A 91,507-nucleotide genomic window follows, 5' to 3' on the forward strand; every position below is an offset into this window, starting at 1 on the left:
AGGCGCAGCTCGCTTTATTTGGTGCCGCCGCTGGCCGGCGTGCCGGGAGCGGTCGAACCCGAATTCGAGACGGAAGCGCTGGCCTCCGGCGTTGGCATGGGACTGGTGCTGCTGGTGGAAGGCGTCGAAGGCGTGGATGAAGTCGAAGGCGTGGATGTAGTTGAAGGGCTGGAACTGGACGGCGTCGAAGAGGTCGCGCCGGTGTCTTCAACTTTTTTCCCACAGGCGCCCAGCGCCAACAGGGCAGCCAGGGCAAGGGCCGTTGCGGCAGCGGGTTTCAATTTGGATGCGTGCATGTCTGTTTCCTTGTATGAAGAGATGAAGCAATAGGAAGGTCAATCTGTCGATCGCGGAAGTTGGCTGAACGGCAGCCAGACGTCAATTTAGCCGGGCCCTGCGGGCATACCCCATGAGACGGGGTCCCACGGGCCTGTAGGGATTTTCCGATGAGGATGAGTTGAGCGCGCGCAACGGAAGGTGCGCTTCAGCAGGCGCGAGCGTGGCCTGTCAAGCGGATGCGCCTGTGCGGGTTGTCGCGCCGCGCTCCCGAACTGGGACCGGCACCGCGGCTGCTCCTGGAGCCGTTGTCCGGCCTGTCGCCCACCTGACCCTTGGAAGGGCTGGGTTCGGGTTTGTGGGCATGAAGGGTATCGCTGCTTTTCATGGAGGTCTCCTGGGCTTGCAGTCTCTTGCCGGCGTTACCGCTAATCCGGCCCGCCTGCCGCGAGGGTGCGCAAAGGGGGTGCGCAGAGTCTGTTGACTTCACTGTAAAAGCCGCGCGGCACGGCCGCTGTAGGCAATGCCTGCCCATAGCGTAGGAAACGGCCTACAAATCTAGGCGGGAGGCCGCGCCGGGGAGCGCACGTGCTCGGGCCGCACGCCCACACCCACCGCATAAGCCGGCAGCGCCTGCAGCAGCGGCCAGCGGCGCATCAGCTTCAATGGCCAGGGCAGCGCCATGGGCGGGGCCTCGCTGCCGCGCGCCGCCAGCACCGGGCTCAGCACGCGGTTCTGGATGGCCACCTGCGCCGCCTGCGTGAGCCGGGTCGGCAGCAGGCGCCGCTTTTCCACCCGCGCCAGGAAAGGCGTCAAGGCCGCCGTGCCCACACGCACATCGGCCAGCGGCTGCGCCAGCGTGTTGGCCGCCGCCACCGCATCCTGCACCGCCAGGTTGATGCCCACGCCGCCCACCGGCGACATGGCATGCGCGGCGTCGCCTATACACAGCAGGCCGGGCCTGTACCAGCGCTCCAGCCGGTCCACCGTCACGCTCAGCAGCTTGATGTCGTCCCAGCTTGCCAGCGCGTCCATGCGGCCCGCGAACAGCGGCGCCACTTTCACCATGTCGGCCCTGAAGGCCTCCAGCCCGCGCGCGCGCACGGCCTCAATGCCGCCCTTGGGAATCACATAGGCGCACTGCCAGTAGCTGCCGCGGTCAATCATGGCCAGGAAAATGCCGGTGGTGATGCGCCCGCCCGTGGTGGACGGATCCCCCGGCAGCTTGGGCAGCCGCATCCAGAGCACGTCGATGGGCGCGCCCAGGTCGCGCACCACCAGCCCGGCGGCGGCGCGCACCGTCGAGCGCCGGCCGTCGGCGCCAATGACCAGGTCCGCCCTCACCTCCAGGGAGCCGTCCGGCGTCGCGACATGCACGCCCGTCACCGTGCCGCCCTCTTCGCTCAGCCCCGTGACTTCGGCGTTCTGCAGCAAGCGAAAACCCGGGTAGAGCTCGGCCTCGTCCCGCACGAAATCCAGGAACTCCCACTGCGGCATCATCGCGATGAACTGGCAGCGTATGCGCAGGCGCTTGAAGCTGGCGAGCACCACCTGGGTGTCGCCGACGATTGCACGCAGTTCGCTGACCTCCTCGTGCGGACGCGCCAGGAATTTGTCCAGCAGTCCCAATTCGTGGATCACCTGCAGGGTGGACGGATGCACGGTGTCGCCGCGAAAGTCGCGCAGGAAGTCGGCATGCTTTTCAAGCACCAGTACGTCTACGCCGGCGCGTGCCAGCAGCAGGCCCAGCATCATGCCGGCCGGGCCGCCGCCGGCAATGCAGCAGCGGACCTTGAGAACTTCGGCCATGGTGTCTCCCTCGGGAAAAAGTCTCCCGACCTTATCGAAGCTTGCCGCGCAGTGCAAGCGCGGAACTGGCGCTCAAGCCGGCGGCGCGGGGGCCGGGCCCGGTTTCAGGCCTGCACCCGCAGAAGTGCCGGATGTAGCGCCGGCATTGACCTCATCGTGCTCATCGTGGTTGTGGCCGTCGTCGTCAATGGCCTGCCGGGCATGGTGGGCGTGGCGGGGGTCTTTGGGGCTGATTTCGGGAAATGGCTTGACGACCGGCTGGTGCAACAGCTCGGCGCCCTCGGGGCTGGTGTCTATCGGCATGTCGGTTCTCCTTGCAGCAGTCAAACCCTGCAGGAAACCCGGAAGCGGGTGTCCTGCCTGCGTTGCGCATTTCCTGTGCGCTTGATGACACTACACCGGTTTCGATTTCATTGCCGGCAGCGCTTTTTTCGCCTATATCACCGTCATTGGCATGGGCGTGGTCTGCACCTCGCCCGGGTCCGGCGGCGTGTCCAGAGGCGGCAGCGGCTCGGGCGGCGGCGTGTTGGGATTGGTGGCCACGGACTAGCGCTCTTTTTTTCCGGCCTTGCGTGGCAGGTCGCGGATCATGGCCTCGCCTTTTTTGTCGCGCCCGTCGGAGGGAAGGTCATCCTCCAGCGTTGGCTCGGGCTCCTCATTGCCGGGGCGCTTGTGTGCGCCGGCACGGGGCTGCGCCGCTTCGGCTTTCGGAGACCGGGCTTTGGTGATCTGGGCCGGCTCGGCCGGCAGCGTGTGCGCCGGCTCGTCGGGCGAGCCCGTCCCCAGCGGGACGCCGCCGTCAGGTGAATGGCCGGGTTTGCGACTCATCACAAACCCACCAGCATGAGTGGCAAGTCGTGGGTGGCCAGCGCAGCGGCGGCCGCCATGCTGGCGAAGACCGTGATGAAGAACGCGATATAGGCCGCCGCACGCGGGCGACGAACAATGCGCGGTTTGTGCTGCGACGCTTTGCGGGGCGGCCAGCCGGTGCCAAAGGCAGTCGACGGGCGGAAGGCACTGGAAACCGTGGTGGGTTCTGAATGAAAGTTCATGGCGGGCCTGCCTTTGCACAAGGGATAGTGGGCTGGGAAGATTGCCAGCTTTATCTTCCCGCCACGCCCCAAACCGGCCTATAGGCCGCCAAGCCATGGGCTTGTCAGGCGCCGTCTTACAGCAGCGCCGCCGGGCCGGAAACCCTCAATGGTGATGCGCTATCCCGCTGATCAGCGTGACCAGGCCTATGCCTATGGCCAGCCAGGCGATCTGCGCCACGGTTTCACGGGCGGTCACGCGTTTTTGCAGTTGCGGGATCAAGTCGGCCAGCGCGACATAGATAAAGCTGCTCGAGGCCATGATCAGGAAAAACGGCAGGTAGTCATAGAGCTGGTCGACCAGCGCGTAGCCGACCACGCCGCCCAATGCCGTCACCGCGCCCGCCAGCGACACCTTGATGAGGGCGGCGCGCCGGTTGTTCGAGGTCTGGCGCAGCACCACCAGGTCGCCCATATGGTGGGGCACCTCATGCACCAGCACCGCCAGCGCGGCGACCACGCCCAGCCGCAGGTCCGCCATAAAGGCCGAGGCGATCAAAATGCCGTCGCCGAAGGCATGCACGCTGTCGCCGGCCAGCACGGCCCAGCCGCCGGTGCGGGCTTCGCCATGCCCATGCCCATGGGCGTGGCCGTGGTGGCTATGCGCGGCATGCACGTGCCCGGTGTGGTCATGCTGGGCATGCGCCGCCGCTTCGGGGCCATGGTGCTCGCCGCCGTGGTGCTCATGGCCGTGGTGCCAGAGCTCGGCCTTGTCGAGCAGAAAAAAGAACACCAGCCCCACCAGCAAGGTGGCGAACAGTTCCTTGGCGCCGGCCTGGCTTTCAAAGGCCTCGGGCAGCAGGTGCATAAAGGCCGTGGCCAGCAGCGCGCCGGCGGCCAGGCTCAGCATGTGCTGGGTGTAGCGGGCCAGCACGCCAAAGCTCAGCAAGGCCGCCAGCCACACGCTGCCTATGCCGGCGGCCAGGGTTCCCATCAAGATTGCTAGCAAAGTCATAGCTACATATGCTCGTATTGACTGGGCCGAAGCCCAAATTGATCAGCCCATGCCTGCAGGGGCACCCAGGAGGTTACACCACAGACGACAAAACCCCGGGCGCAGCATTCAATGCCAGCGGCCGGGGTTGTTTTTATCTTATCAAGCCTGTCAAGAGGGGCTGGCATAAAAAAGCCGCCAGCCCTCTCGGGCTCGGCGGCTTGCAGCTTGGCGGGGTCGAATTAAGCGACGCCGTGGGACTTGAACCATTCGAGTGCACGCTTGAATCCGTCTTCGGCCGCATCCTTGCGGTAGCTGGGCCGGTAGTCGGCATGGAAGGCATGGGGGGCCTGCGGGTACACCACAAACTCGGAGGCGGCTGCCGCCTTGTTGCCCTTGGCGCCGGCTTCGGCCAGTGCGTCCTTCATCTGGTTGACGGTGGTCAGCGGGATGCCGCCGTCCTGGCCGCCGTACAAACCGAGCACCGGCGCCTTCAGGCCTGCCGCGAGGTCCAGCGGGTGCTTGGGCGTGAGCGCCGAGGGCTGGCCGACCAGGCGGCCGTACCAGGCCACGCCGGCCTTGACGTTCTTGCTCTGCTCGGCATACAGCCAGGTGATGCGGCCGCCCCAGCAAAAACCGGTGATGCCGACTTTTTTGGTGTTTCCGCCATTGGCGCCCGCCCACTTCACCGCGCCGTCCAGGTCGGCCATGACCTGTTCGTCGGGCACCTTGGAGACGACTTCGGCCATGAGCTTGGCCATTTCGTTGTATTTGCTGGGGTCGCCCTGGCGCGCGTAAAGCTCGGGGGCGATGGCCAGGTAGCCGGCCTTGGCGAAGCGCCGCGCGGTGTCGGCGATGTATTCGTGCACGCCGAAGATTTCCTGGATCACCAGCACCACCGGCAAGTTGGTCTTGCCGGCGGGCGCCGCGAAAAACGCGGGCACCTTGAAGCCGTTGACCTCGTAAGTGGCCTCGCCGGTCTTCAGGCCTTCCGAGGAGGTCTTGATGGCGGTCTGCGCCATGATGGGCATGGCGGTGGCGGCATAACCGACACCCAGGGCCGTTTTGAGCGCGGTGCGGCGGCTGGCGCCGGCTTCGGTGCTACGCCCGGGCAGCAGCGCATCGAAGTCTTTTTTCTGGTCGTGTTCAAGCATGGCGGTTTCCTCACAGATAGTTGTTGGGAGAGAAAGGCAAACAGTCGGAGTCTATGCGGCCCCGGAAGTTCTTGCCACCGCGGGGCGATGGCACGGTGTTTTCCCTTGCCCCGCCCCCTCACTTCAATTCACTTCAGCGCCCCGGCCCTCAGACGATCTTGACGCTGAGCTCCGGCAGGCCGTCGATATGGCATTCGATGACGTCGCCCTTGACCACCGGGCCGACGTTTTCAGGCGTGCCTGAATAAATGATGTCACCGGGGAAGAGCTCAAAGGCCTCGGACAGCTTGGAGATCTGCTCGGCCACCGACCAGATCATGTGGTTGAGCGTGGCCTGCTGCTTGACCTGGCCGTTGACCTTGAGCCAGATCGCGCCCTTGGTGTAGTGGCCGGTCTGCGCCACCTTGTGGATGGGGCCTATGGGGGCCGACATGTCAAAGCTCTTGCCGATTTCCCAGGGTTTTTTCTGGTCGCCCATACCGCGCTGCAAATCGCGCCGCGTCATGTCCAGGCCCAGCGCGTAACCGTAGACCCGATCCAGCGCCTGGTCCATGGGGATGTTGCGCCCGCCCTTGGCCAGTGCCGCCACCAGTTCGACCTCATAGTGGTAGTTCTTGGTCAGCGTGGGATAGGGATGGTCGGCCACCTTGCCGGGCGGCACCACCTGGATGGCGTCGGTCGGCTTCTGGAAAAAGAAAGGCGGCTCGCGGTTAGGGTCCGAGCCCATCTCGATCGCATGGGCCGCGTAGTTGCGGCCTATGCAGTAGATGCGGCGCACCGGGAACATTTCGGTGCTGCCCGCAATGGGGATGTAGGTCCCGGCCACCGCGAAGGGCGTGGCCGGCGCATTGGCCGCCGTGCCGGGCGTGGCGCAGCCGACGACCGCGCCTGTCGCCATCAGGGCGCCTGTTTGAAGAATTCCGCGTTTGTTCATGTCTGGTTGTGTCATAGGTGTCTCCTGGATTGATAAAAGCTGGAGCTTGTTGTCGGCATTTTTCTCCAACCGTAAAGCTTAGGGCGGACACGGCTTTCCCAGGCGGACGCAATTACGCATTTACCGGACGATTCAATGCAGCGGTGTTGCGCCGCAGCACGCCTCAGGCTGTACCGGAGATCTTGGCCCGTACGCTATCGCGATAAGCCTTGGGTGTCTGGCCAAAACGCTGGCGAAAGCGCCGCGCGAAATAAGCCTCGTCGGCAAAACCCGAGGCATGAGCGATGCTGGCGATGCGCTGGCTGCTGTGCGCCAGCTGTTCCTGCGCGAACTCCAGCCGCCGTTCGGTCACCAGGTCGGTGAAAGTTTTGCCGGTTTCCTTCTTGAGTAAGTGGGCGAGGTAATTGGGCGACAGAAAGGCCGCCGCCGCCGCATCGGCCAGCGTCACCTCGCCGGCCAGGTGCTCGCGGATATAGCGCACCGCACGCTGCAGGCTGGCGCGCCGGCTGCCTTGCTGCGCCTGGCTGGCCGAAAAGCGCAGCAGGTCGGCTTCATACTTGCGGCAGACCAGGCCTATCAACTGCAGCATCAGGCCGCGGATCATCTCAATGGAGCCGAAGCGCCGGTGCGCGTTTTCAAACGCGAGTTTTTTCAGCAGCGCCTCGATCTCGGGAAACTCATCCTCGGAAAAATAGAAGTCGGCGTATTCCTGGAACAGGAATGGCGCCAGCTCGGGCGCGCGCGTCAAGGGCACGTCCTCCAGGTCCAGCGGGTCCACGTCCAGGCCGGGCCGCAAAAACTGCTGCGACATATTGATGATGACGTAGCGCGAACCCTCGGGATGCGGTATCACATGCACGCGGTAAGGCAGGATAAAACTCAGGTAGCCGCGGCGGAAAGGCCGCACCGTGCCGGCCACGTTCTGCTCGGTGTCGCCCTGCAGGCTGATCTGGATCTGGAAATACTCGTGCCGGTGCGGGCGCAACAGCGGCGGCCGCACCAGCTGGGACCGGATGTCGAAGTCCAGGTGGTCGGCCCGCTCGGACATGCCGTAGGTCTTGATGTCTGCCATGGGCCGTATTCTCGGGCCTGCACCTTTCCCCGCCCTTCCCATCGTTGTTTCTTTTCCTCATCTGTAATTTCTGTCTTGACAGAAATTACAGACAGCATATAGTCGGAGCCATGGAACTCAGCCCCGTCGCCCGCAAATTTGTCGTCCATTGGGGAGAAATGGGCACCGCCTGGGGCGTGAACCGCACCGTCTCGCAAATCCACGCCCTGCTCTTCTTCCATGGCCGCCCGCTGCATGCCGAGGACATCGCCGACACCCTGGCCGTTGCGCGCTCCAATGTCAGCACCAGCCTCAAGGAACTGCTGAACTGGAACCTGATACGCGCCACCCACGTTTTGGGCGACAGGCGCGACTATTACGAAACCTCGCTGGACGTCTGGGAGCTGTTCCGCACCGTGGTGCGCGAGCGCAAAGAGCGCGAATACGATCCGACGGTGCGTATGTTGCGTGAACTCGTCAAAGACCAGGGCTTCGAAGCCGAGCCCGCCGACGCGCAGGACCGCGTGCGTGAAACCCTGAGGCTGATGGAATCGCTGGGCCTGTGGGCCGACGAGATGCTGCGCCTGTCGCCCAACACGCTTGAAAAAGTGCTGCGCATGGGTGCCAGCGTGCAGAAGTTCGTGCGCGGCGACAGCGACGCCAAGCCCATGGACCCTTCGGAGTTGCTGCCGCCCACCTTCTGAAAGGCCGGCCGGCTTTTTTTTGGTTATGAATTTCTGTTTGTACTGAAATTTCTAAAGGAGAGAAATATGACTGCCATTCACTCAGCAACGCAAGCCGTCAGCAGCCCAGGCAACACCCGCTACGACAGCCTTAAAGCCAGCATGGACCCGGCCATCTACCCGCTGACCCTGTACTACGAATCGGCCTGCCCGCTTTGCAATGCCGAAATGAGCAACCTGATGCTGCGCAACACCGAAGGCCATCTGCGCTTTGCCGACGTCTCGGCGCCGGACTTTTCCGGGCCACCCGCGGGCACGACGATGCAGGACTTGCTGGAGCTGATCCACGCCCGCAGGGCCGACGGCCGCGTGCTCAAGGGCGTGGAGGTGTTCCGCCTGGCCTACGAGGCGGTCGGCCTGGGCTGGGTCAGCAACGCGATGCGCTTGCCGCTGCTGCGCCCCTTCGCGGAATGGAGCTACCCCGTACTGGCACGCAACCGCCACCGCATCCCGCGCGGCCTGGTGCGCCTGATGTTTGAAGGCGCCGTGCGGCGCGCGGCCGAACGCTCGGCCGCAGCCCGCTGCGACTCCGCCAGTTGCTCGCGTTAAACAAAGTTCTTCAAACCAAGAAAGGAAACACCCATCATGGAAGCGCATCTCGATGCCACCCTGTTTTTTGTCTCGCTGCTGGTCGCGGTGGTCGGCCCCATTGTGGCGATCAGCTACCTCCAGCCCATCCTCTACAAGGTGCTGCGCATGCTATGCGACGCGGACGGCGGCGCGGAGTTCTGGATACGCTGCGCCTACCTGCTGGCAGTGTCGGGCACGCTGCTGCTGACGCTGAGTTTCGGCGAATTCAGCGACCGCAGCAGCGCCATCGACGCGATGCGGCGCTCGCTGTGGCTGGTGATGGCAGGCGTGTTCGCCACCGTGGCCATCATCTCGCGCAATGTCTGGACGCAGGTGCGCCAATGGATAGCGGCAAAGGAACTGGCCGCCCACGTGCAGAGTGCCCAAGCCGCCGCGCCGGCCACACCGTCCGCCGCTGCCGGCGGCACGCCCTGAAGGCGAGCGCACATCGCAAGACCGGACTGCACGAGGAGGCCAAGCCATGTCTCTGGATATCGATACAAGCCGCACCGCAGCCAGCGCAAGGCCCAGGCCCACGCAAGTCCGCTGGGATGACCTTGTGGCCTTGCGGCCCCGCCAGGTCGTGCTGAACCTGGGCCTTTCCGCGCCCTGGCTGGCAGGCTCGCTGTGGGCCGCGCAGCAAGACCTGTATTGGCTGGCGATGCCGCTGTCGGCGGCCTTCTTTCTGACCGCGTTGCGCCAGGCCCACGATAGCTACCACGCCAGCATAGGCGTGCCGCGCCGCTGGCTGGACGCGGTGCTGCTGATGTTGACCCTGGGCATGCTGTGCTCCACCCACGCCATACGCCACACCCATCTGGCGCACCACCGCAACCCGCTGGGAGAAGGCGACGAGGAAGGCGGCTGGGCACGGCAAGCCGGCTGGCGCGCCCTGCTGCTGGGCCCGCTGTTCAGCATCCGCACCCACGCGCAGGCGTTGCGCGATGGCAGCCCACGCACGCGTCGCTGGGTATGGGCGGAGCTAACATTGATCGCCGCAGTCTGGCTGTCCGCCATCGCGACCGAGCAGGCCTGGCTGCGCTACCACGTGGTGGCGATGATGGGCTCCAACGCCTTGGTCGGATTTTTCGCCGTGTGGAGCGTGCACCATGGCTGCGACGCCGGCGGCGTGTTCGCGCGCACCGAACGGCGCGCCTGGGTCAACCGCTTGACCGTGAACCTGCTGTACCACGTCGAGCATCACCTCTACCCCGCCGTGCCGGCCAATCATTTGCCCATGCTGGCCACTCGGCTGGATGCGGTCGCGCCGGAATGGACGCGAATCAGGGTGTTGGAACGGGCTGGACAAGAGGCCCGTGTGGCCCGGTGCGCTTAATGCGCCTTGTCCCAGTTCGGCCCTACGCCAATTTCAGCGAGCAGCGGCACCTTCAAATCCGCCACACCGGCCATCAGGCGCGGGATCTCGGTGCGCACCCATTCGACTTCGGCCTCGGGCACCTCGAACACCAGTTCGTCATGCACCTGCATGATCATCTTGGTGGCGCGTTTCTCTTCATCGAGCACCTGCTGCACCTTGTTCATGCTGAGCTTGATCAGGTCGGCCGCCGTGCCCTGCATGGGCGCATTGATGGCCTGGCGTTCCGCGGCCTTTTTGCGCGGGCCGTTGCCGCCGTTGATTTCCGACAGGTAGAGGCGCCGGCCGAAGACGGTCTCCACGAAATGGTTTTTCTGGGCGAACACCACGGTCTCATCCATGTAGTTCTTGACGCCGGGGTAGCGCTGGAAGTATTTGTCGATATAGGCCGCCGCGGCCTTGGTCTCTATGCCGAGGTTGCGCGCCAGGCCGAAGCTGCTCATGCCGTAGATCAGGCCGAAGTTGATGACCTTGGCATAACGGCGCTGCTCGCTGCTGACCTGCTCCAGTGCCACGCCGAAGACCTCGGCGGCCGTGGCGCGGTGCACGTCCAGGCCGTTGGTGAAGGCGCTGAGCAGCGCTTCGTCGCGGCTGATGTGCGCCATGATGCGCAGCTCGATCTGCGAATAGTCGGCGCTGGCGATCACGCTGCCGGGCGGCGCGATGAAGGCCTCGCGCACGCGGCGGCCTTCCACGGTACGGATGGGGATGTTCTGCAGGTTGGGGTCGTTGCTCGACAGCCGCCCGGTGACCGCCACGGCCTGCGCATAGTGGGTGTGCACACGGCCGGTGCGCGGCAGCGCCAGTTGCGCGAGCTTGTCGGTGTAAGTGCCCTTGAGCTTGCTCAGCGAGCGGTGCTCCAGCAGCTTGGCGGGCAGCGGGTAGTCTTCGGCGAGTTTTTCGAGCACCTCTTCATCGGTGCTGCGCGCGCCGCTGGGGGTCTTCTTGATGACCGGCATGCCGAGCTTGTCGAAGAAGATTTCGCCGAGCTGCTTGGGGCTGCCCAGGTTGAAGGGCTGGCCGGCAATCTCGTAGGCCTCTGTTTCAAGCTGGATGATGCGCTGGCCCAGTTCATGGCTTTGCGCGGCCAGGGTGGGCGCATCGATCATCACGCCGTTGCGCTCTATGCGGTACAGCGTTTCGCTGCTCTGCATTTCCAGTTCGTAGATAAAGCGCAGCTTCTCGTTGGCCTGCAACTGCGGCCACAGTACGCGGTGCACATCCAGGGTCTGGTCGGAGTCTTCGCACGAATATTCAGCGGCCTTGGCGATGTCGACCTGGTTGAACTTGATCTGGTGCGCGCCCTTGCCGCACAGGTCTTCGTAATTGATGCCGCTGCGGCCCACGTGTCGCTCGGCCAGGCTGGCCAGGCCGTGCGGCTTGTGCACTTCCAGCACATAGCTTTGCAGCATGGTGTCGTGCGCATAGCCCTGTACCTCGATGCCGTGGTTCGCGAACACATGGCGGTCGTATTTGACGTGCTGGCCCAGCTTGGACCTTGCCGGGTTTTCCAGCCAGGGCTTGAGGCGGGCCAGCACCTCGTCACGCGGCAATTGCGCGGGCGCGTCGGGGTAGTCGTGCGTGAGCGGAATGTAGGCCGCCTCGCCGGGCTTGACGCTAAAGCTCAGGCCGACGATTTCCGCCAGCATTTCGTCGAGCGAGGTGGTTTCTGTGTCCAGCGCGACGAGTTCGGCCGCCTCAATTTTGGCCAGCCAGCGGTCAAAGGCCTCCCAGGTGAGCACCGTGTCGTAATTGAGGTTGCTGGTGCGCTGGGCCGGCGGTGTGTCGGTCAGGGGCGCTTCGTCAAACAGGCCCGGCGAATCCGAGCGGCCACCCGAACCGCCCGCCGGCGCGGGTTTGTGCCGGCCCTCGGGCCCGGCAGGCAATTCGGCGGGCATGCTTTCGATCTCGATCTGCTTGACCAGTCCCTTGAAGCCGTATTTTTCGTAAAAGGCTTTCAGGGCTTCGGTCTGCTGCCCGCCCATGGCAATCGCGTCCAGGGCGGGCAGGCCGTCTATGTATTCGTCCAGCTCGCAGTCTTTCTTGATGGTCAGCAGTTCCCGGCCCTTGGGCAACCAGTCCAGCGACTGGCGCAGGTTCTCGCCGACCACGCCCTTGATCTCGCCGGCGCGCGCCACCAGCGCGTCCAGCGAGCCGTATTCGAGCAGCCATTTGACGGCGGTCTTGGGACCGACCTTGGGCACGCCGGGCACATTGTCGACCGCGTCGCCGACCAGGGCCTGGTAATCGATCATCAGCCGCGGCGGCACGCCGAATTCGGCCTCGACGCCGGCCACGTCCCGACGCCGGTCGTTCATGGTGTCGATGACGGTGATGTTTTCGTCGACCAGCTGGCTCAAGTCCTTGTCGCCGCTGGAAATAATCACCTCAATGCCCTGACTGGATGCCAGGCAGGCCAGTGTGCCGATCACGTCGTCGGCCTCCACGCCGGGAACGTCCAGCACCTTCCAGCCCAGCAGGCGCACCACCTCATGGATGGGCTCGACCTGGCTGCGCAGGTCGTCGGGCATGGGCGAGCGCTGGGCTTTGTAGTCGGGGTAGAGCGCGTCGCGGAAGGTCGGCCCCTTGGCGTCGAACACGCAGGCGGCGAAGTCGGCGCGCACATCCTTGCGCAGCTTCTGCATCATGTTGACCATGCCGCGTATGGCGCCTGTGGCCGGGCTGGCCGGGTCGCCCGGGTTGGCGCGCAGGTCGGGCATGGCGTGGAAGGCGCGATACAGGTAGCTGGAGCCGTCCACCAGCAGCAGCGTTTTTTTGTCGGTACTCATGGGGCCTGATTGTCGGGGATATCGGCCCGGCCCCGCCGGGGGCGCCACAAGCGCCGCGAACCGTCCCCGGCAAACGGCTTTTGCCTACACGGGCAGCCTCTTTATTACGACAGGGCAGGGCTTTGTCGCCCAGCCGCCGCAGGCCTACAATGCAGGCATGAACCACGCTTTACGCCTCCTTATCGCTGCAGCCGCAGCGCTGCCGCTGGCCGCGGCCATGGCCCAGGCACCCGCGCAAAACGCCGCGCCGCCCGCCAAGGCGGAGGCCGCCGCGCCGGCCCCTTCGGGACGCCCCGACCAGGCCATCAAGCGCATACGCACCGAAGATGCCGGCACCCGCATCGACGAATTGCGCGTGGGCGGCGAAACCCAGCAGATCACCGTGCAACCCAAGACCGGTGGCGCGGCCTATGAAGTCAAGCCCGCCGAAGGCGCCAGGGGCTCCGCGCCCGGCTCCACCAGCAACGACACCAACGGTTCGCGCGTCTGGAATGTGCTGAAGTTCTGACCGCCCAATTTCCATACACAACTCCAAGAATTCCAGGGCTCAGTTTCAGGCATGGCCGTATACACCGAAGTCTCGTTTGACGAGGCTGCAGCGTTCTTGAACGCCCTGAATCTGGGGCAGCTGCAGAACATCAAAGGTGCCGCGGGTGGCATCGAAAACACCAATTACTTTGTGGACACCGACCAGGGCCAGTATGTGCTGACCCTGTTCGAGCGCCTGAGCTTTGAGCAACTGCCCTTTTACCTGCACCTGATGCAGCACCTGGCGGCGCACGGCATCCCCGTGCCCGACCCGGCGGGGGATACCAAAGGCAACATCCTCCACGAGCTCAAGGGCAAGCCCGCCTCGGTGGTCAGCAAGCTGCGCGGCCACAGCGAACTCGCGCCCACGGCGGCGCACTGCACCGGCGTGGGCGAGGCGCTGGCGCGCATGCACCTGGCAGGCCTGGACTACCCACGCCGCCAGCCCAACCTGCGCGGTCTGGAATGGTGGAACGAAACGGTGCCGGTGGTGCTGCCCCACCTCACGCCCGAACAGAGCAGCCTGATCCTGGGCGAGTTGGCCTACCAGAACCATGTGGCGGCTTCTTCCGCTTGCCGCAGCCTGCCGCAAGGCGTGGTGCATGCCGACCTGTTCCGCGACAACGTGATGTTCGAGGACGGCAAACTCACCGGCTTTTTTGATTTCTACTTCGCCGGCTGCGACACCTTTTTGTTCGACATCGCGGTCTGCCTCAACGACTGGTGCATAGACCTGGCCACGGGCGCCAAGGATGACGAGCGCTCCGCGGCCTTCCTGGCGGCCTACCAGGCGGTGCGCCCGCTGACCGCGCAGGAACGCCAGCTGCTGCCGGCCATGCAACGCGCCGGCGCCCTGCGCTTCTGGCTGTCCCGGCTGTGGGATTTGCATTTGCCGCGCGAAGCCGCCGTGCTCAAGGCGCACGACCCCAGCCACTTCGAGCGTGTGCTGCGCGAGCGGCTTGCGCGGCCTTACCTTCTTTAAGTACCTTCTTTAAGTCCCGTGGGCGCGCCGGGCAGTGCCCGCCGGTTTGAGGCACACTGCCCCTGCAGTCCCTGCCCGGCTCCTCCCTGGCAACCCTTCCCGAAGTCCCGAAGACCATGAAACTCAATATCGTTCCCGCGAGCACCGGCATCACCTGGGTCAAGCTGGGCGTCAAAACCTTTTTGCAGCAGCCGCTGGCCATGTCGGGCCTGTTCTTCCTCTACATGGCGGTGGGGACGTTGCTGTCGCTGTTGCCGGTGCTGGGGCTGATCCTCGCCTTCATGATCGTGCCGGCCGCCACGCTGGGCCTGATGGCCGCGACGCAGGAAGCCCTCAAAGGCAAATTTCCCATGCCCACGGTGCTGGTCAGCGCTTTCCGCGCGGGCCGCCAGCGCATGCGCGCCATGCTGGTGCTGGGCGCTCTCTATGCCGCGGCCTGCCTGCTGATCGTGATGGTGGTGCCCTTTCTGGTCGATGCGCCGCCCTTGCCGGCCGCCGCGCCCGCAACAGCCGAGGCCGGCCGCGAAGCCATGATGGCGCCGCAATTCCAGCTGACCATGCTGGTCACCATGCTGCTCTACCTGCCGGTCTCACTGCTGTTCTGGCATGCGCCGGCGCTGGTCCACTGGCACGGCATTTCACCGGTCAAAAGCCTGTTTTTCAGCTTTGTCGCCTGCATACGCAACGCGGGCGCCTTCCTGATGTACGGCCTGGGCTGGTTCGCCGTGTTCCTGGGCATAGGCATTGTGCTGAGCATCATCACCGGCCTGACGGGCAGCGCCACCCTGATGGCCGCGGCCATGATGCCGCTGGCGCTGCTGATGGCAGCCATGTTTTCCACCTCGATTTACTTCACGTTTCGTGATAGCTTCGTGGCCACGCCACCCGACGATTCGACGGGGAGCGCTGAGGACGCCAATAACACCGAAAACCCCTGACGACCCCACCGGAGATTTTTCATGACCCAGCACCAGTTGCAAGGCCGTAGCGAAAAAGAGATTTTGTGGTTTCAAAGACGTGACACGCTCAAGGCCGCCGCGGCCTGGGTCGCCATGGGCGGCTTGCCCGCCGCCATGGCCCAGCAGCGCAGCAATATCGTCGAACTCCGGGGCGACGCCCTGCTCAACGGCAGCCGGCTGCAGAACGGCCAGACCATCATGACCGGCGACCAGATACAGACCGGGCCGGGCTCCAACCTGATGTTTGTCATCGGCAACTCGGCGTTCCAGGTGCGCGAGAACTCGATGATGACGGTGGAGCGCGGCAGCTCGCTCAACACCGTGAGCCTGCTGCGCATGATCACCGGCGCGGTGGTCAGTGTCTGGGGCAAGGGCAGCAGCCGCTCCATCGTCATGCCCACCCTGACGGCCGGCATACGCGGTACCGGCGTGTATGCCGAGGTGTTCGCCGACCAGGACAATCGCAGCTATTTCTGCAACTGCTACGGCACGGTCGACATGGAGTCGAACGGTGAAAAAGTGCTCTCGCAGTCCAACTACCACCAGTCCTTCTGGGGAGAGGTAGCGCCCAGGGACGGCCGCCGGCTGACGCCCGCCAATGCCATCAACCACAGCGACGAGGAACTGGAATTCCTGGCCGGCCTGGTCGACCAGCGGACCGCCTGGCAGATCGCCGGCAAAAGGGGCGTGAAGGACGGCCGGGGCTACATGGACCCGCAGCCGGGTCAGATGCACCCGGCACAAATGCCGGCGGTCCGCTAGCCTGCAGGCCAAGAGCCGCTCACAAAACCCAGCGAAGCGGTCCTGGCTAGGCGCGCCGCCGCAGACAGTGCTTAGGGCCTGTGAGCCCTGTGTTTGCAAGATGCGTTGCGAGTCAAAAAGGCCTTGAGCAAGGCGCAAAACGCAGACGGGGCGAGCCCCGTCGAGGCTTTGCAACGCCGCGCAAGGCCTTTTTGGTCGCAACCCGGAGGGAATGGGGTGAAAACGGCGCCACTCGGCGTTGCGCTCCTAGCCCAGACGCCCGGTCTGGGCGTCGTCGCGCGCCTTGATTGGCGCCGTTTTCACCCCATTCGCATTTGCAAACACAGGGCTCACAGGCCCTGGCACGGCAAGGCGGCGCAACAACGCCAGGAGGGTTTTGTGAGTGGCTCTAGACGACGGTCAGCTTGGCCACACTCAAGGCCAGCCACTTCACGCCGTGACGCGTGAAGTTGATTTGCGCGCGCGCATCGTCGCCGCTGCCTTCGAGCATCATCACCTTGCCTTCGCCGAACTTGGCGTGGAACACTTCCATGCCGGCCTTAAGCCCGTGCGAGGGCGCGGCCTTCTGCGGCGGCACCGGCGGATTGGCAAAGCGCTCGGAACTGCCGGCCTTGGACGAAAACACATTGCTGGCCCAGTCCTTGCGCCCGCCGCCCGCCTGGCCGCTGCCGCCCCAGGCGCCCGAGCCGCCCATGCCCGAGGCAAAACCCTGGTTTTTGGGCGTGATCCATTTGAGCGCGGCTTCTGGCAGCTCGTCAAAAAAGCGGCTCTTGAGGTTGTAGCGCGTCTGGCCGTGCAGCATGCGGGTCTGCGAATGGCTCAGGTACAGCCGCTTGCGCGCGCGCGTGATCGCAACGTACATCAAGCGGCGCTCTTCCTCCAGCCCGTCGCGGTCGCTCATGGAATTTTCGTGCGGGAAGATGCCGTCTTCCAGGCCGGTGATAAAGACGCAGTCGAACTCCAGTCCCTTGGAGGAATGCACCGTCATGAGCTGCACCGCGTCCTGGCCGGCCTGCGCCTGGTTGTCGCCGGACTCCAGCGCCGCATGCGTCAAAAAGGCCGCCAGTGGCGACAGCGTTTCGCCGGTTTCGGTGTCGGGCGCCAGGGCCTCGGGCAGGGGTTCGTCGAGCTGCGGCGCGGACGCATCCAGCCCCTGGCTGGCCGGCGATTGCGTGAGCCGCGCGCCCAGCTCGTCGACCGGCAGCGCCACCGCATCGCGGCCGAAGCCTTCCTGACTCACGAAGGACTCGGCAGCGTTGACCAGTTCGGCCAGATTCTCCAGCCGGTCCTGGCCTTCTTTTTCGGTTTTGTAGTGTTCCTCAAGCCCGCTGTGCTGCAGCACGAGTTCGATGATCTCGCGCAGGCTCAGGCCGCTGGTCTGCTCGCGCATCACGTCGATCTTGGCCACAAAGGCGCCCAGATTGGCGCCGGCCTTGCCGGCCACGGCGCTCACGCCGTCGTAGAGCGAGCAGCCCGCGGCGCGCGCGGTGTCCTGCAGCTGCTCTATGCTGCGCGCGCCTATGCCGCGCGGCGGGAAGTTGACGACGCGCATAAAGCTGGTGTCGTCGCGCGGGTTCTCCAGCAGGCGCAGGTAGGCGAGCGCGTGCTTGATTTCGGCGCGCTCGAAAAAGCGCAGGCCGCCATAGACGCGGTAGGGCACGCCGGCATTAAAAAGCGCGGTTTCCATCACCCGGCTCTGCGCGTTGCTGCGGTAAAGCAGCGCGATCTCCTTGCGCTCCACGCCGCCCTGCACCAGCTGCTTGACCTCGTCGACGAACCACTGTGCCTCGGCGAAATCGCTGGTCGATTCATAGACGCGCACCGGCTCGCCGGGGCCGGCCTCGGTGCGCAGATTTTTGCCCAGGCGCTTGCTGTTGTGGCTGATCAATTCGTTGGCCGAGTCGAGGATGTTGCCGAAGCTGCGGTAGTTGCGCTCCAGCTTGATCTGGTGCTGCACCTCGAACTCGCGCACGAAGTCGGCCATATTGCCCACACGCGCGCCGCGAAAGGCGTAAATGCTCTGGTCGTCATCGCCGACCGCGATCACCGAGCCGCCGGGCATGGCCTGGCCGCCCTGGGCGGCATCTCCCTGCCCTGCCAGCATCTTGATCCAGGCGTACTGCAGCTTGTTGGTGTCCTGGAACTCGTCGATCAGGATGTGGCGAAAGCGACGCTGGTAGTGCTCGCGTACCGCCGCGTTGTCACGCAGCAGTTCGTAGCTGCGCAGCATGAGTTCGCCGAAATCGACCACGCCTTCGCGCTGGCACTGCTCTTCATAGAGTGCGTAAATCTCGACCTTCCTGCGGCCCTCTTCGTCGCGCACCTGCACGTCCTTGGCGCGCAGGCCGTCTTCCTTGTTGCCGGCGATGAACCACATCAGCTCCTTGGGCGGAAAACGCTCGTCGTCGATGTTGAACTGCTTGCACAGGCGCTTGATGGCCGAGAGCTGGTCCTGCGTATCCAGGATCTGAAAGCTCTGCGGCAGGTTGGCCAGCTTGTAGTGAGCGCGCAAAAAGCGGTTGCACAGGCCGTGGAAGGTGCCTATCCACATGCCGCGCACATTGACCGGCAGCATGGCCGACAGGCGCGCCAGCATTTCCTTGGCGGCCTTGTTGGTGAAGGTCACGGCCAGGATGCCGCCCGGCGAGACCTGGCCGGTCTGCAGCAGCCAGGCGATGCGCGTCGTCAAAACCCGGGTCTTGCCGGAGCCCGCCCCCGCGAGAATCAGGGCATGCGTGGGGGGCAAGGTGACTGCGGCCAGTTGCTCCGGGTTAAGATTTTGTAAGAGTGGGGAGGTTGGCGCGACTTCTGAGAACATCCCTCATTGTAGAAAGCCCCGATGAAACCATTTGTTCCCCGCCTTTCGGCCCTGCCCTTCACAGCGTTAATCGCCATCCTGATGGCACTGGCGGCCGGCCAGGCCAGGGCCCAGTCCTTTTGCGCCAGCGACGGCCAGCCCCGGCCCACGCAGCTCCTGGAACGTTTCATCAACGCCAATTGCGAAAGCTGCTGGGCCGACCCGGCCGCGCCCAAGGCCGCCGCCGGCCAGTTCGCACTGGACTGGGTGCTGCCCGGCGACAAGGGCGACGACGCACCGCTGTCGGCCGTGGCCGCCCGCGAGGCGCTGGACCGCCTGGCGGCGCTGCGCCAGAACCCGCCTGCGCAAACCCTGGCCAGCACCCTGCCGGTGCGCGGGCTGCAGGGCGCCACCCTGCGCGTGGCCCACGGCCTGCCGCTCAGCGGCTACCTGGGCACATCGATTGAGCTCAAACCCATTCCGGCCGCCGCCAAAGGCCGGCAGTGGACGGCCTGGCTGGCCCTGGTCGAAACCCTGCCTGCGGGTACCGAAGGCTCGGCGGTGGAGCGCAACCTGGTCAGGAATGTGATCCAGGTCCCCTGGGACGGCCGCAAGCCGCCCGCCAGGGGCGCACCCAATCGCTTCTTCGACGCGCGCTCCATGAGCATCGCGCAAGGCGCGAACCCCGAACGCATGCGGGTGCTGGGCTGGGTGGAGGACGGCAAGGGCCGGGTACTGGCTGCGGCGCAGTCCCGTTGCGCATCTTGAAAATAATTCGCGCCGCTTAACCCCTTTCTGCTGCGAGCCCCGTTTCAGGGTACATCGCCAACAAAAAGGGGATTTCAATGCCACTCGGCCACACCGGGCGCAGCGCCATACGTGTCCTTCAGGTTTTGGTTGCGGCCTGTCTCAGCCTCCAGGCGCTGGCCTCAAGCCCGACGCCACCACCGCCTCCCAGCATCAAATTCATGCCGCCGCCCGACTGGCGGCCACCGGCCATCGCCGTCAGCCACAACGCGGGCCAGCCCATACAGCTGCGCGCGGCTTCGGTGGAAGTCGACGTCTTCGGCGACCAGGCCCGCACCCGTGTCGAGTTGCGCCTCTTCAACCCCAACCCCCGCGTGCTCGAAGGCGAGCTGCAATTCCCGCTGCAGGAGGGCCAGGTGGTGACCGGCTTCGCGCTGGACGTCAACGGCCGGCTGCGCGACGCGGTGCCCGTGCCCAAAGCCAAGGGCCAGGAAATTTTTGAAGACATACGCCGCCGGCGCGTGGACCCGGGGCTGCTGGAAGCCGCGGCCGGCAACCAGTACAAGCTGCGCGTCTACCCCATCCCGGCCATGGGAGAGCGGCGCGTGGTGCTCAGCATCACTGAAACCCTTGCGCGCCAGCACGATGCCGGCGTGCTCAGGGTGCCGCTGGCCTTCGCCTCCACCGTCGGGCAGTTGCAAGTCAGTGTTCGCGCCCACGGCGCCTCCCGCCAGGATGTGCAGTTGGTGCAGGCGCCCGCTGGCACCGAGCTGAACGCCGGCGCCACCGGCATGGAGTTGGCCCTGCAGAAAAGCCAGTGGCAAGCGCCGCAGGGCCCCGCCGGCTGGCTGCAGCTCGCGCTGCGCCGCACCGGCAAGCCGCAAATCATGGTGGGCGAGACCGGCGGCAAGACTTTTTTTGCCGGACAGATCGATGTGCGCGACGAACCGGTGAGACGGCCCGTGCCTTCGCACATCGCGCTGGTGTGGGATGCGTCGGCTTCCGCTGCCGCGCAGGCCCGGGTGCTGCCGGTGCTGGAAGCTTATTTCCGCAAGCTCGGGCAACCCGTGAGGCTCAGCCTGCTGGTGGTGCGCAACAAGGCCGAAGCCGTGCGCAGCTTCACCGTGGCGCCGGGCCGCTTTGAGGAGCTGGCCGACGTGCTGCGCGCGGAGCCTTTCGATGGCTCCAGCAACTTCGATGACCTGCCGATTCCCGCCGACGTGGACACCACCCTGATGGTGACCGACGGCCTGATGACGGACGGCAAAAAAACCATTCACTACACCCCCACGGCACCGGTCATGGTGATCAACGGCGCGGCTTCCGCCGACATGGCGCGGCTGGCCCGGCTGGCCGACCGCACCGGCGGCGCGCTGGTGGATGCCGCCCTGCAATCGCCAGAAGAAGGTGCGCAGGCCATGCTGATGCACGGCTGGCGTATCGCGAAGCTGTCCAGCCTGTCCGCACGGCAGCTCGTGGCACCAACAACACGCGTGAGTCAAGGCCGCATTTCGGTGGCCGGCGAGCTACTGGACAGCCAGGCCCGCATCGACATCACGCTGGCGCACCCTGACGGCCGAAAACGCACGCTGGCACTGCAGGTCAATGTCAAGCCGGTCAGCGGCCACTGGCCCGGCCAGCAATGGGCCCAGTGGCGCAGCGCCGAGCTGGCCGAAAACCCAGGCCTTCACAGCAGCGAACTCCAGCGCATCGCGGCGGCGCACGGCATCGCCGGGCCCAACAGCTCGCTGATCGTGCTGGAGCTGGCTTCAGACTATGCGCGCTACAGCCTGCCCGCCCCGCCCGAACTCGCCGACGAAGTGGCGCGGCTAGGTCAGCAGCAACTCGCGCAGGCGGCGCAGACACGGCAGGCGCACATCGAAACCATGGTGCGGCAGTTTGACGAGAAGCAGCGCTGGTGGGACAGGGACTTCCCCAAGGACACGCCCAAGCGTGCCGAGCCCAAAGCCGAAGTGCAGATCAGCCAGGGCGCCTTGGGCAGCCTGGCCGGCACGGCGCGTCAACGCGAACAGGCCAAGGCCGCGCCGATGCCGGCGCCCGCAGCGCCCGCTGCGGCGGCACCCGCTGCACCAGCCCCGTCGGCCGCGCCCGCCATGGCCGCCGAAGCGCGCGCCGACACCGCTGATCTGCGCCGCGCCAAACAGGCTGCAACCGTGCCAGCCGCCACCATCGCGCTGCAGGCCTGGACGCCTGATGCACCCTACATGAAGCGTTTGCAGAACGCCGGCAAGGACGATCTCTACCGCGTCTACCTCGACGAGCGCGCCGCCTACCTCAGCAGCAGTTCCTTCTACATGGATGCGGCCGGCGTGTTTTTTGAGCGCGGCCTGCCCGATCTGGGCCTGCGCGTGCTCTCCAACCTCGCGGAGATGAACCTGGAAAACCGCCAGCTGCTGCGCCTTTACGCCTACCGCCTGGTGCAGGCACGCCGCAACGACCTGGCCGTGCCGGTGTTCGAGCGCATCAGCGAGCTGGCGCCCAACGAGCCGCAGTCCTGGCGCGACCTGGGCCTGGCGCTCGCCGAGAACGGCCAGCCGCAACGCGCCGTCAATGCCTTGTGGGAGGTGGTGTCGCAGCCCTGGAACGGCCGCTTCGCCGGCATCAACATGATCGCGCTGGCCGAACTCAATGCGATTGCCGCGCAGGCCTCTACGGGCACCACCAGCGGCCAGCCCGCGCTGGACCTGGGCCGGGTGGACACCCGCCTGCGTCGCAACCTGCCGCTGGCCCTGCGTGTGGTCATGGCCTGGGATACCGACGACACCGACATCGACATGTGGGTGAGCGACCCCAACGGCGAGAGAGCCAGCTACGCCAACCGCCTGAGCTACCAGGGCGGCGCCATGAGCCCTGATGCCACCGGCGGCTACGGCCCCGAGGAGTTCTCGCTCAAGACGGCCAAAGCCGGCAAGTACGGCGTGGAAGCCCAGTTTTTCGGCCATCGCCAGCAGGTGCTGTCGGCGGGCACCACGGTGATGGTGCGCGTGACCACCGGCTTCGGCACGCCGCAGGCGCACGACGAATGGACCACCTTGCGGCTCACGCGCGGCCAGGAAACGGTGCGTGTGGCCGAGATCGAACTGCGCTGAGTCCTCCCAAAAAGCAAGATGCCACTGTGCATATAAAGGCTATAACGCTATGCGGGGTGCTCCCTGCATGAGAGGCGCATAGAATCAATCACCGGGCCCAAGCAATTGCGCCCGGTTTTAGCTTCAGCATGACAAGCCCTGCGGGCAATTGTCAGCTTCCGCTGAAACTCTCTTGCGAGAGTTTTTTGTTGCCGCCCAGGCAGCAAAAGCCGGTCCAGTCCAAGTGCCTTCTGTTCTTCAACAGTTTTCAAGGAGCTTGGGAATCATGGAAATCTTCGACTACGACAACATCCTGCTGCTGCCGCGCAAATGCCGCGTGGAAAGCCGTTCCGAATGCGACGCCAGCACGACCCTGGGCGGGCGCAGCTTCCGCATCCCGGTGGTGCCGGCCAATATGAAAACGGTGGTCAACGAGGAGATCTGCGCCTGGATGGCGAAGAACGGCTACTTCTACGTGATGCACCGCTTCGACCTGGACAACGTCCAGTTCGTGAAAGACATGAAGGCGCGCGGCGCCTATGCGTCCATCTCGCTGGGCGTGAAAAAACCCGACTACGACACGGTGGACCGCCTGGCCGCCGAGGGCCTGGTACCCGAATACATCACCATAGACATCGCGCACGGCCATGCCGACACGGTGCAGAAGATGATCGCCTACCTCAAGCAGAAGCTGCCGGCCTCCTTTGTGATCGCCGGCAACGTCGGCACGCCCGAAGCCGTGATAGACCTCGAAAACTGGGGCGCCGACGCGACCAAGGTCGGCATAGGACCGGGCAAGGTCTGCATCACCAAGATGAAAACCGGCTTCGGCACCGGCGGCTGGCAGCTGTCGGCGCTCAAGTGGTGCGCCCGCGTGGCGACCAAGCCCATCATTGCCGACGGCGGCATACGCGAGCACGGCGACATCGCCAAGTCGGTGCGCTTTGGCGCGACCATGGTGATGATCGGCTCCATGCTCGCGGGCCTGGAAGAAAGCCCGGGCAAGACCGTCGAGGTCGACGGCAAGCTATTCAAGGAGTACTACGGCAGCGCCTCGGACTTCAACAAGGGCGAGTACAAGCACGTCGAGGGCAAGCGCATCCTGGAGCCGGTCAAGGGCACGCTGGCCGACACGCTGCGCGAGATGGAGGAAGACATCCAGAGCTCCATCAGCTATGCCGGCGGCACCAGGCTGCTGGACATCCGCAAGGTCAACTACGTCACGCTGGGCGGCGACAACGCGGGTGAGCACTTGCTGATGTAAGGGCCTGCCTACGCAGGCTTGGCGGAAAGCCCCAGCAAGTCCAGCGCCAGGCCGTGCAGGCGGTGGTCCGTTTCAGCCAATGCATCCAGCGCGCTGAAGTGATTGCGGCGCAGATGCGATTCGCACACCGGCACGATGCGTTCGCCCCAGGCCTGCTGGATCAGCAGGTTCTGGCGCAGGAACTCGGCGCTTTCGTCAGCCCCCGCCACGCTGTAGAGCGTGCCGCGGCGTGGTGCCGGCAGCAGCGCCGGGCTGGCCTTGGCGACCTGCTCGGGCGTGAGCTTGAGCGAGTCTTTCACGAAGGGCGCGTGGCGCATGGGCTCCAGGTCGTAAAGGCCTGAAATCGACAGCGCATTCTTCACCAGGTCCGCCGGCAGGTCGCCGGCATAGGCCTTCCAGTCGCACAGCAGCAGCATGGCCGCCAGGTGTCCGCCGGCCGAGTGCCCGGCCACCGTGATGCGGCTGGGGTCGCCGCCGTAGCGGGCGATATGGCGCCAGGTCCAGGCCAGGGCCTTGACCATCTGCATCGTGATCTCGGGAATCGTCACCGCGGGGCACAGGGCGTAGTTGGGCACCACCACACAGGCGCCGGCCTCGGTGAAGGGCGGCACGATGAAGGAGTGGTCGGACTTGTCCAGGGCCCGCCAGTAGCCGCCGTGGATGAACACCAGCACCGGCGCACCCTTGCCCGGCTTGGCGCCGTGGATGCCAAAGCCGCCGGCCGGAAACACGTCCAGCATTTCACCCGCATGGTTGCTGTAGGGCACATCGACCTGGCAGGGCAGGCGCTTGCGCACGGCCTGCGAGTCGGCGGCCCAGCGCGCGAAGTAGGCCGGATGCTCGGGCACCAGCGCGCGGTTGTTGTACATGCGGTCCAGCCAGGCGGGATCGAAAGGGTTCATTGTTGTTCTCCTGAGAAATGGCAAAGCAGCCAGTGGCCGCCATCTTGGCACAGCCGGGCCCATAGGCCACCGAATACGGGTAAACCCGGAATGACGCCATTCCACGTAAGCGTATTCTGTATACAGAGTACAAATATGCCATCCCAGCTGATCAAAATCGAATCCACCCCCGACCTGGTCGACCAGGTCTACCGCAACCTGCTGGACGCCATCAGCGAAGGCTCACTGGCGCCGGGCGCGCGCATCACGCAGGAAGAAATCGCCGCGCAGCTCGCGGTTTCACGCCAGCCGGTGCTGCAGGCCTTGCGCCTGCTGAAAAAAGACGGCTTTGTGCTGGACGCCCCCGGCCGCGGCGTGCTGGTCGCGCCGCTGGACGTGGCCTCGCTGGTGCAGATTTACCAGGTGCGCAGCGCACTCGATGCGCTGGCCGCCCGGCTGGCCGCGCAAGCGCATGCCCAGCTGGCCCCGCAACTGATCAGCCAGGGCCGCGAAGCCGCGCGCGGCAGCGACGTCAAAGCCATGATGGCGGCCGACGCGCGCTTTCATGCGGCGATTTATGAAGCCTCGGGCAACCCGCTGATCGCCCAGAGCGCGCAACTGCACTGGCACCACATACGCCGCGCCATGGGCGCGGTGCTGCAGCTGTCAACCATGCGCGAATCGATCTGGGACGAACATGAAGCAATCGCCCGAGCCATCGCCGCCGGCGACGCCAACAAGGCCGAGACGCTGATACGCGAGCACGGCGAGGAAGCCGGCCACAACCTGGCCAGGCTGCTGTCCAGCGCCCTGGCCCAGCCGGCCGCATCCACCGCCCCCTGAAGCGCACGAACAACTACCGAAGGAGACACGCGATGAGACTGAGCCCTGAACAACTCGCCCAATTCGACCGCGAGGGCTACCTGTTTTTCCCTGGCCTGTTCACGCCGGAAGAAACCCGCGTGCTCAACGACGCGGTACCCGAGCTTTACGAGCGGCGCGAGGGCTACAACGTCCGCGAAAAAGGCAAGGACGCGGTGCGCACCAACTTCGCGGCCCATATGTACAGCGAGCCCTTTGCGCGCCTGGCGCGGCACCCTCGCATGATCGAGCCGGTGGAAGACCTGCTGGGCGAGCAGCTCTATATGCACCAGTTCAAGATCAACGGCAAGATGGCTTTTGAAGGCGACGTCTGGCAGTGGCACCAGGACTACGGCACCTGGCTCAACGACGATATGATGCCGACCGAGCGCGCGATGAACGTGGCGATCTTCCTGGACGAAGTGACCGAGCACAACGGCCCGCTGATGTTCATCCCCGGCAGCCACAAAAAAGGCGTGGTCGATGCGAAGCACGACCTGACCACCACCAGCTACCCGCTGTGGACAGTGGACAACGAGCTGATACGCCAGCTGGTGCAGCGCGCCGGTGGCAAGCAGGGCGGCATCGTCAGCCCCAAGGGCCCGGCCGGCTCGATGATCTTGTTCCACTCCTGCCTGGTGCATGCGTCAGGCAGCAACCTCTCGCCCTTTAACCGGGTCAGCGTCTACCTGAGCCTGTGCGCGGTGAGCAACCACATCCGCCGCTACAAACGCCCCGAGTACATCGCGCACCGCGACTTCACACCCATCAGTTGCCTGCCCGACGATTGCCTGCTGAAAGACTACCCGGTGGATTTGCCGTGGAAAGACGGCGTGCCGGCTTCGGCGCTGCAGACCTCGATGGAAGAAATCGCGCCCGAACGCAAAGCGGCATGAGGCCATGAACCTTTACAGCAAACTCCAGCAACGCGCGGCTGACGGCAAACCGGTGCGCATAGGCCTGATAGGCGCGGGCAAGTTCGGCTCCATGTACCTCGCGCAAATCCCACGCACGCCGGGCGTGCGCCTGGTGGCGATTGCCGACCTGTCGCCCGATGCGGCGCGCACCAACCTCGCCCGCGTGGGCTGGAAACCCGAGATGGCACAGGCCGCCTCGGCGCAGGCGGCGATCAAGGCCGGCACGACCTGGATCACCGACGACTGGCAGGCGGTGGTCACACATCCGCAGATCGACATCATTGTGGAATGCACCGGCAACCCGATTGCCGCGGTGGAGCATTGCCTGCAGGCTTTCGCGCACGGCAAGCATGTGGTCAACGTCACGGTGGAAGCCGACGCTTTTTGCGGCCCGCTGCTGGCGCGCAAGGCGGCGGATGCCGGTGTGGTGTATTCGCTGGCTTTCGGCGACCAGCCGGCATTGATTTGCGACCTGGTGGACTGGGCGCGCACCTGCGGCTTCCCGGTGGTTGCGGCAGGCCGCGGCCACAAATGGCTGCCGCACTTTTGCGAATCCACGCCCGAGACGGTGTGGGGCAATTACGGCCTCACGCCCGAGCAGGCCGCGCGCGGCGGGCTTAACCCGAAGATGTTCAACAGCTTTCTGGACGGCTCCAAGCCTTCCATCGAATCCACCGCCGTGGCCAATGCCACAGGCCTCACGGTGCCCAGCAACGGCCTGCTCTACCCGCCGGCCAGCGTGGAAGACATTCCCTACGTGACACGCCCCATCAGCGAAGGCGGCGTGCTGGAGCGCAAGGGCATGGTGGAAGTCATCTCTTCGCTGGAGGCCAACGGCCGCAAGATTCCCTACGACATCCGCATGGGCGTCTGGGTCACGGTGGAGGCCGAGACCGACTACATCAAGAACTGCTTTGAGGAATACAACGCGCACACCGACCCCAGCGGGCGCTACTTCACGCTGTACAAACGCTGGCACCTGATAGGCCTGGAGGTCGGCGTCTCGGTCGCCAGCGTAGCGCTGCGCGGCGAGCCGACCGGCGTGGCGACCTGCTGGAACGCCGATGTGGTGGCCACGGCCAAGCGCGACCTGCAGCCCGGCGACATGCTGGACGGCGAAGGCGGCTATACCGTCTGGGGCAAGCTGCTGCCGGCCGATACCTCCATGAAGATGGGCGGCCTGCCCTTGGGCCTGGCGCACCAGGTCAAGATGGTGCGCGCGGTCAAAAAGGGCCAGAGCCTGAGCTGGGGCGATGTGGCCATGGACACCTCCACGCCCGCGTTCAAAGTGCGGCAGGAAATGGAAGCCATGTTCGCGCCTGCCCTGAAAAAAGCCGCGTAAAAATACATCTGGAAACGCTGCCTAGAAAGCTCGCTGACAGCCTTCTCGCGCGGCCGGCCTCATGATGGCTGAAAGCCATTGTGAGGACACGAATGACCACCGCCAGCGACACGCCCCTTCCCCGCATTGCCTTCCTGGGCACGGGCATCATGGGGCTTCCCATGGCCGGGCGGCTTTGCGCAGCCGGCTGCGCGCCGCAGGTATGGAACCGCACGCCGGCCACGGCCGGGCCGCTGGCCGCGCTCGGTGCGTCGGTCCATGCCCGCGCCGCCGCTGCGGTGGCGAACGCCGACATCGTCATCAGCATGCTCGAAAACGGCCCGGTGGTCGAAGAGGTGTTGTTCGCGCAAGGCGTGGCCGCCGCGATGAAGCCGGGGGCCCTGTTTCTCGACATGGCGTCCATCCAGCCGCGCGAAGCGCGCGACCATGCGGCGCGCCTGGGCGCGCTGGGCATTTCGCACCTCGATGCGCCCGTGTCGGGCGGCCCCGGCGGTGCGGAAACCGGCACACTGGCCATCATGGCCGGCGGCAAGGCGGAAGATTTCGCCAGGGCCTTGCCGGTGCTCAGTCACTTCGGCCGCGCAACCCACGTGGGCCCGCACGGCAGCGGCCAGCTCACCAAGCTGGCCAACCAGATGATTGTGGGCATCACGATAGGCGCGGTGGCCGAAGCGCTGCTGTTCACCTCGCGCGGCGGGGCCGACATGGCCAAGGTCAAGGAAGCCATCACCGGCGGCTTTGCCGGCAGCCGCGTGCTGCAAGTGCACGGCCAGCGCATGCTGGAGCGCGACTTCGCGCCGCGCGCGCGCATGGACATCCAGCTCAAGGACATGCGCAACGCGTTGGCGACCGCACAGGAGATCGGTTTTGAGGCGCCCATCACGGCGCTGTTCGAGCGGCTTTATGCCGAGGGCGTGGAAAACGGCCTGACGGACCTGGACCAGTCGGCGCTGTTTGTCGAACTGGCCAGCCGCAACGGCATGAGCTGAATTCCTCAGCGGGTCAACAGAGCGCGCAACAGGTAGCCAGCTATGCGGGGATTTTCCTTGATACGCCGCATGCTGTAGCCATACCAGTCCTTGCCGTAGGGCACGTAAATGCGGACGGCGTATCCCTCTTTGAGCAGCCGATCACGCAGGCTTTCGTGCACGCCCAGCAGCATCTGGAACTCAAACGCCGTCGGGGGCACCTGCCGGTGGCGCGCCAGTGCGGTCACCTCGTCGACGAGTTCTTCGTCATGCGTCGCGACGCCAACAAAGGTGCCACCGTCGAAGCAAGACGCGACATGCCGCAGAAAGTGCGGATTGATCGCGCGCCGGTCGCGCCAGGCATTCTTCACAAGATGTTCGCGATCCTCGACATAAATTCCTTTGCAGATACGCAGGTTTTCATGCGCACCGAGCAAGGAAGCGATGTCCGCGTCGGTGCGCTTGAGGTAGGCCTGCAACACGAGTCCGGCATTGCCGTATCCGCGGCTCTTCAAGCGCAGCAGCAGATCGATTTCACGCTGCGTGCAGCTCGCATCCTCCATATCCATGCGCACAAAGATTGAATAAGCCTTGGCGGCATCAAGCAGGCACTCGAACTTGCGCTCGCAGTGCGCTTCATCGAGCAACAGGCCAAGTGCAGTGGGCTTCACCGAGATATTGGCGCGCAAGCCCTCACGCGCAATCGCTTCGAGCACGTTGAGGTATTCACGGGTCGTAGCGTCGGCTTGAGGCAGTGATTCGGTGGTTTCACCAAGGACGTCGACCGTCGCGGCAAAGCCGGCGGCATTGAGCGCGGCAACGCGCTCAATTGCATCAGCCACAGTGTCACCGGCGATATAACGGCGTGAGATTTTACGAACCAGCGCGCGCGGCGCCAGGGCAACGGCCGAAGCCATCAAGGTATTGAACAGGGACATGACAGTTTCCAAAGAAATGAAATGGACAAGACCGCGGGCACGACGTGTATCGTCGTCAATCGAAAGGGCGGTCGTGATCGAGCACACCGGCCGGGAAGCTATCCAGCGGGATGCGGGCAATACTTCTGCGGTACGTCAGGACAAATGCCCGGGCGCAGGCAGAAGCAAGATTTCAGTTCTTTGAAAGAGGGGGCCAGGCGGCTGCGTACATGTCTATGCTTTTTGGAGGGGCACCGGACTGCCGGCACCGCCATCGCATCATAGCGTCTGGGCGGTCGCACTTGCCGGCCCGGGCGCGGCCCGGGTACGCGACGCGGAAAAGAGAAAGCCGCTGCGGACAATGCCTGCAGCGGCTTTTTTTGTTTGCCGTAGTAACGACGCTAAAGATCAGTCGCGCACGGGCTTGGAGAACTTGCCGCTCTTCTTGGCCGCATCGCGGGGCACAAAGACCTTGCCGGCAGGCTTGGCAAAACCAGGCTTGCGGTTGGCGAAGTCGGGGCGCGGCGCGAAGCCTTCGTTGCGCGCGCCGAAATTGCGGTCATCGCGCTGGGCGAAGCCGGCGTTGTGGCCGCCGCCGAAGCCGCGGTCGTCCTGGCGGCGCGGGCCGCGGTCGTTGAAGCCGGAGCGGTCGGCATAGCCGTTGCCTTGCGGTGCGGGAGGACGGCCCTGGAAGGAGCCGCGGTCGTCGCGCTCTGGGCGATTGTTGCCAAAGCCGGCAAAGCCGCCATTGCTGAAGCCACCCGCCGGCTTGCGGCCGGCAAAGCCGCCGCGATCACCGCCGCCCCCGAAGCCGCGGCCGCCACGGTCACCGCCGAAGTTGCCGCGCGGGCGCTCGGAGGTGGGGGCGAAACGCTGCTGCGGCTCCAGGCCGGCGATCACGCTGGGCTTGAGGTTCTGCTGCATGTAGTGCTCGATGTCCTGGATCTTGCGGCGGTCGCGGAACTCGGCGATCGTGACGGCCTTACCTTCGCGGCCGGCACGACCGGTGCGGCCGATACGGTGCACATAGTCTTCGGCCTTCATGGGCAGGCCATAGTTGATCACGTGAGTGATGGTGGGCACGTCCAGGCCGCGGGCGGCCACGTCGGTCGCCACCAGTACCTGCACGCGGCCGTCGCGGAAAGCCATCAGGCGGCGGTTGCGCAGGCCCTGGCTCAGCGCGCCGTGCAGCGCCACGGCGCTGAAGCCTTCCTGGACCAGGTCGTTGGCCAGGCCGTCGCACTCAACCTGGGTGCTCGCAAACACGATGGCCTGGTTGATGGTGGTGTCGCGCAGCAGGTGGTCCAGCAGCTTGCGCTTGTGGGTCATGTTGTCGGCCCACAGCAGCGATTGCGTGATGGAGGTGTGCTTTTCGTGCGGCGAGTCGATCTCGACGCGTTGCGGCGTGCGCATGACGCGGGTGGCCAGCTGCATGATGCGGGGCGCGAAGGTGGCGCTGAACATCATGGTCTGCTTGCGTTCTATCGTGAGCTGGTTGACTTCCGTCAAGTCGTCGGCAAAACCGAGGTCCAGCATGCGGTCGGCTTCGTCGACGACGAGGAACTGCACCTGGTCCAGTTTGATCTGCATGCTGCGCTGCAGGTCGAGCAGGCGGCCGGGCGTGGCGACCACGAGGTTGGCGTTCTGCAGCTTGGCGATTTGCAGCTGGTAAGGGATGCCGCCAACGACGTTGGCGATGCGCAGGCCGCGGCAATGGCGCACCAGGTCGATCGCGTCGGCGCAGACCTGCTGGGCCAGCTCGCGCGTGGGGCACAGGATCAGCGCGCCGGGCGTGGCGGCCTTGAAGTTGCGGGGGCTGGTCGGGTCCTTGCGCTTGGGCTTTTTCAGCGGCGCTTCGCCGCGGGCGACAGCTTCAGCGCTCAGGCGTTCGAATTCGGCGCGCTCAAAGCGCTCGGCTTCTTCCTGCTGCTTGAGCAGGGTGTGCAGCACGGGCAGCAGGAAAGCGGCGGTCTTGCCGCTGCCGGTCTGGCTGGAGACCAGCAGGTCGGTGAACTTGGCGGCCTTGGGATCGGCATCCAGGGCCTGCATGGCCTTGGGGATGGTTGCCATCTGCACGGCGGTGGGCTTGGTAAAGCCCATGTCGGCGACGGCCTGCAGCAGTTCCTTGGCCAGGCCAAGCGCTACAAAACCGTTGGGCTCGGCCACGACTGCATCGAGCGAAGTGGAGGCCTCAGGCGCATCGGAAAAATCCGGAACAGCGTTGAAAGCGGCGTCGTTGTTGTCGTTGGCAATGGCTTCAGGCAAAAAGTCGCCACGAGCCTCAAAAGAGTCAGTCATGTGTTTTCTCACTAATCACCTGTTCGCAGCGCTTTTGGCGAGGGAACAGGAAACTTCACCTCCCGCGATGCGGAAGGCTTCGTTCATGGTTAATAAAACATCAACCATCAAACGAATATGCAGCCCGGGCGGCAAACTTGACGCTGTGCCCGAAGCGGTGACTCCGTTGTTGGAGTCCAAAAGTGTGAGGTAGATGTACAAATGCAGCGCACCCTGTGCAACCGCAAGCCCACGATTATAGCGTGCTTTACGGGTTTCTACCAGCTACTTGCTGATTAACGGCCGTCAAGGCTCTCAATCGCTCTCATTTCAGGAGCAGCCTATCCATGTGCTGCTTCAGCAATCCCGCAAATCACTTCAGGAAGTGTTCCCGGTAGTGTTCCAGTTCGTCGATGGATTCATGCACATCGGCCAGCGCCGTATGGCTTTGGCGCTTTTTGAAGGCGCTGTAGACTTCGGGCCGCCAGCGCTTGGCGAGCTCCTTGAAGGTGCTGACGTCGACGTTGCGGTAGTGCAGGAAAGCCTCCAGCTTGGGCATGTACTTCACCAGGAAACGCCTGTCCTGGCTGATGGTGTTGCCGCACAGGGGCGAACTGCCCTTGGGCACGTACTGGGCCAGGAAGGCCAGTATCTGCGCCTCGGCGTCGGCCTCATCCACGGTGCTGGCCTTGACTTTGTCGATCAGGCCGCTGCGGCCGTGGGTGCCCTTGTTCCAGGCATCCATCTGGTCCAGCAATTCGTCGCTCTGGTGGATCGCCAGGACCGGGCCTTCGATGCGCGGTGTGAGCTGCGGGCCGGTCACGATCACGGCGATTTCAATGAGGCGCTCTTTTTCCGGGTCCAGCCCGGTCATTTCGCAGTCCAGCCAGACGAGGTTCTGGTCTGATTTTTTGAGTGTGGTTTCAATTTCGGGCATGCCGAGATTCTCGCTGATCGCCTAAACTGCCCGCTATGACCGACTATTCGCTTGTTTTCACCGGGGTATTCTCGGCTTTGCTGGTACTGGGCCTGCTCACGAAGTTTTACCTGGCTTCGCGGCAGATCCGCCACGTGGCGCGCCACCGCGATGCCGTGCCCGCGGCCTTTGCCGGCACCATCTCGCTCGAAGCTCACCAGAAAGCGGCCGACTACACCATCACCAAGGCGCGCTTCGGCCTGCTGGAGACGGCCTTCGCCTCCGCCGTGCTGCTGGGCTGGACCCTGCTGGGCGGAATCGACACCCTGAACCAGGCACTGGCCGGCTCCGGCCTGGCAGCCTGGGGCGCGCTGGCGCCGCAACTGGCCCTGCTGGCCGCTTTCGGCCTCATCAGCGGCCTGCTGGACCTGCCTTTTACCCTCTACAGCACCTTTCGCATCGAGGAGCGTTTCGGCTTCAACAAAATGACTTTCAAGCTCTGGCTGACCGACCTCGTGAAATCCACGCTGGTGGGCCTGGTCATAGGCCTGCCTATCGTGGCGCTGATCCTGTGGCTGATGGGCAGCGCGGGCCGCCTGTGGTGGCTCTGGGCCTGGGGCGCCTGGATGGGCTTTAACCTGCTGGTGCTGGTGCTCTACCCCACCGTGATCGCGCCGCTGTTCAACAAGTTCAAGCCGCTGGAAGACGAAGCACTGAAGGCGCGCGTCACGGCCCTGATGCAGCGCTGTGGTTTCGCGGCCAAGGGCCTGTTCGTGATGGACGGCAGCAAGCGCTCGGCCCATGCCAACGCCTACTTCACGGGTTTCGGCGCGGCCAAGCGCGTGGTGTTTTACGACACCTTGCTCAAGCAGCTGAGCCCCGGTGAGGTCGACGCCGTGCTCGCGCATGAGCTGGGCCATTTCAAGCACAAGCACATCATCAAGCGCATCGTCTCGATGTTCGCCATGAGCCTGGCCGGCTTCGCACTGCTGGGCTGGCTGTCGTCCCAGGTGTGGTTCTACACAGGCCTGGGGGTACGCCCCAACCTGAATGGCGCCAACGACGCGCTGGCCCTGCTGCTGTTCCTGCTGGTGGTGCCGCTTTTCAGTTTTTTCATCTCCCCGGTGTTCGCCCAGTTCTCGCGCAAGCACGAATTCGAGGCCGACGCCTACGCCGTGGCCCAGACCGATGGCAGGGATTTGCAAAGCGCGCTGCTCAAGCTCTACAAGGACAACGCCAGCACACTGACACCCGACCCGGTGTTCGTGAAGTTCTACTACTCGCACCCTCCCGCCTCCGAGCGGCTGGGCCGCATGACCCCTTCCCTTGAAAGTGCCGCGACATGAGCAACCCCATCCACCAGAACCGGCGAGCCCTGAGCGCCACCGAAATCGTCACGCAGCTGAGCAAACTCAACGGCGATCAGGCGCTGGGCTGGCGCCTGATCGACGGCTCACTGGAAAAAACCTACAGCTTCAAGAATTACTACGAGACCATTGCCTTCGTGAACGCGCTGGCCTTCATCGCCAACGCCGAAGACCATCATCCCGACCTCGCGGTGAGCTACGGCAAATGCACGGTGCGCTTCAACACGCATGATGTGGACGGCATCTCCGTCAGCGACTTCTTCTGCGCGTCCAAGGCAGACGCCTTGCTCGCTTGAGCAAACCCCGGCGCCCCGCCGCGGCCCCCATCGCGGGAACGCAGCCGGGGCTGGTGGTGGCCGGTTTCGGCCGCCATGTGCTGGTGGAAACCGAAACCGGCGAGCGACTGATCTGCCACCCGCGCGGCAAAAAAAGCCAGGCCGTGGTCGGCGACCGCATCCGCTGGCTGGCTTCGGAGGACGAGGGCACCATCGAGAAGATCGAGGAGCGCCGCAACCTGTTTTACCGGCAGGACGAGATGCGCACCAAGTCCTTCGCGGCCAACCTGGACCAGGTGCTGATTCTGATCGCCGCCGAGCCTGAATTTTCGGAAAGCCAGCTGACCCGTGCGCTGATCGCCGCCGAAGCCGAAGGCATCACCCCCGTCATCGCGCTGAACAAAAGCGACCTGGGCGAGCCTTTCACGCGTGCCTGGGCGAAGCTGGCGCCCTACCGCACCATGGGCTACCGCATGCTCTCGCTGGCGATCAAGCCCAAGGTCGAAGCCTCAAGGCCGGCGAATACCCAGGCCGCGGAACTGCATGAACTGGTCGAGCTGCTGCGCGGCAAAAAAACCCTGGTGCTGGGCCCCTCGGGCGCCGGAAAAAGCAGCCTGACCAACCTGCTGGTGCCCGATGCGCGCGTGCTGACGGCGGAGATCTCGCAGGCGCTGAATTCGGGCAAGCACACCACCACCAGCACCACGCTTTACTGGGTGGACACCGGGGACGGCAACACGCGTGCCACGGCGCTGATCGACTCGCCGGGTTTCCAGGAATTCGGCCTGCACCACATCGAGCCCATGCGCCTGGCCGGCTACATGCCCGACCTCAAGATCCATGCGCAGGACTGCAAGTTTTATAACTGCACCCATCTGCATGAACCCGGCTGCGGCGTGATCGCCGAGGTCAATGCGACCGATCACCCCAGCAGCATCAGCGCCAACCGCTACCGGCTGTACAGCGAGCTGTTCGCGGAACTGTCGCAGAGCCGTTATTGAGGCGTTTGGGTGGCCGGGTTCAACCCAGCAGGCGGGCCAGGGTCAGCAAGGCCAGCAGCACCATCCAGAGCACCACGGAACGCCACACCAGCCCCACGATGCTGCGCAGGTGCGCGATTTCGGGTTCGCGGCCCGGCGTGGCCTCGGTGGCGATGCTGTCTTCCGAGTCCAGCCCGCCGGCCTGGAAACCCTGGGAGGTGTTCGGCGAGAACGCGGCCTTGAGCGCCTCGCCGCCCAGGCGCACGTTCACGGCGCCGGAGGTGGCGGCCAGGATGATGCCGTCGTTGCGGTTCTCGGCGGCGGCCGGCGCATTGGCCGGAAAGCGCTGCGTGTAGTTGCGCCAGGCATCGATGGCGTCCTCAAAACTGCCGACGACCGCAAAACCCAGCGAAGTGACGCGCGCCGGCACATAGTCGATCACGCCCCAGGCGCGGCTGGCGGCCAGTTGCAGCGCCATGCTGGCGCCCTCGCCCGCCGCGGCAGCGGTTTTGCGCTTGTAGGCCCAGTAGCGCGAGACGAATTCGCTCATGCGGTAGAGCACCGCGCCCGCGGGGCCCAGGCCCAGCGCGGCCAGCACGGAAAACCAGCCCAGCACGCCGAACACGTGGCGGTGCGCCGCCAGCACCGAGTACTCGATGACGTGGCGCACGATTTCGCTGCGCGGCAGCTCGCTGGCGTCCACCTGGCGCCACTGCGCGAGCAGCTCGCGCGCCGTGGCCTCATCGCCGTCGTCGAGCGCGTCGCGTATGTCGGTGAAGTAGTGGCTGAACTGGCGAAAACCCAGCGTGACGTAAAGAATCGCCACGCTCCAGGCAAAGGCCAGCACGACATTGATGCTCCAGAGCAGCCAGTGGATCAGCATGGTGACCAGCGCCGGCACGATGACGGCGACCGTCCAGGCGATCCAGCCGTGCTGGGGTTTGCCGGCGTCCAGGCTGCGGTTGGTCCAGCGCGCCCATCCGCGAAAGCCTGCATGAACCCAGTTGCCGCGGGCCAGCGGCCGGGCCTGTTCGATGATGAGTGCAAACAAAACGGCGAGAAAGCTCATGCGTGAATCATATCCGGCCCCCACGGTCGCGCACTGCGTGTCGCTCCCTGCCCCCCGAGGGGGCCGCTGCGCCTGCGGCCCGGCGAAGCCGGTTCCGCGGCCCCTGCTGGCCTGAAGACAACGCGGCTCCCCTACGGGCGGGTATGACCTCAGGCGCTGAGGAAGCGGTAGAGGTTGCGGAGCATGCCGGCGGTAGCGCCCCAGATGTAGCGCTCCCTGGCTTCGCCGCTGTCTGCTTCGCTGGAGGGATCGGAGTAGGGCATGGACAGCCATTGCCGGATAACGCCGTCGAACTCCATCTCATGACGGCGGTGGTGGGCGGGATTCATCAGGTAGCCCAATGGCACTTCGAACACGTCGGCGACCTCGCCGGGGTTGGGTTGCAGCGCGAAGCCGGGCTTTACCAGCGCCACCACCGGCGTGATGATGAAGGCCGTTCCCGTGACGTAGGTGGGCAAGGTGCCCAGCACCTCCACATGCCCGCGCGGCAAGCCGATTTCCTCGTGGGCTTCGCGCAAGGCGGTATCGACCGCGTCACGGTCGGTGTCGTCGGTACGGCCACCCGGCAGGGCCACCTGGCCGGAATGCGTGGAAAGGTTGGTGGTTCGCTCGGTCAGCAGCAAGGTCACTTCATCGCGCATGACCAGCGGCAGCAGGACGGCCGCCAGCGCCGGCGTGCGGTCGGTGAATTTTTTCTCGACGCTGTGCTCGGGCGTCCAGACCGGTGGATGCCGGAAGCGCTCGCGCAGGGCCTGCGGCGACAGCCGCTCCAGCGGCACGCCCGCCAGGTGGTCGTCGATGCCCAGCACCGGAATGCTGCGCGGGTCAAACTTGGGCAGCGGCTTGTAGGAGTTCATGGAGCGCGTCGGCTTGGGGCGGTGGATTGTTGGCTTGGGGCCCGGAGCATAAAAAAAGCCGCTCGGTGAGCGGCTTTTTTAAAAGGGCTGTTGGGGCTGCCCTGGGTCCGGCCGGGCCGGACCGGCAGATCAGGCGCCCAGCTTTTCCTTGATACGTGCGGATTTGCCGCTGCGGCTGCGCAGGTAGTACAGCTTGGCGCGACGCACATCACCGCGGCGCTTGACTTCAATCTTGGCGATCAGCGGGCTGTACACCTGGAAGGTGCGCTCGACGCCTTCGCCGTTGGAGATCTTGCGGACGATGAAGCTGGAGTTCAGGCCGCGATTGCGCTTGGCAATCACCACGCCTTCAAAAGCCTGCACGCGCTTACGGTTGCCTTCAACCACGTTCACGCTCACGATGACGGTGTCACCAGGGGCGTATGCGGGGATGGTCTTGTTGAGGCGGGAAATTTCTTCCTGCTCGAGGGTCTGGATCAGATTCATGATTTTTCCATCTAACTTTTTCGTTCATGCACGCGCTACGCTAAAGACCGCAAATCCATGGATTCATCCGCGGATGATTCAGATGGTTGCAGTGGCCGCCAGAGGATCGAAAAGCCTTTGATTATAGCAAGCCAGGGCTTTTCTCAAGCGTCCTTGTCGGGGTTTTCAAGCAGATCGGCAAGAAAAGCCTCGTCGCTTTCGCTCAAATGGCCACGCTCACGCGCTTTTTGCACCAATTCGGGGCGTTCGTGCTGCGTCAAAGCCAGGCGCCGCTCGCGCCGCCAGCGCTCGATATGGGCGTGGTTTCCCGACATCAGGGTGGCCGGCACGGGCTGGCCGCGCCAGCTTTCAGGCCGCGTGTAGTGCGGGCAGTCGAGCAGCCCGTCCAGCGCCGGATTGAAGCTGTCGAGCTGATGGCTGCCCTCGTCGTTGAGCACGCCGGGCTGCAGGCGGGCCACCGCGTCCAGCAAGGCCATGGCGGCAATTTCCCCGCCCGACAGCACAAAGTCGCCCAGGCTGATTTGCAGGTCCACATGCGTCTGGATAAAGCGCTGGTCCAGCCCCTCATAGCGACCGCAGACCAGCACGGCGCCGGTGCTGGCCGACCAGCTTTCGACGCCGGCATGGTCAAGCACCTTGCCAACAGGGGAAAACAGCACGGTCGGCACTTTGGGCGCACCGGCGGCGGCACGGTCGGCGTGTATGGCTTCGAGGCACAAGGCGAGAGGCTCGGCCATCATCACCATGCCCGGGCCGCCGCCAAAAGGCCGGTCGTCCACCCGGCGGTAATTGCCGTCGGCAAAATCGCGGAGATTCCAGAGCTTGACCTGCACCAGGCCCGACTCATAGGCACGGCGCGTAACGCCGCTGGCCAGGAAAGGCGCGAAAAGTTCGGGAAACAGGGTGATCAGGTCAAAGCGCATGGAAAGGCTATTTTGCGCGAGCCGGGCGCCGGGGGGAAATGGACCAGGAAAGGCCCCGAGAAGGACGTCGGAAAGGGGCCGGCCTCAGTAGTCGGGCTGCCAGTCCACGGTGATGCATTTGCCGGCGATGTCGACAGTGTCGACGTAGACCGAAACAAAGGGAATCATGCGTTCGGCGCTGCCGCTGCTGCCGCCCTCCTGCTGGACGGGATACTCGACGCACAGCACGGAATGCGGGCCGGTGGCCATCAGGTCGCGCACCAGGCCCAGGTCAACGCCTTCGCGATTGACCACCTTCAGGCCGATCAAATCGACCCAGTAGTACTCGTCTTTGGAGGCGGCGGGAAAGCTGCTGCGCGGCAAAAAGATGCGGGCGCCACGCAAGGCCTCGGCGGCATTGCGGTCGTCCAGGCCGGCGAACTTGGCGACAACGGAATCGGAATGGACCTTGGCCTCGTCCACGCTGAGCGTGACGGTGCCGGAAAACACGGTGAAACCCGGGCGGAATTTGGCGTCGGGTGCCTGCAAAAACCAGGATTTGGCCGCGAAAAGCGCTTCCGGATCGGAGCTGTGCGGCAGGATTTTCACCCAGCCCTTGACGCCCCAGGCATCCAGGATGCGCCCGACTTCAACGGCGTCGTCCGGCAGGCTTGAAGGTGTCAAGCCCGCGGACGGCGAGAGGCCGGGCTGCATCGAAACTTGGGTTAAAAGCTTCGGAGAGATCAGGCGGCCTTGGCGGCGCCTTGCTTGACCAGACGCAGCACGGTCGGGGACGGCTGTGCGCCCACGCCGATCCAGTGGGTCAGGCGGTCTTGCGCAATGCGCAGACCTTCTTCGCCACCGGTGGCGATCGGGTTGTAAAAACCGATGCGCTCGATGAAACGGCCGTCGCGGCGGACGCGCTTGTCAGCCACAACAATATTGAAAAAAGGACGGTGCTTGGAACCGCCGCGTGCAAGTCGAATGACGACCATGATTTATCCTTCGGGTGGTGGGGCTTACCGGTAAAGTAGTTACCCCAATGTTCTGCAGCGCTTGAGACACACGACATGGCCACCCGGCCAGCGAATTGCTGCAAAGCCTGAGATTATAGCCTGCCGGAAGGTTTTACCGGAAATTCGCCCTTTTCCCCGTCCTTCCCCCACTCTTTCCCGCCGAGCTCCCTCCCCATGCCCCTCATACGCCCCAGCCGCGACCAGGACATTCCCGCCATCACCGCCATTTACGGCCACCACGTGCTGCACGGCACAGGGACCTTTGAAACCGAGCCACCCAGCGCGGCCGACATGGCGGCCCGCCGGGCCGACGCGCTGTCCAAGGGCCTGCCCTACCTGGTCGCCGAACAGGACGGGGAAATCGCCGGTTTTGCCTACGGCAACTGGTTCAAGCCGCGCCCCGCCTACCGTTTTTCGGTGGAAGATTCGATCTACCTGGCACCTGGGCTGCACCGCAAAGGCCTGGGCCGCGCCCTGCTGGCCGAACTGCTGGCGCGATTTGAAGCCGTGGGTATACGCAAGGCCATGGCCGTGATAGGCGACTCGGCCAACGCCGGCTCGGTGGGTTTGCACCGCGCGCTCGGCTTCACCGAGGTCGGCACCGTCCGCTCCTGCGGCTGGAAGTTCGGCGCCTGGCGCGACATCGTCATCATGGAAAAAATCCTGGGCGCGGGCGACACGCAGCCACCACTCGAGCCGCCCGCCGCATAATCGCCGCATGCAAACCGCCACAGTGTCCTCCCTCAAAGCCCCAAAAAACAAAACCCTCGCCGCCTGGCTGGCCTTCATAGGCGGCCAGCTCGGCATCCACCGCCTTTACCTGTTCGGCCTGGGCGACGTCTGGGCCTGGCTGCACCCCATCGTTGCGGCGCTGGGCTGGTGGGGTGTGGAGCGCGTGCGGCAATACGGCCAGGACGACCACCTGGCCTGGGTGCTGATTCCCCTGCTGGGCTTCACCCTGGCCGGCACGGCGCTGACCGCGATTTACTACGGCCTGATGCCGACGGAAAAATGGAATGCGCTGCACAACGCCGGCACGCCGTCCACCCAGGCCGGCAACACCAACTGGCTGACCATAGGCGCAGTGGTGTTTGCCCTGCTGTTCGGCACGATTTCACTGATGTCCAGCATCGTCTTCAGCTTCCAGCGCTACTTCGAGTATCAAGTCGAAGAGGCCAAGAAAATCAGCCAGTAGGTAGGGCCCCCACGCTTTTCACTGCGTGTAATGCGCTGCCCCCCCCCGAGGGGGCCGCTGCGCCTGCGGCCTGGCAAAGCCAGTTCCGCGGCCCCTGCTTGGTTAAGAGCCTCTCTCGCCAGGCGTGTTTCGTTTGATCAGAAAACCTGGAGACTGACCCAGTACGCGATCGCCGCCACAAACGCCGAAGCGGGGATGGTGAAAATCCAGGCCCAGACGATGTTGCCGGCCACACCCCAACGCACGGCCGAGGCGCGCTGCGTGGAGCCCACGCCCACGATAGCGCCGGTGATGGTGTGCGTGGTGGAAACCGGAATGCCCAACGCTGTCGCCAGGAACAGCGTCAGCGCGCCGCCGGTTTCGGCGCAAAAGCCGCCCACCGGCTTGAGCTTGGTGATCTTCTGGCCCATGGTTTTGACGATGCGCCAGCCGCCGAACATGGTGCCGAAGCCGATGGCGATGTAGCAGACGATGACCACCCAGATCGGCAGGTGTTCCGTGGTCGCCATCATCCAGACCGGCAGGCCCTGCACGTTGCTGGTGGTCGCGGCGATCAGCAGCAGCCAGATGATGCCGGCCGTTTTCTGCGCGTCGTTGCCGCCATGGCCCAGGCTGTAAGCGCCCGCGGACACCAGCTGCAGCCGGCGAAACCACCGGTCGGCCTTCGACGGCGTCGTCCTGCGGCACACCCAGGCCACCGCCACCATCATCAGCGAACCCAGCAAAAATCCCAGCAGGGGCGAGACGAAAATAAAGGCCACCACCTTGAACACGCCCGAGGCAATCAGCGCGCTGGCGCCCGCCTTGGCGATCACGGCCCCGACGATGCCGCCTATCAGTGCATGCGAGGAGCTGCTGGGGATGCCGTAAAACCAGGTGACGATGTTCCAGGTGATGGCGCCCATCAATGCGCCGAACACCACATGGGTGTCGACGACGCCCGGCATCACGATGCCCTTGCCTATGGTCGCCGCCACGCTCAGGTGGAAGATGAAATAGGCGAGGAAGTTGAAGAAGGCGGCGAACAGCACCGCCTGCCCCGGCTTGAGCACGCCGGTCGACACCACGGTGGCAATCGAGTTGGCCGCGTCATGAAAGCCGTTCATGAAGTCGAAGGCGATGGCCAGGAAGACCAGCAGGAACACCACCCACAGGGCGGCCTGTACGGTTTGCATGATTCAGGCGCCCGCGATCAGGAGTTCTCGAGGACGATGCCCTCGATCAGGTTGGCCACATCCTCGCACTTGTCGGTGATGGTTTCGAGCAGTTCGTACACCGCCTTGAGCTTGATGACTTCGCGCACGTCCGGCTCCTCGCGGAACAGCCGGCTCATGGCCGAGCGCATCACGCGGTCGGCGTCGGACTCGAGCTTGTCGATTTCCTCGCAGGTCTTGAGCGCGGCTTCGGCCGTCGCGGCATCGCTGACTTTTTCGATCAGGGCCACGGCGTCCTGCAGGCGCTCGCAGCATTTGACGCTGAGGTCTGTCAGCCGCACGATGTCTTCCGTCATGTGGCGCACGTCGTACAGCGCCATGGTTTCGGCCGAATCCTGGATCAGGTCGGCCACGTCGTCCATGGTGTTGATGAGCTTGTGGATCTGCTCGCGGTCTATCGGCGTGATGAAGGTCTTGTGCAGCGCGCGGTTGACTTCATGCGTGATGCGGTCGGCGGCGCGCTCGGCGTGGTCGACTTCACGGTTGAAGGCCTCGCGCTTTTCCACGTCGCTGTAGTTGGCGACCAGCTTGGAAAAAGCATGCGCCGCCTCCACGATGCGTTCGGCATGCTGGTTGAACATCTCGAAAAAATTGCCTTCGCGCGGCAGCAATTTGCCAAACAGCATGTCTATTCCTCAGGAAGTAAGTCAAAAATATGACGTTTTTGTAACAACCAGAAGTTTAACCGCCTGACCGCTTCACGCCCGGGACTCTTCCCAAGCAGGGGCCGCGGGACTGGCTTTGCCAGACCGCAGGCGCAGCGGCCCCCTCGGGGGACAGGGAGCTACACGCAGTGAGCGACCGTGGGGGCCTTATGCGCTGCGGAAGATGAAGTAGACGGCGCCCACCATGCACAGCGCCGCCCACAGGTAGTCGAGCTTGAGCGGCTCGTTCAGGTAGAACACCGCGAAGGGCACAAACACGCTGAGGGTGATGACTTCCTGCATGATTTTGAGCTGGCCCACGCTGAACTGGGTGAAGCCTATGCGGTTGCCGGGCACTTGCAGCAGGTATTCAAACAGGGCAATGCCCCAGCTGATCAACGCGGCGACGTACCAGGGCGAGGTCGCGAGGTTCTTCAGGTGGCCGTACCAGGCGAAGGTCATGAAGATGTTGGACAGCAGCAGCAGGCCTATGGTCTGCGCCGACACGGGCAATGACTGGAGGAATTGCATCAAAGGACTCCGGGACAGGCGTCAGCCAAAATGGCCGACCAAAATCAGCACCACGGTCAGCGTGACCAGGGCCAGCGCGGTGGACACCACCACGCTGGCGGTGATCAGCTCTTCGGCGACCTTGTAGCGCTGGGAAAACAAAAACACATTCGCGCCTATCGGCAAGGCCGAGGCCACCACCATCACCGACATGGGCACGCCGCCCACGCCCAGCAAGCGGCACAGGCCGAATACCAGCAACGGGTGCAGCAGGTTCTTCACCCCGGCCAATGCCAGCGCCTGGCGCCAGTGTTCGCCCACGCGCGTGTTGGCCAGGGTCACGCCGACCAGCACCAGCGCCAGCGGGCCGAAAGCACCGGCCATGAGCTCCAGCGGTTTGTCGACGACGGCGGGAATGGTGAAACCGGTCTGCGCGAACAGCAGGCCGGCGATGATGGGCAGCGGCACCGGGTGCAGCAGCGCGTTTTTCACGGCCATCATCACGGTGGCCACCGGGTGCCGCGGCGTGGTGGTCACCTCGTCGCTGGTGCCCAGCTTTTGTTCATGGGCCACCGCGAGCTCCAGCACCACCGTGGCGCTGGTCAGCAGCACCAGCGAATGCACCGATACCAGCGTAAACAGCGTCACCAGCCCCTGGGGCCCGTACATCAGGCCTATCAGTGCGATGCCAATCATCACGGTATTGGAGAAAGTGTTGGCCAGCGCCAGCACGGCCGCGCGGCGGTTAAAGCCCTGCACCAGCAGGGTGCCGCCAAAGAGCACGATGACCGCCAGGAAATAGGCCAGTACCGGCGTGAAATCAAGCTGCTCGACACGCACCCGGCTCATAGTGCGAAACAGCAGCGCCGGCGTGAGCAGCAGAAAGATCAGGTTGGACAGGTCCTTGATGGCATTCGCCCTGATCCACTGCGCCCGGCCGGCGAGAAAACCCGCGGCAATCAACAGCACAACCGGGAACAGGGACTCAAAGACAAGCTGGTTCATTGGCGCAATCTTAGCTTGCACGCCGTCGCACCATGCCCGGATCCTGCTCCCGGTACCCTCTTAAAACGCCAGCTGCATTCCCACTTTCAGGCTGCGCCCCGGCAGCGGCGCCTTCGGGAACGCGGTGGTCGTCAACACCGAAGCCGCGCTGTAGGCGAGCTGGTTGGTCAGGTTGTCGACCTTGGCATACCAGAGGATGTTGCTGGCACCGGCCTTCATGCGGTAGGTGGCGGCCATGTTCCACAGCGTGTAGGCCGGGGTCGCGCGCTGGCCGTCGGCCACGCGGTTCTGCGCCATGGAATGGTCAAAGCCTATGCTGCTGCCCCAGGGCCCGCTGGCCCAAATGAGGCTGGCGCCCACACGCGCCGGCGCGATGCGCGGCAGCGGCTGGCCGTTGCTGAGGTTGGTGGCGCGCACCACATCACCGCGCAAGGCCAGGTCCACGCTGGACGCGCCTTCGAGCAGGCGGATGTTGCCGCTGGCTTCCAGGCCCACAAAACGCGCGCGCACGCCGGTGTAGGCGAACTCCGGCAGCAGCTTGTTGTCCGGGTCGTTGTCGTCCACGCCGTCGCCGTCCAGGTCGGCCGGGTTCAGTGCGCCGTTTTCCTGCCCGTATTGGTTGCCCGTGGCCAGCAAGCCTATGTAGTTCTTGAAGCGGTGCACATAGGCGTTGGCGTTGAAGCTGTTGGCGCCCGACTTCCAGTTGGCACCCACGTCCAGGCTGGTCGATTTTTCCTTGCCCAGGGTGGGGTCGCCGGTTTCCCAGGCCTTGGTCGCCACGTGCGGGCCCTGGGCGAAGAGTTCGTAGTCCTTGGGCGCGCGTTCGGTGTACGCGAGGTTGCTGGTCAGCTGCCAGCCCGGCGCCGCATTCCACAAGGCGCCCAGCGCATAGCTGTGCGGCGTGAAGTCGCGCGTCAAAGGCGCAAAACGCGCCACCAGCGGATTGCCCAGGGACTCCACTTTCACCGACTCCAGCCGCCCGCCAAAACTCAGCTTGCCCCAGCTCGTGGCGTACTCCTCATAGGCGAACACGGCGTTCTGCGCGGTCTTGCTGTAGGGCGCGAAGGCCTCGGCGCCGTCGGCGGAAAAACGGTTGTTCTCGGACTGGAAGCCGACCAGGCCTTCGAGGTTGCCGATGCGCGCATGGCGCGCCTCCAGCCGCAAATCACTGCCCTTGTTTTTGAACACCGTGCCCGGGTTGGGGCCTTCAAACTCGGTGTGCTGGTAGTCGGTATGGCTCAGCTGGCCCTTCACGCTCCGGATAAAACCGCCCAGGTCGCGCAGCTCACCTTCCAGCGCCACGCGGTTCGATTTCATGTCAATCGTCACGTCGTCTTCGGCCACCGTGCCGTAGTTGTTGCGGTAGGTGCTGACCGACGCACCCAGGTAGCCGTGGTCAAAAAACACCGAACCGCCGGCCGAGCCGCCGTGCACCTTGCTGCCCGAGTTGCAGATGCGGTTGGTGATGGTGTTGATGCCGCCCTTGCCGCAGGCCAGGTCGGTGGGAACCTTCACGTCGCCGGTCTCGCGGTTGAACACGTCGACATGCAGGGCATAACGGTTGTTGCCGCCTTCGAGCAACACGCCGCTGCTTTTTTCGCGGTTGCCGCTGGCCAGGCCCAGGTCGACCTTGCCGCCGACGCCACCTTTTTCATCGAACAGCGGCTCACGCGGGATGCGGTTGTCGATCACATTGACCACGCCGCCCACCGCGCTGCCGCCGTAGAGCAAAGCGCCTGGGCCGCGCAGCACCTCGACGCGTTCGATGCTGATCGGGTCGCTGGTGACGGCATGGTCGTAGCTCAGGCTGGAGGCGTCCAGCGTCGCGCCGCCGTTGCCCAGGATGCGGATGCGGTCGCCGTCCAGGCCGCGGATGATGGGCCGGCTGGCGTTGGGCCCGAAGTAGGTGCTGCTCACGCCGGGCACGCCGTCCAGCGTTTCGCCCAGCGTCGTCTTGCTGCGCAGCAGCAGCCCGGCGCCCGAGTACTGCGCGGCCGGCGCGATCAGGTCTGTGGCGCCCAGCGGGTTGCCGGTGACGGTGACTTCCTTGAGGCTGGGGGCGGTAGCTGCTGCGGGGACGACGGCTTGGGCACTCGCCAGGCCGCAAGAAAGCGTTGCCGCGGCGCAGAGCGCGCGGCTGATAAAAGGTGGTTTCATGGTGACTCGCTGAATCGGGAAAACAAAAAGGCAAAGCTGCGCCCAGCCGGGCTGGCCGGCGCGAAGCTACTGGAGGGGAATTTCAGCGAGTGGAAGGCGGGCCGCGCGCGTCAAACAGCGCCGCCCAGCGGGCGAGCGCTTCGCCGCGGGAGATATCAAAAACTGCGTTGGAGAGCACCAGTGGCAGGCTCAGCATGGGCAGCGCAGGCGCCGCCTGGCCGTGGCTGGCCTGGTCGAACAGGCGGCAGTCCGAATCGCCGTCATGCGAGGAAAACAGCGAGGCCAGCCATCCGCCACCCGCCTCCTCTTCTTCTTCGACATGCGCAGGAGCGGAGTGTTCCTGGTGATGGCCGTCTTGATGCACATGCGAATGGGAATGAATGTGCGCCTGCGGGCCGTGCACCACGCCGTGCATCAGCCCCAGCAGCTGCGCCAGCAAAAGCGCGGCTACCAACAACAGCCAAGGCAAGGCCGGTGAAGTGCTGAACCGGGAGCCCTTGCGTTTACTTGACGCTGGTGGCATCCGTGATGCGGTAGTAGAGGCCGTAGGCGTCGTCATTGAGGACCAGGAAACGCCCTTCCACCACCACCGGCTCCATGCTGTACTTCACCGGCGTCTTGGTCTTGACCTCGACCATGCTCTCGGGCCCGCCCGGCAGGCAGAAGGCGCAGGTCAGCGGCACCGAGGACAGCAGGAAATGTTTTTGTTTTTCGCCCGGGTCCAGCGGCATCATGAAACCCTGGATGCGCTGGGTTTTCTGGTTCAGCGCCATCTGGTCCAGGGTGAAGACCGGCAGGATGCGGTTTTTCTCGTTTTTGGTTTTCACCGCCGTCAGCACCGACCAGGGCACCACGTCGCCGCGGGCCGAGAGCGGCGGAAACGGGCTGTTGGCACCATGCACACCCGCACCCTGGCCTACCGGCAGGTCAAAACCCGGGCCCGCGACAGCAGCGGCCGGCTTGGCGCCGCCCGCCACCGGTGAAGACAGGGTCTGCGCCTGCAGGCTTGCGACGGCGAAGGACAGGCCGCAGGCCAGCGCGAAGGCGCGGCTCAGGCAATTGCGAAGGATGGGGTTCATGCGGGACTCCTGCAGGTGTGGCACCGGTTCAGGCCTGGGCGGTTCGCCAGGCTCAGTGAACGTGTTTCATGCCGCAGTATTTGCCGACGGCCAGCCCTTTGCAAGCGGCTTGCAGCTCTTTTTCGCAAACTTCGTCTTTTTTGCCCGATTCCAGGCACTTGGCCGCGCCTTCGTGGGCGGCGGCCATGGCACGGTGGCGCTGGATGTCTTCCTTGGTTTCCTTGCTGTCCTTGTCGTCGTGCTGCGCGTAGGCTATCGAAAAACTGGCGCTGAGTACCACCGCGGCAATGGCGGCCAGCACGGGCGACACGGAGAGGAAAGTCTTGAGGGAACGGACGCTGGTCATAAACAGATTACCTTGATTGGAGAAGTTCAAACACACTGACCCGGTAGGCCTCCCAGGCGGGTAGCAGCGCGGACGCCAGCGCCACCCCCAGGGCCAGTACCGGCACGCTTACCAGTTCGATCGGCCAGGACACGGCGCCGATCAACACGGATTTTTCCAGCTGCAACGCCCAGCCCAGCAAGGCTGTCAGCCCCTGGCCCGCCAGCACGCCCAGCAGCGTGGCCAGCAAGGCCAGCCACAAGGCTTCGCACAGCAGCAGGCCGGCCACCTTGCCCGGCGGCGCGCCCAGCATGCGCAGCAGCGCCAGGTCGGCCCGGCGCTCGCGCACCGCGCCCCACAGCGCGATGAACACGCTCAGGCCGGCCGTGAGCAGCAGCACGCCGGCCAGCGCGCGCAGCACGTCGGTGCCCACGCCCACCATGCTCAGCAGGCGCGTGATCTCCAGCGCCGGCGCGGCGGCCTGCATCTCGGTGCTGCTGTTGATGTAGCGCGGAAAGGTCACCGCCGCCAGCGGCGTCTTGTACTGGATCAGCGCCAGCGTGATTTCGCGGTCCTCCTCCAGCACCTTGCGGTCGTCGTCGTCCAGCGCGGTGTCGGTCTCATGCACCTGCCAGACCGACTCGGTGGCCGTCAGCACCAGGCGGTCCAGCACCGTCCGGCTGGGCGCCAGCACGCCGGACACCACATAGGGGCTGAGCTTGTGTTCCTCGCCTCCGCCGCCCAGGCCGTGCGTGCCGGTGAAGCTGTCGCCCACTTTCAGGCCGGTCTGCCGCGCCACCTGCGCGCCTATCACCGCCTGCATGGGCTTGGCCCACAGCGTGCCCTGGGCCAGTTTCGCCTCGTAGTGGCTGATGTAGTCGGGCGTGGTGCCCACGATGCGAAAGCCGCGAAAGCTGTCGCCCAGGCTGATGGGGATGATCTTGGCGACCTGGGGATGTTTTTCGAGCTCCTTCACTGCGGCCAGCGGCACATTTCCGGTCGGCACGTCGAGGTGGAACACCCCCGAAAGAATCAGCTGCATGGGGCTGCCCTTGGCGCCCACGACCACGTCGATGCCGGCCAGGTCGCGGTCAAAAGCCTGGTTGATCTGGTGGCCCACCAGCAGCAGGAAGGTGATGGACGCCAGCCCCAGCGTGAGCAGCAGCAGGTTGAGCGCCGCGGCCAGCGGACGCGACCACAGGTATCGCCAGGCGAAAACAATCGTCTTCATGGCTGGCGGCGCCCCAGTTGCAAGGCCTTGAGGCCTTTTTCATCCTTGAAGAATTCGGCCACGCGGGCGTCGTGCGTGGCAATCACCAGCGTCGCGCCCTGCCGCTGCGCCGTCGCCCGCAGCAAGTCCAGCGACGCGGCGGCGGCCTCGTCGTCCAGGCTGGCCGTCGGTTCGTCGGCCAGGATCACCTGGGGCTTGAGCAGCACCGCGCGCGCCAGCGCCACACGCTGCGCCTGGCCGCCCGAGAGCTGCGCCGGCTTGCGCTGCGCCAGCGCCTGCACATCCAGCGCGGCCAGCGCTTCGGCAATGCGGGCCTCATCGCCCGGCCGGCCCGCGGCCCACTGCGCCATGGCCAGGTTGCCATGCACCGTGAGCGCGGCGCTCAAATGCAGTTTTTGCGGCAGAAAACCTATGGTGGCGGCGCGCCAGGCATCGCCCGCGACCTTGCCCAGCGCCTTCATGGCTTGGCCCGCCACCGTGATCTCGCCCTGGTCGGGCGCCAGCAAACCGGCGGCCAGCGCCAGCCAGGTCGACTTGCCCGAACCCGACGCGCCGCGCAGCAGCAGCACGCCGCCCTGGGCCACGTCCACGTCCTCGAAACGAAGCTCGGGGCCCTTGGGGTAGCGGTACGAGAGTTGGCGCGTGCCGATCATGAGGCGGCCGCACCCGATGCGGAGGTGGCGCAGTCGGCGCACACGCCGCGTACCGCGAAGTCCATGCTCATGCCCTGGTAGCCCAGGGCTTTCAAAGCTTCCAGCGCGGTCTGTGCGGCACGCTCCAGGTCCTTGGCGCTGGCCTTGAGCGCGCCCGAAGAGGTACCGGCCAGCGCGCCCGCCAGCGGGCTGTCGCGGTGGCAGCTCTGGCATTCAAAGTGCGGGATCGCATGCACGCTGCTGGGCATGGCCTGGTAGCGCCGCACACGCTTGGCATCGACCCGGCACAGCAACAACCCCACCTGCGTGAGCCGGTCTATCAGGCGGTACAGCGTGACGCGATCCAGGGCCTCCTCGGCATCGCCGGCCAGCGCCGCTTGCAGCTGCGCGTGGGTGTAGCTGGTGTCGGGGTGCGCCAGCAACCAGCCCAGCACCAGTCGCGCTGCCACAGTGCGGCGCAGGCCGTGGGCGGAAAGCAGGGTGTCTATGGGGTCGGCCGGACGGTCAGTCATGGGGAAAGGAGGCTGGGGCGCAGTTTTTGAAGTGTTGCGGCTTTTTAGCTAACGCAATCGAGTTGCATTATTACCGCAATTGCCCCCCGTTTCCGCTCCGGCTTTGTAAAGCTGCCGAATTTCGGACTTCAGTCCTGGTAGGGCTCGTGGCTTCTGGGCGCCAGGGGCAGTTGCTCGTCCAGCGACTGGCGGTAGCGCAGGCAGCCCTGCAAAAACTGCGGCCAGTCGGGCACCACGGGCAGCGGATCCGACTTCTCCGGCAGCAGCGACCACAGCGCGGGATGGTGCCAGCACAGCTCGTGCCGTGTGCTGTCGCGATGCTCGCGAATGCCTTGGCGCAAGCGCTTCACTTCAGCGATCAGCTGTTCACGCGACAAGCTTTCAAGGTCCGCGTCCATGATGCCTCCGTAACATGACATGTTGAGGGTGAACGAACACCCTCATCATAGGCACCGCCGAAAGTGCCTGCATGCATGAAGCGTGTCAGCGGTAGATCAAACCCGACAGCTGCCATGCCAGGCGCCTGCGCACCTGTGGCAGACACGACAGCACCGACATCGCCAGGTTGCGCAGGGCACGCAGCCCGGGCCGGACCGTGGCCAGCCGCGTCAGGCGGTCAGCCAGGGCGACGATCTGGCGAGCCACGGGCCGACGCTCCGCGGCGTAGGCATCGAGTGAGGTCTCACTGCCGGCCAATGCCTGCTCGAGTGCGCCCGCGAGGCTTATTGCGTCGAGAATCCCCGCATTCATGCCCTGGCCTCCGGCCGGGCTGTGCACATGGGCAGCATCGCCTGCCAGCAGGATACGTCCGGCGCGATAGCTTTCGGCCACGCGATGATGCACGCGGAAACGGGAACCCCATACCACCTCCTGCACCAGGGCGCGTTCACGCTGCGGCCCGCGTGCATCCAGAAGCCCCTGCACATAAGCCGCGTCGGGTTGCTCCGGGGCGTCGCTGACGGTCGCGACCACGCGATGCACACCGTCAGGCAACGGGGCCAGCACCACCATGCCGGCAGGCGAGAAGTACAAGATCACCTCATCTATCGGAACGCCTCCGCCCAGGCGCACATCGGCCAGCACAAACGATTCACCGTAGCTGCCGCCGTTGAATGCGATGCCGGCGCTCTCGCGCACAGCGCTGTGCATGCCGTCGGCACCCACGACAAAGCGCGCACGCATGCGGCTGCCGTCGTCCAGCGTGGCCGTCGCACCTGACGCGTCCTGCACAAGCGCGGCCAATGTGCGCGGCCGCAGTACCCGCCCGCCCAGCTCCACCAGGCGCTGCAGCAACACGCTCTCCGTGACAGCCTGCGAGACCATCAATGTGTACGGGTACTGCGTGGGCAACTGGCTGAAACCAATCGGCACAAGTACCCGGTCACGGTCGCGGATGGTGAATTGCCGAGCCTGTATACCGCGCGCGACCAGGCGCTGCGTGACGCCCAATGGCTCCAGCACTTCCAGCGTGCGGGCGTGCACGACCGCCGCGCGGGAGGTGTTGGCGCCTTCAGCCTGGCGGTCGATGACGCAAGTGCGCACGCCGCGTGCCAGCAGCGATGCCGCCAGCGTAAGGCCCGTGGGGCCGGCGCCAACGATCAGGACGTCGGTGTCGAAGCCCTTGGACGAGGCGGGGGAATTGAGATTGATCGAGGGAAAAGTCATGGTTTACTCTAAAAGTCAACAAGTGTTGGTCAACAACCGTTGGCAATCATAATTGGCACTCCCAAAAAAGTCAACAAGTGTTGGCCTATACTTGTTGATATGACTGAAACAGCCCCCATTCCCTCCCCTCCCCGCCGCTCCGACGCCACCAAGTCCGCCATCCTGGCAGCCGCGCGCGAACAATTCGCCGCCAGTGGTTACCAGGCGGCGACCATTCGCACCATTGCTACGGCGGCAGGGATCGACCCCGCCATGGTCATGCGCTATTTCGGCAACAAAGAGAAGTTGTTTGCGGCAGCAGCCGAGTTCGATTTGCGCCTGCCCGACCTGAGCGATATGCCGCGCAAAGACGTGGGCGCCGCGCTGGTGGAGCATTTCCTGAATCGCTGGGAAGACGACGAAACACTGATGGCCCTGCTGCGTACGGCCGTCACCAACGAGGCGGCTGCCGCGCGCCTGCAGGAAATCTTTGCCACGCAGATGGCCCCCTTGATTGCCAAGTTGTGCGGCGAGCCACGCGCGGCAGCCGCGGCACGCGCAGGGCTTATCGCCTCGCAGATCCTGGGGTTGGCCTTGTGCCGCTATGTGCTCAAGTTGCCACCGGTGGTGGGGCTCAAGCGCGCAGACATCGTGCGCCGTGTGGGCACTACCGTCCAGGCCTACCTGTACGACAACTGAGACAACAACGGATCCAGTTGACTGTGCGCATCGCCCCCCTGCGCATCGGGGTTGTCCAGTCGTTGACGTTTCTCTTTGCTCGACTGACGCCTGTTTTGAAGAACGCTTTTCGCCGGATTTTTGTGCCGCATCGCGCGATGCCTGACCACGATGGAGGCGAATGTATTCCGCGAACGGCGGCACGGGCCGGCGCTGCGCTATAACCTCATATGAGCGCGGCATGCCCGGCGCTCCATCCATTCATCCCTCGGTAACACCCATGTCCCCCAAACACCCCACCCACCTGCGCGCCCACACTTACCACGGCCTGGCCCCCGGCCCGCGGCTGCTGGTCACCGGCGCGGTGCACGGCAACGAGACCTGCGGCACGCGTGCCATCACGCAGCTGCTCGAGGAAATCGACGGCGGCGCGCTGGCGATCGAGCGCGGCACCGTGACCTTTGTGCCGGTGACCAACCCGCTGGCCTACAGCCTCAAGCAGCGCATGGGCGAGCGAAACCTCAACCGCAACATGGCACCCAGCGCGATCCCGCAGGATTTCGAGGACCGCATCGCCAATGTGCTGTGCCCGCTGCTGGACGCGCACGACGTGCTGCTGGATTTGCACTCCTTCCACACCGGCGGCGCGCCCTTTGTGATGATCGGGCCGCAGAACAACCACGGCGCGCTCGAGCCCTTTTCCCATGCGGCCGAGGAAATGCAGCTGGCGCTGCATACCGGGCCGCACCGCATCGTCGAAGGCTGGCTGGAAACCTATGCGCGCGGCGTCAAGCGGCGCACGGCCACAGCCGAGGCCGGCGGCGGCCGCGCCCAGAGCCTGGTGACCGACCCGAACTACGGCGTGGGCACGACCGAGTACATGCGCTCGCGCGGCGGCTACGGCGTAACGCTGGAATGCGGCCAGCATGAAGACCCGCAGGCAGTGCTGGTGGCGCGCTACGCGATTTTGCAGACCCTGGGTTTGCTGGGCCTGATCGCGCAGCCCGCCGCGCCGGTCCCCATGGAGCGCGAAATCCTGCGCCTGGTCGACGTCATGGATCGCGAGCACGCGGGCGACAGCTTCACCCGCGAATGGCGCAGCTTTGACGCGGTGAAGGCCGGCGAGGCCATAGGCATGCGGCATGGCGGCGAAGCCGTCACCGCGCCGGCCGACGGCTTTGTGGTGTTTCCCAACCCGCGCGGCGAAGTCGGCCAGGAGTGGTTTTACTTCGCGCAGCGGCGCCAGTAAGAGTCCTGAAAAAACATATCCGCAGATTACGCAGATTTACACAGATTTAAAACGGGAAAGTTTGTAGCCAAGGCTGAAACTGATCTTCATTCAGTCGTCCTACTCCGGGCAAGCAACTTACATCATGATTTGTCTTTATCTGCGCAAATCTGCGTAATCTGCGGATAGCCTCTGCGGATTCAGTCCTTCACCCGCGAGGCAAAAGTCTTGCGGAATTTCTCGACCTTGGGGCCGACCACAAAAGCGCAATAACCCTGGTTGGGGTTGTTTTCGAAATAGTCCTGGTGGTAGGCCTCGGCCGGCCAGTAGTTCTCCACCGGCAGCACTTCGGTAACGATGGGCTTGCCGAAAAGCTTGTCCTGGCTGGCCTGGCGTATGAAGTCGTCTATGACTTCCTTCTGCTCCGGCGTCGAGTAATAAATGCCGCTTCGGTATTGCGTGCCGGCGTCATTGCCCTGGCGGTTCAGGCTGGTCGGGTCGTGGATCACGAAGAAGATCTCGAGGATTTCCTTGAGCGTGATCTCGGCCGGGTCGTAAGTCAGCTTGACCACCTCGTTGCTGCCGGTGCGGCCGGTGCAGACTTCCTCATAGCTGGGCCGCGCGGCCTGGCCGTTGCTGTAGCCTGACTCGACGTCGGTGACGCCGCGCACCTTGACGTAGACCGCCTCCGTGCACCAGAAGCAGCCGCCGCCCAGGGTGATGGTTTGAAGGGATGAGGACATGGCAATCTCCGCTGAAAACCGTTGGTCGTGGAATGGGCGGAAATCTTACGCCGCGGGCCGCGCAACTGCCGCGGCCGGCCCGCTTGCCCTTGCCCGGCAAGGGCTCAACCGCGCCGGCGCGGGCCCTTGCTGCGGTGCATGGGGCCGACGGCGCGGCGCATCAGCCGCAGCAGCACCAGCGCCGTAACGGCACCGGCGACGGCCAGGCCCAGCGAGCCCATGCTGAACACCGTGTCGTTGGTCTTGCCGTGGCTCAGGATGGCGGCCACGAAGTCGCCGCCTATGTAGGCACCAAACACGCCGACACCGAGGTTCTCGAGGATAAGGATTTTTTCGCGGGTGCCCGCGAGCAAGCAGGCAGCGCCGCCGAAGAGAGCGCCCACCACACACCAGATATACGGGTTGATGCCGTTCTCCAAAAGACTATGAACTGCCCCATGGTGACAGCTTTAGGCCCCCAGCGGTGGACATACTTTCCGCAAGGTCTTTCAGCGGGGGACGGCCGGCGCCATCGCGCGCACCGCCTTGACAAAAGCCGCCAGCGCCTGGTGGTCGCGCGCGGTTTTCCAGAGGCAGTGCGTGTCGTAAGGCGTGGTGGCCGCATCCAGCGGCACAAAGGCCGCGCCGGCCATGGCCGACTGCCGCAACGCGGCCGGCACCAGGGCCACGCCCATGCCCTGCGACACCAGCGAGACCACGCTGAGCCAATGCCGCAGTTCGTAGCGCATCTCGGGGTAAAAGCCGGCTTCGGTGCAGATCGCCAGGATGCGCTCGTGGTAATCGGGCGAGACCGCGCGCGACACCACGGCAAAGGGCTGGCCCTGCAAGGCCGAAAGCGACAGCGAGCGCTTGCGCGCCAGCGCATGGCCGGCCGGCAGGCAGCAGACCAAAGCCTGGCTGGACACCAGGATTTGCGACAGTTCGGGCGGCACGCGCGTGGTGTGCACAAAACCCAGGTCCAGCCGGTCATGCGCCAGCTCCACCAGCTGCTCGCTGGAGCTGAGTTCCTTGAGCGTGAGCCGCAGCAAGGGGTGCTCGGCCTGGAAGCGCTCCAGGATGGCGGGCAAGCCGCTGTAAAGCATGGTGCCGGAAAAGCCTATGGCCAGGCTGCCGGCCATGCCCTGCCCCACGTCGCGCGCATGGCCGGCAGCCTGCGCGGCCTGGTCCAGCAGCGCGCGCGCCGCCGGCACAAAAGCCTGGCCGGCGGCCGTCAGGTTGACCTGCTTGCTGCTGCGGGTGAACAGCTTCGCGCCTATGGAGGCTTCCAGCTGCTGGATATTCAGCGACAGCGGCGGCTGCGAAATCGACAGGCGCCGCGCGGCCCGGCCGAAATGCAGCTCCTCGGCCAGGACCAGGAAATAGCGGAGGTGGCGAAATTCCATGAAGACACCATGAATATGTTTTTTATATCGTTGAATCGATATTTGATATTAGACAACTATTCATGCTTGTCAAACAATCACGCATGGCCGCCGGTGCCTCGCCTCAAGCATTGAGCCGCCCCCTACACTGCAACCCAAGCCTTTCCCTTTTCCGGAGACACCAACCCATGAAAACCACCTTCAACTGGCAGGACCCGTTTTTCTTCATGGAGCAGCTCAGCGAGGACGAACGCGCCATCGCCGACGCGGCCCACGCCTTCTGCCAGGAAAAGCTGCAGCCCCGCGTGCTGATGGCAGCGCGCCACGAGAAGTTCGACCGCGAGATCATGAATGAGGCGGGCGCCATGGGTTTCCTGGGCTCCACAATCGAAGGCTACGGCTGCGCCGGCCTCAACTACGTGAGCTACGGCCTGGTGGCGCGCGAGGTCGAGCGCGTCGACAGCGGCTACCGCAGCGCCATCAGCGTGCAAAGCTCGCTGGTCATGCACCCGATCAACGCCTACGGCAGCGAGGCGCAGAAGCAGAAATACCTGCCCAAGCTGGCCACCGGCGAATGGGTGGGCTGCTTCGGCCTGACCGAGCCCAACCACGGCTCCGACCCGGCCAGCATGCTGACGCGCGCCAAGCCCGTTGACGGCGGCTTCATCCTCAAGGGCGCCAAGATGTGGATCACCAACAGCCCCATCGCCGACGTCTTTATCGTCTGGGCCAAGCTGCAGGATCCGGACGGCAAGGTCGGCGGCCAGGAAAGCATTCGCGGCTTTGTGCTGGAAAAAGGCATGAAGGGCCTGAGCGCCCCCAAGATCGAAGGCAAGATGAGCTTGCGCGCGTCGATCACCGGCGAGATCGTCATGGACGACGTCTTTGTGCCCGAAGCCAACCTGCTGCCCAATGTCAGCGGCCTCAAGGGCCCCTTCGGCTGTCTCAACAAGGCGCGCTACGGCATCGCCTGGGGCGCCCTGGGCGCGGCCGAGGACTGCTGGTTCCGCGCGCGCCAGTACACCCTGGACCGCCAGCAGTTCGGCCGCCCGCTGGCGCAGAACCAGCTGATCCAGAAAAAGCTGGCCGACATGCAGACCGAAATCACGCTGGGCCTGCAGGCCTGCCTGCGCGTGGGCCGGCTCATGGACGAGGACAAGGCCGTGCCCGAAATGATTTCGCTGATCAAGCGCAACAGCTGCGGCAAGTCGCTGGACATCGCCCGCATGGCGCGCGACATGCACGGCGGCAACGGCATCCATGACGAATACCATGTGATCCGACACATGATCAACCTGGAGACCGTCAACACCTATGAAGGCACGCACGACGTGCACGCGCTCATCCTGGGCCGCGCGCAGACCGGCCTGCAGGCCTTCTATTAACTGGCGCTGTTTTCCCGGCCGGCCATGGACTTAGGTGCGCTCAAGCCCGTGCTGGCCGGCCTGGCGCTGCCGCCGGTTTCACCGCTCCTGCTGGCCTTGCTGGGCCTGGTGCTGGCCTGGTGCAACAAAAAAAGAAGCGGGCTCACGCTGGCGACTATTTCCGTGCTACTGCTGGCGCTGCTGAGCTGCCACGGCACGGCGGTGTGGCTGGCGCGCACGGCCCTGCCGCAATTCGCACCGCTGGATCTGGCCGACCTCAAGGCCCGGAAAGTGCAGGCCATCGTCATCCTGGGCGGCGACGTGCTGCCGGTGGCGCCCGAGTACGGCCACAGCCAGCCGAGCGCGGCCACCGCCGCGCGGCTGCGCTACGGCACCTGGCTGGCCCGGCAGTCCGGCCTGCCGCTGGCCTTCTCCGGCGGGTTAGGCTGGGGTGCCCACAGCACACAAACCGAATCGGAGGCCGACGTCGCCGCCCGTGCGCTGCAACAGGACTACGGCCTGGCCCTGCGCTGGCGTGAATCCCAGTCGCGCGACACGGCGGGCAATGCGCGCCTGACAGCGCCGCTGTTGCAGCAAGCCGGTGTGCAGCGCATCGCTTTGGTAACCCATGCCTGGCACATGCCGCGCGCCATGCTGGCCTTTGAACAGGCCGGCCTGGCCGTCACGCCCGCCCCCATGGGCTACGTGCTGCCAGCCCAGGGCGAGCTGCTGGAATGGCTGCCCTCGGCCCAGGGCCTGCAGGCCTCGCGCCAGGTGCTGCGCGAATGGCTGGCGCTGGCCGTCGGGCGTTTCCTGCCCGCTTGAGCCGGGACCGGCCACCTCGTGTGGCGCCAAAGCCGCGCCCACCAAGGCTTTACCGTGGGTTTACCTTATGAGTGCAGGCACCCCGGCGACACTCAACACTTTGGGTTGACGGTCGGAAAGTAAGCAGATATATTACTAACCAGTCAGTCAGTAACTATGTCTCTTTCCAAACTTTTCCACGACAACACCGCAGTCGCCGCCAAGCGCGAGCGCCGCAAGGAAGCACGCCCGGGCGAACTGCTGGACGCCGCCCTGGACCTTTTTGTGGAAAAAGGCTTTGCCGCCACCCGCGCCGAGGAAGTCGCCGCCCGCGCCGGTGTTTCGAAGGGCACGCTGTTCCTTTATTTCCAGAGCAAGGAAGAACTGTTCAAGGCCGTGGTGCGCGAAAACATCTCGGGCCGCTTCACCGAGTGGCGCGCCGAGCTTGAAACCTTTGAAGGCACCACCTCCGAATTGCTGGCCTACTGCATGAACAGCTGGTGGGAACGGGTGGGCCTGACGCGCGCCTCGGGCCTGACCAAGCTGATGATGAGCGAGGCCAAGAATTTCCCCGACATCGCGGCCTTCTACCAGCAGGAAGTCATCATGCCCGGCCACGGCCTGATCCGCAGCATCCTGCAGCGCGGCATGGACCGCGGCGAGTTCCGCCCCATGAACCTGGACTACGCCGTCTACGTCGTGATCGCGCCCATGATTTTCCTGATCCTGTCCAGGCACTCCGGCGGCGTCTGTTTAAGCAGCGAGATTGACCTGGATCCGCAAAAATACATCGCCTTCCAGGTGGAAACCATCCTGAACGGCATCTCCGCGCCGGCAGTCGCCGCCGTGGCCAACAGGAAGGCCGCATGAAGCGCTGGGCCAAGTGGGCGGTCGCCGGCCTCATCGTGCTGCTCGTCGCGGGCGGTGTGCTGCGCGCGCTGGGCGCGCGCAAGGCCCAACAGCAGGCGCTGGCCGCCAGCAGCGCGGCCAACAAGGACATGGGCCTGGTGGAGCTGGCTGCCACCGACGTGGTCAAGGCCCAGGTGCGCGAAGTCGTGCAGGGCCTGCCCGTCTCGGGCTCGCTCAAGGCGGTCAATTCCGCCGTGATCAAGGCCCGCGTCGCCGGCGAGCTGCAGGGGCTGGCGGTGCGCGAGGGCGATGTGGTCAAGGCAGGCCAGGTGATCGCGCGCATAGACGCCGCCGAATACCAGTCGCGCGTGCGCCAGGCCCGCGAACAGGCCGAATCCGCCAAGGCCCAGGTCGACGTGGTGCAGCGCCAGTACGACAACAACAAGGCGCTGGTCGACCAGGGCTTTATTTCCAAGACCGCGCTGGACACCTCGCTGGCCAACCTCAACGCCGCGCAATCCACCTACAAGGCCGCGCTGGCCGCGACCGACGTGGCCGCCAAGTCGCTGGACGACACGGTGCTCAAGGCGCCCATCTCCGGCCAGGTGTCGCAGCGCCTGGCGCAGCCCGGCGAGCGTGTGGGCATTGACACCAAAATCGTCGAAATCGTGGACCTGAGCCGGCTCGAACTCGAGGCCACGCTGAGCGCCACCGACTCCATGGAAGTGCGCGTGGGCCAAAGCGCCCAGCTGCAGATTGAAGGCAGCCGCCAGCCCGTGACAGCGGTGGTCGCGCGCATCAACCCCAGCGCGCAGGCCGGCAGCCGCAGCGTGCTGGCCTACCTGAACATCGACAACCCGGGCGCTACCGGGACTACAGGCGAAGCCGGCACCCCGCCGTTGCGCCAGGGCCTGTTCGCCCAGGGCACGCTGGGCACGGCGCGCGCCTCGCTGCTGGCGCTGCCCGTCAGCGCCGTGCGCACCGACAAGCCCGCGCCCTATGTGCAGGCCGTGGAGAACGGCGCGGTGGTGCACAAGACTGTCGAGCTGGGGGCGCGCGGCGCCGCCGGCGGCGACAGCGTGGTGGCGGTCAAAGGCCTGGAAGAAGGCGCGCTTGTCGTTCGCGGCGAAATCGGCGCGCTGCGCGAAGGCACCAAGGTGCGCTTCACGCAACTGCCCTCCGCGCAGCCCGCCGCCAGCGCGCCCGCCAAACCGGCGCCCTGAGGCTTCACGCGCATGTGGTTCACGCAGGTCAGCCTCAAGAATCCCGTGTTCGCCACCATGGTCATGCTGGCCATCGTGGTGCTGGGGCTGTTCTCCTACCAGCGCATGCAGGTCGACCAGTTTCCCAACATCGACTTCCCAGTGGTGGTGATCACCGCCGAATACCCGGGCGCCTCGCCCGAAATCGTTGAAAGCGAAGTCACCAAAAAAATCGAGGAAGGCGTCAACTCGATTGCCGGCATCAATGCGCTGACCTCGCGCAGCTACGAAGGCCAGTCCGTGGTGATCATGGAGTTCCAGCTCTATATCGACGGGCGCCGCGCCGCCGAGGACGTGCGCGAAAAAATCGCGGCCATCCGCCCGAGCTTTCGCGACGAGGTCAAGGAGCCGCGCGTGCTGCGCTTTGACCCGGCCAGCCGTGCCATCTGGTCGGTCGCCGTGTTGCCTCAGTCCGGCAAGGGCAAGGCCATGGATGCGGTGGAGCTGACCAACTGGGCCGACCAGGTGCTGAAAAAACGCCTGGAGAATGTGCGCGGGGCCGGCTCGGTCACCTTGGTGGGCGGCACCAAGCGCGAGATCAACGTCTACCTCAATCCGCAGGCCATGGAGTCGCTGGGCATCACGGCCGACCAGGTGGTCAACGCGGTGCGCAACGAGAACCAGGACCTGCCGGTGGGTGCCATACGCTCGCTGCAGCAGGAGCGCGTCGTCAAGATAGACGCGCGCATGAAGCGGCCCGAGGACTTCGGCAAGATCATCGTCGCGCGCAAGGGCACGGCCAGCGGCACGGCCGCGGCGGTCACCGTCGACCAGGTGGCCCGTATCGCCGACGGCGCGCAGGAACTCGACAGCCTGGCGCTCTACAACGGCCAGCGAACCCTGTTGCTGACGGTGCAAAAAGCCCAGGACGAAAACACCATCGCCGTGGTCGACGGCCTGAACAAGGCCGTGGCCGAGCTGCAGCCGCTGCTGCCCCCGGGCGCGCGGCTGGAACTCATCACCGACGGCTCGCGCCCCATACGCGTGGCCGTCGAGAACGTGCGCCGCACGCTGATCGAAGGCGCGCTGCTCACGGTGCTCATCGTCTTCCTGTTCCTCAATTCCTGGCGCTCCACCGTGATCACCGGGCTGACGCTGCCGATCTCCATCATCGGCACCTTTTTGTTCATGAATCTGTTCGGCTTCACGATCAACATGATCACGCTGATGGCGCTGTCGCTGTGCGTGGGCCTCTTGATCGACGACGCCATCGTGGTGCGCGAGAACATCGTGCGCCACGTGCAGATGGGCAAGGACCCGTACCGGGCCTCGATGGACGGCACGCAGGAAATCGGCCTGGCCGTGCTGGCCACCACCTTCTCCATCGTCGCCGTGTTCCTGCCCATCGGTTTTATGGGCGGCATCATCGGCAAGTTCTTCCACGAGTTCGGCGTGACCATCGTGGCGGCGGTGCTGATCTCCATGTTCGTGAGCTTCACGCTGGATCCCATGCTCTCCAGCGTCTGGCACGACCCGGCGATTGAAGCGCACGGCCGGCAGGGCGCGCCCGTCACCTTCTACGACAAGACCATAGGCCGCGTCACCGGCTGGTTCGACCGCGCCACCGAATCCCTGAGCGACAGCTACCAGGGCATACTGCGCTGGTCGCTGGGCCACAAGCTGGCCACGCTGGCGCTGGCGGTGCTGATTTTTGTCACCAGCATCTTCATGGTGCCGCTGCTGGGCACCGAGTTCGTGCCCAAGGCCGACTTCTCCGAGACCTCGCTGAACTTCTACACGCCGGTGGGCTCCTCGCTGGAAAACACCGAAGCCAAGGCACGCCAGGTCGAGGCCATCGTGCGCGAGTTCCCCGAAGTGAAATACACGCTGGCCACGCTCAACACCGGCAACGCCCAGGGCAAGATGTACGCCAGCGTCTATGTCCGCCTGGTGGACCGCAAGGCGCGCACGCGCAGCGTCGACGAGATGTCGGGCGTCCTGCGCGAACGGCTCAAGCAGGTGCCCGGCATCACGGTCACGCACGTCGGCCTGCTTGACGCGGTGGGCGGCAACAAGCAGGTGGAGTTTTCCCTGCAAGGTACCGACCTCAAGGAACTCGAGCGGCTCACGCGCGCCATCAGCGACAAGATACGCAACATCCCCGGCCTGGTCGACCTGGACTCCAGCGTCAAGGCCGACAAGCCGGTGATCGAGGTCGACGTGCGGCGCGACGCGGCTTCCGACCTGGGCCTGTCGGTGTCGCAGATCGCCGCCTCGCTGCGCACCCTGGTGGCCGGCCAGACGGTGGGCAACTGGCGCGCGCCCGACGACCAGACCTACGACGTCAATGTGCGCCTGGCGCCCGGCGCCCGCACCGCGCCGCAGGACCTGGAGCGCCTGCCCTTCATGAGCAGCACCATGGGCAGCAATGCCGACGGCTCCTCGCGCGTAGTGCGGCTCAACCAGGTGGCGACCGTGAAGGAATCCACCGGGCCCAACCAGATCAACCGCCGCGACATGGCGCGCGAAGTCGCCATCAACGCCAACGTCTACAAGCGCTCGGCCGGCGAGGTCTCCAACGACATCAAGGCCGTGCTCGACGACTTCAGCTTCCCGCCCGGCTACCGCTACCAGTTCAGCGGCTCCACCAAAAACATGGCCGAGTCCTTCGGCTATGCGGTCTCCGCGCTGGTCATGGCCATCCTCTTCATCTACATGATCCTGGCCAGCCAGTTCAAGAGTTTTTTGCAGCCCATGGCGCTGATGACCTCGCTGCCGCTGACCCTGATCGGCGTGGTGCTGGCGCTGCTGCTGTTCCGCTCCACGCTGTCGATGTTCTCCATCATCGGCGTGGTGATGCTGATGGGCCTGGTCACCAAGAACGCCATCCTGCTGGTCGACTTCGCCATCCGCATGCGCGCCGACCGGCTGGACGTGGACGGCCACCGCGTGCCCGGCATGGAGCGCGGCGAGGCCCTGCTGCATGCCGCCAAGGTCCGGCTGCGCCCCATCCTGATGACCACGCTGGCCATGATCTTCGGCATGGTGCCACTGGCCTTCGCCCTGACCGAAGGCTCCGAGCAGCGCGCCCCCATGGGCCAGGCCGTCATAGGCGGCGTGATCACCTCCTCGCTGCTGACCCTGGTGGTGGTGCCTGTGACCTATTGCTACCTGGACGACCTGGGCCAGTGGTTCAAGCGCAAGTTCGGCCCCAAAACCCGGGCCGCCGCCCCTGCCGAAACACCGCCCGCCCACCCCGCGCCTGTCATGGCCGGCCGCTAAAATCAAAGGTTTATCTCGTGAATCCCCTCTTCACTCCCCTTTCCTCCCCTATTTCGCCCAACCACAGGTCCGCCATGAACTACGAACAAGCCCGATTCAACATGATTGAACAGCAAATCCGCCCCTGGGAAGTGCTGGACAACCAGGTCCTTTCCCTGCTCGCCGTGGTCAAGCGCGAAGACTTCGTGCCGACCGCCCACAAGGCCCTGGCCTTTGTCGACATGGAAATCCCGCTGCCGCCCCACGCCAACCCCAGCCAGTGCATGCTCGCGCCCAAGGTCGAGGCCCGCATCCTGCAGGAGCTGGCCGTGCAAAAGCACGAAAAAGTCCTCGAAATCGGCGCCGGCTCCGGCTACATGGCCGCCCTGCTGGCGCACCGCGCGCAGCAGGTGATCACACTTGAAATCGACCCCACGCTGGCGCAGATGGCGCGCGACAACCTGCAGCGCGCCGGCGTCTACAACGCCGAAGTGCGCACCGGCGACGGCGCCGCCAAACTGGCGCAGGCCGTTGCCGGCAACGACCCGCTGCGCGGCCCCTTCGACGTCATCGTGCTCAGCGGCTCGGTCGCCGAAGTGCCGGCCTCGCTGCTGTCCCTGCTCAAGGTCGGCGGGCGCCTGAGCGCCATCGTGGGCTTTGAGCCCGTGATGCGCGCCACCCTGGTCACGCGCGTGGCCGAAGATGCCTGGCGCACCACCCAGGCCTGGGACACCGTGGCGCCGCGCCTGCTGAACTTCCCCGAACCCTCGGCCTTCAGCTTCTGAAAGCCGGCGGCAACACCGATTACGACCGATCACGACACACCTGAAAGCGCCACCCATGGTTCCCCAGCTCAATCCCGCCGACTTCAGCGCCTGGCGCGACAACGCCGGCGCGGGCGCGCCCGCCCTGCCCGTGGTGCTCGACGTGCGCGAGCCCTGGGAACTGCAGACGGCCTCGGTCAAGGAAGACGGCTTCCGGCTGGTGCATATCCCGATGCGCGAGATTCCGGCGCGCCTGCCGGAGCTGCTGGAGGCCGGCGCCGGCCATCCCATTGCCTGCCTGTGCCACCACGGCATGCGCAGCCTGCAGGTGGCCAATTATTTGATGCAAAGCGGCTTCACCGAAGTCGTCAACCTGCAGGGCGGCATCAATGCCTGGTCGCAGCAGGTGGACCGCTCCGTGCCGCTGTACTGATCCCGTTTTTATTCGCCGATCCATTCATTTCTTCAGGACTCTTATGACCACGCCCAAGAAACCGCCGGCCCGCCCGGCGATGTTGCCCCCGTCGATTGCGGCCGCCGTGGCACTGCTGGCCATGGCCCCCCTGGCGCAAGCCCAGAGTCTCGTCGAGCTGTATGAATCGGCCCGCGCCTTCGATGCCGCCTACCAGTCGGCCAAGCTGCAATACGACGCCAACCTTGCCAAGGCCGACCAGGCCCAGGCTGGCATCCTGCCGACGGCGGGCATCTCGGCCGGCGTGTCGCGCACCGCGTTTGAAAACACCGCCCCGGTGATAGACCGCAGCTTCAACACGCAAAACGCCACGCTCAACCTGTCGCAACCCCTGTACCGCCCGGCCAACTGGGCCACCTACAAGCAGGCTTCCCGGCAGGTGGACCTGGCCAAGGCCCAGCTGGAAACCGCCGACCAGGACCTGATCGTGCGCACCAGCCAGGCCTACTTCGACGTGCTGGCCGCGCAGGACACCCTGACCTTTGTGCGGGCCCAGAAAGCCGCGGTGGCCGAGCAGCTGGCCTCGGCCAAGCGCAACTTCGAGGTCGGCACCTCCACCATCACCGACACCCGCGAGGCGCAGGCCCGCTACGACCTGGTGATCGCCCAGGAACTGGCCGCCGAAAACGACCTGCGCGTCAAAAAAATCGCGCTGGACACCCTGGTCGGCAAGACCGAAACCCAGCCCAAGCCGCTGACCAGCCCGGTCGGCTTGCCGACCATCACGCCGGCCGACGTCGACACCTGGGTGTCGCAGTCCGAGCTGGTTCACCCCAGCATCCGCCAGGCGCAAAGCAATGTGGAGATCGCCGAGCTGGAGGTGGACAAGGCCGAAGCCGGCCACAAGCCCACGCTGGACGCCACGGCCAGCTACAACGTCACGCGCAACCCTTCGGGCACGGCAACCACCATCCCGCCCTTTTCCTTCCGCACCAACACCACGACGGTCGGCGTGCTGCTCAACGTGCCACTGTTCGCGGGCTTTTCCACACAGAACCGCGTGCGCGAAACCCTGTCGCTGCGCGACAAGGCCAAAAGCGACCTCGAAGGCGCGCGGCGCACCGTGGCCCAGGCCACACGCACCGCCTACTTCGGCGTGCAATCGGGCCAGGGCCAGGTCAAGGCGCTGGAGGCGGCCGAGCTCTCAAGTCAGAGCGCGCTGGACGCCAACAAGCTGGGCTATCAGGTCGGCGTGCGCATCAACATCGACGTGCTCAACTCGCAAAGCCAGCTGTTCCAGACCAAGCGCGACCTGGCCAAGGCGCGCTACGACGTGCTGCTGGGCGACCTCAAACTGCGCCAGGCCAACGGCACGCTGACACCCGAAGACCTGCAGAAGATCAACGCATTGCTGGCAAAATAGCCGCGGACACACCGCAAACCCGCATACAAGGCCCAGGCCAGGCCCTCGGCCGCACACGACAACAACATGCTGATGCCTGTCGACAACAACGCGATTCCCCTGCCCATCGAAGCCGAACGCGTGCACGATGCGCCGGTGCACGTTCCCAAAGGCCCAAGCTTCGAGCTGATCGAGGAAACCACCTGGGAAGAGCTCCAGCGCACGGGCCGCCGGCAGCCGTTTGACAAACCCGTGCTGGTCAAGGGCGGCATCCACCACTGGCCGGCCTGGAAAAAATGGTCGTTTGAATTCCTCGCCGACGTCTGCGCCGGCAAGGGTGCCGAGGTGCCCGTCAAGTTCACCGACGGCCTGGTCGAGCAAGGCGTGACCAAGGGCCGCCCCTTCCTGCCGGTTGCGCCCTACCTGCGTGAACTCGGCAAGGCGGCGCAGCGCGCGCCCGACCCCATGGCAGGCCTCTTGCCCAAGCCGGTGCGCGACGGCTACAAACCCGGCGAGCGTTTTCACCTGAACTGGGCCCACATGCAGTCGTTCAAGCCGACGACCTTGTACCTGGCGCAGTGGGACATCCTCGAGAAATACCCCGAGTTGCGCCGCGACCTGCTCATCAAGAGCCTGTGGCCCGGCCGCATGACCTGGGAATACGTCTTCATGGGCCCAGCCAACACCGTGACCGGCCTGCACAACGATTTCCCGCACAACTGGTTTGTGCAGCTGCAGGGCGTCAAGGAATTCATTCTCTTCTCGCCCGACCAGCGCCAGCACATGTGCCCGGCCGCCAAGTACGACTGGGGCGCCACGCTCAGCGACATCAACGTCTCGCGCCTGCCCGAACAGGTCCGCGAACTCGCCTCCTTCGAAAAAGCCCACGGCTACCATGCCCGCGTGGAAGCCGGCGACGCGCTGTTCATTCCCAAGCGCACCTGGCATTCCGTGGTCTCGGTGGAACCTTCCATCAGCCTGGGCATGTTCGGACTCACGCCTTACGAAGTCGCCACCGGCGGCGCCTGGGCTACGCTGCGCGACTGGGCGCACCACCTGCGCATGTATGCCTGGGGTAACTGCACCTGCCACCAGGTGCTGGACAAGCGCCAGGCACTGTGAAAGACTGGATGCACCGCACCCGTTAAGGCCCTATCGGAGACCTCCATGCGCTACCAAAGCCCCAAGCTCCTGGTCCTGAGCAAGCTGCTGCTTGCCGCCGTTGCCATCATCGCTCTTCTGGCGTTGCCGGCCAGAGAACTCGCACCGGGCGTCCCCCTGGCCGATCTGCTGCTGTATTGCACGCTGGGTGCCGCAAGCGCTCTTGTCTTGCTTGCGGTCGCCGCAGTTCTCTTGCTGCAGTTTTCGCAGTTCATCTTGCGCAGTGGCGGCACTGACCCGCAGTGGTTCTGGTTTTCGGGTGAGCCCCGTGGACTGGCCGCGCTTCGCAGTGGCCGGGCTGTCAACCGTGAGCCGCAGGACCGGCCCTAACAGGTCCGCAAACAAGCTTGTAGTGCAGGCCTACCCTGCAGGCGCCGATAAAAAACTCTCCAGCGCACCGATTGTCCTGGCCGTGGCGCCGCGATTACGGTCAGCAAAGGCCAGCCCTGCCGCCACAGCCGCGGCATGCGCGTCGGGCCTGTCCATCCACTTGCGCGCGGTGCGCACGCCCTGCTCCATGTCGACCACGCGGCGGGCCGCGCCGGCTTCCACGGCCAGCTCGGCAGCCTCGGTGAAGTTAAAGGTATGCGGGCCCATCACCACCGGGCAACCGCAGGCCGCGGCCTCGATCAGGTTCTGGCCGCCCAGGGGCGCGAAGCTGCCGCCCAGCAAGGCGACGTCGCTCATCGCGTAATACAGGGCCATCTCGCCCAGCGAATCACCGAGCCACACGTCGGCCTCCAGCGCCTCGCCGGTCAGGCCCGCATCGGACCAGCCGGAGCGGCGCGACACGCGCAGGCCGTGCTGGCGCACCAGCGCCTCCACCTCGTTAAAGCGCTGCGGGTGGCGCGGCACCAGCAAAATCCTGAAGCGGCTTCCGGTTTCCCGCGGCGGGGCGTCCGCCGTGGCATCGCTCGCCGGCGGCGCATGTTCCGACTGAGCCATGGCGGCTATCTGCTGGAGGAACTGCTCTTCCTCGCCCTCGCGCGAACTCGCGAACATCATCACCGGCAGCGCCAGCGCGCGGCGCCAGGATTTGCCTTTTTCCTGCTGGGCTTCGTCCAGCGAGGCATCAAACTTGAGGTTGCCGAACACGCCGCCGACCGCCGCGCCGGCCTGGCGAAAGCGGCGCGCATCATCGTCGGTCTGCGCATACACCGCTGACAGCGCGGCATAAGCCGGAACCGACAGCGGCGACATCCTGAGCGCCTGCTTCAGCGATTTTTCGGACAACCTGCCATTGACCAGCACCAGCGGCATGGCGCGCGCTTTCGCGGCGGCCACCAGGTTGGGCCAGATTTCGGTTTCCATCAACAGGCCCAGGCGCGGTTTGAAGTGTTCAAAAAACCGTGCCACCGCCCCGGGGCTGTCCCAAGGCTGCCAGACCTGCACGTCACCGGGCTGCAGCAAGGCCACGCCTTCGGCGCGCCCGGTAGCCGTGCCGTGCGTGAGCAGTATGCGCAGGCCGGGATGGCGTTCACGCAAGGCCTTGAGCAGCACGGCCGCCGCGCGGGTCTCGCCCAGCGAGACCGCATGCACCCAGACCAGTTCGGAACGGGTTTCGGCCGGCTGCGTGTAGCGGCCGAAGCGCTCTTCCACCGCCTCGAGATAACCGGGCTCCTGCTTTGCGCGGCGCGCCAGCTTGCGGCGCAGCAGCGGCTGCCCACACCACACCAGCAGCGAATAAAGTTTCAGGGCCAGCGCGCTCATGCGTCGACCCCGGCCGTGCCGCAGGCCAGCCAGGCCTGCCAGACGGCTTCAACATCCGGCGCAGGCTCCGCGAACACGCTGACTTGGCGGCCGCCATGGCCCAACGCGTCAGGCCCGGTGCGCCAGGCGGTGTCGAAGTTGTAGATCTGCACATGCGGCAGGTCCAGCGCGACGGCGATGTGACTCACACCGCTGTCCACGCCTATCACGCCGGCGCATTGCGCAAGTTCTGCGGCCAACTCATCCAGCGCCAGCGTGGGCGGCACCAGGGCCGAACCCGCCGCCGCACCGTTCAGCGCTGCGGCCATCGCCTCGCTGGTGGCTAGCTCCGCGGCATTGCCGTGCGGCAGCAGCAGTTGGTAGCCGGCCGTGTTCAGGCGCTGGCCCAGCGCGACCCAGTGGCTCAGCGGCCATTCCTTGTCGGCGCGCGAAGTGCCGTGGATAAAAGCGATGCGGCCCTTGGGGTAGTGCTCATGCGTCTTTGCGGGCGCCGCAGCCACTTTCAAGCCAAAGTCAGCGCCGGCCGCAAAGCGGTAGCCCAGCGCGCGCGCGGCCAGTTCGCGCGAACGCCGCACCGCATGGATGTGCGGCTCGACCGCAATCGCCACGTCGGCCACCCAGCGCGTGGGCGCTTCGTAGCCCGAGCCGTCGGTCTGGTTGGCCAGGGCATAGCGTTTGCCGCCGGGCGACAGCCGGGCCAGCCGCGCCACCAGGGCCGACTTGGTCAGGCCCTGCAGATCGATCACGGCGTCATAGGCCTCCTGCTGCAAGTCATGCTTGAAGGCACGCCAGGCCTGGCGCGTAGCCGCCGTCCAGAAGGATTTGCGCCAGCGCCGTATCTCGCAGGGAATCACACGGTGCAGGCCTTCGCTGCGCGCCAGCAAGGGGGCGAAGGACTTCTCCACCACCCAGTCAATTTGCGCATCCGGCAAGGCGGCGCGTATGTCCTGCACCACGGGCAGGGTGTGCACCACATCGCCCAGGGACGAGAGCTTGACCAGGAGAATTTTCATGAAGACAGTGAAAACGCAAAACGCTGATTTTCACCGCAGAATGCCCCCGGGCCGGGGAAACCTCAAAAAAGGCGGTTTTGGCCCCTAATGCGCCGCAGCGGCTAGGCTGGCATCAGGTTTTACGCTGCGCAGCAGAGCCAGCATGTCAGCCTCAATACGCTCCAGCGCCTGCTGGGTGTGGCCTTCAAAACGCAGCACCAGCACCGGCGTGGTGTTGGAGGCGCGTATCAGGCCAAAACCGTCGGGCCAGTCCACGCGCACGCCATCAATTGTGGAAATCTTGGCCGGTGCCGCGAATTTCGCGGACTTGATCAGCGCTTCCACCACTGCATGCGGCTCGCCTTCCTTGCAGGCCACATTGAGTTCTGGCGTGCTGAAGCTGGTGGGCAGGGCATTGAGCACGATGCCGGCATCGGGCACGCGGCTGAGAATCTCAAGCAGGCGGGCGCCGGCATAGGTGCCGTCGTCAAAACCGTACCAGCGCTCCTTGAAGAAGATATGGCCGCTCATCTCGCCGCCCAGCGGCGAATTGACTTCCTTCATCCTGGCCTTGATCAGCGAATGGCCGGTCTTGTACATCATGGGCACGCCGCCGGCGGCCTCGATCTCAGGCGCCAGGCGCTGCGAGCATTTCACGTCGAACAAGATGGTGGCGCCCGGCTCGCGCGAGAGCACGTCGCGCGCGAACAGCATCATCTGCCGGTCGGGGTAGATGTTCTGGCCGTCCTTGGTCACGATGCCCAGCCGGTCGCCGTCGCCGTCAAAGGCCAGGCCCAGTTCGGCGTCGCCGCTTTGCAGGGCCTTGATCAGGTCCTGCAGGTTCTCAGGCTTGCTCGGGTCCGGGTGGTGGTTGGGAAAGTTGCCGTCCACTTCGCTGAAGAGCTCGGTGACTTCACAGCCCAGCGCGCGGAAGATCGCAGGGGCCGAGGCGCCGGCAATGCCGTTGCCCGAATCGACAACGATTTTCATGGGGCGCTCCAGCTTGATGCCGGAGACGATGCGCTCGCGGTAGGCCGTTCCCACATCGACCTGGCGTATGCCGCCGCCCTGCGCGGGCAGCACCCAGTCCTCGCCTTCGATGACGCGGCGCAGCGCCTGGATGTCCTCACCGTAGATCGCGCGGCCGGCCAGCACCATCTTGAAGCCGTTGTAGTCCTTGGGGTTATGGCTGCCGGTGACCTGTATGCCCGAGCCGGCCAGCGTGCTGGCGGCGAAGTACAGCATGGGCGTGGTCACCATGCCCACATCGATCACGTCAATGCCCGTGGCGGCCAGGCCGCGCATCAGCGCCGCGCTCAGCGAGGGCCCGCTGAGCCGGCCGTCGCGGCCCACGGCCACGGCTTTTTCGCCCTCGGCCAGTGCCGCCATGCCAAAAGCCTTGCCCAGGGCCTCGGCCATCGTTTCATGGATGGTGGACGGCACAACGCCGCGTATGTCATAGGCCTTGAAGATGGACGGGTTGATTTGCATCGGAGGCGGTTCCTGGAGAGTACGGGAATGGTTCGAAAGCGCATTCATTGTAGGTGGCGGCCCCGCCGCTTCCTGTAGGCGGCAGCCGTTTCCGGCCAGTCCGTTCAGACTATTGCGGGGTGCCCCAAAACGCCGAAAACCCGTCTAAAAGCAGGCCCATTGCGGGCCCAGGGACATGTCCGAAAACGGCCAGTCAAAACCAGCCCGCGGCGTATCATTTCTTCCATGGACCGCGACAACACCCCTCTAGCCGACAACGACTGCTATCTCGCCCTGAAGGCGCGCGATGCGCGTTTTGACGGCAGCTTTTTCACCGGCGTGACTTCCACCGGCATTTATTGCCGGCCGGTCTGCAGCGTGAAAACCCCCAAGCGCGAGAACTGCCGTTTCTTCCACCATGCGGCGCAGGCCGAGAACGCCGGCTTTCGCCCCTGCCTGCGCTGCCGGCCCGAACTGGCGCCGCACTCGGTGGTGTGGTCCATCCAGGATGCCTCCTACATCCTCGCGCACCAGGCGGCCCGCCTGCTGGACGAGCCCGAAGTCTGGGCCGGTGAAGCGCCCTCGGTCGACAAACTCGCGGCGCGCCTGGGCGTGAGCGACCGCCATGTAAGGCGCATCTTCGAGGCGCAGTTCGGCGTCTCGCCCATGCAGTATTTGCAAACGCACAGGCTGCACACCGCCAAGCAGTTGCTGGCCGACACCGACCTGCCCATCACGCAGATCGCGCTGATCAGCGGCTTTGCCAGCGTGCGACGCTTCAACGCGGCTTTTGTCGAGCACTACAAACTCAACCCCACGCAGCTGCGGCGCCAGGGGGCCGAGCGCAGCGGCAAGGTCGGCGAAGGCGCGACCATACGGCTTGGCTACCGCCCGCCCTATGACGTGCAGGCCATGCTGGCTTTTTTCAGCAAGCGCTGCATCAGCGCCATCGAATTCATCGATGCCGACGCAGCGCAGCCCTGCCTGGGCCGGACCTTGAGCATCGAGTCCGGCGGCAAACAACACACCGGCTGGCTGCTCGCGAGCTTTGAGGAAGAACGTTCGCGCCTGGTACTGCGCGTGAGCGACTCGTTGCGCGAAGTGCTGCCCCTGGTGATACGCCGCGTGCGCACCACCTTCGACCTGGACGCCGACCCGACGGCCATCAACAGCGTGCTGCATGGCGCGTTTCCCGACGGCGACGGCCTGCGCGTGCCGGGTGCGCTGGACGGCTATGAGCTCGCGGTGCGCGCCGTGCTGGGCCAGCAGATCACCGTGGCCGCCGCGCGCACCCTGGCCCAGCGCATGGTGGACCGTTTCGGCGAGCCGGTGGAAACGCCCTGGCCCAAGTTGACGCGGCTCTTCCCCACCCCCGCCGTGCTGGCCGCCGCCAGCGGCGACGCGCTGGGGCAGCTGGGCATCGTCAAGCAGCGCCAGGCAGCCATTGTTGGCATCGCCCAGGCGGTGGCCGACAAGCGCCTGCAGCTGCACAGCGGCGCCGACGTGAGCGCCACACTGGCCACGCTGAAAGATTTGCCCGGCATAGGCGACTGGACCGCGCAGTACATCGCCATGCGCGCGCTGCGCTGGCCCGATGCCTTCCCGGCGGGCGACGTGGCACTGCACAAGGCCCTGGGCGTGCAGGACCTGAAGAACCCGGCACGCGAAGCGGAACTCGCTTCAACGGCCTGGAAACCCTGGCGTAGCTATGCGGTGATACGCGCCTGGAGCGGCACGCTGGAACGCCCCGGCTGACGGCGATTCATGCGTGAGCGGAATGAATGCGGCGCCTCGATTTCATTGGACGGTTCAGCGCCCCGGCGCGAACATCGCCGGTGGATGATCGAGCCGACCTTTGCCCGCGAAACAACAAGCCAGCCAAAGCCGCCTTTTAGGGCTCAAAAAGACCTGATAAGGCAGACACTCGAAACCATTCAAAAGGTGAACAAGATGAAATTCGACAACTCCATCGTCCAGACGACCTTTCACAGCCCCCTGGGGGAAATGATCATCGCCGCCACCGACAAAGGCCTGGCCGGCGTCTGGTTTGCCGGCCAGCGGCATTTGCCGCCGCAGCTCGTGAAGCCCTATGTGTGGCGCGAAGACCCCGAGCACCCGGTGCTCAGGCAAGCCATCACGCAGCTGACGGAATACTATGCCGGCACCCGCACGACCTTCGACCTGCCGCTGGACCTGGGCCATGGCACGGCCTTCCAGCAATCAGTGTGGCAGGCCTTGCTGGCCATTCCGCAAGGCGGCACCCTGAGCTACGGTCAGGTCAGCCAGCGCATAGGCAAACCCGAGGCGGTGCGCGCCGTGGGCGCGGCAGTCGGCCGCAACCCGCTCAGCGTGATCGTGCCCTGCCACCGCGTGCTGGGCTCCGACGGTTCGCTCACCGGTTATGCCGGCGGGCTGCACCGCAAGACCGCCTTGCTTAAACTCGAAGGCGCACTTCAGGAGAACATGCTGTGAGTTCCAGTCCTTCAGGCATCGCCGCGCCCCTGGGCGCGGCCGCCGCCCGACCCAAGAGCTGGGTCGCCGACTTCGTGATGCTGGCCGCCATCTGGGGCTCATCCTTTCTGTTCATGCGCATCAGCACGGTGGAGTTCGGCCCGCTGCCCACCGCCGCCGTGCGCGTGGCCATCGCCGCGCTCTTCCTGCTGCCCATCGTGTGGCTGCGCGGCCTGTTGCCAGCTCTGAGGAAAAACTGGAAAAAGATTTTTTTCATCGGCGTGCTCAATTCGGGCATTCCCTTTGCCTGTTTTTCCTTCGCGCTGCTGTCCATCACCACGGGCCTCTCGGCCATCCTCAATGCCACCGTGCCCATGTTCGGCGCGCTGATCGCCTGGCTCTGGCTCAAGGACAAACCCAATGGCTCGCGCATCCTGGGCCTCATCGTCGGTTTTGCCGGCGTCGCCATGCTGGCCTGGGACAAAGCCACCTTCAAGCCCGATGCCTCCGGCGTGGCGCCCGGCTGGGCCGTGCTCGCCTGCCTGTTTGCCTGCCTGTGCTACGGCATCTCGGCCAGCTACACCAAGCGCTACCTCTCGGGCATGCCGCCCCTGGTCACGGCCGCCGGCAGCCAGATAGGCGCGACCCTGGGCCTGGCTCTGCCCGCCGCCTGGCTGTGGCCCGCGCAAATGCCGGGCGCACACGCCTGGCTGGCACTGCTGGCCGTGGGCGTGGTTTGCACCGGCCTGGCCTATATCCTGTTCTTTCGCCTGATTGAAAACGCCGGCCCGCCGCGCGCGCTCTCGGTCACCTTCCTGGTGCCGGTGTTCGCCGTGATCTATGGCGTGATCTTCCTCGGCGAGCATGTGACAGCCTGGATGGTGGTCTGCGCCGTGGTGATTGTGATTGGCACCGCGCTCTCGACCGGCTTGCTCAAGCTGGGCCGCAAGGCCCCGACACAGGGATGACTTCGGCCCGCAAGGCCAAGCTCAAGATCAAGCTGGCCGTGCCCAAACCGCGCAACCCGCTGGTAGCGCCCGCGGCGCAGCGCAAAGCGGGCTCGCACCGGAAATCCGAAGCGAGCCTGCGCAAGAAGGAAAAGATGGCGCTCAAAAAGCAGCTGTTTCAGCTGTAATACGCAGTCATACGCGTGTCGCCCAAGCTGGGTGAGAATCAGGGCTCCATCAACCTGGTTCACACAACAAGGGCGACTCACATGCTGCAGTTCCATGCTTCCGGCCAGGCCGGGCGCGCTACCACTTCCATGGCTTCAACAACGGGCTTGCGCGCCCTGCTCACTGGCATCTACCTGATCGCCTCCGCAGGTAGCGCGCAGGCCCAGGACTCGCTCGATGCGATGGTCAGCGCGGAAGCAAAGGAAGCCGGCTTTCCCGCACTGGCCGCCGCGGTGGTCAGCAAGGGCACACTGATGGCCGTGGGCACAGGCGGCACGCGCCGTGTCGGCACCAGCATTCCCGTCACACACCAGGACCGCTTTCACATAGGTTCGGACACCAAGGCCATGACATCCTTGCTGGCCGCCATGATGGTGGAGGCCGGCAAGCTGCGCTGGGACAGCACGTTTGAGCAGGTGTTTCCCGAACTGGCCGCCGGCATGGATGCCGGTGTCAAACGCGTCACGCTGACCCAACTGCTGTCGCACACCAGCGGCCTACCCTCCGACAACGCGGACTTTGACGCGCTGCTCGCCAAGGTGGTCTTCCAGCCCGGTAACCTCAACGACCAACGCTACTGGATGGTCAAGCAGACCGTCACCAAGCCCCTGGCCCGCGAGCCCGGCGCGTCATTCGCCTACTCCAATCTCGGCTACACCATGGCCGGCGCCATGATTGAGCGCGTGGGCGAGAAGTCGTGGGAAGAACTGATCTTTGACCGCGTCTTCACGCCGCTGCAACTCACCAGCGCCGGCATAGGCCCGCAAGCCACCCTGGGCCGCATAGACGCACCGCTGGGCCACGCCGTGGTCGACGGCAAGCTCAAGGCCATGATTGGTGGGCCCGAAGCCGACAACCCCCTGGTCATCAGCCCGGCCGGCACCGCCCACATGTCGGTGCTGGACTTTGTGCAGTGGGGCAGCTGGATGGCAGGGCAAGGCAAGCGCGCGCCCTTCCTGGTCAAACCAGAAACGATGAAGAAGCTCGTCACCCCCGTGGTCTCCATGTCGGCCGCTTCAACCTCATCCACCACGGTGGCGGGCGCAGCGCAGTACGCGCTGGGCTGGGGCTCCACCAAAATGGCCTGGACGCCCTACCCCGTCGCTTTCCATGGCGGCTCCAACAATATGAACAAGGCCTATATCTGGGTCGACACCGAACGCGACGCGGCTATCGTCGTCATGGCCAACGTGGCGACGCCCAATACCGACGACGTGATGCAGAAGCTGGCCGGCAAGCTGTATGAGCGCTATGTGAGCCCGGCGAAATAAAAATCTTGCGGAATCCTTTTCGTTAGGTCTCAAGTGTCGAAGCAACGTCAACGTCATCTTGGCCGACAGCCCATGGAGGAGTCAATCCGCCTGGCGCTGGTGGAGTTAGTCGCTGCCGCGGGTGAAGTCGATGTCCAGCGCATGCGTTACGACTGGAGGGAAGACGACGTTCTTATCCAGCTCCATCTGCACAAGCCGATTTCAAGTTCTGCGCTGCTGCATTTCCGGCGTGAAATTGCAGCTATCTTTCGAAAAATCATGACTGCTAGCGACCCACTTCAGGAATGGCTTGTGGTCATTGATCACGCCAGTGAGGAAATCGGACGGGTCTCGCCCTCTACCAATTTGGACGATATCGCGCATGACTGAGAAGCGAAGAACTAGCCGCACAATTAACACGTACGCACGAGTGTGTCCGCTCCCTTCGGTCGCACCTGGCCCTTACCTACCATCTACCTTAGCCTGCCCATGAACACATTTCAGCCCGAGGACTACTACGAAGACTGCTCGTTCCATCCTTGTCTCTGCGTCAAGGTGGATGGAAAGGATGGAATCAGTGGCATTTCCCTCATCGATGGGTCATCGCCGCGATCATGTAGCATCGTCCGTTGTGGTGTGCGGAAGCTGACGCTCGACGAAGTGATGCTCTGGAAACAGAAGGGACCGCAGAATGCTGACCATCCCTGGGTACCACTGCCGGACAAGCAGTGGTGGTGGCCGCGCCCCATCGAGGGACTCAATCCCGCCGCCGCACTGGAGTTCCTCTTCGAGTCATCCTTGAACTACCTGCGCAGTTTTGCAAAATCCCAGCTGGGAAATGAGATAGTTGGCTGGTATGCAGCTTCGGGTCACTTTAATGATCGCGGCCTCGGCTCGCCTGCTGAAGCTTCCTACCAAGTGCGAGGCTCGGCCGCGCGCGGCAGCGTTCGGGTCGAAGCCGTGAAGGAAGGTCGGCTCTGGCCCATTCAGAGAATTCATCTCACGCTCGAAGGGCAGAATGAGTCGTTCGTCTTCGAAGGAGAGTCAGTGAGGGGATGCGGCCGCACAGGTTAAGGCGACAATCGACATGGGCCCATCCAACCCGAGGCGCAACTAAGTGGAAATGACAATGACACGTCGCTATTTATTCATTACCGCCGTGGCGCTCCTGGTCATCACAGGTATTGCCGGAGCGTATGTAGCCGGCATTCACATCGGCAGGGGCCAGGCCAAGGACGCGTATGGCCAGATGCTTGCATCAGTTCAAGCGGACCTGGGCCTCACAAAATTGCAGCGCTTGCGTGAGCTTGAAGGTGAACTTTCCCGTGGGTGCACGAAAGAGACACTCGCAAAGCTGCGGATAGACATTGATTCCCAACTTTATGTTCTTGCTTCGCTCTATCAGGATCAGAGGGGTACTTGGGTCATGAACGATCTCGCCAAAAGAGATCCGGCGATCCTGGATCAATTGAAGACCTTTAAGCCGCAACAAGACTTCTGGACGGAGCCGAAATGCATCTTATGAAACGTACGCCGCCTAATTAGCCGTCCAAGTCGAAGGTCTGCGGCCCCGCCTGACCATTTCAAGGATATATTTCCGGGACTCAATACCTACACATCACGGAGGAAGGCATGAGCGACACAATTTGGGTGCGCAGAAAGTCCAGAGTCGGCACCGATGATTCAGGCGACGACTACGACCACTCGCTGTTTTGCAAGGCTTCTGAAGCATTAGATGAACTCGCCAGAAGCCTGGGTGTGCGCGCGCTTTCGGACTTCATCGACACCACCGACATGCAGTACAACTTTTCCGAGGACGATCTCCCTGAGTCGTGGATCGCCGAGAACGAAAAGTGGTTTGCACCCGCCGATGCCTTGCCTTCACTCACCAAAATCGTCGAGCGTTTGAAGTCAGGCGAAGTCAAAGGCATCAAGGAAAAGCTGCGCCCCGAACTCATTGAGGAACTGGAAGACTGCCTGGCCAAAGTCTCCGAGGCCGGGAAAGAGGCGGACCAGTTCCATTTTTGCCTGGTGATGTGAGGCCTGCGGTGCCACCCATGCCGCCCTACTCGCCGCCACCCCTGCTTGAGCCGTCCCTGCGCGCCTTGCAGGACTATATGCACCGCTTCTACCCGGACCGCGCCCACAGCGATCCCATACCGATGGATTTCTGGTCAGTCGCCGACGACGATCTGTTCCTCGAGATCCTGAGCTACATGCCCCTGCACATCAGCGAAGAAGCGCAGACCAGGATCACCGAGTGGCCTGTCGCCTTTCAACTCGCATTTCCCATCTTCTGGCTTGAAGACGACTATGAGTTCAACGGCTGGACCGCATTGACGAATGCGGGAGAGGAGCTTCTTCAGCGCGCGGTGGATGCTTACGAGCACATCGGCATGCACGCCGAAGCACAAGCCCTCGCCAAGGCATTGGTATCGGTTCGTAAAGCACCTGCGGATGAAGAGGCCGCCGAGCGAGCGTACAAGTCCGTGCCGAATCCGTATGCGGATGATGAGGCCAAGTTCAAGGAGCTGCTGCGCTTCTTTCGTGGGAATCCGGGGCTTTGGCAGGGATGAATCCGGAATCCCCCACCCCACCAAAGCGCCGCTCATGGCTGGCCTTGCTCGTCGGAGCATTCGCCCTTGCCGCGCTTTTTTTCGCATCCATCGTGGCGGAGCCGGTTCTGACGGCCTTGGCGCCGGAACCGATGGCGGCGCAGCCTCGCGACCCCGCCAGCGGTTGGGCCAACAACGGGGTCTGGCTAGTTTCCATCGGCGTTTGCTGTCTCGCGCTACTGGCCATCGGGTATGCCGCGAAGCGCTTGAGCCCGGCACGCTCGTGGCTTGCGCCGAACACCTTATTCGGAGTTGTAGTCGCCTATTGGTTCTTCGCCCAGCTTCCGGCCACACAATCTCACTTGCGAATAGCCCTGTGGTCAATAGCACTGCCGGCGAGTTTGGCGATCGGCGCATGGCTTGCCTCCCGGAAGCAAAATGCTGCCTGATCCACAGCCGATCTAACGTCCCCAGGTCGTTTCCGTCATCAAGCGCCTGCGGAATCGCCTGAGTACCTCGACAAGAAACTGCAGAAATCGTGAAGACTATTCAATGAGTACTTTCCTGATCCGCGCGGGCTGCGTACTGGCACTCATTGGGGCCTTGCTGTTGTCTGGTGCCGAAGACCTTCTACCGCTTGAACTTTGGGCCTGGATGCATGGAATTCCTGCTGACGGCCAGTATTTCAGGGCCGGTCCGGTGGAAGGTCACCACTTCGTTGAGTTCATTATTCTTGGTGTTGGCGTTGCATTTGTAGCGGCCGGTTGGATTTTGCGCCGGAGGCGAAATGCAGATGCTTAGGACGGCGTTCGAGACTGCTGCCTTATGAGTACCAACGCAATGAAAGCATCACCAGCACACTGGCTGGTAGGCAAGCGGCACTCAGATCGCGAGCGGACGATCCACGAGTGGGGTGATTTCCCACCAGGCTCCGCCGACTTTCAAAGATTGGTTCAACGCGACCTCGGAAAACTGTTCATCAGCTACGACGGCAATACCTCCACAACGACCTTCGAAGAGACAGGTACCTCAAGTCCTTACAAAGTCTTGTGGTGCTCAAATGATTCCGTCTTTCTGGTCCTCGATTCTGGCGAGGAAGAGTCAGGCCAGCACATCCACTTTCAGTCCCCCACTGTCTATTGGGTTCACACTGGGCGTTTTATTGAATTCTTCAGCAAAGTCAATGAGAACTGACAGCTTGCCTGCAAGATTACCCAGACTCACACTGAGGGGCCAAAGCATGCATGAAAGACAGCGAATTCATCATTGAGCAATCCCCTGGCGACAAGCTGGTGCATTTCAGGAGAACCCATGTTTGACCACGTCAAATTCGGAGTCAGCGACTATGCGGCGAGCAAGGCCTTCTTCCTCAAGGCACTTGAGCCGCTCGGCGTAGCGGTTGCCTCGGAGGGGCCGCCGGCCTACGGTGTTGAGCTGAGCTCAAAGGCCAAGGCTTCTTTGTGCCTGTTCCAGACCGCAGAGAAGCCGGCGCATCTTCACCTGGCGTTCATCGCCAGCAATCGCCGGCAGGTCGAGGATTTCTATCGCGCGGCGCTGGAGGCGGGCGGCAAGGACAATGGCGCGCCCGGCCTGCGTCCCCACTACCATGCGAACTACTATGCGGCTTTTGTGATTGGCCCCGACGGGCACAACATCGAGGTGGTTTGCCACGAATCCGAGGCCTGAACGCCGGGCACATGCTACTTGCATATCCAGCAAACGCTTGCGAGCACACGGTAGAGAAACCAGAGCCCTAGAAATACAGCGGCGGCGACTATCAAGAGGCACCCGGTGGCCCCTGAGGCGGTGAAAATCTGCTCTTTATGTTTCGGATCGCGAGATGCGTAACGCGCCCTGTTGCATGTATGGCAGGCAGAAGCTCCCAAGCTATTAAAAGCTCCACATGTCTTGCATTCCCAGTCGCTCATTACCGCCTAACGTAGAAATCACCGGACCACCAACACTTGCAGGGAAACCGCCTCCTGCCGCTGTAAGCCCGTGTCGATTGACCAGTTAGAACGAGCATTCCCTGTACGCTGCATCACTCATGATTTGCACCTATCGAAACAGTTCCCCAGGATAGGCGTCCTGCGTCTGAAACCATGCGGTCCCATCCTGGACATCAATAAAGCGGCACAAGATCTTCACCATCCCACTTGGGCCCTCCGCACTCCAGGGCGACCTAAGAAATAGCTCGTCCGGCAGGAGCCGCTCTCCTTCATTATCAAGGTACCACTCATCCTCCTCTTCGAGAAGACTCTGCAATTCGATTCGTTGCTCATCGTTGAGCAATAGCTGTCCACGCAGGTGGTCGCCCGAATCGTATTCGAAGTCAAATGAATGCAGTAAGTAGAAGACTCTCATGAGCATGGTCTAACATTCGATGTAAGGGCGGCCCGCCTGCAGGACGCCCCTGACGGAGGGGCAAGGTACCGCCAGCATTACTGCCAGAGCTTCCACCATGGCTTGGTGGCTAAACGTAGAGCCGGTGGGGAGGCCTCATCAAGCTTCGGATACGTGAAGTTGACTTTATATGACCAGGAATCATCCTCGCGAAAAACGTGGATCACCGCAACCGTCCACCAATCGCCCGATTGCCGCATGAGAACGTAGAGATCTTCACAGAGCTGGCGCAGTGCCCCGCTGATCTGAGCTTTCTCTTCATTCTTTTCGTTCTTAAGCGCGTAGTTCATGTAGGAGCCGTCGCATTCAATTGTGAGACGTCCCTCATTCCAGCTCTCAGGGGAGCAAGCTATCGCCTCTTTGACCAAAGACAGAAGCGGATCGATATAGCGATCAAGTTTATCGGTCACGTGTTGTTCCTTGGGGCCTCTGAACGACCTCCCATGAACGCATGAACACCTCTTCTCCCCATCTCATGACGGCGCACGAAGCCAGCCGACCGCCTTGCTCAAACCGGGATCCTGGTCCGTCCCTGCATCTTCCAGCCGCTGGAGGTCCGGAGCCTGCAGGTCCGGCTCCAGGCCATTGCCTTGCAACTGCCGGCCACCTGGCGTTTTGTAAAACGCGGTGGTCAGCTTGATCGCCGCATCTTTCGACAACGGCCTGATCGTCTGAATCGTTCCCCGGCCAAAAGTCTTGCTTCCCATCAATTTGGCGCGGTTGTTGTCTCTCAGTGCCGCGGCGATGATCTCCGCGCCGGACGCAGTACCGGCATTGACAAGCACCAGCAGCGGTACGGACTTCATGGCTTCAGGCCATTCGTCGCGTTTTGCATAGCTGCTTTTCAGAATTTCGTCCCTGTTTGCCGTCCAGGCTTTATTCGATTCAGGCAAGCGGCCCTCTGTGCTCGCGACCGGCGCATCCGGGGGCAAGAACATCGCCGCCAGTTCGATCGATGACAGCAGCAGCCCGCCGGGAGAGTTTCTCAAGTCGAGTACAAGGCCACGCAGGGGGCCGGGGGTCTGAAGCTTGCGAAACTCCGCGCGCGCATCAGCGGCCGTGTTGTCATTGACGCTGGGAATGCGCAGGTACCCGATGTCAAACGGCGCCCGCCGTGAAGATACCCGCCTGAGATAAGTTGGCTCTCTCACCAGCGTAAGCGAACGGTTCTCCATCTCGCCCGGGCGCCGGATGGCCAGGCTGACTGTTGTGCCGGGTTTTCCTCGCAGCCTTTTTAAGGCGTCTTGGACCTCGCTCTCTTCCATGGAATGGCCATCGATCTCCACGATGTAGTCCTTGGGGCGGAGCCCGGCTCGAGATGCGGGTGATCCTTCAAGGGCTGAGACCACAGTGGGCAAACCCGCACGAACGACTATCTCGACACCAATGCCGACAACATCTTTGGAAGGCCCTCGCTGGAAGTCCTCGAACTCCTCTTTGTCCAGGTAGGCGGATGGTGCATCCAGTTTGTTCAGCATGCCCTTCATGCAGGAGGCCAGGACTGCAGTGCCTTCCACGGGCTTTACATAGTCCGTCTGGATCATTCCGTAGATGGCGGCGACCTTTTTCAACTCATCCAGCACTTCAGGACTGAGCTTCTGCGCTTGGGCCAGGGCGGGATTCATCGAGATCCCCCAAAGGCCAATAAGCAGAAGCAACGATGCTCGACCGTGGTGAGAAAAAAACATCTTTTAAGAACTCCGCTAAAGGTATGCAGCAAGCTTATGGCTATTGCGCCCGCAAGATCTGCAAGGCGATTCTAGGCGGCCAGCATGGTGGCCGCCTCCTCAATATGGACTAGCGCGAAGCAAGCAGCCGATTCCTACTGCAACGCCCCCGCCACCACATTGATGCTGAGCGCCAGGACCAGCATGTTGAAGCCGAAGGACAGCACGCTGTGCACCAGCGTGAGCCGGCGCATCTCGCGCGAGGTGACCTGCACGTCGGAGACCTGCGAGGTCATGCCGACCACGTGGGCGTAGTACAGGAAGTCGAAGTAATCCGGGTCCAGCCCGCCAGGGAAACACAGGCCGGGCCCGTCCGGTTCGTTGAGTTTTTCTTCCTGGTAGTAGCGGTGCGCGTAACGGAAGGCGTAAATCGTCTGGATGAACAGCCAGGAGGCGGCCAGCGCCGCAACGGACAGCAGGATGTGCAGCGTGCGCTCCAGGCCCGACAGGTCTTTGGCCTGCTGCATTACGACCGTGATGGCCGCGACGCAGGCCATGGTGGCCAGCAGCATCAGCAAAAACAGCACCACACTGGGTTCGTCCTGCGCCTGCGCGCGTTCGCGTGTGCGCTGGGCGTCAAAGCGCACGCACAGCCACCAGGCCAGGCCCAGGTAAACGCTGATGCCGGCGCACCAGCCCAGCAGGCCGCAAAACTGCCAGCCCAGGGGCAAAGGCAGCGCCGCGACGATGAGCCCGGCAACCAGCCCCAGGGTGAGCCGCTGCAGGCCGGTGGTCTCGGAAAGATGTTTGCGCATGGCTGCATTGTGGGGCCGGTGGCCCTCCGGCTTCAAGCCCGTGGCATCAGGCCGGGCAATCAGCGCCCATGGTGCGCCGGTACCATTCGTGGAAATGCCGCATGCCGTCTTCCAGCGGCGACTGGTAGGGCCCGGTGTCAGATACGCCGCGCGCCAGCAGCGCGCGCCGGCCGGCGTCCATGCGTTCGCCGATCTCGTCGTCTTCCCTGGCGGTTTCCATGTAGGCGGCGCGGTGCGCCTCCATGACCTCCGGCTCGAAGGCGGCGATCTCTTCGGGTAATAAAACTCCACCACGTTGACCGTTTCCTGCGGCCCCTTGGGATAGAGCGTGGACAGCACCAGCACGTGCGGGTAGAGCTCGATCATGTTAGGAAGACCGGCCGCGAACACCCGAGTTCGGCCCCAAGCAGGCCCAGAACTTTGGCGGGTTTAAGGCTAGTTCACCACGGTCCTGTGGTGGCCCGCTGGCGGTTCGGGTAGTCGCCAGTATGGCGACTCGAAGGTCACGTCCACAGCCGGGCATTCGCCCTTGGGGTATAGCCGCAAGCTGCGCACGTGTCGGCCGTGTGCTGCCAACTCCGTTCGTAGCCGCGCTTCGTCGGGCAAGGCGACGCCAGGCTGCGTGTAAAGCACGAGCTGGGCAACTTCGTGATGGTTGGCGAGCGTGGCCCAGTCCACCTGGGTTGCCGGCAGCAGCAACTCGCCGCTTTGCAAATGCGACCATCGCTTCAGAGCGCCGAAGCTGTCAATCGGCCCCGCCGCGCCATGCATGAAAATCCAGCGCAAGCTCTTCAGGCCTTCGATTGCTTGCAGTGACGTGAGCTTGGGGGCCTTGAACATCTCCAGTACCTCCAGCCCTTCCAGGGTGGCGAGGTCGGATATGTCGCTCAGGCTGCGGCTGTGCGCCAGCCTCAGGGTGTGCAACTGGCGCAAGCTTTCAATGCCAGCGAGATTCGCCAGAGGCGCGCCACGAAGCTCCAGCGACTGGAGTTGGCTGCAGGGTGCCAGCGCATTCAAGCTCTTGAGTTTGCGTGGGCGGTAGAGCCTCAGGCTTCGCAGGCCGGGGTGCTGCAGGCTTTGCGGCGACAAGGTTTCGGCGTCCAGGCATGAGAATGCTTTCAGTTTTGGGAGCAAGCGATAGTCCCCATGCGTTGACGGAGCACTGGGCAGGTAGATCTCCTCCAGTTCATGCAGCACGGGCAGATCGGTGAGCGACACGTTGTCCGACGGACTTTTCAGTTTTCGGATTTGATGGGCGTGCCGGGCCAGCACCTTGAGGCTTTCGATACCGTTTCCGGGGCTGACGCAGTCCACGGCGTTTTCAACGAGTGCCGCCTCTGTCGCGGCAGTCCAGCGGTACATCGTCAGGTCCACGTGCCCATCGAATGGGTCGACCGTCAGGCAGTAATCATCATTGCGGGCCAGCAGATCAGGCGCAGGCCAGCGCCAGTGCGTGAACTCGCTGTCATGCGTCTCGCCCAACACCTGCATGGCCGCCACCCACTGCGACAGGGCCGCCTCTTGCATGGTCAACGGTGCCGAGCGCGCCGAGGCGACCCAGGTCGGATGCTCCAGGTGCCGGCTGCTCCAGGGGGCCAGGTAGCCGGTAGCAGGCTTGGCTTTGGCTTGATGACCCAGTCGGGTCAACTCCGCTGCCAGTTGCTCGGCCTTGCGCTGGTCATTGGTGGCGAAGCCGAAGTCCACGGACTGGGGCTGTGCAGCGGCCTCACGGTGTGCCCGGAGGATGCGCAGCTGGCGCTCGATCACGCCTGGCCCCCGTGTCAGGCTGCGCGCACGCCGCTCGTCGGTGAGAAAACCTGCCATGGACCGAGACCCCCCTTCAAATGGCTTGTTGTTCGCCGCATCGGCTATCGCGACGAGGAGTGAAGTTTCGCACAAGGCGCCAAGTCCAACGGCGTGGAAGCAAGGCCGTCAACCTGACTTGCGCAGCCGCTTACTGAAAATCCGGGACGCCGTCAGGACAAGGGGCTGAAAAAGAAAAAGGGCCTGCAAGAAATCTTGCAAGCCCTTTTCGGATTTTGGCGGAGTGGACGGGACTCGAACCCGCGACCCCCGGCGTGACAGGCCGGTATTCTAACCAACTGAACTACCACTCCTGGTAGTGACAACATTCGCTCTTTCGAGCCAAGTCGCAGGCCCTTGCGGACCGGCGGTTGTCAACTTGCGCCTTGGGCATCACGCGCAAGGCGTGATGAATGCTGGCGACCCCACGGGGATTCGAACCCCGGTACTCACCGTGAAAGGGTGATGTCCTAGGCCTCTAGACGATGGGGTCAAAACCTTGGAACTTCCGGAACGGCCCTGCTGTGACACAAGAACCGTACAAACTCTCAAATTCTTCGCGACAAACTTTGGTGGAGGTAAGCGGGATCGAACCGCTGACCTCTTGCATGCCATGCAAGCGCTCTCCCAGCTGAGCTATACCCCCTTCAAGCCATTGCAAGTTACCCTGCAATTGTGTCGAGCCTTGAATTATAGCCCGAAAATTCGGGCTTTTTCAAATCTTCAAACAAGCTTGAGCCGGGACACCACATCTTCGCGTTTCATGAGCTCCAGAATCGCGTCCAGCGACGGGGTTTGCGGCGTGCCCAGCACCAGCACGCGCACCGGCATGGCCAGCTGCGGCATTTTCAGGCCCGTGTCGGCCAGCACCTGCTTGATGGCAGCGGAAATCGCGGCCTTGCTCCACTCGGCGCTGCCCAGGGCGTCAGCCAATTTGGCCAGCGCCGGGCGCACGGACTCGGTCACATGCGTGGCCAGGTCTTCGGCGGCGGGTTGGCCGCCGGTGACCAGGCGCTGCAGCCAGCCGGCCAGTTCCACCAGCGTGCTGCAGCGGTCCTTAAGCAGGCCGCAACCGCGCGCGATCCATGCCGCGTCCTGGCCCGTGACGCCCTGCGCCGCGAGAAAGGGCACAACGGCTTCGGCCAGCTTGTCGTCGGCCATGGCCTTGAGGTGCTGGGCGTTGACCCAGCGCAGCTTGGTTTCGTCGAACTGCGCGGCGCTCTTGCCCAGGTGGTCCAGGTTGAACCAGGCGATGAACTGCTCGCGGCTGAAGATTTCGTCGTCCCCGTGGCTCCAGCCCAGGCGCGCCAGGTAGTTGACCATGGCGTCTGGCAGGTAGCCTTCGGCGGCATATTGCGTGACCGGCTTGGCGCCGTTGCGCTTGCTGAGTTTTTCGCCCTGCTCATTGAGCACGGTCGGCAGATGGGCATAGACCGGCGGCTCCTTGCCCAGGGCCCTGAAGATGTTGATCTGGCGCGGCGTGTTGTTGACGTGGTCGTCGCCGCGTATCACGTGGGTCATGCCCATGTCGATGTCGTCGACCACCACGCAGAAGTTGTAGGTGGGCGTGCCGTCGGGGCGCGCGATCACCAGGTCGTCGAGTTCGTCGTTGCTGATCTCGATGCGGCCCTTGACCTTGTCGTCCCAGACCACGCTGCCGCCCTGCGGGTTCATGAAGCGCAGCACCGGCTGCACGCCTTCGGGCACAGGCGGCAGGGTCTTGCCGGGCGCGGGGCGCCAGGTGCCGTCGTAGCGCGGTTTTTCCTTGGCGGCCATCTGCTTTTCGCGCAGGGCGTCAAGCTCGGCCACGCTCATGTAGCAGGGGTAGACCAGGCCGTCCGCGCGCATCTGCGCGAGCACGGCCTTGTAGCGGTCCATGCGCTGCATCTGGAAGAAGGGGCCCTCGTCGTGGTTCAGGCCCAGCCAGCGCATGCCCTCGATGATCACGTCGACGGCCTCCTGGCTGGAGCGCTCCACGTCGGTGTCTTCGATGCGCAGGATGAAGTCGCCGCCGGTGGCGCGGGCAAAGGCCCACGGGTACAGCGCGGAGCGGATGTTGCCGAGGTGGATGAAGCCGGTCGGTGAAGGGGCGAAGCGGGTGCGGGTCTTTTGCGTCATTTGAGCTGTCATGCGATGCGGTCCAGGCCGCGGGAAAGGTCGGCCTTGATGTCGTCCACGTGGTCCAGCCCGACGGCCAGGCGCAGCAGGCCCTGGCCTATGCCGGCGGCCTGGCGCTGCTCTTCACTGAGGCGCCCGTGCGAGGTGGTGGCCGAGTGGCTGATGATGGTCTTGGTGTCGCCCAGGTTGGTGGCGATGCTGAGCACCTGCGTGCTGTTGATGACCTGGAAGGCGTTGGCGCGCGCCGCTTCAGGCGTGTCGCCGCGCACGTCGAAGGACAGCACCGCGCCGCCCAGCCCCGATTGCTGGCGCATGGCCAGTTCGTGCTGCGGGTGCGAGGCCAGGCCCGGGTAGTAGACACGCTTGACGGCGGGCTGGGTCTCCAGCCACTGCGCGACGGCCAGCGCGTTGGCGCTCTGGGCCTGCATGCGTATGCCCAGCGTCTCCAGACCCTTGAGCACGACCCAGGCGTTAAAGGGCGCCAGCGTCATGCCGGCGGTGCGCACAATCGGGCCGAACACGTCGACGATGAGCTTGGACGGGCCGCAGAGCGCGCCCGCCATCACGCGGCCCTGGCCGTCCAGGTACTTGGTGCCCGAATGCATGATCAGGTCGGCGCCGAACTCAACGGGGCGTTGCAGGGCCGGCGAGCAAAAGCAGTTGTCGACCGCGAGCAGCGCGCCCACGCTGTGCGCCAGGTCGGCCAGCGCCCGGATGTCGCACACCTCGGTCAGCGGATTCGTCGGCGTTTCGGCGAACAGCAGCTTGGTGCCGGGGCGCAAGGCGGCCTTCCACTCGCTGAGGTCGGTCTGCGAGACAAAGGTGGTCTCCACGCCGAACTTGCCGAACTCGCGGCCGATCAGGGCGATCGTCGAGCCGAACATGGAGCGCGAGCAGATCACATGGTCGCCGGCCTTCAGCAGTCCCATGCACATCATGAGGATGGCGCCCATACCGGTCGAGGCGCCAATGGCGGCTTCCGTGCCTTCGAGCGCGGCGAGGCGGCGCTCAAAACTCGTGACCGTGGGGTTGGAGGTACGGCCGTAGGTATAGCCTTCCGTCGGGTCGGCAAAACGCCGCGCCGAGGTCTCGGCATCGGGCTGCACAAAGCCGCTGGTCAGGTACAGCGCCTCGGAGTTTTCGCCATGCTGGCTGGGCTCCAGCGCCACGCGCACAGCCAGCGTGTCGCGGTGCAGGTTGTCGGGCAGTTTTCTTTTGCTGGTCATGCTCAGGCTCAAGCTTCTTGCGGGTTGGGCAGCGCCAGGCGCGATGCATCGACGTCGCCCTCTTCGGCGGCGGCATCGGCACGCTGCGAGTTCATCGCGGCTATGGTTTCGGCCGTGACGTCGCCGGTGATGTAGACGCCGTCGAAGCAGGAAGCGTCGAAGCCGTCGAGCTTGGCGTTGAGCGAGCCTATGGCGCGTTTCATGCCGTCCACGTCCTGGTAGATCAGCGCGTCGCAGCCTATGACTTCACGGATCTCCTCGATGCTGCGGCCGTGGGCCACGAGTTCGCCCGGGGTGGGCATGTCGATGCCGTAGACATTGGGGAAACGCACGGGCGGCGCGGCGCTGGCCAGGTACACCTTGCGCGCGCCGGCGTCGCGCGCCATCTGCACGATCTCGCGGCTGGTGGTGCCGCGCACGATGGAGTCGTCGACCAGCAGCACGTTGCGGCCCTTGAACTCGCTGGCGATCACGTTGAGCTTCTGGCGCACGGATTTTTTGCGCACGCCCTGCCCCGGCATGATGAAGGTGCGGCCCACATAGCGGTTCTTGACGAAGCCCTCGCGGTAAGGAATGCCCAGCAGGTGCGCCAGCTGCGTGGCGCTGGGGCGGCTGGATTCGGGGATCGGGATGATCACGTCGATCTCGCTGGGCGGCACGGTGGAGACCACACGCTTGGCCAGCGTCTCGCCGAGGTTCAGGCGGGCCTGGTAGACCGAGATGCCGTCCAGCACCGAGTCGGGGCGTGCCAGGTAGACGAATTCAAAGATGCAGGGATTGAGCTTGGCATTGGGCGCGCATTGCTCGGCATGCACCACGCCTTCCATGTCCACGTAGACGGCCTCGCCCGGCGCGATGTCGCGCTCGAACTGGTGCGAGGTGCCTTCCAGCGCCACCGATTCGCTGGCCACCATGACGGTGTCGCCGCCCTCGTTCTGCCCGCGCCCTATGCACAGCGGGCGAATGCCGAAGGGGTCGCGGAAGGCCAGCAGGCCGTGGCCGGCGATCAGCGCGACGACGGCGTAGGAACCCTTCACGCGCTTGTGCACGCCGCGCACCGCAGCGAACACGTCGACGGGCTTGAGCGGCAGGCCGCGCGTGGTTTTTTCAAGCTCGTGCGCCAGCACGTTGAGCAGCACTTCGGAGTCGCTGTCGGTGTTGATGTGGCGGTGGTCGGTGTTGAAGAGCTCGGCCTTGAGCTCGGCCGCGTTGGTCAGGTTGCCGTTGTGCGACAGCACCAGCCCGAAGGGAGCGTTGACGTAAAAGGGCTGGGCTTCGTCCTCGCTGTAGGCGTTGCCGGCTGTCGGGTAGCGCACCTGGCCCAGGCCCACCGTGCCCGGCAGCGCGCGCATGTTGCGGGTGCGGAACACGTCGCGCACCATGCCCTTGGCCTTGTGCATGTAGAACTTGCGCCCCTGCTGCGTGACGATGCCCGCCGCATCCTGGCCGCGGTGCTGCAGCAGCAGCAGGCCGTCATAGATGAGCTGGTTGACGGGGGCTTTGCTGACGACGCCGACTATCCCGCACATGGTGTTCCGATCATGATGAGTTGACTCTTCAAAGTTAGGTTAAATATTTCGCAAACTGTTCGGGCAACACCGGCTTCAGGGCTTTGAGCGTGGCCGCCAGCACCGGCGCGCCTTTCGATTCCCGCCACCAGTCGCTGGTTTTCAGCGCCGTCATGTCGATGACCACGGTCGCGGCCAGCAACAACACCACGCCGCGCAACACGCCGAACGCGGCGCCCAGCACACGGTCCACAGGCGCCAGGCCGACCGCGGCCACCAGCTTCTTGATCAAAAATGCCAGCAGCCCCGCCGCGAACACAGCGGCGATGAAGATCAGCACAAACGCCGCCGCGTAACGCACCGGGTCGGCGGCCGACTGCACGGGCAACCGGGCAGCCAGGTCGGGCGCAAACCATTGCGCCACAAAAAACGACACTACCCAGCCCAGCACCGACAAGACCTCGTACACCAACCCGCGCCATGCGCCCAGCAGCATGGAAAAAACCAGCACCCCCCCAAAAATCCAGTCAACAGCCGCCACGGATTTGCCAGGAACTTATTACAAGGTCAGGATGGCGGCCGGCAAATCAAGGCCCTTGATTTTTCCGGCCGCTTTTTCCGCCTCGGCCTTGGTGGCAAATGGGCCCACACGGACCCGTATGCGCTTGCCGTCCTTGGTTTCAGCCACTTGTGTATAGGTTTTGAGGCCCGCTTTTTCCACCTTCAGTCGTGCTTCGCGTGCCTTGGTGACGTCGGAGAACGCGCCCACCTGGACCACGAACCGGCCTTCGGCCTCGGCGGCGGCCGGTTTGGCGGCCGGCGGCGTGGTGCCGTTGAGCAGCGCACTGGCGCGGGCGGCGTCGGCATTGGCGACGGGCTTGGGTTCGGGCTTGGCGGCCGGTTTGGGCTCAGGCTTGGGCGCCGGCTTGGCCTCGGGTTTGGGCTCGGGTTTGGTTTCGGGCTTGGCGGCGGCCGGTGCGGACGCAGCGGGAGCGGGCTTGGACGGCAGGATTTCTTCCTTGGGCGCCAGGCTGGCGGCGGCGGCCACCTTTTCGGCGGGCGCAGGGGTGGGGGCAGGCGC

Annotated in this window: 95 protein-coding genes, 3 tRNA genes and 1 pseudogene; 46 read left to right on the forward strand and 53 right to left on the reverse strand. The window is 64.5% G+C overall.

Going from position 1 to position 91,507, the window contains the following annotated elements; translation table 11 throughout:
* Window positions 1-18: 18 nt before the first annotated feature.
* A complete protein-coding gene (locus ACEN8I_RS07485) occupies window positions 19-330 on the forward strand; it encodes a hypothetical protein (protein WP_413327683.1) in 312 nt (103 codons plus the stop codon).
* Between the two features lie 154 nt (window positions 331-484).
* Here the strand turns inward: ACEN8I_RS07485 and ACEN8I_RS07490 are convergent, their stop codons facing one another.
* The 9 genes from ACEN8I_RS07490 to ACEN8I_RS07530 all read right to left on the reverse strand — a co-directional run bounded on the left by ACEN8I_RS07490 (window position 485) and on the right by ACEN8I_RS07530 (window position 7,270).
* Window positions 485-664, reverse strand: a complete 180-nt coding sequence (locus ACEN8I_RS07490) for a hypothetical protein (RefSeq protein ID WP_007865760.1) — start codon at window positions 662-664, stop codon at window positions 485-487.
* Window positions 665-834: 170 nt separating this feature from the next.
* Window positions 835-2,085 carry an FAD-dependent oxidoreductase gene (locus tag ACEN8I_RS07495; RefSeq protein WP_413327685.1) on the reverse strand — a complete coding sequence of 417 codons (1,251 nt, stop codon included), beginning with the start codon at window positions 2,083-2,085 and terminating at the stop codon, window positions 835-837.
* Window positions 2,086-2,157: 72 nt separating this feature from the next.
* The gene (locus tag ACEN8I_RS07500; RefSeq protein WP_413327686.1) at window positions 2,158-2,388 is read right to left on the reverse strand and encodes a hypothetical protein; all 231 of its coding nucleotides are present in this window, start codon (window positions 2,386-2,388) and stop codon (window positions 2,158-2,160) included.
* A 243-nt stretch (window positions 2,389-2,631) separates the two neighbouring features.
* On the reverse strand, window positions 2,632-2,913 hold the full coding sequence (locus ACEN8I_RS07505; protein WP_413327687.1) for a hypothetical protein: 282 nt from the start codon (window positions 2,911-2,913) through the stop codon (window positions 2,632-2,634).
* The gene (locus ACEN8I_RS07510; RefSeq protein WP_413327688.1) at window positions 2,913-3,137 is read right to left on the reverse strand and encodes a hypothetical protein; all 225 of its coding nucleotides are present in this window, start codon (window positions 3,135-3,137) and stop codon (window positions 2,913-2,915) included. Before ACEN8I_RS07510 ends, ACEN8I_RS07505 begins: the two co-directional genes overlap by 1 nt.
* A gap of 145 nt (window positions 3,138-3,282) precedes the next feature.
* Complete coding sequence (locus ACEN8I_RS07515; RefSeq protein ID WP_413327689.1) at window positions 3,283-4,131, reverse strand: ZIP family metal transporter; 849 nt, start codon at window positions 4,129-4,131, stop codon at window positions 3,283-3,285.
* 221 nt (window positions 4,132-4,352) lie between these two features.
* Window positions 4,353-5,264, reverse strand: a complete 912-nt coding sequence (locus tag ACEN8I_RS07520; protein WP_413327690.1) for a dienelactone hydrolase family protein — start codon at window positions 5,262-5,264, stop codon at window positions 4,353-4,355.
* Window positions 5,265-5,412: 148 nt separating this feature from the next.
* Window positions 5,413-6,213 carry a fumarylacetoacetate hydrolase family protein gene (locus tag ACEN8I_RS07525; RefSeq protein WP_413327691.1) on the reverse strand — a complete coding sequence of 267 codons (801 nt, stop codon included), beginning with the start codon at window positions 6,211-6,213 and terminating at the stop codon, window positions 5,413-5,415.
* A gap of 148 nt (window positions 6,214-6,361) precedes the next feature.
* Window positions 6,362-7,270, reverse strand: coding sequence for an AraC family transcriptional regulator (locus tag ACEN8I_RS07530; protein WP_413327692.1), 909 nt, complete (start codon window positions 7,268-7,270; stop codon window positions 6,362-6,364).
* 110 nt (window positions 7,271-7,380) lie between these two features.
* On the opposite strand from ACEN8I_RS07530, the gene ACEN8I_RS07535 reads away from it, so the two are divergent.
* The 4 genes from ACEN8I_RS07535 (at window position 7,381) to ACEN8I_RS07550 (ending at window position 9,898) form a co-directional block, all read left to right on the forward strand.
* The gene (locus ACEN8I_RS07535) at window positions 7,381-7,953 is read left to right on the forward strand and encodes a GbsR/MarR family transcriptional regulator (RefSeq protein ID WP_007865774.1); all 573 of its coding nucleotides are present in this window, start codon (window positions 7,381-7,383) and stop codon (window positions 7,951-7,953) included.
* 66 nt (window positions 7,954-8,019) lie between these two features.
* On the forward strand, window positions 8,020-8,541 hold the full coding sequence (locus tag ACEN8I_RS07540) for a thiol-disulfide oxidoreductase DCC family protein (protein WP_413327694.1): 522 nt from the start codon (window positions 8,020-8,022) through the stop codon (window positions 8,539-8,541).
* A gap of 36 nt (window positions 8,542-8,577) precedes the next feature.
* Entirely contained in the window at window positions 8,578-8,997 is a 420-nt protein-coding gene (locus ACEN8I_RS07545) for a hypothetical protein (protein WP_413327695.1), read from the forward strand.
* Between the two features lie 46 nt (window positions 8,998-9,043).
* On the forward strand, window positions 9,044-9,898 hold the full coding sequence (locus tag ACEN8I_RS07550; protein WP_413327696.1) for a fatty acid desaturase family protein: 855 nt from the start codon (window positions 9,044-9,046) through the stop codon (window positions 9,896-9,898).
* Here ACEN8I_RS07550 and polA read toward each other — a convergent pair.
* On the reverse strand, window positions 9,895-12,726 hold the full coding sequence (gene polA, locus ACEN8I_RS07555; protein ID WP_413327697.1) for a DNA polymerase I: 2,832 nt from the start codon (window positions 12,724-12,726) through the stop codon (window positions 9,895-9,897). The two genes, ACEN8I_RS07550 and polA, sit on opposite strands and share 4 nt — an antisense overlap.
* Before the next feature lie 157 nt (window positions 12,727-12,883).
* Here polA and ACEN8I_RS07560 point away from each other — a divergent pair, with 157 nt between their 5' ends.
* The 4 genes from ACEN8I_RS07560 (at window position 12,884) to ACEN8I_RS07575 (ending at window position 15,957) form a co-directional block, all read left to right on the forward strand.
* Window positions 12,884-13,234: a hypothetical protein gene (locus ACEN8I_RS07560; RefSeq protein WP_413327698.1), complete on the forward strand. Its 351-nt coding sequence runs from the start codon at window positions 12,884-12,886 to the stop codon at window positions 13,232-13,234.
* 51 nt (window positions 13,235-13,285) lie between these two features.
* Window positions 13,286-14,236, forward strand: coding sequence for a homoserine kinase (locus tag ACEN8I_RS07565; protein ID WP_413327699.1), 951 nt, complete (start codon window positions 13,286-13,288; stop codon window positions 14,234-14,236).
* A 116-nt stretch (window positions 14,237-14,352) separates the two neighbouring features.
* Window positions 14,353-15,174, forward strand: coding sequence for a BPSS1780 family membrane protein (locus ACEN8I_RS07570; RefSeq protein ID WP_413327700.1), 822 nt, complete (start codon window positions 14,353-14,355; stop codon window positions 15,172-15,174).
* A gap of 21 nt (window positions 15,175-15,195) precedes the next feature.
* A complete protein-coding gene (locus ACEN8I_RS07575) occupies window positions 15,196-15,957 on the forward strand; it encodes an iron dicitrate transport regulator FecR (protein WP_413327701.1) in 762 nt (253 codons plus the stop codon).
* Window positions 15,958-16,345: 388 nt separating this feature from the next.
* On the opposite strand, the gene ACEN8I_RS07580 is transcribed toward ACEN8I_RS07575, so the two are convergent.
* Window positions 16,346-18,775, reverse strand: coding sequence for a UvrD-helicase domain-containing protein (locus ACEN8I_RS07580; protein WP_413327702.1), 2,430 nt, complete (start codon window positions 18,773-18,775; stop codon window positions 16,346-16,348).
* Window positions 18,776-18,796: 21 nt separating this feature from the next.
* Here ACEN8I_RS07580 and ACEN8I_RS07585 point away from each other — a divergent pair, with 21 nt between their 5' ends.
* The 3 genes from ACEN8I_RS07585 to ACEN8I_RS07595 all read left to right on the forward strand — a co-directional run bounded on the left by ACEN8I_RS07585 (window position 18,797) and on the right by ACEN8I_RS07595 (window position 23,854).
* Entirely contained in the window at window positions 18,797-19,522 is a 726-nt protein-coding gene (locus tag ACEN8I_RS07585) for a hypothetical protein (RefSeq protein ID WP_413327703.1), read from the forward strand.
* 200 nt (window positions 19,523-19,722) lie between these two features.
* Complete coding sequence (locus ACEN8I_RS07590; protein WP_413327704.1) at window positions 19,723-22,611, forward strand: VIT domain-containing protein; 2,889 nt, start codon at window positions 19,723-19,725, stop codon at window positions 22,609-22,611.
* Between the two features lie 265 nt (window positions 22,612-22,876).
* Window positions 22,877-23,854, forward strand: coding sequence for a GMP reductase (locus ACEN8I_RS07595; RefSeq protein ID WP_413327705.1), 978 nt, complete (start codon window positions 22,877-22,879; stop codon window positions 23,852-23,854).
* A gap of 8 nt (window positions 23,855-23,862) precedes the next feature.
* On the opposite strand, the gene ACEN8I_RS07600 is transcribed toward ACEN8I_RS07595, so the two are convergent.
* A complete protein-coding gene (locus ACEN8I_RS07600) occupies window positions 23,863-24,756 on the reverse strand; it encodes an alpha/beta hydrolase (RefSeq protein WP_413327706.1) in 894 nt (297 codons plus the stop codon).
* A gap of 135 nt (window positions 24,757-24,891) precedes the next feature.
* On the opposite strand from ACEN8I_RS07600, the gene ACEN8I_RS07605 reads away from it, so the two are divergent.
* The 4 genes from ACEN8I_RS07605 (at window position 24,892) to ACEN8I_RS07620 (ending at window position 28,844) form a co-directional block, all read left to right on the forward strand.
* Complete coding sequence (locus tag ACEN8I_RS07605; protein WP_413327707.1) at window positions 24,892-25,578, forward strand: GntR family transcriptional regulator; 687 nt, start codon at window positions 24,892-24,894, stop codon at window positions 25,576-25,578.
* Between the two features lie 32 nt (window positions 25,579-25,610).
* Complete coding sequence (locus tag ACEN8I_RS07610) at window positions 25,611-26,492, forward strand: phytanoyl-CoA dioxygenase family protein (protein ID WP_413327708.1); 882 nt, start codon at window positions 25,611-25,613, stop codon at window positions 26,490-26,492.
* 4 nt (window positions 26,493-26,496) lie between these two features.
* Window positions 26,497-27,855, forward strand: a complete 1,359-nt coding sequence (locus tag ACEN8I_RS07615; RefSeq protein WP_413327709.1) for an NAD(P)H-dependent oxidoreductase — start codon at window positions 26,497-26,499, stop codon at window positions 27,853-27,855.
* 92 nt (window positions 27,856-27,947) lie between these two features.
* Window positions 27,948-28,844, forward strand: coding sequence for an NAD(P)-dependent oxidoreductase (locus ACEN8I_RS07620; protein ID WP_413327710.1), 897 nt, complete (start codon window positions 27,948-27,950; stop codon window positions 28,842-28,844).
* A gap of 5 nt (window positions 28,845-28,849) precedes the next feature.
* Here ACEN8I_RS07620 and ACEN8I_RS07625 read toward each other — a convergent pair whose 3' ends face one another.
* The 3 genes from ACEN8I_RS07625 to orn all read right to left on the reverse strand — a co-directional run bounded on the left by ACEN8I_RS07625 (window position 28,850) and on the right by orn (window position 32,954).
* Entirely contained in the window at window positions 28,850-29,761 is a 912-nt protein-coding gene (locus ACEN8I_RS07625) for a proline dehydrogenase family protein (RefSeq protein WP_413327711.1), read from the reverse strand.
* A 387-nt stretch (window positions 29,762-30,148) separates the two neighbouring features.
* Window positions 30,149-32,038, reverse strand: coding sequence for a DEAD/DEAH box helicase (locus ACEN8I_RS07630; RefSeq protein WP_413327712.1), 1,890 nt, complete (start codon window positions 32,036-32,038; stop codon window positions 30,149-30,151).
* 352 nt (window positions 32,039-32,390) lie between these two features.
* Window positions 32,391-32,954 carry an oligoribonuclease gene (gene orn / locus ACEN8I_RS07635; RefSeq protein ID WP_074575632.1) on the reverse strand — a complete coding sequence of 188 codons (564 nt, stop codon included), beginning with the start codon at window positions 32,952-32,954 and terminating at the stop codon, window positions 32,391-32,393.
* A gap of 35 nt (window positions 32,955-32,989) precedes the next feature.
* Between orn and ACEN8I_RS07640 the strand changes: the two genes are divergently transcribed.
* Genes ACEN8I_RS07640 through rsgA form a run of 3 tightly spaced genes read left to right on the forward strand, consistent with a single transcriptional unit; the run spans window position 32,990 to window position 35,576 of the window.
* Window positions 32,990-34,279, forward strand: a complete 1,290-nt coding sequence (locus ACEN8I_RS07640) for a M48 family metallopeptidase (protein ID WP_413327713.1) — start codon at window positions 32,990-32,992, stop codon at window positions 34,277-34,279.
* Window positions 34,276-34,596, forward strand: coding sequence for a 4a-hydroxytetrahydrobiopterin dehydratase (locus ACEN8I_RS07645; RefSeq protein WP_413327715.1), 321 nt, complete (start codon window positions 34,276-34,278; stop codon window positions 34,594-34,596). The genes ACEN8I_RS07640 and ACEN8I_RS07645 overlap by 4 nt, the downstream gene beginning before the upstream one ends.
* The gene (rsgA, locus tag ACEN8I_RS07650; RefSeq protein WP_413327716.1) at window positions 34,593-35,576 is read left to right on the forward strand and encodes a ribosome small subunit-dependent GTPase A; all 984 of its coding nucleotides are present in this window, start codon (window positions 34,593-34,595) and stop codon (window positions 35,574-35,576) included. The genes ACEN8I_RS07645 and rsgA overlap by 4 nt, the downstream gene beginning before the upstream one ends.
* A gap of 19 nt (window positions 35,577-35,595) precedes the next feature.
* Here the strand turns inward: rsgA and ACEN8I_RS07655 are convergent, their stop codons facing one another.
* The 6 genes from ACEN8I_RS07655 to rpsP all read right to left on the reverse strand — a co-directional run bounded on the left by ACEN8I_RS07655 (window position 35,596) and on the right by rpsP (window position 39,864).
* Window positions 35,596-36,624: a CobD/CbiB family protein gene (locus ACEN8I_RS07655; protein ID WP_413327717.1), complete on the reverse strand. Its 1,029-nt coding sequence runs from the start codon at window positions 36,622-36,624 to the stop codon at window positions 35,596-35,598.
* A 149-nt stretch (window positions 36,625-36,773) separates the two neighbouring features.
* Entirely contained in the window at window positions 36,774-37,481 is a 708-nt protein-coding gene (locus ACEN8I_RS07660; protein WP_413327718.1) for a CoA pyrophosphatase, read from the reverse strand.
* 129 nt (window positions 37,482-37,610) lie between these two features.
* On the reverse strand, window positions 37,611-37,967 hold the full coding sequence (gene rplS / locus ACEN8I_RS07665; RefSeq protein ID WP_074575637.1) for a 50S ribosomal protein L19: 357 nt from the start codon (window positions 37,965-37,967) through the stop codon (window positions 37,611-37,613).
* 143 nt (window positions 37,968-38,110) lie between these two features.
* Window positions 38,111-38,890 carry a tRNA (guanosine(37)-N1)-methyltransferase TrmD gene (gene trmD / locus ACEN8I_RS07670; protein WP_413327719.1) on the reverse strand — a complete coding sequence of 260 codons (780 nt, stop codon included), beginning with the start codon at window positions 38,888-38,890 and terminating at the stop codon, window positions 38,111-38,113.
* 84 nt (window positions 38,891-38,974) lie between these two features.
* Window positions 38,975-39,583, reverse strand: coding sequence for a ribosome maturation factor RimM (gene rimM, locus ACEN8I_RS07675; RefSeq protein ID WP_413327720.1), 609 nt, complete (start codon window positions 39,581-39,583; stop codon window positions 38,975-38,977).
* A 29-nt stretch (window positions 39,584-39,612) separates the two neighbouring features.
* Window positions 39,613-39,864: a 30S ribosomal protein S16 gene (gene rpsP, locus ACEN8I_RS07680; RefSeq protein ID WP_007865872.1), complete on the reverse strand. Its 252-nt coding sequence runs from the start codon at window positions 39,862-39,864 to the stop codon at window positions 39,613-39,615.
* Between the two features lie 195 nt (window positions 39,865-40,059).
* Between rpsP and ACEN8I_RS07685 the strand changes: the two genes are divergently transcribed.
* A complete protein-coding gene (locus ACEN8I_RS07685) occupies window positions 40,060-40,596 on the forward strand; it encodes an N-acetyltransferase family protein (RefSeq protein ID WP_413327721.1) in 537 nt (178 codons plus the stop codon).
* 7 nt (window positions 40,597-40,603) lie between these two features.
* Window positions 40,604-41,080, forward strand: coding sequence for a hypothetical protein (locus ACEN8I_RS07690; protein ID WP_413327722.1), 477 nt, complete (start codon window positions 40,604-40,606; stop codon window positions 41,078-41,080).
* Between the two features lie 137 nt (window positions 41,081-41,217).
* Here the strand turns inward: ACEN8I_RS07690 and ACEN8I_RS07695 are convergent, their stop codons facing one another.
* From ACEN8I_RS07695 to ACEN8I_RS07755, 13 genes are all read right to left on the reverse strand, one after another.
* Window positions 41,218-42,255, reverse strand: coding sequence for an inorganic phosphate transporter (locus ACEN8I_RS07695; RefSeq protein ID WP_413327723.1), 1,038 nt, complete (start codon window positions 42,253-42,255; stop codon window positions 41,218-41,220).
* Window positions 42,256-42,272: 17 nt separating this feature from the next.
* Window positions 42,273-42,920, reverse strand: coding sequence for a DUF47 domain-containing protein (locus ACEN8I_RS07700; protein ID WP_413327724.1), 648 nt, complete (start codon window positions 42,918-42,920; stop codon window positions 42,273-42,275).
* 186 nt (window positions 42,921-43,106) lie between these two features.
* The gene (locus ACEN8I_RS07705) at window positions 43,107-43,469 is read right to left on the reverse strand and encodes a DMT family protein (protein ID WP_413327725.1); all 363 of its coding nucleotides are present in this window, start codon (window positions 43,467-43,469) and stop codon (window positions 43,107-43,109) included.
* A 21-nt stretch (window positions 43,470-43,490) separates the two neighbouring features.
* Window positions 43,491-44,453 carry an AEC family transporter gene (locus tag ACEN8I_RS07710; protein WP_413327726.1) on the reverse strand — a complete coding sequence of 321 codons (963 nt, stop codon included), beginning with the start codon at window positions 44,451-44,453 and terminating at the stop codon, window positions 43,491-43,493.
* A 60-nt stretch (window positions 44,454-44,513) separates the two neighbouring features.
* Complete coding sequence (locus tag ACEN8I_RS07715) at window positions 44,514-46,610, reverse strand: TonB-dependent receptor (protein WP_413327727.1); 2,097 nt, start codon at window positions 46,608-46,610, stop codon at window positions 44,514-44,516.
* A gap of 82 nt (window positions 46,611-46,692) precedes the next feature.
* Window positions 46,693-47,079, reverse strand: a complete 387-nt coding sequence (locus ACEN8I_RS07720) for a hypothetical protein (protein WP_413327728.1) — start codon at window positions 47,077-47,079, stop codon at window positions 46,693-46,695.
* A gap of 34 nt (window positions 47,080-47,113) precedes the next feature.
* On the reverse strand, window positions 47,114-47,689 hold the full coding sequence (locus tag ACEN8I_RS07725; protein ID WP_413327729.1) for a DUF3299 domain-containing protein: 576 nt from the start codon (window positions 47,687-47,689) through the stop codon (window positions 47,114-47,116).
* A gap of 52 nt (window positions 47,690-47,741) precedes the next feature.
* On the reverse strand, window positions 47,742-48,035 hold the full coding sequence (locus ACEN8I_RS07730; protein WP_413327730.1) for a hypothetical protein: 294 nt from the start codon (window positions 48,033-48,035) through the stop codon (window positions 47,742-47,744).
* A 7-nt stretch (window positions 48,036-48,042) separates the two neighbouring features.
* The gene (locus tag ACEN8I_RS07735) at window positions 48,043-49,245 is read right to left on the reverse strand and encodes an ABC transporter permease (RefSeq protein WP_413327732.1); all 1,203 of its coding nucleotides are present in this window, start codon (window positions 49,243-49,245) and stop codon (window positions 48,043-48,045) included.
* A complete protein-coding gene (locus ACEN8I_RS07740) occupies window positions 49,242-49,898 on the reverse strand; it encodes an ABC transporter ATP-binding protein (protein ID WP_413327733.1) in 657 nt (218 codons plus the stop codon). The genes ACEN8I_RS07735 and ACEN8I_RS07740 overlap by 4 nt, the downstream gene beginning before the upstream one ends.
* Window positions 49,895-50,410 carry a Fur family transcriptional regulator gene (locus ACEN8I_RS07745; protein WP_413327734.1) on the reverse strand — a complete coding sequence of 172 codons (516 nt, stop codon included), beginning with the start codon at window positions 50,408-50,410 and terminating at the stop codon, window positions 49,895-49,897. Before ACEN8I_RS07745 ends, ACEN8I_RS07740 begins: the two co-directional genes overlap by 4 nt.
* A 128-nt stretch (window positions 50,411-50,538) precedes the next feature.
* Window positions 50,539-50,808 carry a hypothetical protein gene (locus ACEN8I_RS07750; RefSeq protein WP_413327735.1) on the reverse strand — a complete coding sequence of 90 codons (270 nt, stop codon included), beginning with the start codon at window positions 50,806-50,808 and terminating at the stop codon, window positions 50,539-50,541.
* 85 nt (window positions 50,809-50,893) lie between these two features.
* On the reverse strand, window positions 50,894-52,075 hold the full coding sequence (locus ACEN8I_RS07755) for an FAD-dependent oxidoreductase (protein ID WP_413327736.1): 1,182 nt from the start codon (window positions 52,073-52,075) through the stop codon (window positions 50,894-50,896).
* A gap of 99 nt (window positions 52,076-52,174) precedes the next feature.
* Here ACEN8I_RS07755 and ACEN8I_RS07760 point away from each other — a divergent pair, with 99 nt between their 5' ends.
* Window positions 52,175-52,753, forward strand: coding sequence for a TetR family transcriptional regulator (locus ACEN8I_RS07760; RefSeq protein ID WP_413327737.1), 579 nt, complete (start codon window positions 52,175-52,177; stop codon window positions 52,751-52,753).
* A 259-nt stretch (window positions 52,754-53,012) separates the two neighbouring features.
* Window positions 53,013-53,981, forward strand: a complete 969-nt coding sequence (locus ACEN8I_RS07765) for a succinylglutamate desuccinylase/aspartoacylase family protein (protein WP_413327738.1) — start codon at window positions 53,013-53,015, stop codon at window positions 53,979-53,981.
* 179 nt (window positions 53,982-54,160) lie between these two features.
* Here the strand turns inward: ACEN8I_RS07765 and msrA are convergent, their stop codons facing one another.
* From msrA to ACEN8I_RS07780, 3 genes are all read right to left on the reverse strand, one after another.
* Entirely contained in the window at window positions 54,161-54,703 is a 543-nt protein-coding gene (gene msrA, locus ACEN8I_RS07770) for a peptide-methionine (S)-S-oxide reductase MsrA (protein WP_074575653.1), read from the reverse strand.
* Window positions 54,704-54,807: 104 nt separating this feature from the next.
* Window positions 54,808-55,089 carry a hypothetical protein gene (locus tag ACEN8I_RS07775; protein WP_413327739.1) on the reverse strand — a complete coding sequence of 94 codons (282 nt, stop codon included), beginning with the start codon at window positions 55,087-55,089 and terminating at the stop codon, window positions 54,808-54,810.
* Window positions 55,090-55,191: 102 nt separating this feature from the next.
* Window positions 55,192-56,085: a LysR family transcriptional regulator gene (locus ACEN8I_RS07780; RefSeq protein WP_413327740.1), complete on the reverse strand. Its 894-nt coding sequence runs from the start codon at window positions 56,083-56,085 to the stop codon at window positions 55,192-55,194.
* A 167-nt stretch (window positions 56,086-56,252) separates the two neighbouring features.
* On the opposite strand from ACEN8I_RS07780, the gene ACEN8I_RS07785 reads away from it, so the two are divergent.
* The 10 genes from ACEN8I_RS07785 to ACEN8I_RS07830 all read left to right on the forward strand — a co-directional run bounded on the left by ACEN8I_RS07785 (window position 56,253) and on the right by ACEN8I_RS07830 (window position 67,613).
* Window positions 56,253-57,449, forward strand: a complete 1,197-nt coding sequence (locus tag ACEN8I_RS07785) for an acyl-CoA dehydrogenase (protein ID WP_413327742.1) — start codon at window positions 56,253-56,255, stop codon at window positions 57,447-57,449.
* Window positions 57,450-57,473: 24 nt separating this feature from the next.
* Window positions 57,474-58,253 carry a YdcF family protein gene (locus tag ACEN8I_RS07790; protein ID WP_413327743.1) on the forward strand — a complete coding sequence of 260 codons (780 nt, stop codon included), beginning with the start codon at window positions 57,474-57,476 and terminating at the stop codon, window positions 58,251-58,253.
* A 156-nt stretch (window positions 58,254-58,409) separates the two neighbouring features.
* On the forward strand, window positions 58,410-59,102 hold the full coding sequence (locus ACEN8I_RS07795) for a TetR/AcrR family transcriptional regulator (RefSeq protein ID WP_074575658.1): 693 nt from the start codon (window positions 58,410-58,412) through the stop codon (window positions 59,100-59,102).
* Entirely contained in the window at window positions 59,099-60,304 is a 1,206-nt protein-coding gene (locus ACEN8I_RS07800; protein ID WP_413327744.1) for an efflux RND transporter periplasmic adaptor subunit, read from the forward strand. The genes ACEN8I_RS07795 and ACEN8I_RS07800 overlap by 4 nt, the downstream gene beginning before the upstream one ends.
* 12 nt (window positions 60,305-60,316) lie before the next feature.
* Complete coding sequence (locus tag ACEN8I_RS07805; protein WP_413327745.1) at window positions 60,317-63,565, forward strand: efflux RND transporter permease subunit; 3,249 nt, start codon at window positions 60,317-60,319, stop codon at window positions 63,563-63,565.
* Window positions 63,566-63,639: 74 nt separating this feature from the next.
* Window positions 63,640-64,329, forward strand: a complete 690-nt coding sequence (locus ACEN8I_RS07810; RefSeq protein ID WP_413327746.1) for a protein-L-isoaspartate O-methyltransferase family protein — start codon at window positions 63,640-63,642, stop codon at window positions 64,327-64,329.
* 55 nt (window positions 64,330-64,384) lie between these two features.
* On the forward strand, window positions 64,385-64,741 hold the full coding sequence (locus ACEN8I_RS07815; RefSeq protein WP_413327747.1) for a rhodanese-like domain-containing protein: 357 nt from the start codon (window positions 64,385-64,387) through the stop codon (window positions 64,739-64,741).
* Between the two features lie 43 nt (window positions 64,742-64,784).
* Complete coding sequence (locus ACEN8I_RS07820; protein WP_413327748.1) at window positions 64,785-66,143, forward strand: TolC family outer membrane protein; 1,359 nt, start codon at window positions 64,785-64,787, stop codon at window positions 66,141-66,143.
* A gap of 66 nt (window positions 66,144-66,209) precedes the next feature.
* Entirely contained in the window at window positions 66,210-67,244 is a 1,035-nt protein-coding gene (locus ACEN8I_RS07825; RefSeq protein WP_413327749.1) for a cupin-like domain-containing protein, read from the forward strand.
* A 45-nt stretch (window positions 67,245-67,289) separates the two neighbouring features.
* Window positions 67,290-67,613 carry a hypothetical protein gene (locus tag ACEN8I_RS07830; protein ID WP_413327751.1) on the forward strand — a complete coding sequence of 108 codons (324 nt, stop codon included), beginning with the start codon at window positions 67,290-67,292 and terminating at the stop codon, window positions 67,611-67,613.
* A 30-nt stretch (window positions 67,614-67,643) separates the two neighbouring features.
* On the opposite strand, the gene ACEN8I_RS07835 is transcribed toward ACEN8I_RS07830, so the two are convergent.
* The 3 genes from ACEN8I_RS07835 to ACEN8I_RS07845 all read right to left on the reverse strand — a co-directional run bounded on the left by ACEN8I_RS07835 (window position 67,644) and on the right by ACEN8I_RS07845 (window position 71,476).
* Window positions 67,644-68,993 carry a 3-deoxy-D-manno-octulosonic acid transferase gene (locus ACEN8I_RS07835; protein WP_413327752.1) on the reverse strand — a complete coding sequence of 450 codons (1,350 nt, stop codon included), beginning with the start codon at window positions 68,991-68,993 and terminating at the stop codon, window positions 67,644-67,646.
* The gene (waaC, locus tag ACEN8I_RS07840; RefSeq protein WP_413327753.1) at window positions 68,990-70,006 is read right to left on the reverse strand and encodes a lipopolysaccharide heptosyltransferase I; all 1,017 of its coding nucleotides are present in this window, start codon (window positions 70,004-70,006) and stop codon (window positions 68,990-68,992) included. The genes ACEN8I_RS07835 and waaC overlap by 4 nt, the downstream gene beginning before the upstream one ends.
* Window positions 70,007-70,090: 84 nt before the next feature.
* On the reverse strand, window positions 70,091-71,476 hold the full coding sequence (locus tag ACEN8I_RS07845) for a phosphomannomutase/phosphoglucomutase (protein WP_413327754.1): 1,386 nt from the start codon (window positions 71,474-71,476) through the stop codon (window positions 70,091-70,093).
* 225 nt (window positions 71,477-71,701) lie between these two features.
* Here ACEN8I_RS07845 and ACEN8I_RS07850 point away from each other — a divergent pair, with 225 nt between their 5' ends.
* The 13 genes from ACEN8I_RS07850 to ACEN8I_RS07910 all read left to right on the forward strand — a co-directional run bounded on the left by ACEN8I_RS07850 (window position 71,702) and on the right by ACEN8I_RS07910 (window position 80,572).
* On the forward strand, window positions 71,702-73,210 hold the full coding sequence (locus ACEN8I_RS07850) for a DNA-3-methyladenine glycosylase 2 family protein (protein WP_413327755.1): 1,509 nt from the start codon (window positions 71,702-71,704) through the stop codon (window positions 73,208-73,210).
* A gap of 195 nt (window positions 73,211-73,405) precedes the next feature.
* Entirely contained in the window at window positions 73,406-73,927 is a 522-nt protein-coding gene (locus ACEN8I_RS07855; protein WP_413327757.1) for a methylated-DNA--[protein]-cysteine S-methyltransferase, read from the forward strand.
* Complete coding sequence (locus tag ACEN8I_RS07860) at window positions 73,924-74,874, forward strand: DMT family transporter (protein ID WP_413327758.1); 951 nt, start codon at window positions 73,924-73,926, stop codon at window positions 74,872-74,874. The genes ACEN8I_RS07855 and ACEN8I_RS07860 overlap by 4 nt, the downstream gene beginning before the upstream one ends.
* Entirely contained in the window at window positions 74,871-75,041 is a 171-nt protein-coding gene (locus tag ACEN8I_RS07865; protein WP_007865982.1) for a hypothetical protein, read from the forward strand. Before ACEN8I_RS07860 ends, ACEN8I_RS07865 begins: the two co-directional genes overlap by 4 nt.
* 81 nt (window positions 75,042-75,122) lie before the next feature.
* Window positions 75,123-76,352, forward strand: coding sequence for a serine hydrolase domain-containing protein (locus ACEN8I_RS07870; RefSeq protein ID WP_413327759.1), 1,230 nt, complete (start codon window positions 75,123-75,125; stop codon window positions 76,350-76,352).
* A 72-nt stretch (window positions 76,353-76,424) separates the two neighbouring features.
* Entirely contained in the window at window positions 76,425-76,721 is a 297-nt protein-coding gene (locus ACEN8I_RS07875; RefSeq protein ID WP_413327760.1) for a hypothetical protein, read from the forward strand.
* A gap of 99 nt (window positions 76,722-76,820) precedes the next feature.
* Window positions 76,821-77,405: a hypothetical protein gene (locus ACEN8I_RS07880; protein ID WP_413327762.1), complete on the forward strand. Its 585-nt coding sequence runs from the start codon at window positions 76,821-76,823 to the stop codon at window positions 77,403-77,405.
* Between the two features lie 55 nt (window positions 77,406-77,460).
* Window positions 77,461-77,856 carry a hypothetical protein gene (locus ACEN8I_RS07885; RefSeq protein WP_413327763.1) on the forward strand — a complete coding sequence of 132 codons (396 nt, stop codon included), beginning with the start codon at window positions 77,461-77,463 and terminating at the stop codon, window positions 77,854-77,856.
* Between the two features lie 107 nt (window positions 77,857-77,963).
* Complete coding sequence (locus tag ACEN8I_RS07890) at window positions 77,964-78,371, forward strand: hypothetical protein (protein WP_413327764.1); 408 nt, start codon at window positions 77,964-77,966, stop codon at window positions 78,369-78,371.
* Window positions 78,372-78,388: 17 nt separating this feature from the next.
* Entirely contained in the window at window positions 78,389-78,907 is a 519-nt protein-coding gene (locus ACEN8I_RS07895; RefSeq protein ID WP_413327765.1) for a hypothetical protein, read from the forward strand.
* Between the two features lie 531 nt (window positions 78,908-79,438).
* Window positions 79,439-79,687, forward strand: a complete 249-nt coding sequence (locus ACEN8I_RS07900; protein ID WP_413327766.1) for a hypothetical protein — start codon at window positions 79,439-79,441, stop codon at window positions 79,685-79,687.
* Between the two features lie 24 nt (window positions 79,688-79,711).
* Window positions 79,712-80,080: a hypothetical protein gene (locus ACEN8I_RS07905; RefSeq protein ID WP_413327767.1), complete on the forward strand. Its 369-nt coding sequence runs from the start codon at window positions 79,712-79,714 to the stop codon at window positions 80,078-80,080.
* Window positions 80,081-80,197: 117 nt separating this feature from the next.
* Window positions 80,198-80,572: a VOC family protein gene (locus ACEN8I_RS07910; RefSeq protein ID WP_413327768.1), complete on the forward strand. Its 375-nt coding sequence runs from the start codon at window positions 80,198-80,200 to the stop codon at window positions 80,570-80,572.
* Between the two features lie 755 nt (window positions 80,573-81,327).
* Here ACEN8I_RS07910 and ACEN8I_RS07915 read toward each other — a convergent pair.
* The 13 genes and pseudogenes from ACEN8I_RS07915 to ACEN8I_RS07975 form a co-directional block, all read right to left on the reverse strand.
* On the reverse strand, window positions 81,328-81,699 hold the full coding sequence (locus ACEN8I_RS07915; protein WP_413327770.1) for a hypothetical protein: 372 nt from the start codon (window positions 81,697-81,699) through the stop codon (window positions 81,328-81,330).
* A gap of 63 nt (window positions 81,700-81,762) precedes the next feature.
* Window positions 81,763-82,947, reverse strand: a complete 1,185-nt coding sequence (locus ACEN8I_RS07920) for a S41 family peptidase (RefSeq protein WP_413327771.1) — start codon at window positions 82,945-82,947, stop codon at window positions 81,763-81,765.
* Window positions 82,948-83,111: 164 nt separating this feature from the next.
* On the reverse strand, window positions 83,112-83,771 hold the full coding sequence (locus ACEN8I_RS07925) for a DUF1345 domain-containing protein (protein WP_413327772.1): 660 nt from the start codon (window positions 83,769-83,771) through the stop codon (window positions 83,112-83,114).
* A 46-nt stretch (window positions 83,772-83,817) separates the two neighbouring features.
* Window positions 83,818-84,140, reverse strand: a pseudogene (locus tag ACEN8I_RS07930) (SRPBCC family protein); the annotation flags it as partial.
* A gap of 66 nt (window positions 84,141-84,206) precedes the next feature.
* Window positions 84,207-85,595, reverse strand: coding sequence for a hypothetical protein (locus ACEN8I_RS07935; protein ID WP_413327773.1), 1,389 nt, complete (start codon window positions 85,593-85,595; stop codon window positions 84,207-84,209).
* Between the two features lie 216 nt (window positions 85,596-85,811).
* Window positions 85,812-85,888 (reverse strand) — tRNA-Asp (locus ACEN8I_RS07940).
* A 103-nt stretch (window positions 85,889-85,991) separates the two neighbouring features.
* Window positions 85,992-86,067, reverse strand: a tRNA-Glu gene (locus ACEN8I_RS07945).
* A gap of 77 nt (window positions 86,068-86,144) precedes the next feature.
* A tRNA-Ala gene (locus tag ACEN8I_RS07950) sits at window positions 86,145-86,220 on the reverse strand.
* A gap of 77 nt (window positions 86,221-86,297) precedes the next feature.
* Window positions 86,298-87,692: a glutamate--tRNA ligase gene (gene gltX / locus ACEN8I_RS07955; protein ID WP_413327785.1), complete on the reverse strand. Its 1,395-nt coding sequence runs from the start codon at window positions 87,690-87,692 to the stop codon at window positions 86,298-86,300.
* An 8-nt stretch (window positions 87,693-87,700) separates the two neighbouring features.
* Entirely contained in the window at window positions 87,701-88,918 is a 1,218-nt protein-coding gene (locus tag ACEN8I_RS07960; RefSeq protein ID WP_413327774.1) for an O-succinylhomoserine sulfhydrylase, read from the reverse strand.
* Between the two features lie 8 nt (window positions 88,919-88,926).
* On the reverse strand, window positions 88,927-90,447 hold the full coding sequence (purF, locus tag ACEN8I_RS07965; protein ID WP_413327776.1) for an amidophosphoribosyltransferase: 1,521 nt from the start codon (window positions 90,445-90,447) through the stop codon (window positions 88,927-88,929).
* A 34-nt stretch (window positions 90,448-90,481) separates the two neighbouring features.
* A complete protein-coding gene (locus ACEN8I_RS07970; protein ID WP_413327777.1) occupies window positions 90,482-90,967 on the reverse strand; it encodes a CvpA family protein in 486 nt (161 codons plus the stop codon).
* Between the two features lie 18 nt (window positions 90,968-90,985).
* A partial coding sequence (locus tag ACEN8I_RS07975; RefSeq protein WP_413327778.1) for an SPOR domain-containing protein occupies window positions 90,986-91,507 on the reverse strand: 522 nt, incomplete at its 5' end.

This window comes from Polaromonas sp. CT11-55 (assembly GCF_047303325.1).
Lineage (GTDB): Bacteria > Pseudomonadota > Gammaproteobacteria > Burkholderiales > Burkholderiaceae_C > Polaromonas.

What these genes read in the sequence shown, in the direction of transcription:
- ACEN8I_RS07600 (WP_413327706.1), bottom strand. Translation starts at nt 24,756, where the DNA reads ATGAACCCTTTCGATCCCGCCTGGCTGGACCGCATGTACAACAACCGC.
- ACEN8I_RS07850 (WP_413327755.1), top strand. Translation starts at nt 71,702, where the DNA reads ATGGACCGCGACAACACCCCTCTAGCCGACAACGACTGCTATCTCGCC.
- ACEN8I_RS07880 (WP_413327762.1), top strand. Translation starts at nt 76,821, where the DNA reads ATGAACACATTTCAGCCCGAGGACTACTACGAAGACTGCTCGTTCCAT.
- ACEN8I_RS07620 (WP_413327710.1), top strand. Translation starts at nt 27,948, where the DNA reads ATGACCACCGCCAGCGACACGCCCCTTCCCCGCATTGCCTTCCTGGGC.
- ACEN8I_RS07855 (WP_413327757.1), top strand. Translation starts at nt 73,406, where the DNA reads ATGAAATTCGACAACTCCATCGTCCAGACGACCTTTCACAGCCCCCTG.
- trmD (WP_413327719.1), bottom strand. Translation starts at nt 38,890, where the DNA reads ATGCGCTTTGACCTGATCACCCTGTTTCCCGAACTTTTCGCGCCTTTC.
- ACEN8I_RS07870 (WP_413327759.1), top strand. Translation starts at nt 75,123, where the DNA reads ATGCTGCAGTTCCATGCTTCCGGCCAGGCCGGGCGCGCTACCACTTCC.
- ACEN8I_RS07845 (WP_413327754.1), bottom strand. Translation starts at nt 71,476, where the DNA reads ATGCAAATCAACCCGTCCATCTTCAAGGCCTATGACATACGCGGCGTT.
- ACEN8I_RS07910 (WP_413327768.1), top strand. Translation starts at nt 80,198, where the DNA reads ATGTTTGACCACGTCAAATTCGGAGTCAGCGACTATGCGGCGAGCAAG.
- ACEN8I_RS07545 (WP_413327695.1), top strand. Translation starts at nt 8,578, where the DNA reads ATGGAAGCGCATCTCGATGCCACCCTGTTTTTTGTCTCGCTGCTGGTC.
- ACEN8I_RS07810 (WP_413327746.1), top strand. Translation starts at nt 63,640, where the DNA reads ATGAACTACGAACAAGCCCGATTCAACATGATTGAACAGCAAATCCGC.
- ACEN8I_RS07685 (WP_413327721.1), top strand. Translation starts at nt 40,060, where the DNA reads ATGCCCCTCATACGCCCCAGCCGCGACCAGGACATTCCCGCCATCACC.
- ACEN8I_RS07550 (WP_413327696.1), top strand. Translation starts at nt 9,044, where the DNA reads ATGTCTCTGGATATCGATACAAGCCGCACCGCAGCCAGCGCAAGGCCC.
- ACEN8I_RS07605 (WP_413327707.1), top strand. Translation starts at nt 24,892, where the DNA reads ATGCCATCCCAGCTGATCAAAATCGAATCCACCCCCGACCTGGTCGAC.
- rplS (WP_074575637.1), bottom strand. Translation starts at nt 37,967, where the DNA reads ATGAATCTGATCCAGACCCTCGAGCAGGAAGAAATTTCCCGCCTCAAC.
- ACEN8I_RS07825 (WP_413327749.1), top strand. Translation starts at nt 66,210, where the DNA reads ATGCTGATGCCTGTCGACAACAACGCGATTCCCCTGCCCATCGAAGCC.
- ACEN8I_RS07630 (WP_413327712.1), bottom strand. Translation starts at nt 32,038, where the DNA reads ATGACTGACTCTTTTGAGGCTCGTGGCGACTTTTTGCCTGAAGCCATT.
- ACEN8I_RS07595 (WP_413327705.1), top strand. Translation starts at nt 22,877, where the DNA reads ATGGAAATCTTCGACTACGACAACATCCTGCTGCTGCCGCGCAAATGC.
- ACEN8I_RS07865 (WP_007865982.1), top strand. Translation starts at nt 74,871, where the DNA reads ATGACTTCGGCCCGCAAGGCCAAGCTCAAGATCAAGCTGGCCGTGCCC.
- ACEN8I_RS07640 (WP_413327713.1), top strand. Translation starts at nt 32,990, where the DNA reads ATGACCGACTATTCGCTTGTTTTCACCGGGGTATTCTCGGCTTTGCTG.
- ACEN8I_RS07750 (WP_413327735.1), bottom strand. Translation starts at nt 50,808, where the DNA reads ATGGACGCGGACCTTGAAAGCTTGTCGCGTGAACAGCTGATCGCTGAA.
- ACEN8I_RS07570 (WP_413327700.1), top strand. Translation starts at nt 14,353, where the DNA reads ATGAAACTCAATATCGTTCCCGCGAGCACCGGCATCACCTGGGTCAAG.
- ACEN8I_RS07590 (WP_413327704.1), top strand. Translation starts at nt 19,723, where the DNA reads ATGCCGCCGCCCGACTGGCGGCCACCGGCCATCGCCGTCAGCCACAAC.
- ACEN8I_RS07790 (WP_413327743.1), top strand. Translation starts at nt 57,474, where the DNA reads ATGGACTTAGGTGCGCTCAAGCCCGTGCTGGCCGGCCTGGCGCTGCCG.
- ACEN8I_RS07925 (WP_413327772.1), bottom strand. Translation starts at nt 83,771, where the DNA reads ATGCGCAAACATCTTTCCGAGACCACCGGCCTGCAGCGGCTCACCCTG.
- ACEN8I_RS07800 (WP_413327744.1), top strand. Translation starts at nt 59,099, where the DNA reads ATGAAGCGCTGGGCCAAGTGGGCGGTCGCCGGCCTCATCGTGCTGCTC.
- ACEN8I_RS07655 (WP_413327717.1), bottom strand. Translation starts at nt 36,624, where the DNA reads ATGAGCTTTCTCGCCGTTTTGTTTGCACTCATCATCGAACAGGCCCGG.
- ACEN8I_RS07960 (WP_413327774.1), bottom strand. Translation starts at nt 88,918, where the DNA reads ATGACCAGCAAAAGAAAACTGCCCGACAACCTGCACCGCGACACGCTG.
- ACEN8I_RS07780 (WP_413327740.1), bottom strand. Translation starts at nt 56,085, where the DNA reads ATGGAATTTCGCCACCTCCGCTATTTCCTGGTCCTGGCCGAGGAGCTG.
- ACEN8I_RS07805 (WP_413327745.1), top strand. Translation starts at nt 60,317, where the DNA reads ATGTGGTTCACGCAGGTCAGCCTCAAGAATCCCGTGTTCGCCACCATG.
- ACEN8I_RS07610 (WP_413327708.1), top strand. Translation starts at nt 25,611, where the DNA reads ATGAGACTGAGCCCTGAACAACTCGCCCAATTCGACCGCGAGGGCTAC.
- ACEN8I_RS07625 (WP_413327711.1), bottom strand. Translation starts at nt 29,761, where the DNA reads ATGTCCCTGTTCAATACCTTGATGGCTTCGGCCGTTGCCCTGGCGCCG.
- ACEN8I_RS07890 (WP_413327764.1), top strand. Translation starts at nt 77,964, where the DNA reads ATGAGCGACACAATTTGGGTGCGCAGAAAGTCCAGAGTCGGCACCGAT.
- ACEN8I_RS07725 (WP_413327729.1), bottom strand. Translation starts at nt 47,689, where the DNA reads ATGAACCCCATCCTTCGCAATTGCCTGAGCCGCGCCTTCGCGCTGGCC.
- rimM (WP_413327720.1), bottom strand. Translation starts at nt 39,583, where the DNA reads ATGCAGCCCGGCCTCTCGCCGTCCGCGGGCTTGACACCTTCAAGCCTG.
- ACEN8I_RS07835 (WP_413327752.1), bottom strand. Translation starts at nt 68,993, where the DNA reads ATGAGCGCGCTGGCCCTGAAACTTTATTCGCTGCTGGTGTGGTGTGGG.
- ACEN8I_RS07500 (WP_413327686.1), bottom strand. Translation starts at nt 2,388, where the DNA reads ATGCCGATAGACACCAGCCCCGAGGGCGCCGAGCTGTTGCACCAGCCG.
- ACEN8I_RS07565 (WP_413327699.1), top strand. Translation starts at nt 13,286, where the DNA reads ATGGCCGTATACACCGAAGTCTCGTTTGACGAGGCTGCAGCGTTCTTG.
- ACEN8I_RS07745 (WP_413327734.1), bottom strand. Translation starts at nt 50,410, where the DNA reads ATGACTGACCGTCCGGCCGACCCCATAGACACCCTGCTTTCCGCCCAC.
- ACEN8I_RS07700 (WP_413327724.1), bottom strand. Translation starts at nt 42,920, where the DNA reads ATGCTGTTTGGCAAATTGCTGCCGCGCGAAGGCAATTTTTTCGAGATG.
- ACEN8I_RS07760 (WP_413327737.1), top strand. Translation starts at nt 52,175, where the DNA reads ATGACTGAAACAGCCCCCATTCCCTCCCCTCCCCGCCGCTCCGACGCC.
- ACEN8I_RS07695 (WP_413327723.1), bottom strand. Translation starts at nt 42,255, where the DNA reads ATGCAAACCGTACAGGCCGCCCTGTGGGTGGTGTTCCTGCTGGTCTTC.
- ACEN8I_RS07735 (WP_413327732.1), bottom strand. Translation starts at nt 49,245, where the DNA reads ATGAAGACGATTGTTTTCGCCTGGCGATACCTGTGGTCGCGTCCGCTG.
- ACEN8I_RS07560 (WP_413327698.1), top strand. Translation starts at nt 12,884, where the DNA reads ATGAACCACGCTTTACGCCTCCTTATCGCTGCAGCCGCAGCGCTGCCG.
- ACEN8I_RS07875 (WP_413327760.1), top strand. Translation starts at nt 76,425, where the DNA reads ATGGAGGAGTCAATCCGCCTGGCGCTGGTGGAGTTAGTCGCTGCCGCG.
- ACEN8I_RS07495 (WP_413327685.1), bottom strand. Translation starts at nt 2,085, where the DNA reads ATGGCCGAAGTTCTCAAGGTCCGCTGCTGCATTGCCGGCGGCGGCCCG.
- ACEN8I_RS07535 (WP_007865774.1), top strand. Translation starts at nt 7,381, where the DNA reads ATGGAACTCAGCCCCGTCGCCCGCAAATTTGTCGTCCATTGGGGAGAA.
- gltX (WP_413327785.1), bottom strand. Translation starts at nt 87,692, where the DNA reads ATGACGCAAAAGACCCGCACCCGCTTCGCCCCTTCACCGACCGGCTTC.
- ACEN8I_RS07795 (WP_074575658.1), top strand. Translation starts at nt 58,410, where the DNA reads ATGTCTCTTTCCAAACTTTTCCACGACAACACCGCAGTCGCCGCCAAG.
- rpsP (WP_007865872.1), bottom strand. Translation starts at nt 39,864, where the DNA reads ATGGTCGTCATTCGACTTGCACGCGGCGGTTCCAAGCACCGTCCTTTT.
- ACEN8I_RS07505 (WP_413327687.1), bottom strand. Translation starts at nt 2,913, where the DNA reads ATGAGTCGCAAACCCGGCCATTCACCTGACGGCGGCGTCCCGCTGGGG.
- ACEN8I_RS07660 (WP_413327718.1), bottom strand. Translation starts at nt 37,481, where the DNA reads ATGAACTCCTACAAGCCGCTGCCCAAGTTTGACCCGCGCAGCATTCCG.
- ACEN8I_RS07785 (WP_413327742.1), top strand. Translation starts at nt 56,253, where the DNA reads ATGAAAACCACCTTCAACTGGCAGGACCCGTTTTTCTTCATGGAGCAG.
- ACEN8I_RS07830 (WP_413327751.1), top strand. Translation starts at nt 67,290, where the DNA reads ATGCGCTACCAAAGCCCCAAGCTCCTGGTCCTGAGCAAGCTGCTGCTT.
- ACEN8I_RS07730 (WP_413327730.1), bottom strand. Translation starts at nt 48,035, where the DNA reads ATGACCAGCGTCCGTTCCCTCAAGACTTTCCTCTCCGTGTCGCCCGTG.
- ACEN8I_RS07540 (WP_413327694.1), top strand. Translation starts at nt 8,020, where the DNA reads ATGACTGCCATTCACTCAGCAACGCAAGCCGTCAGCAGCCCAGGCAAC.
- ACEN8I_RS07755 (WP_413327736.1), bottom strand. Translation starts at nt 52,075, where the DNA reads ATGACTTTTCCCTCGATCAATCTCAATTCCCCCGCCTCGTCCAAGGGC.
- ACEN8I_RS07510 (WP_413327688.1), bottom strand. Translation starts at nt 3,137, where the DNA reads ATGAACTTTCATTCAGAACCCACCACGGTTTCCAGTGCCTTCCGCCCG.
- ACEN8I_RS07525 (WP_413327691.1), bottom strand. Translation starts at nt 6,213, where the DNA reads ATGACACAACCAGACATGAACAAACGCGGAATTCTTCAAACAGGCGCC.
- ACEN8I_RS07645 (WP_413327715.1), top strand. Translation starts at nt 34,276, where the DNA reads ATGAGCAACCCCATCCACCAGAACCGGCGAGCCCTGAGCGCCACCGAA.
- orn (WP_074575632.1), bottom strand. Translation starts at nt 32,954, where the DNA reads ATGCCCGAAATTGAAACCACACTCAAAAAATCAGACCAGAACCTCGTC.
- ACEN8I_RS07580 (WP_413327702.1), bottom strand. Translation starts at nt 18,775, where the DNA reads ATGTTCTCAGAAGTCGCGCCAACCTCCCCACTCTTACAAAATCTTAAC.
- ACEN8I_RS07815 (WP_413327747.1), top strand. Translation starts at nt 64,385, where the DNA reads ATGGTTCCCCAGCTCAATCCCGCCGACTTCAGCGCCTGGCGCGACAAC.
- ACEN8I_RS07765 (WP_413327738.1), top strand. Translation starts at nt 53,013, where the DNA reads ATGTCCCCCAAACACCCCACCCACCTGCGCGCCCACACTTACCACGGC.
- polA (WP_413327697.1), bottom strand. Translation starts at nt 12,726, where the DNA reads ATGAGTACCGACAAAAAAACGCTGCTGCTGGTGGACGGCTCCAGCTAC.
- ACEN8I_RS07705 (WP_413327725.1), bottom strand. Translation starts at nt 43,469, where the DNA reads ATGCAATTCCTCCAGTCATTGCCCGTGTCGGCGCAGACCATAGGCCTG.
- ACEN8I_RS07520 (WP_413327690.1), bottom strand. Translation starts at nt 5,264, where the DNA reads ATGCTTGAACACGACCAGAAAAAAGACTTCGATGCGCTGCTGCCCGGG.
- ACEN8I_RS07530 (WP_413327692.1), bottom strand. Translation starts at nt 7,270, where the DNA reads ATGGCAGACATCAAGACCTACGGCATGTCCGAGCGGGCCGACCACCTG.
- ACEN8I_RS07575 (WP_413327701.1), top strand. Translation starts at nt 15,196, where the DNA reads ATGACCCAGCACCAGTTGCAAGGCCGTAGCGAAAAAGAGATTTTGTGG.
- ACEN8I_RS07710 (WP_413327726.1), bottom strand. Translation starts at nt 44,453, where the DNA reads ATGAACCAGCTTGTCTTTGAGTCCCTGTTCCCGGTTGTGCTGTTGATT.
- ACEN8I_RS07740 (WP_413327733.1), bottom strand. Translation starts at nt 49,898, where the DNA reads ATGATCGGCACGCGCCAACTCTCGTACCGCTACCCCAAGGGCCCCGAG.
- msrA (WP_074575653.1), bottom strand. Translation starts at nt 54,703, where the DNA reads ATGTCCTCATCCCTTCAAACCATCACCCTGGGCGGCGGCTGCTTCTGG.
- ACEN8I_RS07615 (WP_413327709.1), top strand. Translation starts at nt 26,497, where the DNA reads ATGAACCTTTACAGCAAACTCCAGCAACGCGCGGCTGACGGCAAACCG.
- ACEN8I_RS07935 (WP_413327773.1), bottom strand. Translation starts at nt 85,595, where the DNA reads ATGGCAGGTTTTCTCACCGACGAGCGGCGTGCGCGCAGCCTGACACGG.
- ACEN8I_RS07585 (WP_413327703.1), top strand. Translation starts at nt 18,797, where the DNA reads ATGAAACCATTTGTTCCCCGCCTTTCGGCCCTGCCCTTCACAGCGTTA.
- ACEN8I_RS07885 (WP_413327763.1), top strand. Translation starts at nt 77,461, where the DNA reads ATGACACGTCGCTATTTATTCATTACCGCCGTGGCGCTCCTGGTCATC.
- purF (WP_413327776.1), bottom strand. Translation starts at nt 90,447, where the DNA reads ATGTGCGGGATAGTCGGCGTCGTCAGCAAAGCCCCCGTCAACCAGCTC.
- ACEN8I_RS07895 (WP_413327765.1), top strand. Translation starts at nt 78,389, where the DNA reads ATGCCGCCCTACTCGCCGCCACCCCTGCTTGAGCCGTCCCTGCGCGCC.
- ACEN8I_RS07820 (WP_413327748.1), top strand. Translation starts at nt 64,785, where the DNA reads ATGACCACGCCCAAGAAACCGCCGGCCCGCCCGGCGATGTTGCCCCCG.
- ACEN8I_RS07690 (WP_413327722.1), top strand. Translation starts at nt 40,604, where the DNA reads ATGCAAACCGCCACAGTGTCCTCCCTCAAAGCCCCAAAAAACAAAACC.
- ACEN8I_RS07515 (WP_413327689.1), bottom strand. Translation starts at nt 4,131, where the DNA reads ATGACTTTGCTAGCAATCTTGATGGGAACCCTGGCCGCCGGCATAGGC.
- ACEN8I_RS07905 (WP_413327767.1), top strand. Translation starts at nt 79,712, where the DNA reads ATGAGTACCAACGCAATGAAAGCATCACCAGCACACTGGCTGGTAGGC.
- waaC (WP_413327753.1), bottom strand. Translation starts at nt 70,006, where the DNA reads ATGAAAATTCTCCTGGTCAAGCTCTCGTCCCTGGGCGATGTGGTGCAC.
- ACEN8I_RS07900 (WP_413327766.1), top strand. Translation starts at nt 79,439, where the DNA reads ATGAGTACTTTCCTGATCCGCGCGGGCTGCGTACTGGCACTCATTGGG.
- ACEN8I_RS07490 (WP_007865760.1), bottom strand. Translation starts at nt 664, where the DNA reads ATGAAAAGCAGCGATACCCTTCATGCCCACAAACCCGAACCCAGCCCT.
- ACEN8I_RS07715 (WP_413327727.1), bottom strand. Translation starts at nt 46,610, where the DNA reads ATGAAACCACCTTTTATCAGCCGCGCGCTCTGCGCCGCGGCAACGCTT.